This window comes from Lactobacillus xujianguonis (genome assembly GCF_004009905.1).
GTDB classification, from domain to species: Bacteria; Bacillota; Bacilli; order Lactobacillales; family Lactobacillaceae; genus Lactobacillus; species Lactobacillus xujianguonis.
Genome location: NZ_ML136871.1, coordinates 1 through 115,343, shown reverse-complemented (window position 1 = coordinate 115,343; position 115,343 = coordinate 1). Strand labels below are relative to the sequence as shown.

Genomic DNA, 115,343 nt, shown 5'->3' with positions numbered 1-115,343 from the left:
GTTCAAGGACCAACTACTAAGTGGTTAATTGAGCATCATAAACTTGCTCCATTTACCGTCTACGGCTACCAGCTAGGCGATAAAAATGTTCTTAAGCATAGTTCTACTGGTGACTACACAAAACAATCTATGGACGATTTTACGCACTCTATTATTCATGGTGATATTGTTAAATCTTGGCTTAAATTTGCCAAGAATCGTAAAACGATTGTCTATTGTCACTCAACTAGTTTTAGCAAAATTGTCGCTCAAGAATTTAGAGATGCTGGAATAAATGCCGTCCATGCTGACTCTCACACGCCCACACAGAAGAGAGAGGAGATCATGGATAGTTTTAAGCAAGGCAAAATAAAAGTGCTCTGTAACGTTGATTTGGTCTCTGAGGGCTTCAATGTGCCGGACTGTTCATGCGTTGTTTTACTAAGGCCAACGCAAAGCTTAGTAGTTTACTTACAGCAAGCCATGAGAGCCATGCGATATCAACCTAATAAACATGCTGTAATCATTGATCAAGTCGGCAATTTTGAGAGATTCGGTTTGCCTGATAGTGACTTTCACTGGTCGCTAGAAGATTGGGAGAAACATCCACGCAAAGAAGGAACTACTGCAGATGGGCCAGCAATTAAAACTTGTCCTGAATGTTTTGCGGTAATTGAAGCAAGTGATGTTACTTGCCCGTTATGTGGTCATGATTTCTCAGTTGAGATCAGAAAGTTGAAACAGAAGAAAGATCAAGAATTAAGAGCAATCAAAGCACAAAAATTTCATATTGATTTGATTGCAAAGAAAAAGGTTAGCGAACTAACCAGTTTTAAAGAATTAGCTATGTACGGAAAGGCACATCACTTTAAACCAGGATGGGCATGGCATGTAGCTAAACAGAAAGGATTTATTTAACAATGGGTTTTATTGACTTAAAAGAAAAAACAAACGACAAATCAAATTTGATTCCAAAAGGAATTTACGAAATGCAAATCAGTAAAGTTACTGGTGATGCAAGTAAGGGTGGTCACGAATACATGAAATTCGATTTCTTAATTCGTGATGATTTGGATAAAGTACCTGAACTTAAAGACACCAATGCTAAGGAACATGGCAGACACTACTTTGCTAATGTATGGACTGCTAAAGATCCTAACACCGGTCAAGATTCAGGTGAGTACAGCCAAGAGGATTTAGCAAATATCGCTGATGCAATTGGCTTAACTCAAGCACAAATTGACAAGTACATCAAAGGTAAAGATGACTTGATGAAAGCTTGTGAAGGCAAGTTTGTTAGAATTTACGTTTCACTTGGTGAGAACGAATATCAAGGTGAAAAACGTAAACAAAACAGTACTTTCACTAACTCATGGCATCCAACCAAGTATCCAAAGCAAGGTGCTAAGCCTGCAGCAGATGATCCATTCCAAGGTACGCGCGGTGATGCAAATGCCACTGAGTTAAGTGATGCGGATATTCCATTCTAATCATGAATATGCAAATAGAAATTATCCTTAGTGGATTATGTTTGTTACTCGTGATTGCTTACATCATTTATGTAATGTGGAGGTGATTAATAGGTGGCAAAATTCACACATTACGAAAAAACGATTCCTAATGAGTTAAAAGAATTGAAACAATGGGGCTTGTTTCATTTGAAATGGGTGCCGGAGCGAAAGAAAAACACTAAAATTCCACTTGATCCGCATACTGGTAGAACCGGTAAGTCAAATGACCCTAATACATGGTCTGATTTTGATACTGCTTACCAAGCATTGCAAGAAAATGCACATGCAGACGGCTTAGCGTTTTACTTTGCTAATGGCTATGTAGGCTTGGATATTGATCACATTCAAGATGATATATCCGATTGGCATCAAGGTGACAATACTCCAGACAACTTAGTTAATAAATTCAAACAATTAACTAAAGGGACTTACATGGAAATATCACAAAGTGGTACCGGGATCCATGCAATCTTTAAAGGCAAGATTCCAGGCAGACGCAGAAGAAAAGGAAATTTTGAAATGTATCAAAAAGGACGTTTCTTTGCACTAACTGGTAATTCAATTAGCCCACCTGGAGTTCAATCGCTCAATGATTCTGAAATGCAGACGCTTTACGATTTTCTATTTGGCAAGGAAAAGAAAATTCCAAACACAGTCAGTGATACTGAGATTTCTGCAATTGATCTTTCAATTCCTGAAATTATTAAAAAAGCTGAGGCTTCAAGTATTGGTACACGATTCAAGATGTTCATGGAGGGCGGTTGGGAACAATTTTACGGCTCTCAATCTGAAGCTGATCTTGCATTTGCTAATGATCTTGCCTTCTGGTGTGGACGTGACTTTCACAAGATGGATACTATTTTTCGAAACAGTACTTTGATGCGAGAAAAATACGATGAAAAACGCGGTGCCACTACTTATGGAACATCCCTGTTAAATAGGGCTATCAATGACACACAAAACATTTATGATCCTAAGCAGAATGGTAAGAAACCTAAATTAACTTTTGCATGGAATCAGCCAAAAAAGAAAAAGCCTGCTCGTTCCTGGGATGATACGGGGAGAGGACAGAGACTTAATGACCAATTCGGTGAAGTGTTCCGGTATTTAGCTGATGACAAGCAGTGGTATTTCTATAATGGATCATATTGGGAACCAGATAACGGCAGACACATTGAGCTAGCCGCAGAAAAAGTTGTTAATTCAATCAAAACTGAAAAACCAGATAATAGTTTTTCAACTAAAACGGATAGCAGCAAGATCATGAATGAGTGGCGAAAATTTATCAAAGACTCTCGCTCTCATATGGCCAAAGTTCATATGATCGATGAATTTAAAAAATACGTCACGATTAATCACGGTTTGTTTGATCATGACAATATGATTCTAAACACTGAATCCGGATATGTTGATTTAACTAATGGTGAGTTAAAAGATCACAACATCAAGATGATGTTTAGTGAGCAAACTACAGCAGAGTACTCAGACAATGTTGATGCTCCAATGTGGGAAACCTTCTTAGATCAAATCTTTAATCATGATCCAGAATTAATTCATTACATTCAAAAAGCTGTTGGTTATTCTGCTACTGGTTCCACTGCAGAACAAGTAATGTTTTTACTACTTGGTACTGGTCGTAATGGTAAATCAGTATTTATTAATACTTTGAGAAACATTCTTGGTTCTTATGCTAAACAAATGTCAGTTGAATCCATTGTCGTCCACAATTCGGGAGGGAGTGCTAATTCTGACATTGCCCGATTGGAAAATACCAGGTTAGTAACCAGTTCTGAAGCTAATGAGGGTAGTCGCTTAGACGAATCACTAGTTAAGCAATTGACCGGTGGAGATAAAATTCTAGCACGGTTTCTTTACGGTAAAGAATTCGAATATGATCCTAAATTTAAAATCTGGATGGCAACTAACCACTTACCATTTATCAGAGGTACTGATGAGGGTATCTGGCGCAGACTAAAAGTTATTCCATTCAATGTCCAGATTCCAGAAAACAAAGTTGATAAAAATTTGGAAAACAAGTTGAGATCTGAATGGACTGGAATTTTAAATTGGATCGTTCAGGGTGCAATCATGTGGCAGAGAGAGGGTCTTAAAGATCCTGATAAAGTCAGGGATGCATCGCGAACATACAGACAAAGTATGGATCCGCTTGAAGCATTCCTTGATGAGTGCTGTGTTGCAGGTGGCGGTTATAGCATTCAAGCTAGACCGTTATACGATTGCTACCGTGATTGGGCTAAAAATTCCAATGAACACTTAATGTCAATGACTAAGTTTGGCAAAGAAATGACTAAGAAACTTCCAAAAGAACATAGAAGCGATGGACGATACTATATCGGTATTAAATTAAAAAAAGAACCACTTCATTTTGACTGGAATTAATCTGTGACTAGCTGTGATGTGATATGACTAGTTAACAAATCGCGGCAAGTCTTGCGTCCGTATGGCTGTGATTGCTTTTTTTGAAATGATTAGTTTAAAAACATATCTTTTTATATTATTTTTCTTTTTTATAAATATATTTAAAAGAAAAAAAGTAGTAATACTTAACACAATACTACTGGCTGTAGGACTTGTAGCCGTCACGAACTAAACATAAACGTGTCACTTTTTTTGAAAACTAGTCACAAGACCAACTCATGTTTGTACTCAGTTGATGTGGAGGAAAAATGAAAGTTAAAGTTGCCTTAAAAAACGGAAAAGAGTTTACCTTTCCTGTTGAATTGTGTGATTCATATTCAGATGCAAAAGAATTGAAAGACAGTATTCGATTGGATCAATCAAGTAACCATTTTCTTTACTTTAACAATAATGATAAGGAATTTACGATAATTGATCGTGATCAAGTTTTGTTTTTAAACATAAGAGATGATTAACTTCAAAAACGGAAATTGGTATTACAGTGACGGTACCACGATTAAGTTCGCTTACCACATCGCGCAGCCGGTGTGGAAGTCACATGACGGAATTATCAGATTAATTGATTATGACGATAAAAGCGATACTAATCAATTAATCATCAAATTAGAAAGGATTTTATATGATTGAACCTTTATCAATAGGACTACATGCGGGACGTTAGAAAGGAGCCTAGCAATGACTGAGATTACTAAAGACACTAGACCAGAAGAATTAATTGCAGCAGTACGTAAAATTGACGACAGACTTGATCTAGCGTGGTTACCATTGCTAAAACAACAAAATGCTATGAATGTGGAAAAAATTGGCATAATTAGTCATCCACTTCATCCAACAGATATTTATGATTTCACTAAGAAAAAATGGTTGAATAATGGATTAAAATTTCTTAATTCTCATCAAGAATCTTTATTAAATGATTTCATTAATCAGATTGAAGCAGTTAGAAATTCTAATCATGAATTAATTATTCCGATGAATAAATCTAACCCTTTCATCAAGTACACGGATCATTTGGCTGAAACATTACAGGAAAAGAATGATGCTTATGGCGATTCATTTGGTAAATCACTGGATGAGGATGGCTTGCTAGTTTTGAAAATTCGTTTGGGCGATAAATTTAATCGAATTAGTTCGTTGATTAAAAAGGGTGAGCTAAAGGAAAATGATGAATCACTTGAAGATACGTTATTAGATTTAGCCGGCTACTCCATTTTGGGGTTGAAATGGCTAAAGGAGAAGGAAAATGATTGATAAAAAACTGTTTAATGATGGAATTAAAACTGTTGAGTCTGAGTTAAGTGATGTCAAAAGACAACAATGGCATTGGAATAAAGGTCATAAAGTTAACACAAGAAAACTTTATTTAGGCTTTAATGCTACGATGCTGACGCTTAAGTTCCTAACAGAAAAAGCCAAAGAAGAGTTTGAAAAGGAGCACGAAAATGACTAAAGCAATTATTTATGACACTGACAAACAAGAATACGTTACAGCAGTTAACAGAAGACTAGTTTCAGGAATGATTAACTATTTAACATCTGAAAATGAGGAATATGCACAAGTTGTTGATTCAGATGAATTAAATTTAAGGAATATTGAAAAAGCAATAGGTTTAAAACGTGGAACGCTGGTATTTAAAGATGTGCCTAAAAATACAGTGAGAGCAAATAAACGTAGAAAGGCAATTGATTCAATACTTAATGAAATTGAATCTTACTCAAACAAATTTGAACGTCAAGATGAGGCAAATGAATTACTTACTGCAATGTTAAATAAATTACAGTGGATTTATGGTTTTGATACAGATGATTGGCAAAACGACTTAGAAGAAATGCTTAACGATGCATATGATTATTAAGGAGCAACATGAAAGTCACAGTGTACGATGACGATGGTGACTGGCAGGGATGCACTTGGTTTGAAATGGTTAAAGGAGCATGAAGATGCATGATACCAGAGAGATTACGTCAGCAGATCAGTTAATACCAAGAAAAACTTATTTTCTTGAACAAGGTGATTTTGTTGGCTATGGTAAATTTTGTGAAACTAAGCCTCCAAAGAAAACATATGAAGGAGCTAATGTTTTTGTGCCAGATACACAACCGTTAGCATGTTTTCTTAATTTAACACGTATTTTTAATGATCGTTATGAGCTATTTGAAGCATGCAAAAAAAACAATGTGCAAATTTATGAAAGCGTGGAATAAACATGAAAGATTTAGAAGGCAAGAAAATTAAATTTCCTGCAGCCGTTAACGCCGTGAACTTTAAAGATGATGCAGTGGTTATTAAGTTAACTGCCAGCATTGATAAGGTTAACTTAAACGAATTAGCCCAAATGCAGAAAACCGGTATTGTTGCTAGCTTAATGAGTATGCAGACTGAAATGATTGAAGAGAAAAATGATACAGACAATCATTAATCTCATTCTGATTGTTTTTTATCATTTTAATGATGATTTCTAATCATCGAAACAGTAAATCAAACGAAAAAATGATGAAAACAATTCACGATTCAAATGAACTTAATGATCAAATCTTGGAAACAATCAAAAAATGTTATGAAGCTAGTGATCATAAGTCTACAGCTCAAGATAATCTGTTGTGGGAATCAATCATGATTCTTGCTAGAAAAATACATGATTTGGAGGACAACAATTATGTCAAGTAAGGCTAATCCGATTAGTCATGACAAAAATGGACGTAAGGTTTTTGCTGATTCCATTGTTTTGGATAAAACAGCTACAGAAATTTACATCCCTGTAAAATGTGGAGGTTTATGGGGCGATGAATTTATGAGTGACTTCTATCCATTGGATCCAGCATCGATCGAAGTAATCAAACCACATGCAACTATGAAAGATTTACAGAAGCTTATGCGTTCTGACAAATACAGTGGTTACATTTTTAATACGAGTGGTGATTCTCTTGGATAATTTAGGATTGTTTGATATGCCATTCTTTCCTGAAGTTACTGATTTAAACATTCATAAGATAGATGGAAAGATTTCTGTTTCTTTTGAATTCTATGCACCAAGCACTGTAACTACCGGTCAAGATGATGATTCTGAACATGCTATTCAAAAGAAAATCCAATTGGCATTATCAAAACATCAATGCACAGTTTTTCGTGCAAATGTTGGTAAGATTAGGCTTCCTGATGGTAGATTCTTTTCTACAGGACTTCCAAAAGGTTTCTCTGATCTATTTGGCTTTCGCTGGACTGATGGGAAAGTATTTTTTATTGAAGTTAAAAGAGCTGATGGTAAGGCACGCGCAGAACAAACGACTTTTCATAAAATGCTTCAATCTCATAACATCATTCACGGCATTGCTCGCACTGTTAATGATGCTTTGATGATTATCGATGGAGGCTTAGTTGGATATGGCTATTAATACTGAAATTGCAGAGGGTAACTTAAAATTCGCTCGTGCCATAAAATCACTTGACTGGAATGCAGTATTACATGGAGGTAATGGAGTGGATATTTTAATTGATGCATCAACTTATGATGTGTTGAAAGATTATGCTAATCGAGTGAATGAACCAATGTCGATGGTTGCCACTCGTGCGATTATAAAATACATTGATATGAGTGAGAACGATGGAAATGACTAATTATCAAAAAGCTTTGCTTTTAATTCATGACTTAGAAGATCAATATGGTTCAGTTGCTAAGGCTCCTAAATCAAACACTAAATTAAAGCAAATTCATGAGTTGCTGTCAATGCCACATAAGAAATCAAAAATGGATGTTGATCAAATAATTAGGCTTAATTATTTGGGACACTCAAATGCTTATATTGCACGTGCAACCGGACTGAATAAGGCTACAATTGGAACGATTCTACAAAGAAATCATTTAAGGAAAAAACAAGATATTCTGTCAAGTATGGCAATTACATTTGGAGCAATATTGCAGATGGCTGCTATTACTTAGTTCGCGGAAGCCAAGAACTACAAGTTAAAAACGGTCTAGATTCTTACATTTACCCTAATGTATAACTAACCCGCATGGCTTATAATAGTACTATCAGATTTAGTTATATATGGAGTGATAGCTGTGGACCTTTTTGCTGATGTAGATTTTGACAAGACTGCTAATAGAGTTGATAAATTGCTAAAGTCCAAATTGCCTAGATTAGCTAGACGATGTGGACGTAGTTTAACTGATTTATCAAGTCCGCAGTTATCAAGTGCTTCTAGTCATAGTAATCGTACTGATGGACAAGAAAGAATGATGGTTAATTCTTTCAGTATTGGTAAAGTTGTTGACGCTATATGCCAAACGATTTATCACTGCTCAGACACAAGTCGAATTGTATTAATAGGTAACTATATTAAGTACATCCCTCAAGAACAACTCATCATGATGCTGCCTTATGAAAAGACTTATTACTACAGTCAACTTAAACCAATTGCTCTTAATGAGTTTGCTGATAGTTATGACTACTGGCAAGATCAGTGTGATGTAGAGCTAGAAGATAAGATTGACTTACATGTTTATGTGGACAATTAGCGGAAGATTAGTGAACAATCACTGAACTCCAATAGAACTAGATCAGTGCATAATATATATTGTCGGGAAATAAGGGAAAACCTAATCCTCTCTTAAAAATTAAACACGCATCATGTGGTTCGATTCCACATGGTGTGATAGGCAATCGCAAGAGTATAATTTAAAATCTTTTTTCTCATTTGTTGTGGTCAACTTGCGATTGATGAAACTTGTCAGGTTTGGAATTGGAATTATCCATTTCGTCAAAGACATCAATTGATACTGGCAAGAATAAAAGCAGATTGTTATGGAAACACAATCTGCTTTTTTATAGACATGGTGCAACGGTAGCATAGCAGTCTCCAAAACTGTTGATCTAAGTTCGAATCTTAGTGTCTATGTAAATTAATGAAAGGAGTTAGCCAATGCCACGAGTTCGCAGATGTCGTTATCCAAACTGCCATGCGTTTGCCATGATGCCAAACCATTATTGCCAAAAGCACATTGAACATGAAAAGAAATTGCAAGAACGTAATGAATTTTATCGATTGCATCATAAGCAAAACAAACAATCACAATGGAAGTACAATCACATCACTCGCTATCGTAATCCTGTTAAGCAGAAACAGAACAAGTTCTATCACTCTCGTCAGTGGAAAACGATGCGGAATATCATCTTAAAACGTGACTATCATTTGTGCCAATATTGCAAGGCATTAGGACGAGTTAGTGAAGGTAACATTATTGATCACGTGCTACCAGTTGAAAGGCTCCCTGATCATATGAAGGAACTGAATAATCTTGTGACTTGTTGTCAAACTTGTCACTACTGGAAGACAAGATTTGAAGAGCAATACTATGGCACAGGATTACATGGCAAACCAACAGATAATCCGCCAATAACTGATGTAAAACTGATTGCTAACTTGGCGGCTAAATTAAAAAATAATCATGAGTTTAAGCACCCATAATTGGCTTCTAAGCGATTTTAAATTAGTCACGTATGATTACACATGACTATAAATAAAATTGGCCCCGCCCTCGTTTTGGGCACTAGGGAGCCGCATCAGTGCCGTTTGCTCGTGTCAAAAGACATTTTTTGAGAATTTTTGAAAGGGGGTCGAAAAATGACGAAAGTTGATCTATCAAAGCCGAACGTACCTAATCAAGCACCGAAATGGCTTGGAGAATACGGCAAAAGATTGTATCCAAAGCTTGCTACTTACCTTAATAAAAATGACAAGATTTTAAGGGCAGACGAGTATTTATTGCAGCAATATTGTTCGGCTTATGATGTTTATCGAATAGCATTTCAAGACCTTCAGGAACACGGAATTCAACAAGTAATTTACAAAACGTCTCTCTCACCTGTGGATGGGAAAGTAGTCAGCAAGGACTTTCAGGGCTATAAAAAGAATCCTGCTTATCAGATGATGTCAGACTCTCTCTCAAAACTTAATGCAATTGGAAGGGAATTAGGCTTAAGTCCTAAAGCACGTTCGGAGATGCTCGATTTGAAGGCACCAGCAGGCAAAAAGAAGTCAGCTAAAGAAAGTTTAAAGGAGTTTTTCGGATGATTAGATTATTGGCAATAGTATTTTTGGTATGGCTTTATTTGTGGAATGTTGCTGCAGCAATTGAACGTGCAAATACTAGAGATGGATATGAAATAGCTGGTCATATAATTCTGGGTTTAGTTGGTAGAACTATTTCATTATGTTTAATTTATTGGGCATTAAACACTTTAGGTATGTAGCAATGGGTCAATTAATAGGTTCAATTTTTCTCCTTATTATTTTGTTTGTATTAATTCAAAAGGGAAAAGATTTATGATGTATTACAAATTTGGTCATGGAAAATGGGTTAGAAAAGAAGATTTAACTTGGAATTTTATGTCATATATGTCAAAGAACTTTCCAATCTGGAAAGGATTTACAAAAACTCAAACTGCAATGGCACTTAAATTTTTAATGGAAAACAAATAATCAAAAATAGCCGATTTTTTATATTTTGAAGCTAACAAATGACTTCAATTTATAAAAAAACGGCTATTTTTGTAATTTGATTATTAACAAACCCCCACTTTTGTTAATAAAGAGGGACTTGATCACGGAAAAATGTGATCAAATCCCTTATTTTGTTAATTTATATTTTCTAGGAGGTGGTAAATGCAATGAAAATTGACTTAACTCAAACACATGATGTTGAAGGTGCGTATCAGTCAATTAACTGGAATGAGATCCGATTAAAATACAACGATGATGCAACTAAGTATTGCTTTGATGTTTTAGATGGTAGAAAAATGGCAGGCTATTTAACAAAATTAGCTTGTTTTAGAAATCTTTGCGATTTAAGACGACAAAATACATCTGATTTTCCATATCATTACGATGTAAAAGAAGTTCAAATGACTTTTAAGTTTGCTTCCATTGTTCCTGATGTTGACTTACATAAACCACTTCCACTCATGGGCTGGCAGAAATTTGTTCTTGCTATGATTAACGGCTGGAAAGATGCTAATGGTGAACGCAGATTTACTGACATCCACATTTCAGTTGGTCGTGCTCAAGGTAAGACTCAAATTGCTGGGATACAAATGTGTAAGGCTGTATTAATTGATACGCTTAACTATACTAACAAAGACTTTTTAGTTACTGCTAATACAAGTGACCAGTCTACTAAATTATTTGGTTATGTAAGGAAAATGCTTGAAGCAGTAATTAAGATTGAGCCATTTAAATCTTTAGCTGAGGATGCCAGATTAGATTTACAAACTAATCAATTGATTGGAAAGAAAACTAACAACAAGGTGTGGAAGATCAGTTATGAAGCTGATAGGTACGATTCAACTCACAACGTTTTGGCTATTTATGATGAAACTGGTGCCTTAGATACTTATGATCGAATGTCAGACATTACAGACGGTCAAGCACAGGTTATTCCATACCACCAATTTATCAAAATTAGTTCGGCTTATCCTGATCCAACTAGTCCATTTCACCAAGAGCAAATCACTTTACAACACATCATGGAAAAAGATTATGACCGTGAAGGTGATAACTCTCTCTGCTTGGTGTGGGCACAGGATGATTTAGATGAAACTTTTAAGCCTGAAACATGGGAAAAATCTAATCCTTTAATTGGTTTATCTGATGAAGAACATAAACGGAGAACTGAAAATTTAGTTAAACAGCGTGATCAAGCTATGCTTACTAATACGCTTCACAAATTTCAAAATAAGAATTTAAATTTATGGTTGAAACAATCAACCGCTAGTTATTTGAACTTGAAAGATGTTGAAAATGCCATTGATGATGATTTCAAGATTGATGGCAGACAGGTTTACATTGGTTTTGACTATTCGATGTTCAGTGATAATACTTCAATTGGTTTTGTCTATCCTTATCAAGATGAAAAAACGGGTGAACCTCGTTGGCATATTGCACAGCATAGTTTTATCCCATGGCAACAAGCTGGATCAATTGAAGCTAAAGAAAAGCAAGATGGTATTGCTTATCGAACTTATCCGGAATATTGCACGATTACAGCACACCCACAAGGGATTATTAATCCAGAACAAGTATATAGATGGCTCTTAGATTATGTTCAAAAACATAATTTGAAAGTCGTCTTTTTTGGATATGATCGTTTTGGATCTTATCAAGTTAAGAACATTACTGAATCGCTTAATGCTAATACAGGTTGGTTAATTCAAGATATTGCACAAAGAACGAGTGAACTTGCTAATCCAACGAAGTTTTTACAAGAAAGCTTTGCCACTAGCAAGATCACACGCTTTAAGGATCCAATCCTAGAAAAGGCTCTTTTAAATGCAGTGATTAAAGAGGACAAAATTGGTATTCAAGTAGATAAGGATAAAGCTACTTTGAAGATTGATGCTGTGGATGCTTTGATCGATGCCTTTTATCAAGGGATGTATCACTTTGAAGACTATGGAATTATCAATGATAAATCTACAGAAGTTGAAAGAATGACACAACAACAGGTCCTTGATTGGTTTAACAATCCTGATTCAGGGCTTTTGGGAGGTGAAAATGATGACAATGAAACTAATTAAATACATTTGGCAAATCTTGGATTTATTACTTTATATTTTAGGTTTCGGCTGTATTGTCGGAGCCTTATTTTTATGGAATTTAATTGCAGGATTAGTTGGTTTAGGAATTGTATTAATCCTTTCCGGTTTGTTAATTGATTTACCTTCCGCATCAAGTAAGAGGGGAGGTGATTAATATTGCCCCTATTTAAAATACATTCGCAAACTCCCATGGCTTATTCCATTAGTGAAGATACAGATATTGTTAATTTTCTAACTGGTAAAAAAGACGGCTATGTTTCTGCAGATAAGGCATTGCAGAATTCTGACCTTTACTCAATTGTTTGGCAATTAGCTAGTGATATTGCAGGTACAAAATATCAAGCTGCTACTAATCGTATGCAGAATTTGATCAATCAGCCGGATTCAACAACTAATGGTTATGCGTTTTGGTTAGCAGAAGCAGCGCAATTACTTTTAACCGGTAATGCTTATGTCTTCCGCTGGAAAAATGTAAATGGTGTGGACTTGAAATGGGAATATTTAAGACCGTCACAAGTACAACCTCAGCTTTTAGATGATGGTTCCGGTTTGGTTTACGATATCGATTTTGATGAACCGGATATTGGACCAATGTATAACGTGCCACAAGCCAATGTTTTACATTTTAAGTTGCTGTCTAAAACAGGTGGTAAGACTGGTTTTTCTCCACTGACAGCACTCAAAGATGAGTTTGAAATTAAGAATGCAAGCAATCGTTTAACTCTCAACTCTCTTAACAAGTCTGTGGAAGCACCAGGCATTTTGACTGTTCAAGGTGGTGGATTGCTTAACTGGAAGAAAAAATCAGCTAGATCACGTGAATTTACGCGTCAAGTTAATAGCTCTGATAATGGTCCAATTGTTTTAGATGATTTGGAGACTTATCAACCCCTTGAAGTTAAAAGTGATGTTGCCAAACTACTCTCTCAAGCTGATTGGACAGGGAAACAAATTGCTAAAGTCTTTGGTGTTCCTGACTCAATTATTAACGGTCAAGGTGACCAACAATCATCAATTGCCATGATGGGTGGTCAATATGCTAAGGCATTAAAACGCTATGTTAATGCAATTACTAGTGAGTTAAATACTAAATTGCATGTTGAAGTTAAAGCAGATATTAGACCAGTGATTGATGCTACTGGTGATGCTTTTGCTGATACGATTGGAACTCTTGCTAAAAATAATGCAATTGCTATGAATCAAGCAACGTATGTTTTACAGCAAATAGGTTATTTACCAAAGAATTTGCCAAAAGCTCAAATTGAAGGAGGTGAAGTAAATGAAGAAAATCGCAATTAAAGGTCCAATTATCGATGATCAAACTGGTGAATTTATGACTATGTTTGGTGCTGATTCTTATGCTTATCCAAGCAAGCTTGCTAAGGATTTGAAGGATGCTGGCGGTGATGATGTAGTACTTGAAATTAATAGTCCAGGTGGTTACACATCATCTGGTGCTGAAATGTACACGGCTTTGAAGGAATATTCAGGTAAAATTGAAGCTCACATTGTTGGTGAAGCTGATTCTGCCGGTTCTTTTGTAGCAATGAGTGCTGATAAGGTTTTGATGTCACCAATGGCTATGATGATGATTCATAGGGCTAGTGGTGGTAATCAAGGAACTTCCACAGATATGCAGAGTACTGCTCAAGCTCTTGATGAACTAGATCAAAATATTGTTAATGCCTATGTTGCTAAAACTGGTAAATCTAAAGAAGACATTTATCAACTAATGCAAAAAACGACTTGGATGAATGCTGAAACAGCTGTTAAGAATGGCTTTGCTGATGGATTAATGGAATTTGATGATACTAGATCTGATCAAGTCCAAGAGCCTGCTTTTGTTAATGCAGCTATTCCAATTCCACATCTTAAAGATGATATGATCGAAAAGCTTAAAGCATTTATTGAAAGTCAAAAGACCAATGATGTCGATAAACCCACCCAGGAAAATACAAATAAGAAAATTACTAAGACCGAACTTGTAAATCACAAGCTCGGTCTTTTGTTTGGAGGAAAATAATGGATATTAACGCTTTACAAGATAATTTTGAAAAGGCAGGCGCTAAGGTCGAAGAATTGCAAAACAAGCAACAAGAAATGTCAGTTAAGCTTGTTAACGACCCTAAAGCCTATTCAGATGAAGAAACTACTAAGTTATACAACGATTTAGAAAAGGCAAAGAAAATTCGCGATATTGCTAAACGAACTTTAGATGATGCTAGAGCAAATCAAAAGACACCTAAGAAGCCCGTCTTACCAACTGAACAAAAGGTGGCAAAAAAGAAGGCTACAGAAATTAGAGATGCTTTTGTTAAGGACTTTACTAATATGGTTACTTCCGGCATTGTTCCTGAAGGTTCAGAAACTACTGGTTCTAATGCAGGCTTAACTATTCCTGTGGATGTTCAAACTGCCATTCATAAACTTGTTCGTTCATTTAACTCATTAGAAAGTATTGTTAACGTTGACAATGTTACAGTACCAACTGGCTCACGTGTTTATGAAAAGATTAAAGACATCAAGCCATTAGCTGATTTAGATGATGAAACTGCAGCAATTGGTGACAACGATGATCCAGAATTAACTCTTATCAAGTATGCAGTTCACCGTTATGCAGGTATTACTACTGTAACTAACACCTTATTGCAAGATACCGCAGAAAATATCTTGGGTTGGTTAATGGATTGGGCAGCTAAGAAGGATGTTATTACTCGTAACACCAAGATTCTTGAAGTATTGAACAATGGTAAGGATAAGAAGGTACCAAAGAAGGCTTCTATTACTAAGTTTGATGACATCAAGGATATTTCTAACAACACTCTTGATCCAATGATTGAAAATAGCTCAACTTGGTTAACTAACCAATCTGGTTACAATGTACTTTCCAAGATTAAGGATGCTAATGGTGATTACTTGCTTCAACCTGATGTTACTCAAGCTGATAGAAAGTTGATTGATGGTAAGCCAGTTCAAGTTATTGCTGATAAGTGGTTACCAGATGTTTCAGGTAATCACCCACTTTACTTTGGTGACTTTAAGCAAGCTATTACTTTATATGACCGTCAAAAGATGTCAGTTGTATCAACTAATATTGGTGCCGGAGCATTCGAACATGATTTAACTAAGATCCGCTTCATTGACCGTTTTGATGTTGAACTTATTGATGATGGTGCTTACGTTGTTGGTTCATTTAAGACTGTGGCTGATCAAACCAAGGGTACCGCTGATACTGATAATAAATCTACTGGTACCGCTGCATTAGGTAAGTAATAGATAGGAAGTGATCAATTATGACCACTTTTTTAAAAGTCGATGACGAATTTAAAAGAACATTAGGCTACTTGCCCGATGATGATTTACTTGATGATCAAATTTTGTTGCGTATGAAATCTGCTTTGATTGGAGCAGAAAATTATGTTCAAGGCGCAATTGGTCAAGATAATATTGATTTTTACAAACGGGATGATATTTTACCGCTTTATAAGTTAGCCTGCTTTGCAATTGCAGCAAACTGGTTTAATCACCCTTCAACTGCCACAGCTAGCACTACAGCTAAATCAATTATTGGCCAGTTACGCGGATCATATGATGAAAGCGAGGTGAGTGATGATGGTACAACTGCAGAATCCTGATCGATTAACACAAAAGATCCAATTTGGTACTATCAATGATCAAGATTATGACATTAATGGTGCGTTAAATAATACTTTTGTGCCGATTGGTCACGTAACACTCTGTGGACGTTGGCATTTATCCACTGGCCAAGTGCTTCAAATGGCAGGAATTGGTAGTGACAATTTCATTGTTATTTGCCATCATCGCAGTAGTTATGAAGGAATTACTCATGCTCAATTAGGTAACCAAATTTATAAGGTTACTCATATTGAGCTTGATTCTTTTAGAAACCAGACTGCTTATGACCAGATCACTCTCTCTAAAGTTGGTGACCAAAATGCCTGATTTAGATGAGCAATTGATGGACTGGTATCAGAAAATCGCTAAGTCTGTGGAGTTAACTCCAGATCAAAAAGCAAGAGTTACTGGTGCTGGTGCTAAAGTTTTTGCTGAAAAGCTAAAGCAAACCACTCCAATGAGTAGTGAAAACTATGATAACGGTGGTAGATCGGTTGGACATAATAACCAATTGCATGGCAAAAAAACTCGTAAAACTAAACACTTACGAGAATCAATTACTTATGTGCCAGGCTTTACTGCTGATAAATTGAAATCTGGTAACACTTCTGTCGGTTTTGATAGTAAATATCAAGCGATGGTTGCCCGTTTTGTTAATAATGGGACGGCAGGGATGAGTCAAAAGGAAGTCAAGAACATGCATTTTATTGAAAAAGCTCAAACTGAAGCTAAAAATGCAATGCTTGAAGCAGAAGCTAGAGAATTAAGAGGTATGGGCTTATGAGTGTTGTATTTGAAGTAGCACAATTACTTAATGCTTCTGGCATTAAGTATTTAAAACGTGCATATCCTTTTAGTATCCCTAACAGTTCATTAATCAAAATTAAACCTGATGAAGTGCTATTGTCGGTATCTGAAATACGCACTTCTCCTATAACTTACGGGAGCGATAGAAATACAGAATTTGATCAAGAAATTCAAATAAAAATTTGTTATCCAACTACTAATCAAGTAAATATGGACACTTTCGAGAATTCGATTGTGTCCTTTTTGTATAAAAAACAATTCAACTTGTTACAAAATATGGGTCATTATATTGATCCTGCTCACCATGTGGAAGTTGATTTTAATTTTAGAAGGAGAAAATAAATGGAAGTTAGAGGTTTAAACGATTTAATCGTTTTTAAATATGACAATAAGGGCGTTCTTTTAACTGATAATGATAAGGGCGCTTTACCAACTAATTTTGGGAAAGATGGTCTTTTCAGAATTGATTTACAATCAAGTAAAGGTGCTACTCAAGCCAATTTTACTGGTTTAAATCGGACAACTACTCGTATCTATGGTTCAAATGCTGCTGCTGAAACATCCACAGGTGTATATCAAGTAAGTGGTACTTTTGGTGCAAATGATATCCCACATGATATTTTTGATTCATTGCTCGGCTTGGAAAAAGATAAGGATTTAGGCTTTGGTAGTAAAGTTACATCTAAGACATCTGATACTTATGGTGGTGTCATTGCTCACTCTTTTAATCCTAATGTTGGAGTGGACTTATACTTTGCCTTACCATATGGGACGTTAGCTTCAGGTGGTGACTTGAATCTAGGCACTAACACTGAAAACGAAAATGTGGTACATGATGCCTTTACGTTAACGGCTTTAGCACGTCCATCAGATGGTCTTGTTTATGAAAAGTTCTATTCTGACGAATCAGGCTTCGACTTTAACAAGATGATTGATTTTATCACTAAAGGCACAGTCAGTGGCGCTTCATCACGTCCTTCTGGTAGTCCGACTTCACATTAATTAATTTGATGGGTGGGTAGCGGTGGTTCAAAAATCTTAATAGCTATTTTTTAAGGAGCAGTTTTAAACTGTTCCTTTTCTTTCGAAAGGAAATGTAAATATGTCAGTAAAAATCAATGGAAAGAAATTGCATTTGACGACTTTTGAAGTCCCAACTTCAGGTAAAAACATCATTAGATGCTTAACCGCTCAAAGAGATTTTGCAAAAGAAAATGAAATCGTTAAAAACATGGATTCAGATAATGACGATTCAGTTATTAAGGGCTTAGAAGCTCAAATTAAAATGATTGATCTGTATGTGAAGTTTTTAAAGCCAATTTTACATTTGTCTGATGCTCAAGAACAAAAAGTTGAAGAATCAGATTTTGACGATGTTGTTGATCTCGCTAATGAGGTAATTGCCAAGGTTCTTGGTTATAACTCTGACAAAAGCGACGAGTCAGACAAGTGATGATGATCCGGTTCGGGCGTATGAGCAAATGATTGAAGATTTTAACTATTCGGAACAGCAAATGATCATTAATGCTCACATGTCTGTGGAGGATTTTGAAAATACCGATTACTACAGATTAGTTGAAATCATGAGTGCAAAACCACGTGATAAGCGTCCTAAGACGTTGTGGGAATTTGCAAGCAGCTTAGATGGAGAAGAAAGGAGGTAAATAAATGGCAAATATTCCATTGGGGTCCATGAGTACGGAAGTTAAGCTTGATGGATCTCAATCAGTTAAGACTTTACGTGAATTAAAACAAGCTGTAACTCAAGCTACTAGTGCTTGGAAAGCTCAACGTGCAGAACTTGCATCAGTTGGTAAATCTACCGAAGCAGCTGAAGCTAAATACAAAGGGTTAAGTGAATCTATTCAGAAACAAAAGGAATTGATTTCTGGTTTTGAAGCTAGTCAAAAGCACTTAGCAGAAGCTCAAAAGACAGTTGATCGCTCTACTAAAGAAGGTCGTCAAGAATACGGTAAGTATAATGAAGCCCTTCAAAAGAATGAAACACGTTTGCATTCCGCTCAGCAAAAGCTTCAAGCTTTAACTCAGCAACAAACTAAAGCTAAATCATCACTTAATTATTACAAGTCTGGTTTAGCTGATGTTCAAAAGCAGCTTAAAACAAATGAAGCAGTTGCAAAATCTTATGTTGTCCGGCTTAATGCTGAAGGTAAGGGCTATGAATCAGCTAAAGCAAAATTAAATTCTTACAAAGATTCTTTAGCTAATTTACGAAAGCAGCAAACTATTCAAAACAGCGAACTCTCTCGCATTGCTAAAGAAACTGGCAAAACCAGTGATGCATATAAGCGTCAACAAGTTCGGGTTAATGAAACTGCTACTAGTATTGCTCACTTAAATAGCAAGATTAAGTCTAGTCAAGCTGAAGTAAATCGTTTAAATCCAGGTGGCTTTAATAAGCTAGCTAATGGTGCTAAGCATGTAACTTCTGCTACCGAAAAGATGAAATCTGGTTTCTCTAAAACCTGGTCTCACATTAAATCTGGAGCTACAGTTGCTGCTACTGGCATTGGAGCTGTGGGTGCAGCTGCAATTTCTGGAGCTAAAAAGGCCGGAAACTTACAACAAAGTTATAAAGAAATTACTAACTTAGCGGTTACCGGTGGTGAAAAGCAAAAAGAAGTGCTTAAAGCAGTTACTCAAATGCAACGTGATGGCCGTGATATGTCAATTAAGTATGGCAAATCACAACAAAGCATTGCGGAAGCGTATGAAGAACTAATCAAGCGTGGTTACACTACCAAACAAGCTTTAGGTGCGATGAAAACCGAACTTCAAGGCTCAGTTGCTTCAGGTGATGACTTTAAAGATGTTGTTTCAGTATCATCCACAGTGCTGGAAAGTTTCGGGATGCGTGCTAAGAGCACCACTAAGATGACCAGCAATACCAAACGTGCTGTTAATGAGTTAGCTTATGCTGCCGACATGACTTCAACCGGTTTTAAAGACTTAGGATATGGAATGTCCTATGTCGGTTCATCAGCACACCAAGCTGGCTTTAGTTTGTCAGAAACTGCTTCTGCCATGGGTATTTTATCCAACAACGGTTTGGAAGCTTCTAAAGCTGGTACTGGGTTAAACCAAGTAATTAACCGGCTGTCCGATGCTACAGGAAAATTAGTTAAAGGTGATAAGAAGAACGTCCTTGCCAAACTGGGCATTACTCCTAAGGAAATCACTAATTCTAAAGGTCAACTTAAGAGCTTAGGTACTGTCTTTGGTGTTTTACAAAAGCACATGAAAGGCATGACCAAGGTTCAAAAGATCAACATCATGAAGAGCTTGTTTGGTGTTAACGGTGAACAAGCTGGTTTGATCTTGGCTAAGTACAACAAGCAACTTGATACTTTAAGCGGCAAAGTACTTAAAGCTGGTAAGAATGGTAAATATGTTTCTGACTTAGCTGCTAAAAATAGTCAAACTGCAAAAATGCAAATGGCTAGATTAAAGCAAGCTGGTAATGCATTTGCTATGACTCTTGGTGCCAAGATGCTTCCAGCTATCAATGAAGCTGGCGATTCTTTAGTTGTATTTTTAACTAAATCTAAAGATGGTAAGCGTCTTACTAATGATTTTGCTAAAGCTGTGGAAGGCTTAGCAACTGGCTTAGCTAATACCATTAAGTGGATTGCTAAACACCCAAATGAAACCAAGATGATTGCAACTGGTTTGGGTGCTGCTTATGGTGTGGTCAAATTAGCAAGTTTTGTTCAGTGGCTTAATAAGACACGCTTAGCTTTCAAAGGCTTAAGCATTGGCTCCAAGTTATTAAGCGGATGGGATAAATCATTAATCCATTTATCCAATGCTAAAACTAGAATCGGTAAAGTTGCTTCTGTAATTGGTAAGCTAAATGGCAAATTCTTAAACGTTGGTAAAAAGCTCGGAACTGCTTTAGGCAACGGACTTAAGAGTATTGGCGATAAAGCTTTATCTGCTGGTAAGTTCTTGGGTTCTAAGATTACTCAAGGGATTAAGGCAACCATGAAGTTTAGCATGGGTAAGCGTCTTGCTACTGGTGCTTTAGCTGGTGGAACTGTAGCAGTTCCTGAAGTGGTTAATGCTGTAAAGGACCGACATTCAGCTACTAAGCGTAGTCAAGATATTGGTGGCGCAGTTGGTGCCGTTGCTGGTGGTGCTTTAACTTCAATGATTCCAGTTGTCGGGCCGATGTTAGCTCCAATTGGGGCAATCATTGGTAAATACGCTGGACGTTGGGGCGGCCAAGCAGTTAATAAATTTACCAAAGGTTGGCAATCTAAAAAGCCACCAAAGAAGTTCTGGAGCTTAGAAAACTTAGGTTGGTCAGCTCACAGTATGTGGAATGGCTTTACCAAATCAGTTGGTAAAACTATTAAATGGTTCAAAAAGAATTGGAAAGAAGTCGGAATTTATTTCATTAGCCCATTAGCTGGTGCGATTAATTCCCTTTACAAACACAATCCTAAATTCCGTAAGTGGGTTAAGGGACTAGTTAAAGGCTTTAAGAAGGCTTGGAAAAATACCGGTAAATGGTTTGGCAAGCTTGGTAAGAATATCCAAAAATCTTGGAAGGGCATGACCAGTTGGTTTAAGAAACTTGGTAAAAATATGGCCAATGGTCTTAAATCATCTTGGAAAGGCATGACCAAATGGTTCTCTAATATCGGTAAAGGTATTAAGAAATATTGGAAGACTTTAGTTAACTGGTATGCCAAACTTGGAAAGAGTATGGTCAAGGGCTTAAAGCTTGCTTGGAAGAGCATGCCTAAATGGTTCTCAGGCATTGGTAAAGCTGTTAAGCATACTTGGTCAAGCATGACCGGTTTCTTTAAGAATCTTGGTAAAAATACCGCTGAATTCTTCAAACATCCGTGGAAGTCAATTAAAGACTGGTTCTCAGGTATCATTGATGGAATTAAATCTACTTGGGACAGCTTTTGGGGTCATGTTTCTGGTCCGCTAAGCAAACTCTCTCATATCCACTTTGCAAACGGTACTGATTGGCGTAAAAAGTATGGCGTGCCTGCTATCGTTAACGATGCTGCCGGTAGTGAATATCGTGAAGGCTTATTAGTCAATGGAAAGGTTATTCCATTTCCTAAAAAGCGTAATATGCCATTCTGGTTAATGCCTGATCAAGATATTATCAATGGTCATGATATGGCTAAACTTTATGGTAAGCATTTTGCTAAAGGCACATTAGATATTGCTATGCCAGGTAGCAAGGAATTTAGTAAGATTGCTAAAGAACTTACTACCACTACTAAGAAGCACTTAAAGCTTGCTAAAAAGGAAGCTGATAAGCGTGACCACAGACACAGTGAAGAACAACTAGCCAAAACTCGTCAAAAGCATGATCAAGCTCAACTTAAGAAGCTTGGTGATGAAATTAGTAGAGCTTTGAAGGCTAAGAATGGCACCCGTGTTCATGAGCTAACTGGTAAGTTTAACAAACTAAGTGCCAAAGTTTCTGCTGATAAAAAGAAAGTCAACAGCTTTAAACCACATGCTGGTCAAGTACTTGTTGATCAAGGTTTACTTATTGGCTCAAAGACTCGCATTGGCCACTCAGTTTACATCTCTAAGCGTTTATTTAATAAGCTGATCAAACAGTTTAAGGATCAAGAAAAAGCTCGTAAGAAACGAGAACGTAAGCGTAAAGAAAAGAAGTCTACTCGTAAGAGCAGAACTACAAAAACTCATAGACGTAGAACAACCTCCACGAGAAGTCGTTCATATTCTTATCGTGTACCATCAATTTCTTCTAAGTCCATTAGTGTTTCTGCTAAAGGCACTAAATCTGTTAAGGCTTTAGCTAAAGCTCTTAAGTCAATTAAGGGTGGCAAACATACAGTTTCCGTTAAAACTAAAGGTCTTAAATCTGTTAAATCTTTAGCTAAGCAAGTCAAGAGAATTAAAGGTCATACTAGTCACGTTAAGGTTAAGACTTCTGGATCAAAGTCTTTGAAGTCATTAGCTAAAAACATTACCAGTGTACATAGCCGTATTAATTCTCTTACTAAAGCAGCTAAGAAAAACAAATTTGGATCAGTTATTTCTAAGCAAGCTGTGGAAGCAGTTAAATCCCTCAAGGGTAAAGGTAATTTTACCAAGCAGTTTACTTCCATGACTAAGAAGTTTGATAAAGAATTGAAATCAATGGCTAAGAATTCTAAGAGCGAATTTAAGTCCATGTGGTCTCAAATCGAAAAGTCTTCTAAGTCTGGAGAAAATAAGATAACTCATGAATTAAGCAGCTTTGCAAAGAAATTTAAGAGTGATTGGAAGTCGCTCGAAAATGCGGTATCTCATACCTTTAGTCATTTCTGGACTAGTATGAAGAATGCAGCTGGTAAGGGCGTAAATGCTGTAATTAGAGTTCTTAACTCAGCCATTGGCAAGATTGATTCTGTAATTTCAGAGTTTGGTGGTTCTAAATCTGCAGTTCATAAGTCCGGTTTGGTTCACTATGCCGGTGGTACTGATGCAAATGGCCGCTTAACTCATGATACTTTAGCTATCGTTAATGATGCTCAATCCGGCCCACGACAGGAAGCAATTGTTACTGATACTAATGATGTGCTTTTACCTCGTGGCAACAATGTTCCAGTAATGTTACGTAAAGGTTGGGGTGTTTTAAATGGCACTCAAACTCAAAGTTTAGGACTTCCACATTTTGCTAATGGTACTGGTCTTAAGGGCCTTTATGATTTAGCCAAAAAATACTGGGGTCATCCTGATAAAACTGGTAAATCAATGTTTGGTGCAGTCACTGGTTTAACTGGTGCTGTGAAAGATTTAGCTTCAGGAATGCGTATTAAGTCTGAAAAGTCAGGCGTTAACTGGTGGTCTCAACTGTGGAAGATGGTTGAGGATAAGGTTAATGATGATGATTTAGGCCCTGCTTCTGGTTTACTAAAAGCCGTTGAGGAATTAGGACATGGCAAACGTTATCTTTGGGGTGGATATGGCATTGACTCTAAAGGATTAGACTGTTCAGGTTTAGTTTCAACGGCTTTGGAGCATTACTTCCATTCAGGCTGGGGTCACTTAGATGTAGCTGGCTTGTGGCGGCATGCAACTAAAATCTCACGTGCTGAAGCTAAGCCTGGTGATCCAGTATTTTGGCTTCCAGATGAACACGTTGGTATCTATGCCGGACACGGTAGATATTACTCCGCCTATGGTCCAAATGATGGTGGTCCGATTGGGATGCAATCTGTTGGCTCTGGTGCTACTTTTGGACGTTTTAAGGGCATTAATACTGAAGGTAGTAGGTCAGTTACCCCTAAGATTAAAGCTAATACAAAATTACAAAAGCAAATTAAGAATCAAGTAGGTCAAGGCTTCTGGAAGACAATTCAGAAGATCGCTGATAAATACGGTGAACAATTCAATGGTGCTAATGCTATTTCAGGTAGCATGATTGAAGCAGCTGCTAAGAAGATGCACGTCAATTTACCTGATGGATTTGTCAAGGATGTGTTACGAGTTGCAATGAGCGAAACTGGTAACAGAAACATTCAACAGCAAATTCATGATGTTAACTCTGGCGGTAATGAAGCTCAAGGTCCATTGCAATTTACTCGACAAACCTTTAAAGCTTATGCAATGCCAGGGCACACTAACATTCATAACCCTTATGATGAATTGCTGGCATTTTTCAATAACTCAGATTGGAAAAACTCCATTGGTTGGACGACTATTTGGGGTCATAGAAAGTTTGACTGGTTGCATTCTGGACCACAAGGACACCGCAGATTTGCCAATGGTGGCATTGCCAATAAGCCAAGCATTTTTGGTGAAGCTGGTCCTGAAATGGCAATACCTTTAATCCCAAGTAAGTCAACACGTGCTTGGGAATTAATTGGTAAAGCAGTCGGAATTTTATCAAATAATTCCGGAGCTACAACTCAACAAATTGATACACAAGAGCAAAAAGAAGAGCACGACTTTAGAAAAGCCGTGCTTTTGTTATTGCAACAATTAGTTGCAAAAGATGGCAGTGTAGATGTTAAGTTAACTACTCCTGCCGGTCGTGCGTTATGGGAAGTTGTTGAACCCTACTCAAAGCAAGAGCAACGTGCCGAACAAATTAGACAAAGGAGGGGATTAAGTGGAAGATTTAGATAATTATAAAGGCATTGTTTTCAACAATCGTAAATCTACTGATTTTGGAATTCTTGTAAAGTATCCTTTTAATCCAGTGCATCCAGTACCGGATATTGATACATCGCATGTTAATTCCAGAAGCGGTGATTATTTAGTTGATTATGGATCTTATCAAAATACTACTCAGACTTTTAACATTATTGTTAAACTTCCTTCTGAATGGACTAGAGCTGAATTTAATCGTCAGTTGATTAACTGGCTAATGCCTCCACAGATGGACGGTAAAAGACAATACAGTTACTTTTATTTTGATGAAGATGAAAACTATGCTTTTTACGGAATTGTTAAAGATGTACCAACAATTGAATGGGATGAAAATTCTACTAATTTAGGTACTGGCACCATCTCAATCTATACTGATCCGTTTTATTACCGACTAGATGGGATTAAATTTACTGATCTGCCAAAAGCGGGTTATGTAAATAATCTGGATAGTCGTGAGACTAGTCCAGACTGGCATTTTATCGCTAATGGTACTTTTATCCTTTATGTCAATGGCTTACCTTATGAGTTTGACAATATGGAAGGTGAATTTTGGGTAAGTGGTGAAACTGGTGATGTATATGATGCTTCAAATAATCTTTACAACAATCAGTGCCATTTTCCTAACTTAGAGCCACCAACTCTCTCATATGGTAAGAACACGATTGAAATTACTGCTGATAGTTCCAATACCATTCAATTGGCTGAATATAAGCCGAAATGGAGGCGACTAATCTAATGGCTAAGGTGACAGTTGGTACAATTCCAGAAATTAACTATGGTGAGTATGAGGGCTATGAAAAGATGCCTCATTTATACGACAGTTTAACTGCTGATTTAACAACAGCTGGCTATCCTTTGCCAGATTCGATTACTTGCCAAGTTTCAGGCAACGCTAGTCAGTATCCAACTTTGCAAATGACTTATCCTGCAGATGGTATCAATGCTGATAAATTAGCTGAAAACAAGTGGATCATGGAAGATGCTAATGCTAAATTCTTGCATCAGCTTTTCAAGATTACTCATATTCAGCAAGAGTTAGATAACATTGTTGTGGATGCAGAGCATATTTCTGCAACGCTTAATGATGCAATCATTCCTGATGAGATTCAGCTTAAAAATGTAAGTGCTCAGGACTTTATGAACCAAGTTTTTAACATCATGGAGCCGCAAAAAGAGTTTACTTTTGATAGTGATGTGATGCGTCAAAGCAGCGTAAATCTTGAGGATGGTAAGACAGTTGGTTCAATCCTTACTGATCCAGATCAAGAGGGAGACGAGGCAACTCAATCTTTACTTGGTTTATTTGGTGGTGAGTTGGAATTTGACAATTTCAGAATTCATCACACATTACATGCTGGTAAAGATTCCGGTATTGAAGTAAATAGCAAAAACATTACATCCTTAAACCATGATAAAAGCACCGAGTCGATGTTTACCGGTGCTGTTTTTGTTGCAAGTTATGAACCAGGTCAAGCTATCGCTAAAGAAGATTGGTCCGGTTGGTCAAGCTGGCAAAGCAATTACAGCAGTATCGGTATTACTTACATGGCTGGTGGTTCGATTAATATTTATGACTCACCAGTTGAGGGTCAGAAAATTATCAGAACCATTACTAATGGTCAAAAGTTAAAGCTTGGAACCATTGTTAATGATGGTGACTTTACTCCTGATGGCAAATATCAAATTAATACTGTTAATTCTACTGGCTGGTATCCAATTGATCCGGCAGATGGTGGAGGATGGATTGAATCTGATTGGTTAACTTTTGATCAAACTGGTGCTTATATCGTTAATCCGGTAACTGGACATATTACTGTACAAGCTTCTGATCCACACGATGAGTCAGGTTTGGGAAGTCGTGTAAGTATTTCTGGCTATGCTGTCGTGGCTTACAAAAAAGGTGGCAGTATTTACGGTTACTATGCACCTGATATTGGCCCTCAGCATTACCGTAATGGTAAGACGTACAAGAACGGTAAAAGAATCCATTACGATATGGTAGAGCGGAATACTAAGGGAGATTTGTGGTACAGAGTAAGTGATCACAATTGGTTATATGGTCCTCACTTGTCACTCTCACAAGATGGCTCCTACCAAAGTTTTAGTAACTATGGTTACGGTTACGTTAAAGATGGCGCTGTTAAGTATCACTTAAATAAAAATCATCAAATGGTTGCTACCACTAAAACGGTTGATAAAGCTGGTAGTAAAAGCAAACGGAGTAAGAATTACTGGAAAACTAAGAAGAAAAAAGTAAAAGTTAAAGCTAAAAAGGGTATGACTACAATTGACCGTACAATTACTCAAGGTGGCGTAACTTACCAGCATACTAAGTATGGTTGGGTTAAAAGTTCCGGTATATCTTATACACAAGATGGTTCCGTTAAGCCTCAGACTTCTAGCAGCTACTTAAAGCAAAGAGTTACTGATCACTCAAAAGTTGAAATTTATTCCACACCAAGTACCCATGATGCTCTTAACTGGTCAATTCCAAGCGGTACAAGCTTAGATGTAACTGGTTATGAAGCTAAAGGTGGAGATGGTAAAACCTATGTGCAAGTAACTTATGCTGGCAAAACTGGGTGGCTACCTGAAGATTCCATTGATGATAAGAATTCTCAGTTAAATGCTCCTGATGCTGGGGCTGATACTGATACCAGTAGCAATATGGTGGCTAACATTGATCAATCTCAAAAAACTGTCAAAGTTAAAGTTGGTCCTATATATGCTGATGGCTTTGGCATTAATCCTAATATCGATAAAGTCACATATGTGGATGTATCAGATCTATTTACACACGATGATCAAGATCTGTCCGGTCAGCAACCGGATGGGTCTTTTGTTCCTACTCAAAAAGATATTGATCAAGTCACTGAAATTGGTAGACAGTATTTAATTGAACACCGTTTTGGTCATCCACAGATCAGCACAACAATTGGTTATCAAGAGATGTCAGGCATTAATGCTGATTTTCAACAATTATCGCTGTATGACTATTTGTATGTTAAGTATGACAAATACAATTTGTCGGAGAGAGTGCAAGTTAATGGCTATGTTTGGGACTGCTTAGCACATCGATATATTAGTTTAACGTTGGGTAATTTACCTATTAGTTGGGTACACCTGCTGCAGAAAAAAATTGATCAGAAATCTAATGAGCGCATTAGTCGTGTTACTGGTCAAGTTAACCAAGTTGGTGGTTTTGTCGGGGCTGTTAACCAAGCTCTTAAGCTTCAAGGCAGTGCACAAACCCAAGCTTGGGAAAACTTAATGGTCAAGTTAGGTGATGCTCACTACACTGCTGATAAAAATGGTAAACAAGTGCTGCAATTTGATGAATCCGTAGCTGCCTTCGCTAAACATATGTCAGATATGAAAACAAGTATTGATAATCTTGGTAGCTATATAGCTACCGGACCTAAAGGTATTTTGAAATTTGTGGATGATTCTGGAAATGAAAATATGCAGAATCCAACTGAAATTAGAGCTTACAATGGGTCAACCTATTTTTCTCTAAATAACAATGGTATTTCATTTAAAGACCAAAACGGGAATGATCATGCTTTGTTTGGAGTTAATCCATACAATGGTGAAATTACAGGTAATTTTTTCGTTGATCAGGCACATATTCCAGTACTGGATGCATCACATATCCAAACTGATACGATTACATCATTGGGAACCATTCAAGGAAACTTGCAAGTTTCTAATGGCAATCCGTACGTAACTGTACAGATTGGTAATGTCACTAACACTGTGCCTCACTATGGAGACAGTGGAGATGTTCAAGGAGGTATTGGTATTTCTACTACTAATTACAATACGTTTATTGGATCGGGTTATATCAATATTGGTGGTGGCCAAAATTGGATTACTACTTCGCAAGCTAGTTTAGGTGATGTACTAATTAGAGATGGCATAATCACTAGGAATCGCAATGGAAGAAGTGAACAGGTTTTATGGACTTCTGCCGCTAACAATGTTTTAGGAAATTGGATTAAAGGCTATTGGAGAGGACCTGCAAAGTATTGGGATTTATAAGAGGTAAGTCGTTATGCAAAATACAATGATTACAACTTTAGCTAATAACATGGGAACTCAAATTACACAACTAAACATGGAATTGGCCAAAGTAACTGATGAAAAGAACCAGTTAGAAATTAGAAATGCTGAGTTACAGAAAATTGTAGATAAATATAGAAAGGAGAAGGCTCATGAGTCTAGCGCCAATAACTCTAACAACAGACAAGAGCACAGCAGTAATTGATAATGCACATCGTAAACTTCGACAAGATGAAAATGGCTTATCAATTACTGTCACGGTTTTAAATGCAGATAATTCTGCCTATAACTTGACTGGTAAAAATCTAGTTTTTTGTGAGAACAAAAATGGTAATAAAATCATTATTGATAATGGGCAAGGAGACAATTCTGGTAAATTTACTCGTAGTTCAGATAACGACAGTAAAGGCATTTTTACATACTGTTTACAACCTGATATTTATACAGCAAGTGGTAAAGCTTGGTTTGAGATTACTGATGGCACTACAGTAGACTCCACTAAAAATTTTTATTTTGATGTTGAAAAAGACGCTCAGATTAGTGTTACCAATAATGATTATGTAGGATCACTTAAAGCTTTGGAAACTGCAATGGCAGGCGTCCAAACAAAATTAACAAGTGATCTAAATGATATGCAAGCGCAACTTACTGAGCAGATTACTAATACCAAAGCTGCTAATCAACAAGCGATTACTAACGCTTTAAAAGATTTAACAGATAAAACTACTGCTGCTCTCTCTAATGTGGAAGGATATACTAATACGATCAATCAGAAGTATAATGATGATTTTTCCAAATTAAGAACTAATTTTGAGTCTTGGGAAACTTCCACAATTGATAGCTATCAAAAACAGGTTAATGGCATACTTGCTCAAGTACAACAGAATGGCACTGATGTTACTAATATTCAGAAGCAAATTAATGATGCCGTATCCAAGATGCAACAGCTTGCAAAGCAGTTTAGTGCCATAGACTTTACTCGATTCGTTAAACCATCAGATTTACAAAATTACTACACCAAAAGGGAAACAAATGAAAAAATTACTGATGATTTAGCCAATTATTACACTCAAGATCAAGTTAATGAAAAGCTGAACGATGCAGGTAAGGTCAAAACAGTTAATAACGTTCAGCCAGATAGCAACGGCAACATTAGCTTGCCTGCAGGTGGTGTTACTAGCTTTAATGGACAAAAAGGTGACATTAACTTCAAAGTTAATCACACAGGTTACGACAGCCCTCAAGCAGCATTTGAAGCGTCTAAGACAGGTGATGGGGTTTATATCTACGATGCAGATGATGGACCAACTTCGGCAACTTTACCTGATAACACTGTTATCACAGTTACCAGTAATCATGACGCAATTGTTGCTCTGCAAGATAAGGTTAATCAACAGGACAATTCAAGCGATTTGCAAAATATCAAAAACACGATTGCTCAAATGCAAAACAATTATGCTACTAAGACAGACTTAGACGCTGCAACACATGGTGTAGAAATCTCAGAAGCTGACTACAATAAACTGCCGGCAGAGCAGAAAAACAAGGAACATATCGTATATATAGTGCACTAGAAAGGTGGTTGCGTAATGGCTGAAACAAAGATGCTTGGATATAAGAACACCGATTATTATCCAATAACAACGTCAAAAGATGGAATTTATCAATTAAGTAATACGGAATGTATGCCTAACTTAATTGGACAAGCAATTGACTGGTCTAAATACAGAAAGACCAATGAAAAAATCACGACTTTTGATTGGCTTGCATATGACACAATAAAAAAAGATGAAATTTTTAACGCTTTTTTGGCAATGAAAGATAACGACCCCAGAAACTGGGGGGATAATTATAATAATTCTACTATTTTAAGTGAAGCAATTATCCCTGCTAATAATTTAGCTATTACACCTGATAATGTTAATTATCGTGCTAAAGATACCTTATTTTTAGGGGTCTTTTACAACGCCACAGATGATAATAGTTGGACAATGGATTCGGCTGAAGTAAAGGCACCCTTCCTATATATGGTTTGGGTTAAATATGACGATGTAAAGAAATACATTATTAAGGATGGAGCCATAGAAACAAAGAGGTTAGGATAATTCTTATGCTTATAAGAAGAATTGATAACACTAACGATAACGATTTTATGCAACGACAGTGAATAGCTGCCGTTTTTATTTTTGAAAGGAGAAAACATATGACTCAAATCTATGAAAATGGCAAGCAGATTTTAAATGATGTCAGCCAGAAGGATTTTGATAAGAAAGTAAATGTGGATACACCTTTGTATAAGCATTTAGGTTCACAAAATCCAGCAGATTATAAAGACTTGGTTAAGCAGCTTGGAGTTAATGACTCTGATGGACATTTGATGGTTATTAGAGACGAATTTCCTAGCAATGTAAATGGTGCTTTTGCTGATAATTATTCTGATGCAATAGCTTTTGGTGGAAAGGATACAATTAAGATCTTTAGTATTAATTCTTTTGCCCATAAAGCTAAAATTACATCTTTAAACGGCATTAATAATACGGCATTAGGTGGCTGGGAAGATTACATTGCGTGGAAGTCTGACATCCAACGATTAGAACAAGAAATTTCAGACCTAAAAAAGCAAATCGGGGGGGTACTCAGTAGTCTCCTAACCCACTGGTACCGCGGAAAGGCGGTGCTTTACAATGGCTAGATTTTTTGCTAAAGGTGAAGAGCTTTTAAATGCTCACAGTCTGCTATCAGCTCTCGTTAATAGCAATCAAATTGTTAAGATTGATAGTCATGTTGATTTAAACTCTCTTGAACCTGGAATTTATGCTTCATGGGGTGAAAAGCCAATTAATTCTCCTAATGCTACCGCTCCATGGGCAAAATATATTACTGCAAAATTTATACCAAGTGCTCCTGCTATGTTCCAATTAGTAATTGATACAAATTCTAAATTGTTTGTAAGAACTAAAGGCGGAGATCCGATTCAATGGAATACCTGGCACGCACTTGAAATCGGGGGGGTAACGCATAGCCTACATTCTTACTGGCGCAAGGCTTTAGCTACTTCCACAAGATTGGAGGTAGCATAATGGCAAGCATTTTTCTAAAAGGAGCTAAGAACCCAATTCAGTTGGCAGAAAAGAAGGATATTCCACAAACTAATCTATATGTTGGAACATCTGATTTTTCAGGCACTAATTGGGAGAGCGCTGGTTATAATTACCTAAATAAAAATTTAACTGATACAAAATTAGATCCTAATGGCAATATTGCTTTTCACAATTTTGCACCATGGGCAGGAACATTCCAAAAGCAGTTGTTTGTTAAAGCTGGTGATATTTTTACTTTGGGCGCATATGTCTTTTCACCTACAAATAAAAATGACGTTTATTTTCAAGCATATACATTAGATTCAAATGGCGGCGATGGAAGTATCTTACATAAAACAATTAATGGCCAAGTTGTGACTCTTTCTGGGCACGACATTATAAAAAGCTCACAATCTGAACTTCCTTGGTCTTGGATAACAATCACAGCAGTAGCAAACTCGGATCATAATGTTAAAAATCCTTTTGGATTGAGAATTGAAAGCGCAAATAACAGAACGTTCTATATAGGATCAATGACGATGGTCAAAGGAACGCATTGCCCTAAATGGATCCCATCGATTAAAGATTATGTAATGAGGTCAGACTATGATGCATTAAGTAACCGTTTATCTGCCTTGGAATCCAAAATGGGGGGGGTAAAGCTCCGCTATAGGCTTTACATCAATGATTACACCACTTTCGTGAAGGAGGTGGCGGTTTAAGATGTTTATATCAATAGAAGGGAAGAGCTTTGAAACTATACGTAACAATATTACTGAAAATGTAATGTCTTGGGTGCCTAAGACTATGTTTGTACCAGGATATAAAAACACTTTAATAATTAATGATCCAACAGCAAGCGGTACAAGATTTGTATCTAAATTCATTAAAGTGTATCCGAACGAGACAGTTTCTGTAGAAGTTAATCCATTAACAAATAAAAATTTTCTATGGATGTATTACTTGGTGGACTCTCCTCAAGCAGGGTCTAAAGTTTATAATCCAAGCGCCAATTGGGAGAATGGCTCAAGTGCAACTTTTAATACTGGTAATGCAAAATATATCATTTTCCTTGTGGGTAATAATGATGGATTTACTGGTGTCAATACCTGGGAACTAAAATTTAAGCACACTGTTAATTTAGTAATTGAGGGATAAGTAAGGAGACTATCGTTTATGACAAACGTTAACGAGAACGCCCCACCTGGGGCTTTTATTTTCTGAGAAAAATACAAAACAGCGGAATCCCTTGTCGCTCAAGGGGTCTGTTTTTTCTGAGAAAAATACATTGAATTATTTAAGAAAGGAAAATTAATTATGGTAGAAGAAACACAAACCTCCACACCTACTGTGGAAGAAAACAAGAATTGGCAAGACAAAGCAAATGAAATGAAGAAACAAGTTGGTAACGGCCTGTTTGTACAATTGGCATACAGATCAGATGAAAAACATGACTGTGAACCAGTCTTACTTTCAGAAAAACAAGATTTCAATCGCTATCCAATTGTTGTTGATGTTCCAACTGGTTTAACTAGTCCTAAATTTAACTGGTCAACCGGCAAGTGGCTGGAAAACTCCACAAGTGGGGTAGCTAACCAATTAGCCAAGATTAAAGACAGGGTTGAAGCAATTCAGCAGCAACAAGATGAGAGTGCTAAGGCTAAGACTGCAGAGAGTGTTAAGAATGATCAGTTAACTAAAATGGTTACGATGATTGCAGGTCAACTAGGTACTTTAAGTGCAGACATTAAATCACTTAAGGCAACGCCAACACCAGCAACCACTGCTACACCTAAGGAGGGAGAGTAATTATGTTTGAAATTTATCAATTTGGCTATCAAGCTGGCTTTTTTGACCGTATGTTTTTAGAAAGCCAAGTGCAAGATGGCTCTCTATCTGAAGATGATTTTAAGAAGATTGTGGGCGATAACGATGCAACAAGATCTGGAGAAGATCAAAGCCAAGCTTAATGTGAGATATTCTGAAATTCTAATCGGACTTTTTATTTTGGGTAAAGGTTTGCTGCTAACAAAGGATACTAAGTACTTTATCTATCCTCCACAGTGGAAGCAGTATGAGAACAGCAAGTATGTAGCGATTGGCTTAATTGCATTAGGTGTGTTACTTATGGCATTTGCTTTTGTTACACCTTACGTCCATAAAACCAAAACGAAAATACAAATAATTATTATCACTAAAATACTGCTAGTGATGGCTGGCGTTGTATGTATGGCTTTAGCTTTGATACAACTGACTCACGGTGCATTTACGCCATACTATCGTATGGGACACTCAGCATGGGGAGATTTAATCATTTTTGGTTTTATCTATTTGACCGCTTGCGATGCCTGAAAGTGGGTGTTGTAAGTGTGAATGGAATTGGATATATCCTCACTGCCATTGGTAGTTTAATTACAGCAGTAACCCTGTTCTATAAAGCTTTTAACAGCTCAAAGCAAAATTCATTTGCTAAGATTATTGAAGAAAAAGACGAGGATTTAAAGAGAAAGTCCCAAGACGCTGAGTTATATCGTAAAAGATGGCTTAAAGCAGAAGCTGAAAATGACAAATTAAGAAAGGAATTGAATGATCGTGACAATTAAAGATTGGATTTATTTAGGTATTACTGTAGCAAGCTACTTGATTGCTATTATTGCTGGCGTTTATGCTAAAGATAAGGCAAAGATTAACCGTGCTACTCGTGCTGGCCAAGCCTTAGATGTTTTAGGCAAGCTTGCTACTAATGCAGTGCATGAAGCTGAATATATCGGTGGTTCTGGCAAAGAGAAGAGAGAATTTGCGAGTGAGATTATTACTCAAGGACTTGCTTGGTTTGGCATTAAGAACGTGACACCAAATGCTGTTAACGGTGCGATTGAAAAGGCAGTAAACGCAATGAATATTGCTAATGATACCGTAACTGATACTAGTACACCTGAAATTGCTAAAGATGTTCCTAATAGTGAAATTGTGCAACCAACTGAACCAATTAAGGACGTGACCAGCAATGCCTAGACAGTACGGTGTGGATGTTGCCAGTTTTAATCCAACAAGTTTAAGTAGTTATCATGTTGCAGGTGCTAAATTTGTAATTGTTAAGCTAACTGAAGGAACGGGCTATTTTAACCCTAAGGCAACAATGCAAATTAAGAGTGCTCATGCTCATCATATGTTTGTACATGCTTATCACTTTGCTAACTTTGGAGCTTCAGTAAAACAAGCTAAAGCAGAAGCTAAATGGTTTGTTAGTCGGGCTAAAGCGGTCAATATTAGTAAAAAGAGATACCTATGGCTTGATTGGGAAACTGGTGACGGTAATTCTGTAGTTGCAGGTAAAGGACCAAGTACACGGGCTATTTTAGCCTTCATGAAAGTGTGTGATCAAGCAGGCTATCATGTCGGGCTTTATTCAGGAGCTTCTTTAATGCGGAACAACATTCACAGTAAGCAAATTACTGATAAATATGGTACATGCTTATGGATTGCCTCATATGCCACAATGGGTCGAATTGATGAGCCTAATTTTAATAATTTCCCATCAATGGATGGCATTGCTATCTGGCAATTTACAGACAATTGGCATGGATTAGGTGTGGACGGTAATATTAGTTTAATTGATCTTCATGCAGCTAAAACCAGTGTTAAAACGTCAAAAAGTACTAAATCAGAACCTAAAAAGTCAGTTAATCATGAAAAATCTGCATTAACTGGAATTATTTATGTGCCGGTAATCAATAATGATCCTAACTGGAAAGTAAGATTATTAGACAGCAAAGGTCATTATCAAAAATACATTAAGACTAATACTAGTTGGAAAGTATGGGCTGAAAAGACTATTAAAGGTATGAAATGTTATAAGATTGGAACTGATCAGCAATGGATTCCAGCTAAATTTTGTAAAGTTAAATAATTAAAAAGAGCCACTCTAGGATTAAGTTCCTGGGGTGGCTTTTTTTGCGTTATAATTTTATAAATGAGGTGAAACTATGGGATTAGTAATTCAAGCTTTAGATCCAAGTAAAGAAGAAGTATTAAAAGAATTAGAATATGACTATATATCTTACGAAAATTTGAGAATTAATTTACTGAAAGCACTCAATATTCCCTTTCAAATTTACAAATATCAGCCCACTATGAATTTGATAGTTCTTTGCTTTGACAAAGGTGCCTTAAAAAATGAATATCAAGAAGCTTTTGTTTTATTAACTCAACCATTTTATATCGGTCAAACTTTAACAAGCCATACATTAAGAACTATCTTTAATTATATTGACACTAGTGATTATGATAAAAGTTCACATACCAAAGCAATTAATACTTTTTATAATTTTTTGAAATATTCAGTTGACCATAATTGCAGGTGGTATTTCTATTAATGATTCAAGACCACTCTAGAGCTTACGCTCTGGGGTGGCTCTTTTGTATTTTTATTATAAATTCTATTGACATTACACGTTATAGCGTGTATTATAATAAGTGAAAGGAGGAAAGAAATATGGAAGTTAGGAGGTGATGAAATGAAAAAAGAACAAAATAAAAACCACAAATCAGAGTTCACTTCAAAATAAACCTCTGGTTTGTAGTTTTTGAAATTACCCTTAATTGGTAATACCTGAAAGGGGAGGGAACGGTACTCCCTTCCTTTTCTCTGTATTTAATCTTAATTGATTGAAAGGCATTTTACAAATGAAAAATTTGAAAATATCACGTAATAGTAAAAATGTTAAATATTCTTTAGCATTTTATCCAAAAAGAGCATTATTAATTAGTATATTTCTTGTACTTATTATTTCATTGTTGAAATTAATCAAAGTATTTTAAGGAGAACAGCATATGGCTGAGTTAAGTGAAGCACGTAAAAAAGCAAATGCAAAATGGGATGCAAAAAATAGATCTAGAAAGAATTACATTACTAAACGTTCAGTTGCTAAAAATTTTATTCTTAAACTAGCTACTAAGGAAGATCTTAAGCAAATCAAAGAATATATTCAACAAAGAGAAAAAGAGCTACAATAAATCTATTAGCGGTAAGAAATTCTACGTGAACTTATTGCAGATGAATCAGCTTTTAGGATTGACTGATTCATTGAATCCTATGTTTAAAGTCACTCATTTGTGAGCGGCTTTTTTAGTTGACACACAAAAAGTCACACAGTTACAATGAAAATCTTATCATATTAGTATCTAGTTATATTAATTCTTATTCCCTCAACGCAATCGTATATTAGCGGGAATTAGTGATAGTGTGATTGTGACGGAAGCTAAAGAAAAATCAGGTTCCCTAATTACAGCTAATTTAGCTTTACAGGAAAATCGTAATGTTTATGCTGTTCCTGGTCCAATAACGAGTCCATTATCTGAGGGTCCTAACCGGCTAATTGAAGTGGGAGCAACACCAATTGTTGATTTTAAGCTTGAAACTGAAAATATTTTTTAGAAGAAAAAAGCAGATAAATTTGTCAGTATTGCAACACAATTTTTAGGAAACAATATAGAAAGATTTGACAATTTTGCTCTCAATATCTTATTCTCTGAATAGTACATCAAAAAAATAATTTTTATGAGGAGGCATTTGATGCCTACTAAAACAAAAGCGAAGAAAAGAAATACTAAAAAAACTTTGGTGATCGTGGAATCACCTGCTAAAGCAAAAACAATTGAAAAATATCTTGGAAGCAAATACCACGTAATTGCTTCTAAAGGACATATTCGTGACTTACCAAAATCACAAATGGGAATTGACTTTGACGATAATTACAAGCCAAAGTATATTTCAATCCGTGGTAAGGGTGACACTATCAAGGAACTAAAAAAAGAGGCTAAAAAGGCTAAAGAAGTTTACTTGGCTTCCGACCCCGATCGTGAAGGGGAAGCCATTGCTTGGCACGTAGCTCACGCCTTGAATCTTGATGAAAAAGCTAAGAACCGGGTTACTTTTAACGAAGTTACTAAGGATGCGGTTAAAGAAAGCTTTAAGCATCCTCGTACAATTGATATGGATACAGTTGACGCCCAGCAAGCTCGCCGGGTGTTAGATAGAATTGTGGGTTATTCTTTATCACCAATTTTATGGGCTAAAGTTAAGAAGGGCTTAAGTGCAGGTCGTGTTCAATCTGTGGCTCTAAAGCTGGTAATTGATCGCGAAAAGGAAATTAAAAACTTTAAGCCAAAAGAATATTGGACGATTGATGCCGAATTTACTAAGGGTAAAGAAACTTTTAAGTCGAGTTTTTACGGTGTTGATGATAAGAAGAAAGAACTGCCTAACAATGATGCTGTGAAAGAAATCTTGGCTAAAATTGATAAAAAGAAAAAGTTCACAGTCGAAAATGTAGTTACTCGGCAAAGACGTCGGCAACCTGCAGCTCCATTTACTACTTCAACCATGCAACAAGAAGCTAACAAGCGTTTAGGTTACCGTACTAGAAGAACAATGGGAATTGCGCAACAGCTTTATGAAGGAATCAGCTTAGGTAAGCAAGGAACAGTTGGTTTGATTACTTATATGAGAACTGACTCCAAGCGGACTTCTCCTGTCGCCCAAGCTGAAGCTTCTAAGTTCTTACACGAAAATTATGGTGCTGAATATGCAGCTAAGAGTCAGCGTCACTTCAAGAACCAAGAAGATGCCCAAGATGCCCATGAAGCAATTCGTCCAACCAGCGTGTACCGCACGCCCGAATCCTTAAAGAAGGTTTTAACGACTGAACAATATCGATTATATAAATTGATTTGGTCACGCTTTTTGGCTAGTGAAATGACGCCAGCAGTCTATGACACAATTAGAGCTGACATTACCCAAAATGGGGTTATCTTTAGAACAACCGGTTCTAAAATGAAATTTGCCGGTTTCACCAAGGTTTATGATAATCAACAAGAAAAGAATGTGGAATTGCCAGCCCTAGAGGAAAACGATCAAGTGAAGATGGCTCGTTCAGATAACAAGCAGCACTTTACTTTACCACCAGCTCGCTATACTGAAGCTAGTTTAGTTCATGCTTTGGAAGAAAATGGTGTTGGTCGTCCTTCAACTTATGCCCCTACTATTGATACCATCCAGCGCCGTTATTACGTTAAGCTGGAAGGGCGGTCAATTGTGCCAACTGAATTAGGTGAAATTGTGGACGGCTTAATTGAGGAATTTTTCCCAGATATTACTGACGTTGACTACACCGCGCGTTTAGAAAGTGATCTTGATAGTGTCGAAGACGGAGATAAGAATTGGGTAAAGGTCGTCGACGATTACTACCATCCTTTTAAGAAGGAATTAGAAAAGGCCGATACTGAAATTGAAAAGGTTCAGATTAAAGATGAACCTGCCTGCTTTAACTGTGATATTTGTGGCGCACCAATGGTCATCAAAATGGGTCGCTATGGTAAGTTTTACGCATGTTCTCGTTTCCCAGATTGTCGTAATACTAAGCCGATTGTTAAGAAAATCGGTGTGGTTTGTCCTAAATGTGGTAAAGGGGATGTTGTTGAGAAGAAGTCAAAGCGAAATCGTAAATTCTATGGCTGTTCTCGTTACCCTGAATGTGACTTTGTTTCTTGGGATCAACCGATGGGGCGTAATTGTCCAAATGATGGTCACTTCTTAGTTCAAAAGAAGACAAAGAAGGGCTTAGTGGTTTTGTGTCCAAATGGTGATTACAAAGAAGAACCACGCGAAGATCAAGATAAATAATTTATAAAGATTAAGAGATATCATCAAACTTTTGTTAAGTTTGATGATATTTTATAATATATAAAGTAATTAATTAGAAATTTAAATTTAGTAAAGGGTGAATTGAATGCCTGAAAATGTGACAGTTATCGGTGGAGGACTTGCTGGTAGTGAAGCTACCTGGCAATTAGCCAAGCGAGGAATTCATGTCGATTTATATGAAATGCGACCACAAAAAATGACACCAGCTCATGAAACAGGAGAGTTTGCGGAATTAGTATGTACAAACTCCATGCGCTCAAATCAACTATCTAATGCTGTTGGTCTACTTAAAGAAGAAATGCGGCGGATGGATTCATTAATTATGTCTGCTGCAGATAAAACCCAAGTTCCAGCTGGTGGAGCTTTAGCGGTTGATCGTGATAGTTTTAGTAAATATGTAACTGAAAAGATTCGGAGTTTGGACAACGTCACTGTTCATGATGAAGAAATTACTGAAATTCCTAAAAAAGGTATTACAGTTATTGCAACCGGTCCATTAACCAGTGATGCTTTGGCAAAACAAATTCAAGAGTTTTCAAGTACGGACAGTTTACACTTCTTCGATGCGGCAGCTCCTATTGTGGCAGCTGATTCAATTGATATGGATATTGTTTATAAAAAGTCTCGTTATGACAAGGGTGAAGCTGCATACTTAAATTGTCCAATGACTAAAGAGCAATATGAGAAATTTAGTCAAGAATTAATTAATGCAGAAACTGCAGAAATGCACGGCTTTGAAAATAGCGATGTTTTTGAAGGCTGTATGCCAATCGAAGTTATGGCTGATCGTGGTGCTAAAACTATGCTCTTCGGACCATTAAAGCCTGTTGGATTAGAAGATCCCCATACAGGAAAAACGCCATACGCAGTTGTCCAATTACGGCAAGATAATGCGGCGGCATCAATGTATAACATTGTTGGTTTCCAAACTCACTTAAAGTATGGTGAACAAAAGCGGATTTTTTCAATGATTCCTGGCTTAGAAAATGCCCGTTTCGTACGGTATGGCAAGATGCACCGCAATACTTATATGGCTTCTCCTGAAGTTCTAACTGCCAGTTATGAGGCCAAAAAGCAGAAAGGCTTATTCTTTGCTGGTCAAATGACTGGTGTTGAAGGTTATGTTGAAAGTGCTGGCTCTGGTTTAGTGGCAGGAATTAATGCTGCTAGAGAAGCATTAGGAGAAGAACCTGTTGCTTTTCCAGTGGATACCGCTTTAGGTTCAATGGCTCATTATGTGACCACAACCAATGCACAACATTTTCAACCAATGAATGCTAGTTTTGCTTTATTGCCAGCATTAGAGGGTAAGAAGATTCGTAAAAAACGTGACCGTCACCTCAAGATTAGTGAACGCGGGTTAGCTAGTTTGGCTGATTTTAAGGCTGAAGTGTTAGAGTAATGACGCAAGCAGATAAAGACGAATTAACGCTTTTTATTTCGTATTTACAGTTTGAACGGCACTATAGTTCAAAGACGATTCGCTCCTATCAGACTGATTTGCTTGAGGCCAAGAAATTTTGGCAAGAAAAACAGTTGTTTAAAAGCTGGAAAGAGATTAAAAGTCATGACATTGAATTGTACTTGCAATCTTTAGTCGAAGCAAAGCTTGCACGAACGACGCAAATGCGCAAAATGTCGAGTTTGAGATCTTTTTACCGTTTTTTGACTAAGCGGAAGTTAATTAAGATTGATCCAACGCAAACTATTTCTTTACGCAAGGAACATAAACGTTTGCCGCAGTTCTTTTATCCGCCTGAAATTAAACAAGTTATTGCTTCGCTTAAAGGAAACAAACCCCTGAATTTGCGTAATTTGGCAATTTTGCAGTTGTTTTATACAACAGGGATGCGGGTAAGCGAAGTTAGTGATTTAAAGCTTGCACAAGTAGACTTTAAGCTTCGAACAATCTTAGTTCATGGTAAAGGAAACAAGGATCGCTATGTCGCTTTTGATCAAAAAACGCAGCAAGCGTTAGAGAATTATCTAAATGATGGTCGTCCGCAGCTTCTGGGTAGTAAAGATGATCAGGGAAACTTGTTTTTAAATAATCAAGGGGCAGCGTTATCAGAGCGCGGGCTTGAATATATTATTCAAAAGATATTTAATCAAGCAGGGATTGCTGGTAAGGCGCATCCCCATGAATTGAGGCATTCATTTGCGACTGCAATGCTTAATAATGGAGCTGATCTAAGAAGTGTGCAAGAATTATTAGGACATAGTAATTTATCAACGACTCAGATCTATACGCATGTAACCATGGCGCACTTGCAAGCCGAATATGATAAGTTTTTCGTGAGAAATGATGAAAAGGATGAAGATAGAAAATGACAACAATTTGTTCTGTTAAGTTTAATGGTAAGACTGCAATTGCAGGGGATGGACAAGTAACTTTAGGAGAAAAAGTAATCGCAAAAGCTTCAGCAAAAAAGATTCGCCGGATTTACCATGATCGAGTAGTGATTGGCTTTGCCGGTGGGGTAGCTGATGCGGTTAGTTTACAAGATATGTTAGAAGGAAAGCTTGAAAGCTATAGTGGAGACTTGCGCCGGGCTGCAGTTGAAATGGCCCAAGAGTGGCGCAAAGATCCAACCTTGCAGAAATTAAATGCAATGTTAATTGCTTTTGATCAAAAAGACTTGTTGTTAATCTCTGGTAACGGTGAAGTGCTGGAACCAGATGAAAATGTAGTTGCAATTGGCTCAGGTGGTAATTTCGCCCAAGCTGCTGCTATTGCAATGACGCGTCATGCAAAAGATATGCCAGCGCAAGAAATTGCACATGAAGCGGTTAAAATTGCATCAGGGATTGACGTCTTTACTGATGATCAAATTACAACAGATGAACTTTAGGAGATAAAAATGGCAATTAAAACACCTAAAAAGATTGTTGAACTTTTAAACCAATACATTATTGGACAAGATGAAGCAAAGAAGTCAGTGGCGATTGCTTTATATAACCGGTATCGGCGGATGCAATTATCCAAAGAAATGCAAAAAGATATTACCCCTAAGAACTTGTTAATGGCTGGACCTACTGGGGTCGGTAAGACAGAAATTGCTCGTCGTTTAGCAGATATTGTTGAAGCACCTTTTGTAAAGGTTGAAGCAACTAAATTTACAGAAGTTGGTTATGTCGGTAGAGATGTCGAATCCATGGTTCGTGATTTAGTCGCTGAAGCAGTCCGTATGGAAGAAAAGGACGAATTCGAAGCAGTTAGAGCCAGAGCTGAAAAAGAAGCTAACAAGCAATTAGTTCGTTTGCTAGTTCCAGGCATTAAGCATGAAAATCGAGAAAACCAGATGCAAGAAATGATGAACATGCTAATGGGCGGAATGAACCAAGGCAATAATTCTTCAGATCAAGAAGAAGTCACTGACGATATCCGTAACCAACGCTTGACGGTAGCTGAACAACTACAAAAAGGATTATTAGAAGAGCGTGAAGTGACAATCGAAGTTGAGCAAGCACCAAAAGTTAACCCAATGAATGACATGATGGGTCAAATGGGCATTGATATGAGCTCAATGATGAATAATCTCATCCCTAAGAAAAAGGTTAAGCGCACTTTGCCGGTTAAAGAAGCCCGTGAAATTTTGATTCAAGAAGAATCACGTAAATTAATTGACTATGATTCTCTCTACCAAAAAGCAATTGAACGGACTACTAATAATGGGATTATCTTTATCGATGAAATTGATAAAATTACTGCTGGTAATAAGAAGACCAGTGGTGAAGTCTCACGTGAAGGTGTGCAAAGAGATATCTTACCAATTGTTGAAGGCTCCACTGTTCAAACTAAGTATGGTCCTGTAGCAACTGATCATATTCTCTTTATTGCTGCTGGTGCGTTTGCTGAAAGTAAGCCAAGTGATTTGATCCCTGAATTGCAAGGACGTTTCCCAATCAGAGTAGAATTAAACGCTTTAACTAAAGATGATTTTGTTAAGATTTTGAAGGATCCAGAAAATTCATTATTGAAGCAATATATCGCTCTAATGAAGGCTGATGGTATTAAGTTAATCTTTACTCAAGAAGCAGTTGAGAAGATTGCGGAAATTGCTTATGAGGTTAACCAAGGTACTGATAATATCGGTGCAAGACGTCTATCAACGATTCTCGAAAAACTACTTGAAGATGTGCTTTATGAAGGTCCAGATATGGAAATGGGCGAAATCACGGTTACTGAAGCATATGTTGAAGAAAAATTGCGTGATATTATTACTAATAAAGACTTAACCAAGTTCATTTTGTAAGATTAGAAATACTGTTAAAAAAGCTGATGTCAAAAAAGATATCAGCTTTTTTCTTTTAAAGGTGTAAGCGGTACATCTAGCAAAATCTTTGTGATACAATTAACAATAAGAGCGATAGTTGTAAAATGATTTTGAATTAAGGATATAACAATGGATTACGTAATTAAGAATAATATGTTGACGGTTACGATTTCAGATAAAGGTGCTGAAATTCAAAGTGTAGTTGGAGCTCATACAGGTCATGAATATATGTGGCAAGCAGATCCAGAAATTTGGGGTCGGCATGCACCAGTTTTGTTCCCGATTGTTGGTCGACTTAAAGATGATGAATATACTTATCAAGGCAAAACTTACCATCTGGGCCAGCATGGCTTTGCTCGAGATCAAGTGTTTGAAGTTGAACATCAATTTGATGAAAGTATTACTTTTTTGCTTAAGGATAATGAAGAGACGCGGAAGATGTATCCTTTCAAGTTTGAATTGCGCGTAAATTATAATTTGATGAATAACCTGGTTGAAGAAAACTTCAGCGTTATTAACAAATCAGATGATGAAATGATCTTTGGAATTGGTGGACATCCTGGCTTTAATGTACCAGTTGATAATGATTTGACTAAAAATGATTACTATTTTGCCTTTCATCCTTCAGAAACTAGAGTTCAAATTCCGCTAAAAGGCTCTTATCTAGATTGGGATGCTCGTTCTCTTGCTTCTACCGACAGTTTAATTGAACTGAGTGATGGTTTGTTTAAGAATGATGCCTTAATTTTTCAATTAAAGGGACATGATAACAAGGTATCGCTTAGAACTGAAAAGAACAAGTTTCATGTTAATGTCTGGACTAGAAATGCTCCATTTGTAGGAATCTGGTCGCAATACCCTAAGACGGCTGATTATGTTTGCATTGAACCTTGGTGGGGCATTGCTGATCGCTTAGATACTGATGGTAAACTAGAAGATAAATATGGCATGAATCATTTAGCTAAAGGTGAGAAGTTTGATGCTGGCTTTAGCATGACTTTTCACGGTGAAGAAGAATAATAAAAAAGCTCTGGGAAGCCAGAACTTTTTTAGTTTTTAAAGGAAAAGAATTAATGAGATTAGGATATTTCAAGAAATTTGGAAGCGTTGATTTTGAAAAAATTAAAGAATTAGCCGGTCAAGAGCAGATAGAGTTGCAATTAGTCCCTTTATCGCAAGAAGAAAGTTTAACGGCAATTCAAGATGGACAAGCTGATTTAGTGGTAACTAGCATAAGGGATAGCAAGATTGATGAAAAGCTAATTTCTAGGAATGAACTTGAACGGTGTAGTTTAGTAGCAGTATTGCAAGTCGAAAATTTTGATAAAAATGAACAAACAGTCGAATTAGCTGAATTACATGCTATTCCAGATATGTTAGTGGCTACAGTGAGTGAAGAACAAGCAGAATTGCACTATCATCGTGACCTCTTAGCAATTTCTAGTCCACTGATCGCGGTTGAAAGTTTTAATGAAGCAGCATTAATGGCAAGCTCAGGTTCAGGATACTTCTTGATGAATGAAAGAACCGCTAAATTGTTAGTGAATGACCAACTGCAGAAGCTCTTTTTATTAAATAACGGGGTTCAGCTAAAAGAAGATTATAGTTTGCTAACTGCTAAAAACGAGAGTAGCAGGCAGCTAATAAGAGTTGAACAGATTATTCAGGATTATTTTAAAGAATAATTCAAAATGTTACTTGCGAACAATAGTTTGTAATCATATAATAGAGAAGTAAATAAAAACCAACAAGCTTAATCCTTGTTGGCTATTATTTATTTTAGTTTATTCTTTATTATGATATTTCTTATACCAATAGTAGAGACCGAAGGGAACCATGTTTTCTTGATGATGTTCTAGGCGCACGATATTGCTACGGTGACTCCAGTAAATGAGAATCACTAGGATTCCACTGATAATGCTTAAGGCAAGATCGTGGAAAAAGAGAGAAGCAATAAAGATCAAAACAATTGAAATAAGACTCGCTAAGGAAACCATGCTTGTAATTAGTAATAATGGGATGAAGATAAGTGCACAGATCAAGAAGAAGTGAACATTATATCCCAGAAGAAAACCAGCTGAAGTTGCGACGGCTTTTCCACCTTTGAATTTAAGAAAGACGGAAAAAGCATGTCCGAGAATGGCAGCTAGACCGAAATACAAGCAGTAGTAATGCGGACCAAAGTTAAAGAGTTCAGGTAGAACCGTTGCTAATGTTCCTTTGAAGAAATCAATCAGAAAGACAATGATTCCTGCTTTGGGTCCTAAAACCCGGAAGGTATTAGTAGTTCCAATATTACCTGATCCGTACTGCCGGATGTCTTTATGAAAGAAGGTTTTTCCTACGATCACTCCTGTTGGGAAGGATCCAATCAAATATGCTAAAATAAATAACGATGCAAATTTTAGTGCAAACATAATTAACCACTCCATTTAAAACTATGGCTATTTTAGCAAAATTTAACTTGTAAATATATGGGGTTGGCAAAATAAAAATAGGTGGAGGAATTTTAGTGGCTAAAGCTAATACATATGATGATTCTTCAATTCAAATTTTACATGGCCTAGAAGCTGTTAGAAAACGGCCGGGAATGTATATTGGCTCAACTGATATTCATGGTCTGAATCAACTTGTCTATGAAATCGTTGATAATTCTGTTGACGAGGCAATGGCTGGCTATGGTAAGAAAATTAACGTAACCATCCATAAAGATAATAGTGTTACTGTTCAGGATTTCGGTCGAGGGATGCCTACTGGGATGCATAAGTCTGGTAAGCCTACGATTGAAGTTATTCTGACGGTTTTACACGCCGGTGGTAAGTTTACTGAACAAAACTATAAAACATCTGGTGGACTGCACGGGGTTGGCTCTTCCGTAGTTAATGCTCTTTCAAGTTATATGAAGGTTAGAGTTGTCCGTGGTGGTAACGCCTATGAAGAAGAATTTGAAAATGGTGGTCATCCCATTGGTACATTAAAGTGTGTTGGTAAGACCAATGATAAAACTGGAACAACCATTACCTTTAAACCAGATGCAACTATCTTTTCAACCGTGAAGTATAAGTATGAAACCATCCAAGAACGGATTCGTGAATCAGCCTTTTTATTAAAAGGGGTAGAATTCAATTTAACTGATGAACGTGATCCTGAACATCATGATACTTTTAAGTATGATGATGGGATTAAATCTTTTGTTTCTTACTTAAATGAAGGCAAAGGGACAATTAGTGATGTCTTTTACTTTGATGGTAAGCAAGACGGAATGGAAATTGAATTTAGTGGTCAATATAGCGATGGTTATTCTGAAAATCTCGTTTCCTTTGTTAATAATGTCCGGACGGCTGACGGTGGTACCCACGAAGCTGGTGCTCGTAGTGGTTTTACAAGAGCCTTTAATGACTATGCCAAAAAGCAAGGGCTTTTGAGTAAAAAGGATAAGAACATCGATGGTTCAGACTATCGTGAAGGTCTGAGTGCTGTTTTATCTGTTAAAATTCCAGAAGAATTACTTGAATTTGAAGGACAGACAAAAGGAAAGCTCGGTACGCCACAAGCACGTTCAGCAGTTGACGCCTTAGTTTATGAAAAAATGTCTTACTATTTGATGGAAAATGGTGAGTTAGCCCAAGAATTGGTTAAGAAGGCACAACGGGCTAGGGATGCGCGTGAAGCTGCTAAAAAGGCTAGAGATGAAAGCCGTAATGGTAAGAAACGGCGAAAAAAGGAAGTCCTTTCTGGCAAGCTTACACCTGCTCAATCTAGAAATCCTAAGAAAAATGAGCTTTTCCTAGTCGAAGGTGATTCTGCCGGTGGTTCCGCAAAGCAAGGTCGTGACCGTAAATTCCAAGCAATTTTGCCATTGCGTGGTAAAGTTTTGAATACGCAAAAAGCCAAGTTGAAAGATATTTTCAAAAATGAAGAAATCAACACCATGATTTATACGATTGGTGCTGGCGTAGGAACGGAATTCAAAGTCGATGATTCTAACTATGACAAAGTTATTATCATGACTGACGCCGATGATGATGGGGCACACATTCAGATTTTGTTATTAACTTTCTTCTACCGGTATATGAGACCGATGATTGAACAAGGCAAAGTTTATATTGCTCTTCCTCCACTATATCGTCTGCAAAAAGGTCGTGGCAAAAAAGCTCAAGTTGAATACGAATGGACTGATGAAGAGTTAGCAGCGGCCGAAAAGAAAATGGGCCGTGGTTATTCATTGCAACGGTTCAAAGGACTCGGTGAAATGAATGCAGAGCAGTTATGGCAAACGACAATGAATCCTGAATCTAGAATGCTAATTCGGGTTCGGATTGATGATGCTGCGTTAGCTGAAAGACGAGTAACAACCTTAATGGGTGATAAAGTGGCTGCTAGAAGAAAGTGGATTGAAGAAAACGTTAAGTTTAGAATGGGCGAAGAAGGCTCCCTACTAGACGCAGATAACGATTAAAGAGGTTTTTTAGTTAATGGCTACAAATGAACGAATTCGTGAAATGCCCCTTGAACAAGTGATGGGGGAACGTTTTGGACGTTATTCAAAATATATTATTCAAGAAAGAGCCTTACCTGATATTCGTGATGGATTAAAGCCGGTACAAAGACGAATCCTTTACGCAATGTATCAAGATGGAAATACTTATGACAAGCCATTTAAGAAAGCTGCTAAAGCAGTTGGTAATATCATGGGTAATTTCCACCCACACGGTGATAGTTCTATCTATGGTGCGTTAGTTCACTTATCGCAAGATTGGAAGATGCGTGAACCACTCGTTGAAATGCACGGAAATAATGGTTCAATGGATGGCGACGGTCCAGCCGCCATGCGTTATACGGAATCAAGATTAAGCAAAATTTCAAACCGCTTATTGCAGGATATTGATAAAAATACAGTCAATATGGTTTTGAACTTCGATGATACCGAATATGAACCAACTGTTTTACCTGCTCAATATCCGAATTTACTAGTTAATGGTTCAACTGGAATTTCTGCCGGTTATGCGACTGAAATTCCACCACATAATCTAAGTGAAGTTATTGATGCTACAATTTATTTATTGAAACACCCTGATGCTAGTTTGGAAGAATTAATGCAGTTTGTGAAAGGACCTGATTTTCCAACTGGTGCCATTGTCATGGGAACTAAGGGCATCAAAGAAGCCTATGAGACTGGTCGTGGTCGTATTCAGGTTCGAGCTAAAACTTCAATTCAAGAAATTAGAGGTCATCGTCAAGAAATTGTCGCTACTGAAATCCCATTTGACGTTAATAAAGCCTTATTAGTTAAAAAAATTGATGAAATTCGACTTAATAAGGAAATTGATGGGATTGCTGAAGTACGTGACGAAACCGACCGACACGGTTTGTCAATTGTAGTTGAGTTGAAGAAAAATGCGGATGCCCAAAATATCTTAAATTACTTATTTAAGAATACTGATTTGCAAGTTTCTTACAACTTTAATATGGTTGCCATTGATCACATGACTCCTGTTCAAGTTGGCTTAAAACGTATTTTAGAGGCTTATTTAGAGCATGATGAAGATGTCATTATTAAACGGACCAAGTATGACTTAAGTAAGGCAGAAGCCCGATTAGAGATTATTCAAGGATTGATCCATGCCATGGATATCCTTGACCAAGTTATTAAGACTATTCGTGCTTCTAAGAATAAAGCCGATGCCAAGAATAATTTGGTGAAGAAGTTTGATTTTACTGAAAAGCAAGCCGAAGCCATTGTTTCTTTGCAATTGTATCGTTTAACTAATACGGACGTTGATGCCTTAGTTGCTGAGCAAACAGATTTGAATAAGAAAGTTGAAGTTTATCATCAATTGCTATCGGATCGAAAGACATTAGAAAAAGAAATCATAAAGGAACTTCGCGCAGTGAAGAAAGAATTTGGTAGTGAAAGACGGACCCAAATTTCTCATGAAAGTGCGAAAGTTGAAATTGATGAGAAGGCCTTGGTTGCTGATGAGCAAGTTAGAGTTCTGATTAGTCGTGACGGATATTTGAAGCGCTCTTCTTTAAGATCATTCCAATCAACTGATGACGATGATAATGGCTTACCAGATGGAGACAAGGTAGTTTACGAAAAGACTGTTTCAACCTTAACTAATTTATATCTCTTTACTAATCGTGGAAATGTCATTTTTAGACCAGTGCATGAATTAGTTGAAACTAAATGGAAAGAGACAGGGCAGCACTTGTCACAGGAAATTGGTTTAGCAAGTGATGAACAAATTATCCGAGTCTTCGAATTTGATAAATTAGATCAAAAGCTTAACTTTTTGATGGCAACTAATGATGGCTATATTAAACAATTACAATTAGCCAATTTACAACCAACAAGAACATACCGTTCACGGGCAATGACGGCGATGAAGATGAAGACTGATGAGAGTCGACTTTTGCGAGTAGACTTGATTAACGAAAACACAAATGATGAGATTGTTTTGTTCACCAAACGTGCTTATGCAATTCGCTATGATGTTGCCGAAGTGCCAGAATCAGGAGCTAAGGCTGTTGGGGTTAAATCTGTTAATTTGAAGGATGATGATTTCGTCGTCGGATATGTACTTGCTGATCCTCAATACTTAGATTTAATTAAAGTGGGATTGATTACCCAACGTGGTGCCTTTAAACAATTTAAGTTAGAAATTGTTAATAAAGTCTCACGTGCTAAGCGCGGAGTATTAGTTCTGCGTGAATTGAAAACTAAGCCACATCGAATTGCCAGCTTAGTTTCATATGGTCAAAATCATGAATTGCTTTTGACTACCACTAGTGATCGTCATATGACAATTAGAACCAACGAATTCCCATTAACTGACCGGTATTCAAATGGATCATTTGTAATTGATCCTACGGTTGATGGAACGCCTACTATTATTGAATTAGGACAACCAATTAGTGATGAAAACGAAAATGTTTCTGAATTATTCTAATTAATTTATGGTTACCCTTAGAGAGTGTTAATGCGTATGTTTTGCACTCTCTATTTTTGGGTAGACAATGAGAGTGTGATGGGATATGGCTTATTGTTGAATAATTTTTTAGAAAGAAGCTAATCGCTATGCCAAAAACAGATACAATACTTTCAGCAAAATCATTAAGATACTTTTTGCAGTTGATTGATACGATGAACTATACTCAAGCTGCGCAAATTTTGGGAATTACGCAACCAGCTTTAACCCAGCAAATCAAGAAGTTGGAACACGCAATTGGAGTCCCATTATTTGGGCAAATGGGCAAGAAGCTCTATTTGACTGAAGCAGGTAAAGAAATGGAAACTGCTGCAGTTGAATTATTAGGGACAATTAATTCTGTAGTTAATGATATTCAAGAATTTACACAGGCCGATAAAGGAAGTATTTCAATTGGGATCCTTGAAAATCTTGATTTAAATATTTTCCGTAAGTTCTTGATTGAATTTAATAAAGAATTCCCTGATGTTACGATTGATGTAAATAGTTTTAATCGGCGTGAATTGTGGCAACAATTGGATAATAACTTGATTGATATCGCTATTATGTACTTACCTGATACTACTAAGCGTAACAACATCAATTTGCAACAGCAATATGATCACTCTGAAGTATATGAAGACCAAATGGTTGTCTTAACCCATAAAGATACAGTAGATGCAAATGAAACCTATCCAGTTTCACGCTTTACCAAGAGAAAGTGGGTAGCATATCCTAAGACCTTCTACCTTTCTAAATTAATGGACGATGTCTATGGAAAGAAGAATAAACCAATCATTCCAATGAGATTTTCTTCAACGAGTGATCTGGTTAAAGTTGCAGAAAACTCAGATTTAGATACCTTTGTTACTAAATCTTATTATGAAGCCCATAAGCAAAAGATCTCATTAACACCGGTATTCCTTAAAAACAGCAAGAGCTTTGAAATTTCCTTAGTTTACAGAAAAGGTAAGATGGAAATTCCAAGAATCGAAAACTTGCTGACAGCTTGGGCAGATTTTTTGAAACAAAAAGACTATTCAAGTAGATTACAAGATAGATAACTTTTTAGGCCGATCATTGATCGGCCTTTTTTTAGTGTGATAGAGAACTTAAAAAGTTGTCTACCGATAGAAAATATCCTATAATCGAAGATGTACAAAAAACGTGATATAAAGTACATTATATTAAATAAAAAAGTGAGGAATTTTAATGGAAAAAGAATTAATTTTTGGTCACCAAAATCCTGATACTGATGCCATCGGAACAGCTATTGCATATTCATATTTGCAAAATAAGTTAGGTTATAATACTGAAGCTGTAGCTTTGGGTGAACCTAATGATGAAACTGCATATGCTTTAAAGAAGTTCGGTTTTGAAGCTCCAAGAGTTATTAAGACAGCAGCAAATGAAGTAAAGGCTGTTATGTTGGTTGATCATAATGAACCTCAACAAAGTGTTTCAGACATTGATCAAGTTAAAGTTACTCACGTTGTGGACCACCACAGAATTATGAACTTTAATACTGCAGATCCACTTTACTATCGTGCAGAACCAGTTGGCTGTACTTCAACTGTAATGTGGGAAATGTTTAACGAATTAAACGTTGAAATTCCAGAAAAATTAGCTGGTTTAATGCTTTCTGCAATTATTTCAGATACCTTATTGTTGAAGTCACCAACTACTACTGATAAGGATAAGAAGGCTGTTGAAGCTTTAGCTAAAATCGCTGGCGTTGATTATCAAGAATATGGTCTTGCAATGCTTAAGGCGGGTACTAATATTGCTTCTAAGTCAGAAGAAGAATTGATTGATTTAGATGCTAAGAGCTTTAGCTTGAATGGCAACAATGTTCGTGTTGCTCAAATCAACGTTGTTGATTTACCAGAAGCCTTAGAACGTAAGGATGCTTTCTTAAAGGCAATGGAAAATTCTTCTAAGGATGATGGCTATGACATGTTTATGCTTTTGATTACCAATATTTTGGATTCAGATTCTGAAGCTTTGGTTGTTGGTAGCGATGATAACAAAGCAACCTTTGAAAAAGCATTTGGTAAGAAGTTGACTGATTCAGAAGTTAAGTTACCAGGCGTTGTTTCAAGAAAGAAGCAAGTAGTTCCACCTTTGACAGAAGCTTTTGAAAATTAATTAAACTATTTTTCAGAAGAAGAGATGACTAGGAAGTATCATCCTAGTCATTTTTTATTTATAGGAGAAAGTATGATAGAAAAAGTAGTATATCCACAATTAGAATTGGAAAAGGCTGAAGGTCCTAAAGCTGTTTTAAAAACTAATCATGGTGATATTAAGATTCAATTGTTTGAAAAGCTTGCACCAATGACAGTCGAAAACTTTGTAAGATTAGCCGAAAAGCATTATTATGATAAGACGACTTTTCATCGAGTAATTAGTGACTTTATGATTCAAGGCGGGGATCCTAAAGGTGATGGCACAGGTGGCGAAAGTATCTGGGGTCATCCATTTGAGGATGAGTTCTCACGTCAATTATTTAATTTACGTGGTGCTTTATCAATGGCCAATGCGGGTCCTAATACAAACCGCAGTCAATTCTTTATTGTCCAAAACAAAAATATGCCTAAAAGATACATTAAACAAATGGAGCCAGCTGGCTATCCTAAAGAAATAATCAAGGCGTACAAGCAGGGAGGAACCCCATGGCTTGATGGCCGGCATACTGTTTTTGGTCAAGTAATTGAAGGTATGGATGTTGTTGATGAAATTGCCAAAGTTAAAAAAGATAAATTAGATAAACCGCTTGAAGATGTAATCATCGAGAAGATTGAAATCAGCAATTAAAAAATAAGATGTAACTTTTGAAGAGTTACATCTTATTTTTTAATCAATTTCTTTAAGAATGACAATCAAAGATTTGCAGACACGTTCTGCCTGACCTTTAGGTAGTTTTCGTAATTCGTTTACTACTTTTTGAATAAAGATAGGTGTATTGTCCTTTGGACCATCTGATTTTACCTTCTTAAAACGATATGCACTATTAATTAGCTCAGGAGTAGTAGTATTAAGTGCGCGAGCAATAGCATCTAGCTTTTGAATACTGATATTTTGATCTTTTGTTCTTTCCAGTCTAGAAATGAAATTTACTGAAAGATCACTTAATTCCGCTAAATCCTCCTGGGTTAATTTTTGTTCACGACGACGACGTGAAATTTCTTCTCCTAGATTAATATTCATGAAGCGATAAATCCCTTTCACAAAAAAGTTATAATATTATAAATATAGACTATATAAAAACGAAGCAAAACTGAATAGATTATTTTAATGAAATTGACTACTAGTATATAAATATGTATAAGAAATTATATAGCGATATACTAATTTATATGAGAAATATCAGAGAATTCGTCTTCATATAGATTATTTACCTAGATATTATAGTACTATAAACTATCATTGTTAAACTTTTAGACTTAAAACTCATAGATATTCTTAGATTTTATAAAAGTGTTTAAAAATAGCAAATCTTATGCAGCGAAAGTGAAGTAGGAAATAGGAATTTGGTGTTCGCTATATCTTCGTATAATATATATTATGTAAAGTAATAACCGATTTCAGCAAAGAAGCTTAAAGTATGCGTAGTAAGATCTATGACTTGTAATCAATTTGTTGTTGAAGTCATTTTAAGAAACTGTCAGCAATTAAAAACTTTTAGACGTCTAGTTAGTTAAAAACGTTTTGCTGATGCTGAGACGACGATTCTAGCGCCTTTAAATTTATAAATGATTGATAGTTGATAATTTTAATTGAATACTTTCTGCCGCACATTGATATTGATAATCATTCAGGCTATTAAAAAAAGATTTAAACGAATATACACGTAAGAGAATCAATTTGAAAAATATTTAGCTCTAAAAGATTAATATTTTAACTTAAAAAGCAAGTATTGATTATTTAAATGATACAAACAATCAGCAATAAGCTAAAATTACTTACTAAAGTATTTAGAACACAGGTTTGATTAAAGTGCCTCTTTTAATGAGAAACATATTAAAATCAGACTATACAACTATTTTTTAAACTTACAATAATAATTCGAATATTTGATTTGTTGAATTTCAAAATATAAAACTTACTAGAAATAATTTGAGCAAATTTGAATATTTGAGAATCAACAGTTTGATTTTCTTTAAGTGACTAAATAAGAATTTATCATACCAAAACAATGCCTAATTTAGCAAATAAAATATCAGGATGCATAGCTGGATCGCTAAAGTCTTCTTGGAAAAGCTATATAACACTTTTGTTATTGCATATTTGAAGTATTAATCACCTATTGTAGAAATGCTACTCATTGCTAATAACTATTTAGTTATATTGCAAAGCAGCAGTTCAAACTCTATAATAAATTTGTTATAGCTAAAACAGCAAAAAATAAAAGGCAAATCATTTAAGACTCACCTTTTATTTCCTATTTAGTTAAATCAATCTTATCAATATCAATCATCCACGCAATCGCAATTGATTTTTCACCTAAGTGTGTCGCAATTACAGGACTGAATTCAGCTACATCTATTGGCATATTTGGAAAATTAGTAGTTAAGAATTCCTTGATTTGCTGCGCTTGAACTGAATCATTTGAATGAAAAACAAATAATCTTAATTTATCTTTATAATCTAATCCAGCTGTTTTTTGTAAGGTTAGATTCTCGATCTTAGTAACCGCGCGTTTCATAGAGCGAATCTTATCAAATGCGATAATTTTACCATCTTCAAAGGTTAATAAGGGTTTTATATGAAGCATAGTACCAATAAAAGCACTTGCATTACTTAGACGACCACCGCGACTTAAGTTTTTTAAGTCATCAACTACAAAAAATTCATTAATAGTTTTACTGATTTTGTCAAGATGATTGATAATTTGCTCTGGTGCTAAGCCGTTTTTGATCATTCTTGCGGCTGCTAAAACTAAATAACCTTGCAAACGAACTGTCATCTTTGAATCATATGGATATAAATGATATTGTGGATTGTTTTTTGCAATATTCTGTAGAGTTTGGTAATAACCAGAGATACCACTGGATAAAGTAATATCAATAATTGCTTCATATCCGTCTTCATGTAATTTATTGTAAAGCTCAATCATCTTTCCCATACTTGGTTGAGAAGTTTTAGGGAATTCAGCACCATTTCTTTGAGTCTCGAATAATTGCTCAGAAGTAATATTGACACCTTCTAAATATTCTTTATTCCCAATAATAACTGGAATCGGCATCACGATTACATTGTTTTCTTTAACTTCTTGAGCTGTTAAGACACTAGTACTATCAGTTACTAATGCAATCTTCATTATATAACCCCTTTATTTTTGAATTTGTCTAGGCAATTATAGCATAAAAACTCGCCTAGTTCGAATTGTAACGATTAAGCGAGTTCCATTGCATTAGAATATTCAACTACTTTTTCTAATTCCTTAGTAAATGAAGATAATTCGTGCTTAGTTAAGGAAGAGAACAAATTAGATTCTATTTGAATTAAAAAGCCCTGCAGTTCTTTGACTTTATTGATTCCAGCCTCATTCAATTTAACATTTTTACTAGAATCTTTTTCAGATCTAACAATTTCAATGTAACTTTTGGTTCTTGCTTGTTGTAATTGGCGACTCAAAGTAGATAATGAAATATTCAGTCCCTCTGCCAGGCGTCCCATTGTAAGCGGACTATTATCATTCTCAGCAAAATATAGTAATAATCGAGTTTGTGAAAGATTTAAACCGCATTTGTGATTTATTTCTTTTTTAATATTGTCAGCCACGGCGCTGAATAGTAATACATCCATATGCTATCACCTTTTCTCCAAAGTAAAAATACAAATGTATTATAGCACTTTAAGCTTATTTTGATAATACGTGCGACGGCTTTTCGTGAAACAATGTCGCCTTTAATTTTAGTGTGAAACAGTATATTTAGTTAATACTTATAGATAAGATATAGCTAATACATGTCGGTATCATTGCATTCAAAGCACTTCAATCTCCGTAAATTAATTGGTATAATAATATAAGTATATTTTTGAGGTGATTTGATGGCTTTTGATGGCTTATTTATCCATAGCTTATTAGTTGACTTAGCCCCTACTCTTGTTGAGGGCCGTTTATCTAAAATCTATCAACCATTCAGTCAAGATTTGGTTTTAGTTTTTAGAAAGAATCGTAAAAATTATCAGCTTTTAATTTCCGTAAATGCACAATATCCAAGAGTGTATTTAACTGAGCAAACTATTGCTAATCCAGATAAAGCACCTACCTTTGTGATGGTGCTTAGAAAATATTTAGAAGGATCCGTTTTACAATCTATTGAGCAAGTTGGAGTAGATCGAATAATTAACTTTCATTTCAGTAATCGCAACGAACTTGGTGATGAAGTTGAATTAGTACTGTCAGTGGAATTAATGGGTCGGCATAGTAATGTTATTCTTTATGATCAACATACTAATCACATTATCGATTTGTTAAAACGGATTAATCCTGATGAGAATCGAGCTCGTATTTTACTTCCTAAAGCAAAGTATGAGTTACCACCGCTAAAGCCAGGAATCAATGGTCTAACTTTGTCTAAAAATGAATTTGAGCAGTTAAAGAAAGAAAATTCTGATCCGGCAACGTTAGTAAATAAAATTTCAGGTCTTGATCGCGATGATCGAATGGAATTACTTGGATATTTAGAAGATGAATATTCATTTGATTCTTTTAAGACTTTTTTTGATCAGTTCGAAAATCCCAAAGCTTTTGAATTATTAACTAATAAGAATAAGCATAAGATTTTCCCTTACCTTCCCTATCATCTAAATATGATTAAAGAAGACTCTAATTCGGATTTAAACAAAGGCTTAGACGAATTTTATGAGTATCAGGCCAATCGTGACTGGGTTAAGCAAAAAGCCGCACGAGTCGAAAAAGTAGTCAAAAACGAGCAAAAGAAATTATCTAAAAAGATTGTTAAACTCAAAAAGCAACTTGATTTGGCTGAAAATTCCGAGGGATACCGTATTCGTGGGGAAATTTTAAATGCTAATTTGTATCTAGTAAAACCAGGAATGACTGAAGTTGAAGTTCCAAATTATTACGACAATAATAATTTACTCAAAGTTAAGTTGGATCCAGCTCTTTCGCCTGCCCGCAATGCCCAGAAGTATTTTACTAAGTACAAAAAATTACGTGACTCAATCAAACACGTTAATGAACAAATTAAGATTGCTGAAGAAAATTTAGCTTACTTTGATTCAATTCAAACGGCAATAGACAATGCGGATCCGCAAGATATTGATCAAATTAATGATGAACTAGAAAATCAAGGCTATATTAAAAAGCCTAAAAAGAATGTTCGACGCAAAAAAATTACCGAAAAGAATTTAAATAAGTTTAAACTCTCTTCGGGCAAAGAAGTTTTAGTAGGTAAAAATAATTATCAAAATGACTGGTTAACTTTGAAAAAAGCTAATAAGACAGATTATTGGTTCCATGTTAAGAATATGCCTGGTTCACACGTAGTTTTACGTGATGACCACCCTTCTGAACAAGATATCAAAGAAGCAGCTGAAATTGCCGCATTTTTCTCAAAAGGAAAGCTTTCAGCGCATGTTCCAGTAGACTATGTTCAGGATAAGCGAGTAAAGAAACCTAACGGTGCTAAACCTGGGTTTGTCATTTATACAGGTCAAAATTCTATTGAAGTTACTCCTGAAGAAAAAGAAGTTATGCAAAAGAAAGTTGAATAAGAAAAAGCATGAATCATCCAACATGATTCATGCTTTTTAATTAAATTGGTTGAGTTGTTAAAGCTAATGACTCTAGGACATCTAAAATTAACTCAGCTGTCTCAATGCTTGAGAACACTGGAATATGTGTGTAGAGCGCTTGATCCCGAATGCGAATAGCATCTGAACTAGCTGCATCAGATAAGTTGATGACGTTTACAACCATGACAATTTTGTGTTGTCGAATTTTATCTAATAAATTCTTGGGATTATCATGTACTTTATCTACTACTCCAGTAGTTATCCCTGATTCCGCAAACATATTAGCTGTTCCTTCAGTAGCCACTAGCTTAAAGCCTAAGCGATCAAAGCGACGTGCTAATTGAGTAACTCGAGCTTTATCTTCATCACGAACAGAAATAAAGATGGTCCCGTAACTCGGAATATGAAGATCACTAGCTTCGTATCCTTTATATAAAGCTTTAGCCAATTGTGTATCTCTCCCCATTACGGAGCCAGAAGACTTCATCTTAGAGTCGAAAGTGTTGTCACTTGAATAATTAATGTAAGAAAAGACTGGCATTTTAACGTGAATGAAATTGTTGCTTGGCCAAAGTTCTTCTTTATAACCTAGATCAGCTAAATTTCGTCCGGCAATAACTTCAGTAGCGCAAGCAGTAATATCTTTGCCAACTGATTTTGAGAGAAAAGCGACATTATGACCAGCATATGGCTTGATTTGCAATAAATATAGCGTGTCTCTTACTTTCAAAAAGTGAAGGTTATAAATACCACGAATATTTAATTGCTTAATAAGCTTGATGGACTCTTGAGCAAGTTCTTTTTGTTTTTCTGGATTCAGATTTTGCGGCTTAAAGACAGCAATGGAGTCTGAAGCATGTGAACCTGTTTGTTCTAAGTGTTCAATAATTCCTGGAATAGTAACGTGTTGACCATCAGAAATCGCGGTGACTTCATATTTATTTCCTTCAATAAAGCGCGAAATATTGATTTGTTCTAATTGATTTTCTTCAAGATATTTCTTGATCGCTGGAATATCATAAACAACCGCTGATTTTTGTTTAACATCTTTGCTAAAACCGCCAATCAAAATTGGAAAGCCAAATTTGTCAACAAATTGCTTAACTTTTTCTCGCTTTGTCGTAATCAATGAAGGAACACGTTTTATTTCATCTGTGGAAGTAGCTAATAGTACATTAATTCGCTCTCTAAGGTCGACATCTTCACGACCTAAAATATGCAAGCCGTTTTCAATCAATTTCTCACTGAGCGCACTAACTTTTTTACCAGAAAATTGCAATAGAATATCTTTGACATGTTCTTTTTTAGCAACTGCGACAATATTTTCTACTGTAATTGCGTCAAAATAGACACGGTCAATCATTTTATAGTTTGCGGCAACTGATTCATCGTTGTTTGATAAAAGAATAGTGGCATAACCTTCATTATGTAAAGTTTCTGCTGCATGAGCAATCATGTAATCAAATTCGCTGGTTACAGAAACTTGCAAAGGCAACATACCAATGATTAAAACTTTCTTGTTGGCCTGCAATGGTGTGACTTCATTTTGGACACCATAAGCACTGTAAAATGTTTGAACGTTTGGCTTATAAACACCCGCACTACCATCCAGTTGCAAGTATGAGGGCTGAAGCTGATTTTCAGCTAATTTTTGTGTGACTTCGTTTAAACTAATTTCTCGTAATTTAGCAATCAGTTCATTTGAAAAGCCATACTTTTTGGCATTAAGTAGACATTCTGCTGTAAGTTCTTCACTATCAATAACTTGCTGACCAATTTGAATGATGTTTTGCAATTTTTGATAGTAAATGGGATGCAATGAAATAGCCGCAAATAATTCTGGATAACTAATGCCCTTAGCTATAGCAGCTAAAAGTTTAATGAGATGCATTTCATCAGGGTGAGTTAAATCGTTTAAAATTTCATCAACATCTTTAGCCAATTCTTTATTAAAAACTTTCCAGGCAAAATCAATATCAGAGGTCGATTGAAGGCCTTTTAAAAAGGCAGATTCAAAATTCCGGCCCACTCCCATTGCTTCGCCACTGGCTTGCATGCGATTACCTAATTGATAATGATTGTAACCTGATTCGGCTAAAGACCAATAAGGCATTTTAATTGAAACTGTATCTAAAGTCGGCTCAACTGCAGCTTTTAGGCCTGATTCAGGGTCAGTAATTTCGTTTAAGGTATAGCCAATCGCAATTTTGGCCACAATGTAACCAATACTGTATAAACCAATTTTTTGAATCCAAACAGCACTTCTAGTTAGTCGTGGCTTAATTGATAAAACTTTGATCCGCAGATGGGTGCCGTGATGTTTAACAGCAAAGTGTAGATTCAGAATTCCAAGAACATTTAAGCTATCTGCTATTTTTTTACCAATTGCTCGCAGTTCCTGAATTTGATCATTATTTAAAGTGAAAGCAGGCATCACAATGGCAGAATCACCAGAATTGATCCCTACCGGCTCAATTGAATCTGCAAAATTTAGAAAGACAATATTACCGTCCCGATCGCGAATTAGGTTAACCACTACTTCTTCCCATGCTGATAAATCTTCAGTTAAGCGATAATTTTTCCATGAAAAGGAATCATTCTTACTTTCTTGTTGGAAGTAAGTGGTTAAAGCTTCAATGTTGCGCATGACTTGATGGTCATTGTGGACATACCGATGATACTTGGTAACTAAGATTGGAAAACTAACGTCTTCTTGTAAATGCGCTAGACTTGCCTTTAAATCAATTTGCGCATTTTTAGCTAATTGCCAAGATTTATTGACATCGATCTTTAATTTGGTAAAGAAATCAATTCGTTTTTGCTGGTTGCCCATTGCTAGAGTTCGGGGATTCAAAGTAAGTAACTTAATGCCCATTTGTTGTAAGATACCATCTTGAATCAGTTTATGAGCAACTTTTAAGCCGGTAGTTGAACCATAGGCAGTCATAATTGCATCTGGTTCTTCCATACGCAGGATTCTTTTTAAGAAATCTAACGTCATTGGTTCTAGATACACAGTTACTCCTGAACGACGATCAGTTGAAATCATTGCTGGATTAGGATTAACTAAAACAACTTGAATCCCTTCTTCAACTAAAGCACTAATCGCATCTGTAGTTAATAAATCCATTTCGGCAACGCTACCAATTAAAGTTGGACCTGAACCGATAATTAAAATCTTGTCTAAATCGTTTTCTAAAGGCATTTCGTTACTCCATCATATCCAAAAATTGATTAAAGATTTTAACAGCATCTAAACTTCCCGGTGCCCCTTCCGGATTAAAGGCAGTCGCGATTAACTTCTTTTTTTCAAGTGTATAGCCTGCCAATAATTCAGTATGTAGATCAAAATATTCTTGATTCATGTTAATTTGAACACTCTCTGGTAGTACTAACTGATCGATATCCATCGCTGTTTGCCAAATTTGATTAGAATTTTGTTCAATTACGGGATAATTTATTCCGTTAAATTCTTGAGGTAAATCGACTAATTCTAGTTTTAGGTAGTCACCGAGAACTAAGAAGCCTAAACCAATTCCTAAGATAGGATACTTACCATAATAAGTATCTAAAATTGGCTTAAGTGAGTGCATTACTTCTTCAGGTTTACCAGGACCATTCGAAATTACGATTCCATCTGGTCGCAAGTTTTCAATATCGACTGGAGTGGCATCATATGGTAATACCGTGACATTAACTTGGTGAAGCGATAATTCTCTTAACATTGAATGTTTCAATCCTAAATCAATTACCGCTACGGTTTTACCAACATTAGGAGCAGCATAGGCATTCTTGGTAGAAACAGTTGCTGATTTGTTCTTAGGTAAAACCAAAGCTTTGATTTGATCAAAAGCATGTTCATCATTGGTATCCATGATTGAAGCCTTGACAGTTCCTTCATTCATTAAGCGATGAACGAGTGCACGCGTATCAACATTAAAAATCGCAGGAATATTTTTTTCTTTTAAAAAAGAATCTAAATCTTGAAAGTCACTGCTTTGAGAAATATTCGTAGCTACGTCATTAGCAATAATTCCTTTAACTGTTGGATTGACGCTTTCATAATCGATAGCGTTAATACCGGTGTTACCAATCATCGGTGTAGTAAAAAAGAGAATTTTGCCGGCGTTGGTAGGATCAGTTAACGCTTCTTGATAACCAAAATTCGCCGTTTGAATTGCTAACTCACCAGTAGAGATAATTGTGGCTCCTAAGCCCTCTCCTGGAAATGAGCTTCCATCTTCTAGAATCAAATAACGTTTCATAAAATCACTTGCTTTTTCTTAATTCAGCTAGTCTTTCTTCAAAAATCTTCGGTGGATCAACTTTGAATTCAAGCCACTCTCCTGTTTTAGGATGTTTAAACCCAAGCACGGCAGCATGCAAAAATTGTCCGTTACCTTTCAGCGTTTTACGCGGACCATATAACGGATCTCCTGCTACAGGGTGCCCAATATAAGCCATATGAACCCTAATTTGATGAGTGCGGCCAGTTTCTAATTGACATTGAATTAAGCTGTAATCTTTAAATTGTTCCAATACTTTAAAATGAGTTACAGCTGATTTGCCCTTCTCTACCACTGCCATCTTTTTGCGATCAAAAGGATTACGTCCGATGGGAGCGTCGATTGTTCCGGCTTCTTCTGAAAAGTTACCATGAACTATTGCTAAATATAGACGCTTGTTAGTCTTGTGAGCTAATTGATCCTCTAAAGATTCACGAGCTGGTGCATTTTTAGCAATCATCAATAAACCAGAAGTATCTTTATCAATCCGGTGAACAATTCCAGGACGAAAACCTTCCGGACTTTGAGCCAGATCACGCGTATGATAAAGTAGCGCATTGACTAAAGTATGGTTGGGATGTCCCGCAGCCGGATGAACTACCATCCCTTGCGGCTTATTAACCACAATGACATCATCATCTTCATAGATAATGTCTAAAGGAATATCTTCTGGCTCAACGGCCAAGGGTTCTAAAGCTGGAACAGTTACCTTAATTTCGTCCCCCACTTGAACTTTATAAGAAACCTTTTCCGATTTGTCATTTACGAGAACATTATTCTCTTTAACTAGCTCTTTAATTCGAGTACGAGATAGGTCTGACAATTCACTAGCCAAATATTTATCAAGACGTATTGATGAGTCTTTGACAGTTAAAACATATTTATTGGTCATTATTGTGCTTTTCTTTTTCTTCAAAAAATAGTAAGTAAATAAAAATAATAATTATTCCAACTGTAATTGCTGCGTCAGCAATATTAAAAATATTGAAATTAATAAAATCCAATTGAAACATATCAACTACATACTTCAAATGAATTCGATCAATGAAATTACCACTAATTCCGCCTAATACTAAGGCAATGCCGACATCAAACAATGGCTCACTATACTTTTTATTAAATAAAAAGTATAGACAAACACCTATAGCAACAACGCTAATTGCATAAAAGAACCACATTTGTCCAGAAAGGATGTTCCAAGCAGCGCCATTATTTTGCAAATAATTGAAGGATAAAATCCCTGGAATAACTTGATGAACTTCTCCTACTTGGTAATTGCTGAGGATAAAGTATTTTAAACCTTGATCAGCTATCACAACGATTAAGGAAATAATTAAATATAATGCTTGCATAATTTTCTAAAATAAACCACTAATTTTACCGTTATTATCAACGTCAATATCTAATGCTGCCGGATGTTTTGGCAAACCTGGCATATCTAAAACATGTCCAGTTGTTACCACGATAAATCCTGCTCCATTTTTAAGGGTGATGCCTTTAACATGAAGTGTGAAGCCTTCAGGTGCGCCTAAGACTTTCTTATCATCAGTAAATGAATATTGCGTTTTAGCAATAATAACAGGTAACTTGTCTTTACCTAGTTTTTGTAATTCAGCAATTTGTTGTTCTGCTTTTGCGGAATATTCTACGTTGGCAGCGTGATAGATCTTCTTAGCGACTTTTTCAATTTTGGTTTTGACATCATCATCTTCATTGTAACTAGGCTTTAATGCAGCTTGATTTGAATTAGCTAAATCAACTACGGCTTGTGCTGCTTCGATACCGCCTTTTGAGCCGACATCGTGATAGTTAACAACTCGAGCAGGGATGCCCTCTTTTTCAACTAATTCTTTAAGCAAAGCTAATTCGTTTTCAGTATCAGTAGCGAAGCGATTAATTAGAACAATTACGGGAACATTATAATTGCGCATATTGTTCATATGTTGCTTAAGGTTAGCAAAGCCTTTACGTAAGGCAGGTAGGTTTTCTTGATCAAGATGGCCTGTGTTGCCTTCTGCTTGATACTTAAGTGCTCTAACTGTAGCAACTACTACACTGGCATCTGGCTTTTTAGCTAATTTAGTAGCAACAAAGTCCATAAACTTTTGTCCACCTAAATCACTACCAAAACCAGCTTCTGTTAAGGTATAGTCACTTAAGTGCAAGGCTAAATTAGTTGCCATAATTGAATTTGCTCCATGGGCGATATTAGCAAATGGACCACCATGAACTAATGCCGGGGTATGTTCAAGAGTTTGAACTAAATTAGGTTTTAACGCATTAGCTAACAATGCGGCAATTGCACCTTGAAAGCCTAATTGTTTTACCAAAACTGGTTGGTCATCCTTAGTATAGCCAACAAGCATATTCCCAATTCGATTCTTTAAATCATTAATATCTGTTGCTAGGCATAAGATAGCCATTAATTCGTTAGCAACGGTAATGGTAAAACTAGCTGGGTGTTCAATACCGTTAAACTTAGAGCCTTGACCAACAGTGATTTTTCTTAAAGCACGATCATTAACATCTAATCCCCGCTTAAGAAGAATCCGATTAGGATCTAAGTTTAAGCTATTATCTTGATAAAGATAGTTATCAACCAAAGCAGCTAAAGTATCAATTGCGGAAGCTAAGGCATGCATATCACCCGTGAAGTGTAAGTTAATATCTTCCATTGGGATAATTTGAGCCATTCCGCCTCCAGTTGCTCCGCCTTTAAGACCAAAAACTGGTCCCATTGAAGGTTCGCGTAAGGCAATCATCGTCTTGTAGTGCAGTTGATTATTAATTGCGTCCCCTAACCCAATGGTAATAGTTGACTTTCCTTCGCCGGCTGGTGTTGGAGAAATTGACGTCACTAAGATCAATTTACCTAAGTGCTTATTTTGATTAATTCGTTTAATGGCTTGCCAATTAATCTTCGCTTTATCGTAACCGTATGGTTCTAAATCATCAGCATTTAAATCAACCTTAGCTGCAATTTCATTAATTGGTAATTCTTTAGTTTCTTGTGCAATTTGAATATCTGTTTTCATTTTTATTTACCTCAGCTCTCTAATAATCTGGTAATAGGCCAAAATGGTTGAATTGAATGTTAATATTTTAGAATTTAGGTCCCTCTTTTGTAAAAATTTCCTAATTAATTATAACAAAGATTTACTATTCCAGTTGCTTTAACATAAAATATAATATAAGGAATAAACGGAGGTAAAGATATGAAAATAGCCGTTTTAACGGACAGTTCTGCATATTTAACTAAAGAGCAACAAGAAAAATATCACATTGATGTAATTCCGATTCCAATTATTTGGGGTGATAAAACTTATCGCGATCTAATAGATATCGGATATGAAGAATTTTATGAAAAACTAGCTAGTGCTAAAGAATTACCAACCACTTCGCAACCCTCAATTGGTGAAGTTCAAAAGTATGTCGATAAATACGTTGCAGCTGGTTACACTGATTTAATTATCGTTACAATATCTAGTGGATTATCTAGTTTTTATAGTACGGTTACTAGTGTAGCTCAAGAAGAAAAAAGAATTAAGATTCATCCATTTGATTGCAAGATTACTTGTGCGGGAGAAGCTGATGCTGCAATTTTAGCAGCAAGACTCGTAGCTAAAGGTGCAGATCTTGATTTAATCATGCATGATCTTGAGGATTTACGTAATACAACCGATGTCAGATTTATGGTTGATAACTTAAATCATTTGAAACGGACCGGGCGCTTATCAAATGCAGCTAGTTTTGTCGGTGGCCTACTTAAAATTAAGCCAATTTTGTCAATGGATGTGCAAGATCAAGGCAAAATTTCTGCTATTGCTAAGGAACGGCAATATCGGCGCGCTTATAAGCATATCCAAAAAGATTTTGCTCGTTTGACAGCAGATATGTCTTATCCAATTCAAGCCACAATTTTTGATGCGTTAGATGAAGAACGACAAAAAGAATGGCAGGAAGATTATCGGAAGCAGTTCCCACAAGTTAAGTTCTATCAAAGTATTATTGGACCCGTAGTTGGCGTTCACGTTGGGCAACACACCATCGCTATGATTTGGTGTCGTGATCTTGATTCTTACTTTGATGAAAATGATGAACTCATCAAAGGGATTACTTCTAAGCCTGTTGAAGATTAGAAAAAAGCAAGTACATTACTGTACTTGCTTTTTTGTTAGCCGTGTTAAGTAATAAAAAGTATGGAAATCATCAACTTTTAACTGATTAATTTGGCAAAATTTCCATTGCCAGATGATCTTTGCCTTTTGTTTGAGCTTAAGCTTTCCACGATAAGGCAATTTGAGAACTTGCGTAGTGCAGTAAGATGCAAACCAAGTATAAATTAGTAGCCCTAGAAAAATTACAATGATGATAATTGCAGACCAATTTATTTTTGCTGTTCCTTCATAGGCTAAGATGAGCCCTATAAAGAGCAAGATAAACAACCAAGAAAAATAAATGAGTCCAGCTTTACCTAACAATAGAAAATGTTTTTTCATTGTCTCACCTTAATAGCGAATTTTTACTTGTAAATTAGAGTGATCACTTGTGTCATAAAGTGTCTTTAAATAAAGACGATATTCGGGATGTTGTTTGATTAAAGTCTTATAAGCTTCAGTACTGTGAATCTTGGCTAATTTTGCCGGCTTCATATGATTATGACCGGTGTAATAGTTATAGTTCATTTGAGCGAATAAGTGCCCCATTTCCCGTACTAAGTCCATATCATTATGATACTTTCTAATGTCACTTTGCATTAAATCAGCTGCAATTGACCCTAATTGTAAGTTTTCTAGATAATTATGGAAATGCATCAAAGTGTAGTTTTGCTTTTCTTCATCGGTCAGATACGGCCGCATATCGAAGTTCTTTCTGACGTAAGTAATATGCCGGCTGTGTAATCTAACCACTCCATAGCCTTGATCGTTTGAACAAAAACTAGACGTTACAACTTCCGTAGTTGGTGTCGTACCTTGTGGTCCCATAATGTTTTGGGCATGAATATGACCTGAGAAGGCCAACTTAACATTGAAACGGGCACACAAACGACGCACTTCCACCGCATCATCAAGTACATAACCCTTGTCAACGGCTGGATTATGAGCATAAAGGTTATGATGCATGAACAAGATTGGCCGCAATTGATGTTGACTAGCATATTTAAGCTGCCCTTCGATCCATTTCAATTCGTCTTTACTAATTCCACCTCTAGTATGTGGGGCTTCTGTTGTTTCTTCTTTGCCATAGTAATTAGAATCAGCCATGATCAAGTAATATTGTGGATTTAGCTGAACGCTGTAGGCCAATGAACTAGGATCTTTGCTTTCAGCTAAACGATAAGTCTTAGAAAAAATTGATTTCCAAAACATCGGACTGATTTCTCCAGCAAAGAACTGCTTTTTACCACGGAAGTCGCGTGCCCAGCCGTCAAAAATATCATGATTTCCTGGCACGACTAATAATTTGGTCTCTTTTAAGGGCTTAAAAATTTCCGCAAATTTTTCTGCAGAAACTCTTTCACCATTAAAAGTTACATCCCCAGTGACGACAATGGCAGCCGGCTTTTTTTCTTGTGCCATCTTGCAAAAAGCCCTGAGGACACTTTCTTGATAATAAAGATCCTTACCTTGGCTAGTTTTCTGCATTCGAGAAAAAGCTTGCCCATTATCGTGCATACTGTCCGCTATTAAATGTGTATCTGAAATTACCCAAATTTCAGGATTGAGATCATCTGTAATCATTTTTATTTGCCCAATATTGATAGAAATCTACTCGTAAATTACCATTAAATAATTTGCGCTTCTTAGTTGCCTTTGCGCCAAAACATTTTTCAAAATTAGGATCAGCTGTCAAATAATACTGACTAAAGCTGATCATTGGACTTAAGACATCTCCCATTTGCCGGTATAGAACTTCCGCAGATTCGCGGTCCTTTAGTCGCTTACCGTAAGGAGGGTTAGCAATAATAATTCCATTTTTAAGATCAGTGGCAAAGTCTTTCACTGCTACTTGTTTGAAGCGAATATCCTGCAAGACACCAGCATTATGGGCATTCAGTTTAGCTACTTCCAAAATAGATTGATCAATATCACTAGCCCAAATAGGTGCTTCAAGTGGTTTAACTAAACTTTTAGCTTCTTCGACTGCGGCTGGATGAAGTTGTGGATCAAACCAATCAAAATTATCAAAAGCAAACTTGCGCCAAGTTCCTGGAGCGATATTTTTAGCAATCAAAGCAGCTTCAATTGCTAAAGTCCCAGAACCAGTCATCGGATCAATTAACGGATGTGTTCCGTTATATGGTGTTAGTCTTAACAAACCAGCAGCAAAATTTTCCTTTAAAGGTGCGCCACCATGTTCAACCCGGTAACCACGTTTAAATAAACTGGCTCCCGTTGTATCTAAAGATAGACGAGCTCGATTCTTGTAGATATGGACATCAAGTGGATATTCACTGCCTGTTTCTGGCAAAAAGCCGCGACGATGATACTGGTCAACCATTTTGTCAACAATTGCTTTTTTAACAATTGATTGAACGTCAGGCTCTGAGTGCAACTTTGATTTGACTGCCCGTCCTTGAACTGGAAATTTAGCATCCACTGGCAATAATTCAGCCCAATCATAGCTGTAGACTTCATTATATAAAGTATCAAAGTCCATCGCCTTGAACTCTTTTAATAAAATTTTGATGCGATCAGCCGTACGTAACCATAAATTGGTTTTAACAATGTCAGCTTGGCTTCCTTCAAAGAAGACACGACCATTTTCAGTTTGGGTTTGATAGCCTAAACTCTGTAGTTCTTTAGCAACTACACTTTCAAAGCCAGCGCCCATCGTTGCATAAAGTTGATATTTTTTCATTTAAACTCTCTCTTATAATTTCCTCTAAAAAAAGAGTTGAACTCCAAAAGAAGCTCAACTCTCTGCCAGTGTAAATTTCTATAAGCCACGTTCTGTTCCAATAATCTTCGGCAAAAATTATCTTTAGCAGCCATCTATCTTTATTGCTTAGAGCAATAATCCGACCTTTAGTTCATTTTCTTAGGTCGAGACGCCCCCACCAAATTTGGGTTGCACACTCGCAGGGTTTACCTCGTTCCACCAAAATTGTTTCCAATTTTGCTACGTCACTGTGGCACTTTTCAGGATAGTCATGCATATCACGAAGACTTAGCACTTTTTCCGCCGTCATATTAAAAAAATATTCTCCAGCTTGTTGAGCTGAATACGATCACTACAAGCATCGCAGCTTGTGCGTGCGTGGACTTTCCTCAGCTAGCAAAAGCTAACCGCGACTGCTCAAAATTTACACTATTAGCCATTATAGCAAAACTTACTATTTTAATCCATAAACTCGTTGTTCAAGATTATAAACTTTTCGTTCAAGAGTTGAAATTCGTTGAATGATTGCCATATTAGTTGAGATTTCACCTTGTTCATTCTCCTCTTCATCGTTAAATTGATGAACAGGCATCCGTCTCTTGGTTGGAGTATATGTTCTTACTTCATCAGCTTCTTTTTCAACTGGAGCAGCCTTCTTTTGTTCTTGTTGGGCGTCCATTAATTCTCTTTGCAAATTACCTATTTGACCATATAGATCTTCGATAATTTGATGGAAAGTTTCATAATCAGAAATGATTTGATCTAGATAAGTATCGACTTCATCCGGATCATATCCTTTAACTTTACTTCTAAATTGTTTTTTTAATATATCTTGTGAAGATAATTTAATATCATTTAAATTTGCCATTTACTGACAACTCCTTTACATTCATTTTTATTTTAGCAAAAACGCTCGCAACATGGAATTAGATATTAGGGTTTAAGGAAAAGTTTAAAACTTTTTCTGGGGATGATTTTCGGCATATTCTTCTGCTGCATCTTGTAAATCATAAAAATCGATTAAATCTAAGGTATAGTCCTTTTCTTCTTGATATTTTCTTATTAAATTGTAATCAAACTTTGGTTTACCAGGATGTTCTTCATCATAGATCATTAAGGCACGGTCAGTATGAAGGACCATAAAGTTTTGATAATTACGTAATTGACCTGGATTTTTATAAGGTAAGTTGGAGGTAGAAGCGAAAAAATCAACCTTTTCTTTTAAATTAAGGAATTTAGCTTGATTGTTTTCGTTCCAGCGATCAGCAAAATTTTCATATGGAATCATGACGGAGACACGAACACCATATTCTTCGCGCAACTCTAACCCGACTTCTGCTGCCCACTGCTCAACGCCTAAATTGGCACCGGTAATAATCCAGTCTAGTTCCCCATCTTCCAGAAGATTAGTTAAATAATTTTTTAGTGCGTACTTAATAACCGTAATTTTTGGATCTTTATCGCTAAAGGCATTCAATTCATAACTACGGTAGCCAGTAATCCATAAGCGTTGCATATCGCAAAACGTCCCCCCCTTTTGTTCAAAAACCGTGTCTTTATTGTTATAATGCTAACAGGAGTGAAGTTGATGGTCAAATATCCTAGCGGTAGCCTGGCCGCATTTAGAAAACCAGTGCAAAAGAAGCCAACTCTAAAACGTTCTTATCACCATAAGAAAGGTGTTAACTTTTCTGATCGTGGGATGACGCTTGAGCAACAAATTAATGAGTCTAATAAGTATTATCTTAGTGAAGAAATTGCCGTTGTTCATAAGAAGCCTACGCCAATTCAAATTGTCAAGGTTGATTATCCAAAAAGGTCTAAGGCTGTAATCAGAGAAGCTTACTTTAGGCAAGCTTCGACAACTGACTATAATGGTGTTTATCAAGGTTATTATTTGGATTTTGAAGCTAAGGAAACAAAAAATAAAACTAATTTTCCATTGAAAAACTTTCATGAACACCAAATCTATCACCTTGATGAGTGCTTAAAACAACAAGGAATTTGTTTTACAATCATCGGTTTTACTAGTTTAGATCGTTATTTTGTTACTCCTGCTAGTTTTGTCATCCAAGCTTGGAAAACAAAGAATAAAAGTTCGTTGACTTTAAAAGAAATAGAAGATCATTCAGTTGAAATTAAAAGTGGATTTCACCCTACTTTACCTTATATAGAGGCTGTTGATCATTTTATTAAAGATAGGAAAAGATTAAATGGCAAATAGAAATATGCAAAGAGAATCTCGTAGTAATTATCATAAGAGAAAACCATCGCGGCATATTTGGTCAAGAATTATTAAATGGTTCTTCTTAATCATCTTATTGGTTGTTGTTTCAGGAATTGGGCTGTTTGCTTACTATGCCAAAGATGCTCCAAATGTCAGTCAAGATCAACTTCAAAGTGGTAAAACATCAAGTTTATACACACTTGATGGCAAATTTTTATTATCTTTAGGTTCTGAAAAAAGAATTTATGTTAAAAATGATCAAATCCCAACTCAGTTAAAGAATGCCATTGTTTCTGTTGAAGATAAGCGTTTTTATCAAGATAAACTTGGTGTTGATCCAGTTAGAATTATCGCTTCCTTGTTAACTAACGCTAAAAGTAATAGTATCGCAGCTGGTGGCTCGACTATTACTCAGCAATTGGTTAAGTTAACGGCTTTCTCCACCGCTGCTTCGCAACGGACTTTAAAGCGTAAGGCCCAAGAAGCCTGGATTGCAATGAAGGTTCAACGTGAATACAGTAAAGACCAAATTCTGGAGTTTTACATTAACAAGGTCTTTATGAATTATGGTAATTATGGCATGGGAACCGCTGCTAATTATTACTATAATAAACCATTGAAAAAATTAGACTTGGCACAAACAGCTTTGATAGCAGGAATGCCAAACGCTCCAGTAATCTATGATCCATACTTATATCCTGCCAAGGCAAAATATCGCCGGGATATCGTATTAAAGGCAATGCTTAACAATCATAAGATTACACATGCGCAATATGATCAGGCTGTCAAAGAAAGTATTAAACATGGTTTGCGGAAACGTAGAGCTGATAGTGAATCAAAAGTTAGAAAGATTGACGATCCATATATCAAAGAAGTAATCAACGAGGTCAAAGCTAAGGGCTTTGATCCTTACAACGATAATTTGAAAGTTACGATCAATATCAATCAAAAAGCACAAAATAAGCTTTACCAACTGGCTAATGACGGTTCTGTTCCCTTTACAAATGATAAGATGCAAATTGGTGCTACCGTTGTAGATCCTACTAATGGTCATGTGGTTGCTATTTTAGGTGGTCGGCACTTGCCATCAGTTCAGTTAGGACTTGACCGGGCCGTTCAAACAGGTCGCTCGACTGGTTCATCAATTAAACCTGTTCTTGATTATGGTCCAGCGATTCAATACTTAAACTGGTCAACTGCGAAGATTTTAGACGATAGTAAGTATGTTTACCCTGGTACTAATATTCAATTGTATGATTGGGATAATAAGTACGAAGGCGATATGACAATGCGGTATGCATTGGAGCAATCAAGAAATGTGCCAGCAGTTAAAACTTTAGCTAAAGTAGGTGTTAAACGTGCCTCTGCTTTTGCTAGACGAATGGGTGTCAATGTTCCAGCTGATTCAGGCTTGTCCGTAGCGATTGGGGCTAATGCTTCAAGTTTACAAATGGCTGGTGCTTACAGTGCTTTTGCTAACGATGGGATTTACCACAAGCCACAATTTGTTTCTAAGATCGAAACTCCTGATGGTTTAACTCGTAATTATGATTCTGGCGGTGTAAGAGTAATGAAGAAATCTACCGCATACATGATTACTGATATGCTTAAAGGTGTAATTAAATCAGGTTCTGGGACTCATGCAAAAATTCCTGATCTTTACCAAGCTGGTAAAACTGGGACGGTTAAATATTCAGAACAGGATTTGGCTAAGTACCCTGCTTACAATTCCACACCTAAAGATTCATGGTTTGTTGGTTACACAAGAAGTTATGTACTAGGAATTTGGACAGGATATGACAATCTGAAAGATGGGACAATTGCAGGTATCGGTCAACAATCTGCCCAATTGATGTATAAGAGTATGATGACTTACTTAATGCGTAATAAGCCAAATCTAAATTGGCAAAAGCCATCTTCAGTTATCCGTGCTCGGATTGTTAAGAATTCTAATCCACCAGAAGTTGCGACTGGTAATAATGGTGTTTGGCAATTATTTGTAAGAGGACATGCGCCAGCCGGTATTAGCGATGATTCTGCTAGTTACGACGAAGATGATGAAGAAAGTGACACTAATCATCAAAGTAGTGCAACTAATAATACCAATTATTCTTCAGCAGTAAATAACAGCGGTTCAACGACTCAATCAAGTAGTAATGAACGAGCAGATAATCGGCAATCATCTAGTCGAGTTCAATCTTCAAGTTCGCAGCAGTCATCAGCTAACACTAATTCTAGTCGAACCGAAAACTCGGATAATAAAGGACAAAAAGATAAAGAATAATATTGATAAAAAACGCTTGGAAATTTAATTTCCAAGCGTTTTTTTGACTATTTCTTCGGTGGTAAATAAGAATATGGGTCTTCATCTTTAGCTCTTGCTGGCATGGTATAACGGCCAAAGAAAATCATAGCATGGTGAGTATGAATCCACTTGTCTTTGGGTAAAAGTTCCTCTAACCTTTTTTCGACTTCATGTGGTGTTGCTTTAGCATTCACAATATGAAATTTCTTAGAAATCCGTGAGACATGAGTATCAACAGCTATTGCAGGTACGCCAAAGCCTTCAGCTAAAACAACATTTGCAGTCTTCTCTCCTACTCCAGGTAAAGTCATTAGTGTCTTTTTATCTTGAGGAATTTTACCATGATACTTGTTAGTTAAGATTTGAGCGGTTTCTTTCAAATGCTTAGCTTTTGATTTGTATAAACCAATTTGTTTGATATGATCTTCAATTTCAGCAATTGGTGCTTGGGCTAAGGCTGCCGGTGTAGGATAATCTGCCATAAATTTAGGCATTACCCGGTTAACCATTTTATCAGTTGTTTGTGCACTCATTAAAACGGCGCATAACAAATGAAAGTTATTATCCCAATGTAATTCACTTTTTGCTTCCGGATACATGGCATCGATGCGCTCTAGGACTTCACGCGCCTGTTGATCACTTAATAATTTTTCTGCTACCATTTAACGATTCCTCTGTAAGAAATTCTTAATCTCTGTACTTGTTTTTAAATTATGTCTTTGCCAGTTTAGTAAAATCCGGTCCACATATTTTAAACTATATGCTTGTGAAAGAACCGCTTCTCGTAAAGCTAACTCGATAATTTCAGGTTTATAATGATCTGCACTTAGCCAAGAAGCGATCTCTTCTCGTTCAATCGGACTTAAGTAGCGACCAAATTCCACTTCAAATTGTCGTGAAAGACGATTTAACGGATTGTTTTCTAAGTCATCGGCTACTTTAGCTGGTTCATTATTTTTCTTGCTCTTGACCAGAATATGCGAATCTAAGTATTGCTCTAATTTATCGTATAAATTATCTAAATTATAGCGATTGCCAATTTTTCCCTGACTATCGGTTGTTTGTTCAATAATTAAATCTTTTTGATCAATTAGTTGCTGAATTAAAGCAGCAACTTCGTTAGCCGAGAAATTTGTATTGGCTGCGATTTTATCGTTTGCGGGAAAAAGTTCATCTCTTTGAGCAAAAGCTTCCAGTTGCAAAATTAACAACATTTGTGCATCAGTAATTCCGATTTGCGAATAATAAGCAATCAGTCCATTGGGTAAAGTAGTAAAACCAATATTACGATAATCCTTATACTTCATAAAGTCACCCTCTCAAAAAAGAGTCTGGGAAAGTTATTTTCCAGACTCTTTTTATATAGTTATAACTATTTTTATTAAGGTTGCATTCTGTTGATCAATCTTGGGAATGGAATAGCTTCACGAATGTGATCAAGGTGACATACCCAAGCAATTGTTCTTTCAAAGCCCATACCAAAGCCTGAGTGAGGAACACCACCAAATTTACGTAAGTCTAAGTACCATTGGTAATCTTCAAGGTTAAGACCAGCATCTAGAATTTGTTGCTTCAAAACTTCGTAGTTACCTTCACGTTCTGAACCACCAAAGATTTCACCGTAACCTTCAGGAGCGATTACATCAGCACATAAGTATTCCTTAGGATTATCTGGATTCTTCTTCATGTAGAATGGCTTGATTGAGGTTGGATAGTTGACGATAAAGACTGGACGGTCATATTGTTCAGAAATGTAACCTTCATCTGGAGCACCAAAGTCATCGCCCCACTTAAAGTCACGACCAGCTTCTTGAAGCATCTTAACAGCATCGTCATAAGGTAAACGAACGAAGTTACCTTCAGTAGTTGGACGAAGCTTTTCTGGATCTCTGCCTAAGATCTTCAATTCATATTCATTCTTGTCTAATACTTGTTTTACCATGTAAGCCAAGTATCTTTCTTGTAAGTCTAATGATTCATCTTGGTGCATCCAAGCCATTTCAGGTTCCATCATCCAGAATTCAGTCATATGACGACGGCCCTTTGATTCTTCAGCTCTAAAAGTTGGACCAAAGGTAAAGATCTTACCAAAAGCCATGGCACCAGCTTCACCATATAATTGACCAGATTGTGATAAGTAAGCATCATGGTCAAAGTAGTCTACGTGGAATAATTGAGTAGTACCTTCTGGAGCTGAGTGCATGAAAATTGGGGCATCAAACTTAATGAAGCCTTCTTTTTCAAAGAAATCAACAGTTGCCTTGAACATGGTGTTTCTGATTTGCATGATTGCAAATGGCTTCTTAGATCTTAACCATAAATGACGGTGATCAAGTAAGAAGTCAACCCCGTGTTCCTTATTACCAATTGGGTAGCCTTCATTGTTTGAAACTACTTCAAGGTCGGTAATTTGAATTTCGTAGCCAAAGTGAGAACGTTCATCTTTGTGAACAGTCCCTGTAATGTAAAAACTTGCTTCTTGACGTAAAGTCTTAGCTGTTTCGAATACTTCTTCAGAAACATCATTTTTACGAATAACACCTTGGAAAAATGCGGTACCATCACGTAATTGTAAGAAAATGATCTTTCCGCTTGAACGTTTATCTGTCAACCAAACGTGCATTCTTACTTCTTCATCAACATGTTTGGAAGAATCTTTAATTGAAATCAATTCTGTCATAAAATCCTATCCACCTTTTTAACTTTATACTGTCACTATCATACCAAAGTTTTTATAAATTATCGACTGAGTTTAACTCATTTCCATTTTTAAAGTCATATAAGGCAAAAGCTAAATTACCTTCTGCGTTCTTGGCGCTAACTTCCCACACAGGCTTTCCTTCATACCAGCCCAAATTTACCGCGGTAATTTTTTGACCAGCATGTCTTTGAGAAAAGCTATCTCTCACCTTACTTGCACTAACTCCTCTTTTTCCGGAATACAAATAAGCATGTTGAGAGTGTGGCAAATAAATAAAGTAATAAACTTCCCCGCGACTATTGGTTCCTTTGAGAGAATAACTATTTACGCCGCGGTCTAAGTGATAATATTTTTGTACAACTTTGATTGGAGTCTTTTGCTGGGCTAATTGGGTAATTTTTTGATCATTCACGCGGCTAGGCGTACCCGCACGATAAAAAACAAAAATGCTAGCAAGATAAAAAACTATCGCAGCTATAATTACTCCAATTACGAATTTAATGGTTTGTCTTGTGTCGTCTCTGATCATAATTATCTAACTTACGTTTTAATTCCTTTTGCTTTACTTGTTCAACTTTTACCGGAATAACATCCAGAAATACTTTACCATAATCTTTGGTCCATAGACGTGAATCTAAGATCACAAATTGACCATGATCTTTTTCTCCGCGAATCAGCCGTCCCATTCCCTGTCTAAACCGAATCAAGGCCCGAGGTAAGCTATCATTTTGAAAAACATTAAGCTTTTGATCTTCTAAGCTCTTCTGTCTTAGCCTTACTTCTGGTTGATCTGGAGACTCGAAGGGAAGCTTAGTTGCAATTACAACGTTGATTTTACAATTATGAAAATCAATTCCTTCCCAGAAACTGTCTGCACCTAAAATAATTGCTCTTTTGGCAATACTAAAGCGTTTAGCAATTCGGTTATTTGAACCAGAAAGTCCTTGAGCTAAAATTTCAAAATCTTTTAGTGCCGGCTCATTGATAATCGCGGTAAATAGTTCCCTAATTTTCTCTAAATTAGTCATCAGTACTAAAACATGATCTTTGTGTTCCAAATTTTGGCTAATAATTTTTTGTAGAACCTGGTCATATTCTTCGCTATTTGGTCCTGGTAAATCTTTAACAGCTAAAACTTCCAAGTGCTTCTTGAAATTAAAGGTACTCTTACCAATGTAAGTTTCGGGATGAAGATCAGTTAAAGCCAAACGATTAATAATGTACTTAAAATTGCCATTAGTTGTCATCGTGGCACTGACAAAGAGCAAGTGATCAAAGCGAGAATAAATTTGAGTTAATTCATCAGAAACATCAAGCATCAGCCAATGCAGGTTTGTACTTAAAGGATCCTCAGGGCTAGTAATCATTAGGATGAAACCTTCTTGATCTAAGCTATCACTACTAATCAAGTCAGTTAATTGGTAACTTTTTTCTGAATAATAATCAAGTCGATCAATCTGGTCGGTAATCTCATTTAATAATTCTTGAAAGCCAGAAATATCTTCATTTTGATACAAATAAAATAGAATTTGATTAGTTTCATCTCTGACTTGTTCCAATTGCTTTACAAATTTATTTAATCCTTCAAGGAAGGAACTATTTTTAGGGAATAGTCCTTTTCCTTGAAAACTCAATTCCAAATTACCATTGGCTAAGATTGTTTGATTAATCGAGTTTTGCCGTTGGTTGTAAAGTATTTTCTGTAAATTATTAATTTGATTAATCAGTTCGAGAATTTCAGGATTTAATTTCTTTAACAAGAAGTTCAAATCAACGTTTTCTGAAAATTGTACTTGTACACCATCATCGGCATAATATAGCAAATTACGTAAGTGGCTTAATGTACCCCACAGTGCTTCAAATTGTAATGAGTCATTTCTAGAAGTAATGACGTTATCAGTAAAACGGTGGGCTTCATCAATTACTAAGTAAGGATTTTGTCCCCAAATTGTGTCCATGTAATGGTTAGCTAAATAGGCATGATTGGTTACTAAAATATCCGCTGCTTCTTGCCGAGCACGTGCCAAGTTCCAGAAGTCTGCTTCAGCGAATTTACTACCTACTCGAGCATCCCCTGGATGAGAGATCTGCACGAACAACGGTGCTTTGTAACTAGTCAGCTGCAATTCGTCTAAATCCCCAGTTTTAGTTTCAGTCAACCATACTAAAATCTGCATTTGTAAAACTAAAGTTGGCTTATTTGGCGTCCCGTTAAACAAACTCTGAACAAAACCATCTAGGTCAATGTAGTGACTACTTGATTTAACCACTTCAGCTTTTAAATCGAGCTGAGTAATCTTCAGCACCTGTGGGATTTCATGTTGAAGAATCTGTTCTTGAAGGACTTTTGTGGGAGTGGCGATGACTAATTTGCGACTTGAATAAAGTTGATAAGCATAGCTAAAAAGATATGAGAGAGTCTTCCCCGTCCCATTAGGCGCTTCAACTAACATGGCCCGTTGATTAGGGTCAGTAATGAATTGATGAAGATGATTAATTAAAGCAACCTGTGCCTTACGATAATTTAAGTGCCGTTTGAAAAGCTGTTTTTTGGCTTCATCTTCTTCAGGAAAATGATGATTATTATCGCTGCTAGAATCGACTTGATTATTTTGCTTTTGAAGCACGATATTTCTGACTTGCATATAATTCTTAGCTAGCGGCCGCTTTTTTTGTCGTAAATTATTTGCAATTGTGGTAATCACCCAGGACGTATCTCGTACCAATCCTTGAGCAAGTGAACTTAATGTATTCAAAGTTGCTTGTGGCAGCTGTTCTAAACGCTCAAAGATCTTTAATAATAAAATAGCAGTTCCATAAGCATCAGAATCCGCTTTGTGCGGATTTAAATGCTTAATTGCTAATTGGGATGTAAGATCACTTAACTTGTAGGAAGGTAAAGTGGGAAAAGCAATCTTAGCTAATTCCACAGTATCAATTGCGCGATTAGTTAGTGCTTCATAACCGTGTTGGACTAATTCATAATTTAAAAATGGAAAATCAAAGTCAACGTTATGGGCCACAAAAACTGCATCTTTTAAAATAGCGGTAAGTTTAGGCGCAAAATAGTCAAAATCCTTAGCGTTTTTAACGTCTTCATCATGGATTCCGGTAAGATTTTGCACTGATAATGGTATTTCACGGTGAGGATTAATCATAAAGGAGTAAGTTTTAACAACTTTCCTATTTTTGATAATTGCACAGCCAAATTGAATGATATGGTTATCATTTTCGCGTTGGGTGCCAGTAGTTTCTAGATCTACTACAGCAAAAGTATCTTGAGCAAAAATCTGGGCCATGTGCATCTCTCCCTTCATCATCTAATTATATCTAATCGACGGCGACAATTTTCTTAGCATCAAGTAAAATTAAGTATTTTCCAATTACTTTTTGTGAGCTAAATTCATTTAAGGCTTGTTCATATAGCCGCAACTGACCAGTGTATTTAGCCTTTATCTTATTAATTGCCAGTTCCAAATGAGCTTGATCAACGTGATCAGTTTTGTAGTCAAACAAAATAATACCATCATTTGTGATGAAATACCCATCGATTGTCCCGTGAACCAGGATCTTAGCATTGGGATCACTAAAATTATGAAATAAAGTCTTAGCTGCAAGTAAGCTTGAAAAATCAACTTCTCGTTTAAGTCGGTCGGGATGTTCCCAAAAGCCTTTAGCAAAGTCGCTATGAACGAACCATTCAATTTCATCTAACGAAATGCTGTCAACTATTTCTGGATTAAGTTTCTTATGATCAATTAAAGTTTGAATCTCTTGCTTTAAACTTGCTTCATCCCCTGCTCCAGTATAATCGTAATACTGCAAAAGAAGGTGAGTAGCCGTCCCCATTTCAGCCCCAGTAAACTTAGTCTCAAATAAAAAGTTAGGTTTTGTATCAATTGGCTGTAAGTAACGATTGGTAGAAGCATCTAAGCGCGCATTTTCTAATTCCTTAACAATTGGATCGTTGAAAGCACGCTTAATCTCTGAAACCGCCTGATAAGCCGTAGTTTGACTAGCATCTTTAAATGGATATCTGAAGTCATAAAGTTGGTTGACTGTTTTAGTTAATAAATCAAATTGCTGCTCATTCACATCATCAGTTTTGTCTTCGTCTGTCGTGATGGTTAATGCTTCATCATATTTAATATATAGAACTTTTTCGTTTTGATCAATTTCACTATCAATTTCTGAAATCTTCTGTGTTAAATGGTGGCCTAAATCAAGACTAGGTCCAATAAAACTTAAAGGACTAGTGGCTGATAATTTTGTAGCCAAAGGTAAATTGCCTTGATTATTTAAGGCAGCGGACCAAGTTTGGATCTTTTTAGCCAAATTACTGATATCACTAACTAAGATAAGCTTTTGCTTTGCTCTAGTTAAAGCAACATAGAGAATTCTGGCTTCTTCTTTAAGAATTTGTCCCTTCTTTTCGACATTTCCAATCGCTTTAACTAAGGAATCAACGCGATATTCTGGTTGTTTGATTGTTAAGCCAACATTGTTGTCGTTAATGATGTAATTCTGCCTTAAATCACGCATTTGATACTTATGCTCGAGCCCAACATAAAAGACAATTGGAAATTCAAGTCCCTTAGAACCGTGAATGGTCATTAAGCGGACACTGTTTCCCGCTTCTTTAGTTAATAATGGCTGGGCCAAATCTTTTTTACTTTGACGCATGCGATTAATAAAATTGATAAATTGATACAATCCTTTGAAGCCGGCACTTTCGTATGAAGTAGCTCGTTCATATAAAGCTTCCAGGTTTACTCTTCTTTGTTCCCCATTCGGTAAAGCTGTCATAATTTCTAATAAACTAGTGCGTTCATAAATGCTCCAGATTAATTCTGAAATCCGGTGGTTACTAGCAAAATTACGCAAATCTTCTAGTTGATTTAAAAAATCACCGACTTTTTTACTTAAAGCATCCCTTTTGCCAACATACGCAAGTAAGGCATTATAGAAGCTGGTATATTTGCTATTAACTCGTATTTGGGCTAATTTTACTTCATCAAAGCTAAATAATGGCGAGCGCAAAACTGCAACTAGAGGAATATCTTGATCTGGGTTATCAATAATTTTCAGATAATCCATCATGACCGTTAGTTCAAAAGTCTGAAAATAATTGGCTGCATCAGTAACAAATAACGGAATCTTGCTTTTAGCAAATTCTTGCATGATCTGCAAGTTGTCACTCCGGCTTCGCGTTAAGATTGCGATATCACTGTATCTAAAGTCACGTAAAGCGTGGGAGTGTGCATCATAAACTTGCAATTTTTCTTCTTTAAATTGCTTGATGCGGGCAATAACCATCTGAATTTCGGCAAAATCTAAATCGTCTTTTTCGTCATCATCATTATCACTACTAGTTCTTTGTTTTTCGTGAAAAATGATTTCACTAGCTTTATCCAGATGCTTTGGATAATAGGAGGCGCCATAGATAAGTCGACCCTCTTTTTGATAATCAATTCCTCCAAAATCACGACTAAGAACTGGATTAAATGAATCGTTCACAAAGTCAACGACAGTTTCTGTGGAACGGAAATTATCTGATAAAAGGATGCGTTTAGTAGCAAGATCATCATTACCGTAATTATGATATTTTTTCAGGAATAAACTTGGCTCAGCTTGACGGAAACCATAAATTGACTGCTTAACATCCCCCACCATAAAGAGAGTGTTTTGGTGCTCTTTTTTCAGTAATTGAATAATATTTTCTTGCAAGGCATTAATATCTTGATATTCATCGACTAGGATTTCTTTGAATTTGTTTTGATAAAAATCGCGTGCTACTTGAGAAGTCGAGGTATCTTGACTAAGAATCTTGAAAGCTAACTGTTCCATATCACTATAATCAAGCAGGTTCTCAGCACGTTTGAATGAATTAAAGCGATCAATTAGATCCTGTTCTGCTCGGCTGATGGTCATCATCAGTCGCTGTCCTTTTTTCATTAATTCAACTTGTTCTTTTTCACTAGTAGCAAAGAAAGAAGTAAAAGTCTCAAATACTTGATCTTTAGCTTCTTTTTTCAAGGCTTGACTTTCATCATAGAATTCAATGAGATCTTCATCCCACTTTTTTGATTTGCTGTAGCGACCAAGAAAAAGGCAATTGCGCAATAAAGACTGCAACTGATCGTAGTTTTGATCAGTTTTTAAAGCAGTCACAAAAGAATCAAGTTTTTGCGAAAAGCTGGCAAAATTATCCTTTACCTTAGCTAATTCTTTGGTTTCAATGATGGGGATATCAAGTAGTTTTTGTACTTTACTTTGCAAGTCACTAAAGGTGGTGACTAAATATGGCTTAATTTTCTCTTGCCAAAGCCTGGTTTGAACTAATTCTTTATCCCCTATTTCATAACTTTGGGCCAACTTGGTTAACCAACGTTGATAATTGGGACGAGCCATGGCAAAGTCGTACAAATCTAATAATAGGTTGCGGGCAGCGTCAGCATCCCGATCACCAGCAAAATTCTGGTAAAAATCAATAAAATTCTGATCCTTGGCAGTTAGTTTTTCCGCTTCAATTTCCTTTAGAGCTCGCTCTTTTAATAAGGCAGCTTGTGTTTCATCAGTCAAAATGCTAAAACTGGGATCAAGATCGACTACGTAATAAAAACGATGAATCACATCTAAACAGAAAGCATCAATAGTAGAAATATTGGCAGTATCAACTTGATTTAATTGTTCGCGTAAATAATCCTGATTTTGGTCAGCCTGCTTTAAAGCCTGTGATAATTCATTTTTGATCCGGGTTTTCATTTCTTCAGCGGCAGCTTTGGTAAAGGTGACCACTAATAGTTGATCAACACTTGTTCCTGATAAAATTTGTTTTAACACGCGTTGAACTAAAACTGTAGTCTTTCCTGAACCAGCAGAAGCTGACACCAAAATATCATGTCCGCGATCATTAATTGCTTGTTCTTGTTCCTTGGTAAAAGGCATTGCTTGTTAATCCTCTTTCTGTAGTTTAGCTTTGATTTGGGTTAGTAATTCTTTCTTCGATAATTTATCAATCTCATGATATTGATTTTGTCTCAGCATGGCATCAAAGAAGAAAATATCACGATAATCTGAATAGGTTAAAGCATTCTTGCTCTTGCCGTATCGGTATGGGTTTAATTCAATCTTACCTGACAAAATTTGATGGGATGCTTCTTTGATGAGATATTCATCGTAATCAAGTAAAAGCTTAATTTCGTCTTCACTAAAGTTGCGATCTTTAGGCAAGCTAAAATCCCCATCTTTCTTAGTTTTAACTTGTTTATATAATTGCGATGAAGTTGAGTGAGAACCATTTAATAAAGGTTCAGCTTCATCTAGCAATTCAGGATCATTTGCAATTAGACCGGTATACATTAGTTGTGGCTTACTATCAATCGCACTTTCTTTCAGATTAAGATGAGCGTCAAATAAACTGCTACTGTTTAATCGTTCAAGTTGTCTAGTTACTGTTTGATAAAAGGCCCCTAGTAAGGATAATTCCTGCTGCCCTGCAAAGAACTTTCCATTACGGCTTAAAACATCAAGATAAGAAACCATCTGTAAGGCTATTCCATGATAAAACAGGCCTAAATCAAAGTTCTTAGCAGAAGATTTGTAGTCGATAACTTGGGCTAAAACTTGATTATGCTCTGTCATCGGTGCTAAGTCTACTCTGTCCATCTTTCCACGCAAGTCTACCACGTGTTTACCAGCTAGATCTGGCACCTCAAGACTTAAGCCTTGGACCTTTTCACCTAAACCAAAACTAAGTTCTGAATATTTAGCTCTTAATGGTGTCTGCTTTAAACTGCGGTGCCAATTATAAGCAACTTTAGATGTAGTTTGATCAAGACATTTGAATAAGAATTGATTGAAAGGATCAGTCATTAATTGCGCATATTTCCCTTCTTCTTGCATCTTTTGCCGCGCAGTTATCAATAGTTGTCCTAATTCTTGTTGATTGATTTGGGCTAAATCTAAATGTTGCTGGTTTAACTCTTTAACTAAACGATCAAAGGTTTCGTGAAAATAATTTCCAGCTTGAATCACATCTAATTCGTTTTCGAAGCGGCGATGCAGGCGTAAACCATAAGTTAAGAAGTACTCATAAGAATTTTGGTAAAAAGTTTCTAGCTGGGAGACCGATGAATTTAAGTTTTGACCATACAAGTTTTGCGCCAAGTCTGGGCCGAGATCTTTAGGCGTATTGTCAAAATCACTAGCTGCTAGCACTTTTTCAGTCTTTTCTGGGATGTGTTTTTTAGTGATGGCAAGTAATTCAGTCACCGCTTTAGATGGCTCAATTGTATTTAAATATGCTAAATAACCAAGACTAGCGTCTGAATTAGTAATAAACGATAAAATATCTTGAGTTCTTTCAGGTAAATCATGTTGCGTTAATTCGTTTGCTCCTAAAGCTTTTAACCGTTCATAGTATAGTGAAGGCTCTAGTTGTTCGTTAGCAGCATTTAAAACTGGATAAGAAAGATAAACTCGCTTTTCAGCTAACGCCAGCGCCAAACCAAATTGATAGTTTTGATCTAAGTTGTTTAACTTTTGCGCATCTTCAAGAGAAGCATGATTGTTAAGGGCTTGAGACAGCTTTTCCAAGTTTTCTGAACTTAAAAAGCTAGGTGTCTTCTGAATATTAGGTAAATTACCACTGTTGGCGCCAATAATGAAAACTTGCTTGTAGCCACTGTTTTGGACCATCCCTATTTCTGAAAGGTTGACTGCATCGAGTGTTGACGGAATTTGCGAGAAATTGGCTTCCCTAAAGCTAGTATTGAGCATCTCAAAAAAGCCGTTAATTTCAAATTCTTTAGGATTAATCAAGAGATAATCTCTTAGCAGCTGAATTAATAAGTTCCACAACTGTTCAGGTTGTTGTGCTTGTTGTAAATCACCATAGTCGTTAGCGACATCGCGCCATTGTTCTAGTCGTTTAGGCACACCGTTATCAGTTAGAAAGTTAAAGAAAATTGTTAATGCCCGTCGACTGTCAGATTCATTTTTTAATTCCTTAAGCAGTTTAGTTAGCTTAGTAATAATGAAATTGCGTAATTTATCAATTTTAGCCACTTCTTCGGGCATTTTATCTAAACGAATAACCTCTGCAGTCAAATAGTCGTCAAAGTTTTTATGCCAATATTGGTGGTTAATCCCATGAGCAAGCACAAAGTTCTCTAATTCATCGACATCGTGTAAATATGCGGCCTCATCTTGATACCAAGACGGAATTAGTAGACGAGTTTTTAAGATAGTGATGATATTTTGCGTTTGCAATGGCCTTTTGATTAACTGCGCAATATTTTCAATCAAAACAACTAAGGGATGGTATTTCATCTCTTGTTGTAGGTCGTTAAAGAATGGAATTTTGTTTTGTCGTAAAATTGGAATTAAATAAGTTTCATATTCATGAAGATTAGGTGCTAAAATCAAAAAATCTTTGTAGCGGTAGTTGCTCAGGGCCACTTGTTGATAAATCGTCCGCGCTACAAAATAAGCTTCTGCATAACGAGAGTCAGCTTTAATTAATTGGATTTGTTTTAAGTCACGATTAGGGGCAATGTTACCGTTAATCCAGACCGTGTTTAATACTTCTCTACTGCTCTGCTTAGGGGCAACAGGGAAAGCTGTGGCTGTATATTCTGATTTTTGGGCATCTAAGAAGTCAGTGATCTTTTTAATCGTTTGCTGAATGACATAGTCATACTCTCCTGCTTGAGTATTAGGATTGATACTGCCAACTTTTGTTTTAAAGGCAAAAGTAACGTCCTTAGCGTGACGCATTAATAGTTGCAAGGTTAAATTCTCTTGCGGCGTAAAGTGAGAAAAGTCAGTAAAGTAAAAACTCATTTTAGACAGATCTCGTTTATTTAAAATTGTGTTTAATTGCAATTCAACTTCATTTTTAGTTGAAAATTTCCCCGAAATCTGTTCCATGAATTCATAATAAATAATTCTTAAATCGTGAATTTTATTCTTAGCTTCAACGGTTAGATTAGTTTGGTTGAAGTCATCAAAATCGACATTTTCACTGTGAAATTGAAGAATTGTGTTATAAAGCTGCTTAACTAAACCAGAATTGACTGTAACATTTCTGAATAGTAGTAATTCATCTTTCTTCTGACTAATGATTTTAGCTAAGAGCATTGCTCCCGCCGCATCATCAAGCTGGGTTGGTAATCCCTCTTCAGCATCTTTTAAGAAATACCAAGCTAACCGCGAAAATGAGAGCACTTGCAGATTCTTAACAGAAGTAACTGTTTTTTGTTCACTGATAGCAAGTTTGTTTATTGCCTTAATTTCTGTGGTAAACTTAATGTGATTTGGGACAATGATAAAAGTTTCATATTCTGGATGTTGCTTGTAGTTTGCTACTGCCTGTTCCAGAATTTTTTCTTGTAATGGGTCGGTTTGTCTTCCTGTAATAATTTTGATCATTTGTTCGTAACTCCTTATTTCTATATTTTAGCATAGGAGTATTATTCATGAAATATTAGTGATTAAGGATGAAATATTAGTGATTAAGGATGGAATAAAAATGAAGTCTAGTTATTTAGCTCATGGTAAGGTGATCTTGATTGGTGAACACTCTGTTGTTTATGGCTACAATGCCCTTTGCTTGCCAATTAAGTCACTACATATTAAGACCACGGTTGAAGCCAGTGAAAAAATGTGGATGGATACCCAAAAATATCATGGTCCTTTTTTTGAAGCACCAGCTGAATATGATGGTCTTAAATATGTGGTCAAAACTATGCTCCAAAAAACTAATAGTGATGCTAATTTAAAGATTACTTATACCGGTGAAATTCCGATGGAACGAGGCTTTGGCTCTAGTGCTACCGTTGCTCTAGGTACAACTAATGCCATGAATGATTATTTTAAGTTAAATTTGTCAGAAGCAGAGATCATGGCAATTACTAATCATGCAGAAATGATCAATCACGGCAAGGCTTCTGGCTTAGATGCGGCGACGGTTAATTCTGATTACCTAGTCTTCTTTAATAAACAAGATGGTCCTAAAAAGTTGTCTGCAAAATTAAATGGGACTTTACTCATTATGGATACTGGGCAGTTGGGCAATACTAAAGAAGCTGTTACTAAAGTTCGTCAGCAATATGATCAAACTCAAGCTGCTAAAGAAAAATTAGCTCAATTAGGCCAGTTAGCTGATCAAACTCAAGCAGCTTGGCTTAAACAAGACCAAGCCGCAGTTGGAAGTTGTTTTAACCAAGCGCAAGAGATCTTGGCCAGTTTTGGCTTATCAACGAGTAAGATTGATCAATTAAGAGAAATTGCTTTGGCAAATCATGCTCTAGGTTTCAAATTATCTGGTGGCGGCTTAGGTGGTATCGTTATTGCCCTTTGCACTAGTCCTGAGCAAGCTGAAAAGATTGCTGCGGCAAGCAAAGAATTAATTAGTAATTATTGGATTGAGGAGATATAGTCAATGAAAGCAACCGCACGGGCGCATACAAATATTGCGCTAATTAAATACTGGGGTAAAGCTGATGCTAAGTTACGCTTACCTTTAATGTCTAGTCTTTCAATGACTTTAGATGCTTTTTATTCTGACACAACTATTGAAAGAGCTGAAGAGAATTCAGAATTTTATCTAAATGGGCAAAAACAAAGTGGTCAAGCTGCTCAACGAGTTTTTAACTATCTTACGCTTTTACAAGAAAAGTTTGACCTTCATGATCCACTTTCAGTCCATTCAATTAATCATGTGCCCACTGCTGCTGGTCTTGCTTCTTCAAGTTCGGCTTTTGCGGCCTTAGCAGCTGCTTTTTGCAAATTTTATCAATTAGAAGTTACGCCGAAAGAATTATCACGCTTAGCTCGATTAGGATCCGGCTCTGCTAGTCGCTCGGTTTTTGGCGGTTTTGCAATTTGGCAAAAAGGGACAGACGATGAGAGTTCATATGCTTATGCGATTGATGAAACGCCAAAAATGGATTTGCATTTGTTAGCAGTTGAATTGAATCAACAGCCCAAGAAGTTGTCTTCTACGCAAGGGATGAAGGATGCACAATCCTCACCTTTCTTTACTCCGTGGATTAAGCGCAATGATGCTGAATTAAAAGAAATGGTTAAAGCAATTGAAGCTAATAATTTTACTAGTTTAGGAGAATTAGCTGAATTAAACGCTAACGAAATGCATGCTATTAATTTAACGGCACAACCTGGCTTTACGTATTTTGAACCTAATACAATTAAGGCAATTAAATTAGTGCATGAATTAAGAAAACAAGGAATTGAATGTTATTACACAATTGATGCTGGACCAAATGTTAAAATACTAACACCCTTAAAAAATGTAAAAGATATCGAAAAAAACTTTGAGTCGCAATTTAATAATGTTAAGATAGTGAATGCAAGTTTTGGTCCAGGTATTTCTTATTTGGACTAATCGTAGATTGAAAGCTTAATAGATTAGAGGATTAAATTCTTTGATAGTAGAAAAAGCTCCCGGTAAGTTATATATTGCCGGTGAATATGCAGTTTTAGAACCAAATTGCCCTGCTATTTTGGTTGCCGTAAATCAATTCGTTCGTGTATCAATTTCAGAAAATAAGACCGGTACAGGTTTAATTCACTCCAAACAGTATTCACAAGATTCAATTCATTGGGTTCGTAAAGGCTCAAGAATGGTAATTGATAATCGTGATAACCCATTTGAGTATATTTTATCGGCTATTTCTTATACTGAAAGATACTGTCTTGAACAACACATCAAGATGAATGTTTATGATTTACATGTTAATTCAGATTTAGACTCTGCTGATGGTAAGAAATATGGTTTAGGCTCAAGCGCCGCTGTCACTGTTGCCACTGTTAAAGCCATTTTACGGTTCTATGGTGTTAAATTTAGCAATGAATTAGTTTATAAACTTTCTGCTATCTCACACTATTCTGTCCAAGGTAATGGTTCAGCTGGTGATATTGCTGCTAGTGTTTATGGTGGCTGGCTAGCCTACCAAACCTTTGATAAAAAGTGGCTTGAACATGAATTAGCTACTAAATCACTTTCAAGTGTGATTAATGAAGCTTGGCCGGATTTAAAGATTGAACTTTTAACTCCACCAAAAAAGATGAAGTTAATGATCGGTTGGAGTCAAAAGCCCGCTTCTACTTCTCGCCTGGTAGATGAAACTAATGCAAATAAGGATGCTTTAGAGACTGAATATCAAACTTTCTTACAAAATTCTCGTCGTTGCGTTTTGAAGATGGTTGAAGGGTTTGAAAAGAGTAACATTGCCCTAATTCAAGAACAAATTAAGATTAACCGTAAATTGTTACAACATTTTGCGAAGATTAATCATATCGCTATCGAAATCCCTCGCCTAACTAAGTTAATTAACATTGCCGAAAAATTTAGTGGTGCTGCAAAAACATCTGGCGCTGGTAACGGTGATTGTGGAATTGTCATTACTGACGAGAAGACGAATGTTGCTGCTTTAGAGCAAGAATGGCAAAAGAATGGTATTCTACCATTGAACTTCCATGTTCATCAAATTAACTTCGCCCATTAAAACAGAGGTTTTTATGTCTAAAAGATCTGAAAGAAAAGAAGAACATCTGGCATTAGCTCAGATGTTTTTTAATAAAAAGAAAAGCAATAGTTTTGATCAGATGCAACTGTTGCGCCCTGCTCTTCCTGAAACTAAGGTTGATTTGAATAGTATTCAGACAAGTCTGTTTGGTAAACAAGTTGCTGCCCCATTTTTTATTAATGCCATGACTGGCGGTTCAACTAAGTCTTTAGGAATTAATCGCGCTTTAGGAGAAGTAGCACGTAAAACGAAGATTGCTTTAGCCTTAGGTTCAGCAAGTATTTTGGTTAAAGAAAAAGACCAACTAGAAAGCTTTGATGTTGCTCGTGAGGCTAATCCAGATGGGATCGTTATTGCTAATGTTAATCCGGCCACTCCAGCCTCTTCATCTAAAGAAATAGTTGAGCAGTTACAAGCTGACGCCTTGCAAATTCATTTAAATACCGTGCAAGAAATTGCAATGCCTGAAGGCGATCGGAATTTTACTTGGTTAGAAAATTTACAAGAAATTCGCCAAACAGTCACTGTTCCAGTGATCATTAAAGAAGTGGGTTTTGGCTTAGATCAAGCTACGATTCATCACCTAAAAAATGAAGGCTTCACTTGGTTTGATGTAGCAGGCAAAGGTGGTACAAATTTTGCTGAAATCGAAAATTCTCGTAATCAGCTTGATTTGTCCTACTTAGAAGAACTGGGGCTTTCGACCGTTATTTCTGCTCTCATGGCGCAAAAAGAAGCTGTCAACTTTATAGTTTCTGGTGGTGTTAGAAATCCCCTTGATGTCTTAAAGGGATTGGTCTTAGGCGGAAAAGCTGTTGGAGTAGCTAATACTTTTTTACAAGCTTTAACTGAACATGATCAGGATTATTTATTACAAATGATCAAAAATTGGCAACAACAATTAGCGGCTTTGTTTGCGGTTTACGGTGTTTCTGAAATAAAGCAAGTCACAAAAATTAAATCTTATTTTGATTTACCATTAAAAACTGAGATTGAACAATTAATTTAAAAAGATCTGGGAAAATTCCCAGATCTTTTTACGTTAGTTTTTCTTTAGAATACGCAATCCTTTAGGATAAAAGTTCTTTAAGATTTTTTGACCTGTGACTTTACCAAAACTAAAAATTAAATCTTGATAACTCACTAGCACAAATCCCTTTAAGTTAGTATCAACCTTAACGGTTTCTCCATGTAAATAACTTAAATAGTCTTCCCGTTGTGCTAAATCAACAACCCGAGTCTGTGATACTTGACCTAAAACTTCGGCTAGTTGATGACTAGGTTCCAAACGCTTTTTCTTAAGTAAGCCCAATTCTAGCCCATTATTAACAATCTTTAAGCCGCGTAACTTACTTTCATCAGTTAATGCAGGAATGAAAACATGATCCTGGCGTACTAAAGCCTGTTTTGACCACTGTTTTAAAGCAATTGGTAAATCAAATTGATCCAGAACTTCCCCAACCAATTTGCGTTCATCTACTGTTAAGGCTAGTTTGTTATGTTGCTTTTTCTTATTTTTCATATTTTTCTTAACTTTTTTCTCATTCACCATAGCTGGTTCGCCACTCTTTTGTAAGATAGCCGCAAACTGTCCTTCGCCAACATTATCTTGAGGCCAAAAACGTAAAGTCTCTTTTAATTCAACTAAATTACTGTTAGTCCATTCTGGATGACCGTGACTAATTTTAGTTGAAGTTATTTCAGGAATTGGCAAAACCTTAAAGCCTTCCTGTTCAACTAACCAAGCGACAATTTCTTCATCTTCTTCAGGAGAAAAAGTACAAGTTGAATAAATCAACTTTCCACCCGGCTTTAACATTTTGACCGCTTGCTGCAAGATTTCTTTTTGCCGACTTTGACAGGTTAAAATATATTCTGGTGACCAATAGTTAATTGCATCGGGGTTCTTACGAAACATCCCTTCCCCACTACATGGGGCATCAACGACGATTTTGTCAAAAAAATCAGGAAAATTCTTAGCCAAAGTTTCTGAATCGTTATTAGTAATTAAAGCATTGCTAATCCCCCATCGCTCGATATTTTCACGTAAAGCCTTCACGCGAGTGCCGGAGATTTCATTAGCGACTAATACGCCCTCGCCTTTTAACGCTTGTCCTAATGCAGTACTCTTACCTCCTGGAGCAGCGCAAAGATCTAAGACCTTTTCTCCTGGTTTAACTTTGGCAATCTTTGCTGGAAACATGGCTGCAGGATCCTGCGAGTAGACCGTGCCGCTTACCCATTCTGGATCCTGACCGTTAACTTCGCCATAATAGGCATTATCAAGATCAGGAACTGCTTCATCTTGATCATAACTAACTTGTTGAATCGCCTTTAACGGGTTAACCCGATAAGCCTTTTTAGTGTTCTGATTTATTGCTGCAAACATTTTAGCAGCTTCATCTTTGCCTAAAAGTTTTTCAAATTTTTCTTTAAAACTAGTTGGTAGGTTTAACAACTTTTTGTCCCTTTCTTTTGAAAATATACCAAGCAAATAAGTAAGCAATGACAGCTATTAGCCAATTCAAGAATAAAAGTAAGATCAAATGGTCTGGTGCCTTAAAGAAGGCTTTCCACCATAAAATTAGGAATGCAATTACGCATAATAAGCCCTCTATCAAGATTAAACGCAAGCTGCGATTAATTACCCAGTTACGTAGTAATTTGCCCTTGAGGTGGGTTATTTGCCGCTTCTGCATCATCATAATTAATAAATTAGCAATCACGGCAACAATCCAGTAGAGCAAAATTAAGATAATCTCATTGACAACTGAAAATGGCTTAATTTGGTGTTGTTTAACAAATTCTGGTGTACTTACCTTAGTATGATAATGCCGCGCTAATTTTTTAATCACTTTTGGTGAAGAATCAATCACAATCCGGTAGTTCTTTAATTGACTCTTGGCAGTTGGTTGATCAATACCTGTTGACAAATAATACTTATTACGCTCAATTTGTTTAAAATTCTTCAGTTCGCCGATTACGGTATAGTAGTGGCCATGATTCAATAAGTATTGATTTCCTTGAACTTTTAGCGTCTTGTATTTAGAATTTGCACCTAGAACCGCAAAAGAAACTCGACCAGAAAAGTCATCAATTGAAAAATATTTACCAGATTCAGTAGGCAAAGGAATGATATTCCGATTTGCCCATACCAGGATTTGTTCTTGCTCATTTTTATTATCTAAGTGCAACTGAATCTTATTCTTTTTAAAATACTGATTTAAATATTGTAAGAACGAACTAACACTTTTATTACTATTAACCTGCAATTGTCTGGTGTTATTACTTAAGCCATGAGCTTCAAGTAGCTGATCAGCTTCTCTTGATTGGACATTCGATAGAATACTACCAGTTCCAAGAAAAGTCAGAAAAACTACGAATATTAAAAAAATCTTTTTCCAATTCATATCTAATCGATCTCGTATATCTTTTCCTCTATAAAATCATAGCTAACAAAAGACTGATTGATCTTTCTGATAGCAGGTGAATGTTTAAATTGCATCTCTTGCCAAAATTCCGGCGTATTTGTTGCTCCGTCTCGTTCACCAATAAAAAGCAAATAGCTTTGGGGTGAATATTTGCGCCAACAATCGACCACGTCTAAATCACTATGCCCAAAATTCGGAGACCATGAGCAAAGAATTAAGTCAGCGCCAGCATATTTTTTGATTGCTGCAGCCGCTTCTAAATCCTCCACCGGAAAAAAGGTCTCTCGACCTGTAGCAGACGTCTTAGCCCATTCAAGTGAATCGGTTGCGACCGCTTTAATTCCAGTTTCATGAAGGGCCATAGACCAGTAAGCATTCCCCGCCATAATTTCCAAGGCTGATTCGACATTTAATTCTTTTTGAATTAAATTAGCAGTCTGCATATTAGGCAGCGACCAGATACCGTATTTAAGTGAAAGATATTGCCGGACACTGTTCAATAAATGATCTACTACTTTCAACTGTTTTTGTTTAGCGGGGGTTAATTGCTTTTCCAATTCTGCAGCTTCATCTGGTAATAATCCTAACCTTGCAGGTTGATTTGCAATTACCTTTTTCTCAGCAACTGCCGTCACTATTTGATTAATCTCTTTGACTTGGTGGCTGATTTCTGGCACCTGCAGTTCTTGCATTAATGTGTTTAATTTTGTTAAATACTTTGTCATCGTTCATCTACCTTAATAATGATTTTACCATTCAGTAAGCTGAAAATCAGTTATAATAAAAGACAGCATAAATAAGGAGAAATTTTATGGCAAAAAATAGAAAAAAGAAAAATGATGATGAAGGCATAGGCAGTTTTATCTTAGAATTTGTGATTATGCTGGCAGTTCTAAGTGGGATTTATTACTGCCTCTTCACCTTTGTCTTTTCAAATGAAACTGTTTCAGGGCCATCAATGCAGCCGACTTTTGAAAATAATGATCGCTTAATTGCAGTACGGCACTTTGATCTAAAAAGAAATGATATTGTCATTTTAAAGGCCCCTGATGAAAAGAATGCCTTATATATTAAGCGAGTAATTGGTCTGCCGGGTGATATGGTCACCTCTAAGAATGATAAACTATATATCAATGGTAAGCACGTTTCTGAGCCCTATTTAAACAATAGTTTAGCTAAAAAAGCGACTAAGGGCGGACAGCTATATACTAACAACTTTACCTTGCGTCGACGAGTACCGAAGAATTCTTATTTTGTAATGGGTGATCACCGTGATGTTTCCAAAGATTCCCGTTACTTTGGTTTTGTTAAGCGTTCAGCGATTATTGGTGAAGTCAAATTAAGGTACTGGCCATTAAATCAATGGAGAGTTTTCTAAGCTTTAATCAAATTAAAATGTTAAAATTAAAGTGTAAGGAGAGATAACAATGAATCAAGAAGATTTATCAGATGCAATCATTGATTACCAAGTAAAACATCATATTAATGATACTGATTTAGCTTTTGCTAGTCACCTTTCAGTTGAAAAAGTACATGCAATGAAAACTGGCGATGGTATGTTTACTGACGAAGAAGTTAATCAGATTTATGATTACATGTCAGCTAATGCTTAGTTATTTACTAGCCCGGACAAAGTCCGGGCTATTTTTTTTGTCTTTTTTGAGAATGATTTAGTAACAACAGGTTTTCACTATACAATTGTATATAACAAAAAGGCTTCCTAACCTCATTTAGTTAAGAAGTCTTTTTTCCACTTGTTATTAATCTGCGCTTCAACAAATTTATTGAATAACCATAAATTGACAACCCCAATTATTAGATCGGCAATCAGTAATTCAAGATCAATCATCCAAATTGGATCATTGTAAACCTGCCCTTTCATTTGGTGAGCCATATGTGCATTTAAGAAGTTGGTCATATGCCCTGCGATCATACTCCCGAAGTACACAATGACAATGGCAATGATTGCCATGACTAATAATCTAATCCAGACGGTATTTTTGACTGACAAGGCATCAACTAGTGCTTTACTTAAAAAATCAACGAAGCTGACCATGACGTAAACAAAGACTGCTAAAAGTAATAAAAATAAAACTTTAAATAGTACCGCTCCACTATCGTGCACATCACCTGGCCAAAAGCCCCAAGCATTAAGTGTTTCAATTAAAGGATTTTTGATCTTTAACCTTGTTAAAGCTACTAGAAAAATTAGCACGTTTTGCAATAAGAATAAGTAGATGCAAGTTAAAATCGTACTAAATAATGTTGCTCAACCATAACTTAGCATTTGAAACTGGAATCAAGTTCCAAGTTTGGCTTAAATTGATTTTTTCATTACGATAGGATGATAAAACTGCATAAACAATGTCCATTAATAAAGTTATGCCAACCGCTGTTTGGAAAATAACTTCCCAATAATATTCTGAAGACATAAAATATGACGAATAGATTTGATGTTCATCTCGACTGAACAAAGTTAGAATTGCAATGAAAATTAAAGCAATTACTTGTAAAACCAAGATTAGATTAGCATCTTTTCGTTTTTGCAAAAATTGTTGCTTAATAATGGCTGCCACTACTCTCACCTATCCTTTCTTGGTTCCCAATATTTGTGACCTAACCAGAGATCTAGACCGCCGAAAACAATAATGCCAGCGATAAATTCAAGATTTTCTAGCCACATTGGATTTTCATAAATAAATTCGCCACCGTTTTTACGTACGAGATAAGTGTTTTGAATATAGTAGTTAGTTAAATGGTGATTAATTGATAAGCACAGGTAAACGCAAATCACTGCTACAATTGCAAAAACCAATAGTTTAATCCAATTGGTATTGCCATTTGGCAACACTTCACTAATAGTCTTGGAAGAATAATTTACAAAAGTGACCATTGTGAAAATCAACAAAACCATAGCCACTAGAAATTCTAAAGTCTGTAAAGTTGTCCAAAAATCATTGTTGCCAATACCAATTACCTTTTTGAGATCTAGCCAAAGATTGCGATGTCGATCAATTTCAAAGGGAATTGCCGAAAAGAAACCAACAACTAATTGAATAATAAAAATATAGGCGCAAGCAAGTAAACTAGAAAATAGGTTGATCAGCCAAACCTGATTGGTTGAAGCTGGTACTAGTTGCCAAGATTGACTACTATTTACCCGTTCATTTTGCCAACATAGCAAACCGCAAAAGATCATATCTGCGAAGATTGAAAATAAGATGACAGAGCCTACTAATAATTCTGGCCAGTCTTGTCCAATGCCCATAAAGAAATTAGAAATTGACTGCTGTGTCCCTTTAGGATCAGTAATGACTGAAGTGAAAAATACAAAAATAATTGCAAAAGCTTCAATGAGCAGCACTAAATTGGCATAATGACGCTTTTGGACAAATAATTGGCGGGTTAAAGATTTAAAAACTCCCATTTTGTCACCTTCCCCTTAGTTAGCCTTAGCTTCAACAAATTTTTCGATTAAAAGATAGTTCAAACCACCAAAAAGGACATCAGCAACTAGGAAGAGTAAGTCAGTATACCAAATTTCGTTACCACTACCAGCACTAACAAAGTCAAAGGCAAAATTACCTAAACTATTGAAAAATAAACCTAGTAAGTAAATGACAACGATTAAGGTAACAACTCTAATTACAAAGATAAAGAAGCCATTAGCTGAAGGTAAAAAGTCAATTACAGCTCTGGATACAAAGTGGTAGAAACTAACAATTACGTACCAAAAGAGTCCAATTAATATTGCAGCTATAAAAACAGCCACAAGTCCTAACCATGCAAAATTGTCACCAGGATGGTATTTAGCAATCTCACTAAAGCCTTTTGCCAGCCCTGCTCTCACATCACTAGAGCTAAGATAAACAATGCCACTAACCACCAGGGCAACTAAGAATTGTAAAATAGCCAAATAAATAAAACTGGCAAATGAACTCAAAGTATTGCAAAGATAGATCTTACCATTGCTCATAGGAACTAAGCGCCAAGTCTGACTACGGTTGATCTTTTCGTTTCTCCAGCTGGTCATTAATAAGTAGACTGGCTGAGCAATACTGCTAAGGCCTAAGAAAACGCCAGCAATGCTTAAAATCCAAGCTACAAGCGCATTAACTTTTACTCCAGCAATCATGGCATGATCATAAGAACCAGGACCAGCACTGATCAAGCCAAAAATCACAAAGATAATCGCCGCGATTAGTTGAATTAAAAATACTAAATAAGTGGTTTTACTTTTCTGTTTAAAAAGTTCTCTAAAAAGTGTTCCAAATGAAGTCATAATTATTCATCTTCCTCATCTGCATATAACCCTTCGTAGTACTCTTCAATACTTTCATGGCCTTCTCTAATTTCGTCAGCTGTTTTGTGCTCTAAGATGGTGTGATCTTTTACGACTACTACTTCATCAAGAAGAGCTGAAATTTCATTTACGAAGTGGTCAGAAATTAGGATCGTAGCTTGATCTTCTTTCCATAAAATAATGGAGTTAATAATCCTCTTACGAGCCATCGCGTCAATTCCACTAAATGGTTCGTCTAAGAGGTAAAGATCAGCTTTGCGTGAAAAGGTTAAGGCAATGATCAACTTCTCTTTCATTCCCCGTGACAATTGACTCAGCTTCATCTCCGGATCAAGCTTCATAAACTTTCTTAATTCTTCAAATTGATTTTCATCAAAGTCAGTGAAAATATTGATGTAAAATTCAACAACATCTTTAATCTTCGTCGAATCACTAAAACCAGTTAGATTATCCGTAAAGGACAATTTAGCCTTTCTCTGCACTTCTTTTTCTTCCCCTTCCAAGCTAACCTGACCTTTATAATTTTTAGCCACGCCGGCAATAATTCGCATTAGCGTCGTCTTACCAGCACCATTTTCACCTAAAAGGGCAACAATTTTACCACTATCAAGTTGCAAGTTTACATCATGTAAAATTTGTTTTTGATTTTTCTTGTAGCTTAAATTGCTAATCGTCAATAATTCTGTCATTATTTTTCATCCTCTGAATTCAAATATTGCTCCAATTCTGGAATCAACTGATCTTTTTCAACTCCAAGTCGATTCATATTTTGGACAAAAGTTTCCAGTTCATTGTTGATTAAAGCTTGTTTGGTTTCTTCCAGCAGCTCAGTATTTTCGGTAACAAAATTCCCTTCACCGCGTTTGGTATAAAGAATTCCTTTGTCATTCATTTGCTGTAAAGCCCGCTGTACCGTGTTGACATTAACTGTTAATTCCAATGCTAACTTACGCACTGACGGTATCTTCTCCCCTGCTTTTAACTCGCCTAGAGCTATTTGCCGGTAAAGATACTGTTCAATCTGAAGATAAATTGGAATATTATCTTTAAATTCCACGTGCTCACCCTCTATTTACTGTATTATTTATCTATGACACCATTATGGTACTAAATTTTATTTGCTTTGACAAGTATTATTTCTTGCTAGATGTTTCACGATTTACTTTTTTGACAAAGAAAAATAAAAAAAGACTATATTCCTTGTTGCATCAGGAAATATAGCCTTTTTATTAGAATTTGTATTAGCAGTGCATAACTTTTAAAGATTCGATAAACTTGTTATCTAACCTATTACACTGGGATTTATTGCAGCGCTAAAAAATGCTCAAAGAGCAGACTTTTCAGCAATTTTGTTTCACTACTTAGCTCTTTCAGCATTTAATTCAGCCATCTTAAGCATGACATCGACAGTCTTCCACATAGATTCAAGAACCGCATATTCATAGCGGCCATGCATGTTTTCTTCTCCAGCAAAGATGTTTGGACAAGGTAAGCCCATATAAGTCAACTGTGAACCATCAGTACCACCACGAACTGGATCTTCATTGACTTCCAGCCCCTCAGTCTTATAAGCATCTCTAGCCAAATCAACAATCTCCATGTGTTTCTTTAATTCATCAGCCATGTTGTAATATTGATCATTCATCTTCAGCTTAATTCGTTCAGTGCCAAAGTTATCGTTCATTTTCTTAACAATGTCTTTAACTAAGTTCTTCCGTTCTTCGAGACCATCACGTTCGAAATCACGAATAATGTAATCAAGATGAGCATGGTCAACAGTTCCATCGAAATTCATCAAATGGAAGAATCCTTCGCGGCCTTCAGTTTCTTCAGGACGATCATGGGCTGGCAATTGATTATGAAAATCGATTCCGACTTGAACCGCATTGATCATTTGGCCCTTGGCTACAGCTGGGTGAACGTTGACACCTTGAATATCAAGACTAAATTGAGCAGCTGAGAAAGTTCCCCAGTCAAGCTTACCAGGAGCTTCCCCATCAACTGTAAAGGCAAAATCAGCACCAAATTCTGGCACATCAAAGTGACTAGCACCGGTACCGATTTCTTCATCAGGCGTAAAAGCTAAACGAATCTTACCGTGCTTAACTTCTTGATGATTCATTAAATATTCAGAAAAAGTCATTAATTCAGAAATACCACACTTGTCGTCTCCTCCAAGTAAAGTATCACCTGAAGCGGTAATAATGGTTTGACCCTTGTAATTCTTCAAGTTAGGAAAGACTTCTGGATCGAGGTAAAATTCTGAGTCACCCAATTGAATCTTACTTTCACCATCGTAGTTTTCATGAACTTGTGGCTTAACATTTTCTGAGTTAAAGTCTGCTGTATCACAGTGTGCCAAAAAGCCCATGACAGGTGCGTCGTAATCGATATTGGCAGGAATTTCAGCGATTACACAACCAGACTTTTGGTTATAGTGAACATCACTTAAACCCAAATCTTCCAAATCCTTCATAACTACTTGTTTTTGGAAGTTTTCTTCTCTTTCAGTTGAAGGAAAACGATCTGCGTGTTCATCTGAACGAGAGTTGACTTTAACATATTTTAAAAATCTTGGTAATAAGGTTGGGTATTCCATTTTTCTCTCCTTTGCTAATTAAAACAAATCTTGAAATGGGTTGGTTGAAACTTCTGATAATTCCACGCCAACTTGCCAATTATTCTTTTGATTCCACTTCTTTAACCGATCAAAAACTTTGTACTTAAACAACTTCTCGGTGTAGTGACCTGGATCAACTACGGTTAAACCTGAAGAAATCATATCATGACCAACATGGTAGTAGACATCCCCTGTAATAAAGGCATCTAAACCTTCATCAACAGCGCGATGCCAGTACTTACCTCCGTCACCGCAAATAAAGGCAACCGTAGAAATTGGTTGATCATTATCTGCTGTAATTAAGCGCGCCATCTTGATTTTCATCCTATCCTTAACATAATAAGCAAAATCATAGGCACTCATTGTTTTTGGCAATTTACCTTTACGCCCAATTGCAATCTCGTCATCGTCAGGAGCGAATGGTTCAACATCAGTTAAGCCTAATTCTTCAGCCTGCCAATCAGCGGAACCATCTTGTGCCTTATCGGAGTTGGTATGGATTGAGTAAACCGTAATACCATTAGCAATTAATTTGCCGTACATTGCATTTTGCGGATCAGCGAAGTCTAAATTTCGCGCTGGACGAAACATTACTGGGTGGTGACTCACAATGAAGTCCACACCTTTAGCGATAGCTTCATCAACAACTTGCGGACGCACATCTAGAGTAGTCATGACTTTAGTAACTTTATTTTCCATTGAGCCAATTTGCATCCCTACCGGATCGCCCTGACTGGCAATTTCTTCAGGAAAATCTTGTCTTAATCGACCTACAATATCTTTAACTTGGGTCATTATATTTTCACCTTAATCATCTTTATCTTAGCTTGAATACGATTAATCCGCTCAAGATCTTTATTTTTGGCCTTATTCAAATTAGTGATCAATTTTTCGAAATATTTTGCTTGACTGGACCATTTTTGATAAAAGACCTCATTCTTGTTTTGCAAAATTAGCGGTCCAAACATCAACTCCGTCTCAGTCAAAGGAAGAATTTTGCCTACGAATTTAGCCTTGATCAATTCATAGCTGTGACCTGCTTCAGCCATTATATCTTCGGCAATAATTTCATAACCATGAATCATCAGCCAGCTGCGGACTTCTTCCTCACCAACGTTAGGTTCTAAAACCAGCGTTGGAAAATGTTGTCCTTTTAGCCAGGCATCATTTAAAATTTGACTGATTAATTTGCCACCCATTCCGGCAATCACGACCGTATCGATGTTGTCGGCGGCGGTAATTGTGCTGAGGCCTGGGCCTAAACGGGTTGCAATTTTTTCTGCAAAACCGGCCGCTTGGATATCCTCTCTGGCATTCTCTAAGGGTCCTTCTGCTACATCACTAGCCACAGCAAAATCAATTTGTCCCTTTTCAACTAATTCAATTGGTAAATAAGCATGATCGGTGCCAATATCAGCGACCCGACTGCCTGGATCCACCATCTTGGCCAAAGTATTTAAACGTAAATTCATTTTACCCTCACTATTTTTTAGATTAATCAAATTCTAACATATTAAAGAAAAAATTGAATTATTACAAGCAAACTTTGTTACAATGGAAAAATAGAAAGCTGGTAAATTATGAGTAAACGTACTGAACCCGTAACTCTTACAAATATGTGTATGATTCAAGCTCAGAACAAAATCCTTGTCCTTGATCGTAATGATCCGGTCTGGCCCGGTTTAACTTTTCCAGGCGGACATGTCGAAGCTCACGAGTCTTTTCACGATTCAGTGATTCGTGAGATTAAAGAAGAAACAGGCTTAACCATTGCCGATCCAAAGCTAGTAGGCGTTAAGCAATTCTATGATCATAATCACGAACGCTACTTGGTCTTTTTCTATGTAGCTACTAAGTTTTCAGGTAAAGTAACTCCTTCTGAGGAAGGGAAATTAACCTGGATGACTAAAAAGCAACTACTTCAACACAAATTAGCTTATAACTTTGATCGCGATTTACCGATTTATTTTGATCAAAATTTAAGCGAACGTATTCTTGATGGAAAGCGAGATGAACTTTTTTAAATGAAAAATAAGCAGAGTTCGTTTCTCCTTCTGATTACCTTGTTGATTATTTGCGGTATTGCTTCTTACCTATTATGGCATGGTCATCAAAATTTTGACTATGAACAAGGCACCGTCAGCCGAGTCCATCATCACCATCATAAGAAAAAGAAGACTCATCCAGTAACTTGGGGATACCCTTTTAAGCGTTTATACGAAAAGAAAATCAAGTTTAAGAGTGGTCAAAAATATGGTCAAACCGATATTTTACGACGGACAAAGCCAAAAAGTTACTTCCATGATGGTTATGACTTTGGTTTTTCCGAAGTTGGTCACTCCCCTGTGTTAGCAGTTCATACTGGAACTGTTCACCGCGTGCACTACCGGACAGGAATGGGCCTCTATGTCTGGGTAATCAGTCCTGACGGCTACGTTGAAATCTATCAAGAAGGTTTCCTTAGCATTACTGATATCTATGTTAAAAAAGGCCAAAAGGTTAAATTGGGCCAGAAAATTGGTCGTTTAACTGGATCACATATTCACCTCGGGATTACCAAAACTGATAAGGATTATATCGATAAACATGGTGATCCATGCGGTAATTGGTGGAAAGATAATGGTACTTGGTTAAATCCAATGAAAATTATTAATGACAACCTGAAAGGAACACCGCAAGAAGTGCAATAAATTAATGCAAACAAAAAAGCTGCCGTTTGGCAGCTTTTTTAGTTAATCTAAGAAATCACGCAATTGGTTAGACCGACTTGGATGACGCAATTTACGTAAAGCCTTAGCTTCAATCTGACGAATTCTTTCACGAGTAACGCCAAAGACACGACCTACTTCTTCCAAGGTGCGAGTCCGACCATCATCAAGGCCGAAACGTAACCGCAATACATTTTCTTCACGATCAGTTAAAGTATCAAGAGTTTCTTCCAATTGTTCCTTTAACATTTCATATGAAGCATGTTGTTCAGGACTAGTAGCATCTTTATCTTCGATAAAGTCACCTAAGTGAGAATCGTCTTCTTCACCAATTGGTGTTTCCAAAGAAACCGGTTCTTGAGCGATTTTCAAGATATCACGCACTTTGTTAGTTGGCATATCCATTTCGGCACCAATTTCTTCAGGAGTTGGTTCACGTCCTAAGTCTTGTAACAATTGACGTTGAATTCTAATCAACTTGTTAATCGTTTCAACCATGTGAACGGGAATTCTGATTGTCCGAGCTTGGTCGGCAATTGCACGCGTAATTGCCTGTCTAATCCACCAAGTAGCGTAAGTTGAGAATTTGAAACCTAAACGGTAATCAAATTTGTCAACGGCTTTCATCAGCCCCATATTACCTTCTTGAATTAAATCAAGAAATGACATTCCACGTCCAACATAGCGCTTAGCAATGGAAACAACCAAACGCAGGTTAGCTTCAGCTAATTCTTGTTTAGCTTCTTCATCGCCTGCTTCGATTCGTTTAGCTAAGGCAATTTCTTGGTCAGCATTAAGTAAAGGAACTCGACCGATTTCCTTTAAATACATTCTGACTGGATCATTCATTCTTACACTAGAAGGAGCTGACATGTTCTTCAACTCAGCCTTTTCAACATCTTTTTGTTTCTTTAAGGCTAATTGTGAAGGATCACCATTCTTATCAACAATACTGATGCCGTTGTCTTCAAATTCTTGAACGAGTTGGTCAACTGCCTTACCTTGCAAATTATATGGCTTAATCAAACGATCAGTGAATTCTTGTTCAGTAATTGACTTGTCTTTTTTGACATCCTTAACGACTTGCTTAACCATTTTATCCAAAGATGGTTTTTCAGTCTTTACTGCTTTCTTTTCTGCCACTAAAAAGCCTCCTTCTTATCTCGGGTTCTCTTTAACTCCAAAATCCGTTGTGTCAACTTAATTATTGTATCATTGTCTTGCCTACGTTGCGCATCCATAATTTGACTTTGCAGCTGTTTCAGTTGAGAATCGATACTACGCCGGCGCAATGATTCAACGATCTCGATGATTTCCCGGGGAGAAGAATCCGGGGGCATCTTTGTCATTTCAGCATTTACTATTATACCTTGAAGTTGGTCAGGAATAAAATCAGAAAAACTATTTGTATCAGTTTTTTCATGAGTTTCAATAAATTTTAACCATAAATTAGCAATTTCAGCATATTTATCACCAGGAAACAGAAATTTGTTTTCTAACATATAATTTCTAGCTTCTTCTGAATGCATAAAGAGATACAATAATCTAATTTGCGCTGGATCTTCAGTAGTAATAGTCGGAATTGCTGTACTTTCTGGGAGATCAGTTTTTTCAGTGATCGCCTTACCTTGATGGCGGCGAGCACGATTTTGTCGACGACGTTCTCGTAATAGATTTGCTTTTAAAGAATCTTTTGAAACATTCTGCTCGCGGGCTAATTTTTCTAAGTAAAGATCTTGTTCAACTGGATTACTTACCCGCGCAATCTCTTTAACTGCTTCATCAAGAAAAGTAACCTTCTCCCGATCATTGTTTAAGTTAAACTTCTTAGCAATTCTTTGTAAAAAGAAATCTATCGGCGATAAGGCACCTTGAATTTCCTTTTGATACTTCTCGGCACCAAACTTTTTAACGTATTCATCAGGATCCAGCTTTTCTGGTAAAACGACAATTCCTAACTTAAAACCGCCAGCTTTTTCAAACATTCTGGCTGCCCGTTCTTCAGCGTGAACTCCTGGATCGTCCCCATCATAATTAATGATGATTTCTGATGTTACTCGGCGCAACATGTAGACTTGTTGATCGGTTAAACTAGTTCCCATGGAAGCAATACCTGATTTAACTCCTGCCTTATAAGCAGAAATTACATCCATATAACCTTCATAAAGAACTAGATGCCCTTCTTCACGAGCTGCCTTTTTGGCTTCCGCAAAGTGAAACAGGACTTTCGATTTCGTAAAAATTTCTGTTTCTGGACTATTCATGTACTTAGCTTCGGTTTTATCATCAGAAATTCGCCGTCCAGAAAAACCAATTACTTGACCATTTTCATTCGCTAACGGAAACATGAGCCGATCCCGAAAACGATCAAACAATCTACCATCTTTACTTTGCACAAATAAACCAGACTTAGCTAGCAAGTCATCATCAAACTTTTTGCCGCGTAAGTAAGTTAACAGCAAATTATCCTGTTTTGGCGCATAACCAATTTGAAAATGTTCTAAAGTATCCTGATCTAACTTTCTCTTCTCCGCGTATTGCATCCCTCTTTCACCGGCTTTAGTTGACAGTAAAACTCGATGATAAAAGTTTACGGCTTCACGATGAAGCTCAATTAACGGATTAGCTTTGACCGCAGTTTTACTGTAATTATTGGGCATTGGAATATGAGCAAATTCCGCCACTTCTTGGACGCTTTCAGGAAAAGTTAAGTTATCCTTATACATCAAGAATTTGAAAACATTGCCACCTTTGCCGCAACCAAAACATTTAAAAAACTGCTTTTCTTCATTAACTGTAAATGAGGGTGTCTTTTCTTGATGAAAAGGGCAAAGACCGAGATAGTCTTTGCCTTTTTTTTCTAGTGACACATATTGGCTAATCACATCAACAATATTCACACTACTGCGAACTTCGTTGATAAAGTCTTCGGAAATTCTCCCAGCCATTTGAATCACCTATTCTTTTTATTACTTAATAACTAATTGGCTTAAGTCTCCTAAGCGATCAGCTAATTGACTGACACTACTCAATTGAGCTAAACGGTTATTCTTAACCTTTTCATCCTTAGCCATAATCATGTTAGTGTCGAAGTATTGGTCGATCACTGGTTGTAATTGAACAAAGCCTTGGTACAAGTCAGCTAAATCTTCAACAGCTTGTAAGTTTTGGACACCAGCATAAAGTTCATTTTCACTGTTGTCATCAAATAAGCTTTCATCAACTTCAACTTGACCCTTGAACTTAGCCTTCTTCAAAATGTTGTCAATTCTAGTCAAACTTTCAACTACTGGCTTAAATTCTGCATCATCGTGGTGTTCTTGCAAAACGTTAGCCACAGCTAAGATTTGACTTGGATCTTGTTGACTTGAAGCAAGAACAGCATCAATAATATCGTATTTGAAGTTGTTCTTTTGTAGGTATTGCTTAATCCGGTCACGGATGAATAAAGCGATTTGTTCATCTTCTTCGCCTTGCTTAGGCAATTTAGCAGGAGTCTTACCGTCAATCAATGAAACGATTTCTGGTAAAACAGCGTTAAATGGCAAAGACCACTTTTCATTAAGCAAAATTCTAACAATACCGTAAGCGTAACGACGAAGAGCGTATGGGTCGTTTGAAGAACTTGGAATCATGCCAGCACCAAAGAAAGTGATGATGGTATCAAGCTTGTCAGCAACGGACAAAAGTGAACCAACAGTTGTTTCTGGCAAAGCCCCTTCAGCAGTAACAGGCATGTAGTGTTCCTTGATAGCGACAGCAACTTCTTCATTTTCACCGGCAAGGCGAGCATAGTGCATCCCCATTCCCCCTTGAAGTTCCGCAAATTCACCAACCATTTGCGTTACTAAGTCAAACTTGTAAAGTTCACTAGCACGATCAAAGTCAGCAACGACGTTCTCTGGCAAATTCCAGCGTTTAGCTAAGTAGTCCCCAATAATTTGAACCCGCTTCATCTTTTCTGCCATTGAACCAATCTTGTCGTGGAAGGAAACGTTCTTCATCTTGTCAACGAAGTGACTCAATGGGTACTTACGGTCTTCATCGTAGAAGAATTGAGCATCATCAAGACGAGCAACTAAAACTTTTTCGTTACCTGAAATGACATTATCTAAGAAGTTCTTGTTACCGTTGCGGACAGCGATGAAGTGGTTAATTAACTTACCATCTTGGTCATAAACTTCAAAGTAACGTTGGTTGTCCTTCATTGAAGTAATCAAAACTTCATCAGGGATTTGCAAGTACTTTTCATCAAATGAACCAGCAAAAACAGTTGAATATTCAACCAAGTTTGTAACTTCTTCAAGTAAGTTCTTATCTTCCTTAATTTGCCAGTTGTTCTTGTCAACCAATTCTTTCATTTGGTTAACAATCATATCTTTACGTTCTTTAGCATCAACAATGACAAATTGATCCTTCAAAGCATCAACATAGTCATCAGCACTAGCTAAAACAACTGAATCACCTAAGAAACGATGACCTTGGGTCTTACGACCTGCAGTAATGTCTAAAATCTTAACTGGAATGACATCATTACCGAATAATGAAACCAACCAGTGAATTGGACGAACGAATTCAAAGTCGTTTGAATCCCAGCGCATCTTGGTTGGGAAAGTCATGGCCTTAATGATTTCGCTCATGCCGAGTAAAATATCGTTGGCCTTCTTACCTTCTTTTTGCACATGAACATAAGCATATTCAGTGCCCTTAAGTTCTTCAAAGTAAATGTCGTCAGTGGTCATTCCTTGACCGCGAGCAAAACCTTGAGCAGCCTTAGTCCAATTACCATCGGCATCTTGAGCAATCTTCTTTGCTGGACCTTTTTTAACTTCGTCAATGTCGTCTTGTTTTTCAGCTAAATCTTCAACTAAAATGGTCAACCGACGTGGGGTTGAATAAGTCTTAATATCTTTGAAGCTTAAACCATTTTCCTTTAAAAACTTACGAGTTCTGTCAGCTAATTGGTTAACACTGCGAGTGACAACGTGAGCTGGCATTTCTTCAGTTCCAATTTCGAATAAATAATCCTTAGCCATTTTCAACCCCCGCCTTCTTATCTTCAGCATTCTTAAGTAATGGGAAGCCACGCTTTTCACGTTCTTCAACGAACTTAACTGCTACTTCGTGAGCTAAGTTTCTGATTCTTGATAAGTAACCAGCTCTTTCAGTAACTGAAACCGCACCACGAGCATCAAGTAAGTTGAAAGTGTGTGAACACTTCAAGATATAGTCATATGCTGGGTGAACCAAGTTTTGACTGAGCAAACGCTTAGCCGTGTCTTCATAAATATCAAAGAACTTAAGCAATTGTTCTTGGTTTGATTCTTCAAAAGCATACTTAGAATGTTCATATTCAGGTTGCTTAAAGATATCACGGTAAAGCACACCATTACCCCATTCAAGGTCAAAGACTGAGTTAACATCTTGAATATATGAAGCAAGACGTTCAACCCCATAGGTAATTTCACTCATAGTTGGTTTAACATCAAGTTCACCAACAACTTGGAAGTAAGTAAATTGACTAACTTCCATGCCGTCAAGCCAAACTTCCCAACCAACACCGGCACAACCCATTGATGGGTTAGCCCAGTTATCTTCGACGAACCGAATATCGTGTTCTAATGGATCGATTCCAAGAACCTTTAAACTGTCTAAGTAATATTGTTGAATATCCTTAGGAGCTGGTTTAATTACAACCTGGAACTGGTGGTGTTGGAATAACCGGTTAGGGTTTTCACCATAACGACCATCTGCAGGTCTTCTTGAAGGTTCTACATAACAAGCTGCCCATGGTTCTGGTCCAACGGCACGAAGAAAAGTGTAAGGACTCATCGTACCTGCACCCTTTTCCACGTCATATGAAGGCATAATCATACAACCTTTGGAAGACCAGAATTGTTCGAGCTTGAAGATCATATTTTGAATGTTTAATTTCTTGTCTGCCATTTTCTAATTTCCTTCCTGCGCTAGGCCATAAAAAAAGCCTATGCAAAATTTTGCATAGGGACGAATTATTATCGCGGTTCCACCCTAATTCAGGAAGTGTCCTTCCTGCTCTTAATTAGCTTGACTAGAGGTGCCTTTTCCTAGATGTCCTTTCACCAGCCGACATTCGCTAAACTAGTACTTTTCTTAATTCCTCATCTTTGTCAAATCACCATTGATTTTACCACACGATGGCAAGTAAAACTAGCGTTTTAACTATTTAAAAAATTTTAACTCATCTAAAAATTTTTTAGTCTTGAGATTAAGGTCTAAAGTTTCTCGATAAATTCGATCAATCGCTTGTCGCGTTTCTTTTTTTAAAGCTGGATCTAGTTTAATTTTGCCTAACCGATTAAGGGGAATTAAACCAATTGTTCTTAAAACCGCTACGGCTTTAGGCGTTAAATGTAAGCGGCTATTGACCACACGAAAATGATCGCTGCAAACAATGCCCCCTAGTTTAATCGAATAATCGAAAATGCCTTGCGTTTTTCCGCATAAAACGCAGCTGCGCAAATTAGGCTCTACCCCAAACGCGGCGAGCATTTGCATCTGTACGATTTGCGTAATAACTTCACTATCAACACCCTGATTAATCTTATTTAAGGCAAAGAGTGCCAAATCATAATATTTACCCAATGGTTGATATTCGATAAAGGCATGATCAATTAAATCCAAAATAAAAGAAGCATAAGCATTCTTAGTTAGGTCATTATATAAACTATCGAATTGCTTTACTTCTTTGTAAGTGCGCAGATTACTTAAGCCATGACCGCTAGTATAAATGACATAAGTACCATAAGAAAAGTTCATGGCTGCAGCGCCTAGTTTTGATTTAGGACGTAGAGCACCACGAACAACCAAAGTGATAATGCCATCTTCTTTGGTCATGATCTTGGCTAATAAATCTGCTTCTTTATATTTTTGTCTTTTAAAAATGATGCCTTGAACTTCTTTTAGTTCGCCTGCCATCTAGCTAAGATCCCTCTTGTCGTATCCGATCAACTTCAAAAAGCTTGGATCTGAGCGCCAATTATGTTGGACTTTGACCCAAAGACGCAAATTAACCTTTTCTCCGAGTAAATCTTCAATTGCCCGACGAGAGTTAATGCCAATTTGTTTCAACATTTTACCACCTTTACCGATGATAATGCCCTTTTGGCCATCACGTTCAACATAAATGGTTGCTTCAATCTGTAATTTACCTTTAATGCGCTGATTCATCCGATCGACTGCAACAGCGGTAGCATGTGGTACTTCTTGCGAAGTCAGTTGCAAGATTTGTTCACGAATCAGTTCAGCCACAACAAAATATTCTGGTCGATCGGTAATTTGATTAGAAGCATAATATTGTGGTCCAGCAGGTAAATACTTATGTAAGGCAGCTAACAAATCAGGAATACCGATTCCTTCGGTAGCAGAAACAGGTAGATAATCACTGAAATTGTTTAATTTACGGTATGAATCAATTAAAGGTAATAATTTGTCAGGGTGAATTTGGTCAACTTTATTAATAACCAAAAAGACTGGAACCTCAAGTTGCTTGAGTTGTTCAAGAATAAATTGGTCGCCTTTGCCCATTTCTTCAGGTTCAACCATAAACATGACTAAATCAACATCTTTCAAGCTAGATAAGCTAGCCTTGTCCATATAGTCATCTAATTTTGAATGTGGTTTAAAAATCCCTGGAGTATCAACAAAGACTACTTGCATATCGTCTCCAGTATAAATACCAGAAATCCGATTACGAGTAGTTTGGGGTTTGTTAGAAGTAATCGCAACTTTTTCACCGACTAAGCGGTTCATCAAAGTGGATTTTCCAACATTAGGACGACCTACTAAGGCCACAAAACCTGACTTAAAATCTTTTTCTTGCTCCATTATTTACCTCTGCCTACATCTAATTGATCTGGATAAAGTGGCAAACCGTAATCTTCTAAGACCTTGCCTTGGATACCAAACATTTCTTTTGCTTCGTCTGGTTTAATGTGGTCGTAACCATTCAAATGCAAAAAGCCATGTACAATCGTATAGCCAAATTCACGGTCAAAGCCGGTGCCATATTCCACGCTATGTCTTTGAATCACCTTGGGACACATGAACAAGTCACCAATGTCTTCCTGAAATTCAGGATCAGCCGCAAAAGCGGCCATATCTAATGAATCTTCCCCATCTTCAATGGCAAAAGAAATTACATCAGTTGGTCGATCTTTGTCGCGATACTTCAAATTGATTTCATGACTGCGATCTTCATCAACAAAGTTAATACTCATTTCTAAGTTGTTTTCTTTGCCGATTTCTTTTTTAGCAAGTAGCAACAAACGCATAATCCAGTCTTGCCAATCACGTTTTTCATCTCTCAAAAAACCGACTTCATCGTTGTAGGTAACCTCAATTGGATCCATTTTTCTTATTTACATCCTTTTGTTCATAAGCATTGATAATTTTTGCAACTACTGGGTGACGAACAACGTCATTTGCAGAAAAGTTGATGAACTTAATTTGGTCAATATTCTTTAAAATATGTTGTGCATCAATTAATCCGCTACGTTGTCTCCCTGGTAAATCGACTTGGGTCATGTCCCCATTAACGATCATTCTTGAATTGAAACCCAACCGCGTAAGAAACATTTTCATTTGCGCGTCGGTAGTATTTTGAGCTTCATCCAAGATAACAAAAGCGTCATCTAAGGTTCTTCCTCGCATGTAAGCTAAAGGAGCGACTTCAATTGTCCCACGTTCCATTAACCGGTCAGTAGTATTAGTGCCTAAAATGGCATATAAAGAGTCGTAAATTGGCCGCAAATATGGATCAACTTTTTCCTTTAAATCCCCAGGTAAGAATCCTAATGATTCCCCTGCTTCAACCGCTGGTCTAGTGAGAACGATCCGCGAAACTTCACCTTTCTTAAAGGCGGCAATTGCACAAACAACTGCTAAAAATGTCTTACCAGTACCGGCAGGTCCAATTCCAAAGACCACGTCATTTTTTTGGATAGCTTCAACATAACGCTTTTGTCCCATATTCTTAACTCTAATCGGTCTACCTTTAGCATCCCGAATTAAAATCTTCTTATACAGGTCAGCAAAGTACTCAGTCGTACCTTTGTCAGCCATCTTCATGGCACTAACAACATCGGGCGCACCAACGTTAACGCCGGTATTCACAACATTGTCTAAAGCCTTCAGAACTTCAATAACCTTCTTTATGCCGTCATCATTAGCACCAGCAACAACAATTTCATTGCCCGTGTCAGTAACAGAGACGTCATAGCCTTCTGATAATAATCTTAAGTTGCCGTCATTCACGCCAACCAACTTTTGAATATTCTCTGGGTTTTTAGGAATAAAACTGGTTTGAGCCAACTAACTCCCGCTCCTTCTCTTGCTTAATTCAAGTGTTCGCGAACTAATGCAGAAGCTTCTTTACCATCAGCACGTCCTTTAATCTTCGGCATTAAAGCTTTCATTACTTTACCAAAGTCAGACTTACCTTTAGCATCAACTTCTTTTATTGCTTCAGTAACTTTTGCGTCTAATTCTTCCTTAGACAAAGGCTTAGGCATGTAGCTTTCAACAACAGCTAATTCCTTCTTAGTTTCATCAACTAAGTCTTCACGCTTAGCCTTTTCGTATTCTTCGATTGATTCTTCTCTTTGTTTCTTTTCACGGTTAAGGACGGTTAATTCTTCATCAGGATTCAGGTCATGACCGAGTTGGATTTTTTCATTCATCAGTGCTGATTTGATCATCCGCACCGTGTTTAATTTAATCTTGTTTTTTTCCTTCATGGCTTGTTTCATATCAGCCATGATTTGTTCTGATAGACTCAATTTTCTTCCTTCTTTCTCAAAATAAGCCTACACAGAAATTATAGCAGACTTAGCTCCTCGATAACATCTTTTAATGTAATAAAAAAACTCACGTTGATAAGACGTGAGCTCTTTATTATTAATAATGTCTACGCTTGCGTGCAGCTTCTGATTTAAGCTTTCTACGAACACTAGGCTTTTCATAGAATTCGCGCTTACGGTATTCTTGTAAGGTACCACTTCTAGAAACGGAACGCTTGAAACGACGAAGAGCATCATCAATAGACTCGTTTTCGTGAACGATTGTCTTAGCCATGTGTGATCCCTCCTTCCATTTCTTGGCGTTACGCCATACGTTTAATTAAATTATAGCAAACCTTAGAACTCGGTCAATAGCTTTTGGAATTTTTTTGAACTAATTTTTAAAAAGGACTAGAAAGAGTGATTAAACTGGTTAAAGCGATTTCAATTTACATGAAATTTAGGTATAATTTAAGGCAGAAAGAGGTGCATAGAATGCCAGATACAAAAGACAAAAAAGAAGTTAATGTGATCGTTATTTCTGACTCAGCCGGCGATACTGCTTTTAACAATGCGACTGCTGCAGCAGCACAGTTTCCAGATGCCAAAGTAAAATATCAGCGCTATCCTTTTATCACCGATAAGAAGAAGCTGGAAGAAGCACTAAAAGAAATTGAAGACTACCAAGATTTAGTCATCATTTATAGTTTAGTTAAAGATGAATTGCAATTGCCAATCATCAAGTTTGCTCGTGAACATAATGCGCAATATGTGGATGTGCTTTCTCCTTCTGTTGAAGCTGTTGCTAAAATTACGGGGATGCGACCAATTGAAAAGATTGGTGCCCAACATAAATTAAACACCCAATACTTTGACCGAATTTCAGCCATGGAATTCGCAGTTATGTATGATGATGGTAAGGATCCTAAAGGCTTCTTAGAAGCTGATGTAGTTTTACTCGGAGTATCAAGAACCTCAAAGACGCCACTTTCACTCTTCTTAGCTAATAAGAACTTGAAAGTTGCCAACTTACCATTGGTTCCAGAAACTCATATTCCTAAGGAAATTTATGAAATTGATCCGAAGAAGATTATCGGTTTGACTAACGATCCATCTGTTTTGAATGAAATTCGTCGTCAAAGAATGATTTCCTACGGTTTGAATCCTGACACTATCTACTCTAATATGGATTCAATCAATAAAGAACTTGAAGCAGCTCAAAAACTGTACAAGAAATTAGGCTGCTTTGTCATTAACGTTGCCCACCGTTCAATCGAAGAAACTGCTGCTTTGATTATGGATCACTTGGGCTATGAAGATCATAATTAACTAATTACCTTAGATAAGCTGCAAACTTGCAGCTTATTTTCTACGTAAAGTCAAGCATCATCGTATGTTTTGCTTTATTATTTTGTATAATTTAACGACTTAATTAAAATTGTGTCGATTTATTTTTAAACGAAAGTATGACAAATAAGCCTGCAAATCTATAATTTTTGTAAGCTTAGTTTTATAAT

Annotated in this window: 117 protein-coding genes, 1 tRNA gene, 1 other RNA gene and 1 pseudogene (1 of these 120 running past the window's edge); 76 read left to right on the top strand and 44 right to left on the bottom strand. The window is 36.5% G+C overall.

Annotated features, from left to right (window positions below):
• The 58 genes and pseudogenes from EJK17_RS00585 to EJK17_RS00315 form a co-directional block, all read left to right on the top strand.
• On the top strand, positions 1–897 hold the 3' portion of the coding sequence (locus tag EJK17_RS00585; RefSeq protein WP_127796115.1) for a DEAD/DEAH box helicase. Its footprint begins 447 nt before the window's first position; the window shows 897 of its 1,344 coding nt (coding positions 448–1,344); its start codon lies off the left edge, out of view; it ends in the stop codon at positions 895–897.
• Between the two features lie 2 nt (positions 898–899).
• Positions 900–1,469, top strand: coding sequence for a DUF669 domain-containing protein (locus EJK17_RS00580; RefSeq protein ID WP_103661870.1), 570 nt, complete (start codon positions 900–902; stop codon positions 1,467–1,469).
• A gap of 93 nt (positions 1,470–1,562) precedes the next feature.
• Positions 1,563–3,890: a phage/plasmid primase, P4 family gene (locus EJK17_RS00575; protein ID WP_127796114.1), complete on the top strand. Its 2,328-nt coding sequence runs from the start codon at positions 1,563–1,565 to the stop codon at positions 3,888–3,890.
• Between the two features lie 287 nt (positions 3,891–4,177).
• Positions 4,178–4,384 (top strand): hypothetical protein, encoded by a 207-nt coding sequence (locus tag EJK17_RS00570; RefSeq protein ID WP_127796113.1) that lies wholly within the window; start codon positions 4,178–4,180, stop codon positions 4,382–4,384.
• Positions 4,377–4,556: a hypothetical protein gene (locus EJK17_RS00565; protein WP_127796112.1), complete on the top strand. Its 180-nt coding sequence runs from the start codon at positions 4,377–4,379 to the stop codon at positions 4,554–4,556. The genes EJK17_RS00570 and EJK17_RS00565 overlap by 8 nt, the downstream gene beginning before the upstream one ends.
• A 48-nt stretch (positions 4,557–4,604) precedes the next feature.
• Positions 4,605–5,180 carry a nucleotide modification associated domain-containing protein gene (locus EJK17_RS11670; RefSeq protein WP_246011962.1) on the top strand — a complete coding sequence of 192 codons (576 nt, stop codon included), beginning with the start codon at positions 4,605–4,607 and terminating at the stop codon, positions 5,178–5,180.
• Positions 5,173–5,379, top strand: a complete 207-nt coding sequence (locus tag EJK17_RS00555) for a hypothetical protein (protein ID WP_127796111.1) — start codon at positions 5,173–5,175, stop codon at positions 5,377–5,379. The genes EJK17_RS11670 and EJK17_RS00555 overlap by 8 nt, the downstream gene beginning before the upstream one ends.
• A complete protein-coding gene (locus EJK17_RS00550) occupies positions 5,372–5,785 on the top strand; it encodes a hypothetical protein (protein ID WP_127796110.1) in 414 nt (137 codons plus the stop codon). The genes EJK17_RS00555 and EJK17_RS00550 overlap by 8 nt, the downstream gene beginning before the upstream one ends.
• A gap of 85 nt (positions 5,786–5,870) precedes the next feature.
• Positions 5,871–6,134, top strand: a complete 264-nt coding sequence (locus EJK17_RS00545; RefSeq protein WP_127796109.1) for a hypothetical protein — start codon at positions 5,871–5,873, stop codon at positions 6,132–6,134.
• Between the two features lie 2 nt (positions 6,135–6,136).
• Positions 6,137–6,349 carry a hypothetical protein gene (locus EJK17_RS00540; protein ID WP_127796108.1) on the top strand — a complete coding sequence of 71 codons (213 nt, stop codon included), beginning with the start codon at positions 6,137–6,139 and terminating at the stop codon, positions 6,347–6,349.
• 71 nt (positions 6,350–6,420) lie between these two features.
• Entirely contained in the window at positions 6,421–6,597 is a 177-nt protein-coding gene (locus EJK17_RS00535; RefSeq protein WP_246011961.1) for a hypothetical protein, read from the top strand.
• Positions 6,587–6,862 (top strand): hypothetical protein, encoded by a 276-nt coding sequence (locus EJK17_RS00530; RefSeq protein WP_246011960.1) that lies wholly within the window; start codon positions 6,587–6,589, stop codon positions 6,860–6,862. Before EJK17_RS00535 ends, EJK17_RS00530 begins: the two co-directional genes overlap by 11 nt.
• 142 nt (positions 6,863–7,004) lie before the next feature.
• The gene (locus EJK17_RS00525) at positions 7,005–7,322 is read left to right on the top strand and encodes a VRR-NUC domain-containing protein (protein WP_246011963.1); all 318 of its coding nucleotides are present in this window, start codon (positions 7,005–7,007) and stop codon (positions 7,320–7,322) included.
• Complete coding sequence (locus EJK17_RS00520) at positions 7,312–7,545, top strand: hypothetical protein (RefSeq protein WP_127796105.1); 234 nt, start codon at positions 7,312–7,314, stop codon at positions 7,543–7,545. Before EJK17_RS00525 ends, EJK17_RS00520 begins: the two co-directional genes overlap by 11 nt.
• On the top strand, positions 7,538–7,867 hold the full coding sequence (locus tag EJK17_RS00515; RefSeq protein WP_127796104.1) for a hypothetical protein: 330 nt from the start codon (positions 7,538–7,540) through the stop codon (positions 7,865–7,867). Before EJK17_RS00520 ends, EJK17_RS00515 begins: the two co-directional genes overlap by 8 nt.
• Before the next feature lie 123 nt (positions 7,868–7,990).
• Positions 7,991–8,446 (top strand): ArpU family phage packaging/lysis transcriptional regulator, encoded by a 456-nt coding sequence (locus EJK17_RS00510; protein ID WP_103661137.1) that lies wholly within the window; start codon positions 7,991–7,993, stop codon positions 8,444–8,446.
• A gap of 309 nt (positions 8,447–8,755) precedes the next feature.
• Positions 8,756–8,826 (top strand) — tRNA-Trp (locus EJK17_RS11330).
• A 24-nt stretch (positions 8,827–8,850) separates the two neighbouring features.
• On the top strand, positions 8,851–9,396 hold the full coding sequence (locus EJK17_RS00505; RefSeq protein ID WP_127796103.1) for an HNH endonuclease: 546 nt from the start codon (positions 8,851–8,853) through the stop codon (positions 9,394–9,396).
• A 156-nt stretch (positions 9,397–9,552) separates the two neighbouring features.
• Positions 9,553–10,002: a phage terminase small subunit P27 family gene (locus EJK17_RS00500; RefSeq protein ID WP_127796102.1), complete on the top strand. Its 450-nt coding sequence runs from the start codon at positions 9,553–9,555 to the stop codon at positions 10,000–10,002.
• Positions 9,999–10,181 carry a hypothetical protein gene (locus EJK17_RS00495; protein WP_127796101.1) on the top strand — a complete coding sequence of 61 codons (183 nt, stop codon included), beginning with the start codon at positions 9,999–10,001 and terminating at the stop codon, positions 10,179–10,181. The genes EJK17_RS00500 and EJK17_RS00495 overlap by 4 nt, the downstream gene beginning before the upstream one ends.
• A 417-nt stretch (positions 10,182–10,598) precedes the next feature.
• Complete coding sequence (locus EJK17_RS00490) at positions 10,599–12,503, top strand: terminase large subunit (RefSeq protein WP_127796100.1); 1,905 nt, start codon at positions 10,599–10,601, stop codon at positions 12,501–12,503.
• Complete coding sequence (locus EJK17_RS00485; RefSeq protein WP_103661141.1) at positions 12,481–12,678, top strand: DUF1056 family protein; 198 nt, start codon at positions 12,481–12,483, stop codon at positions 12,676–12,678. Before EJK17_RS00490 ends, EJK17_RS00485 begins: the two co-directional genes overlap by 23 nt.
• 2 nt (positions 12,679–12,680) lie before the next feature.
• On the top strand, positions 12,681–13,823 hold the full coding sequence (locus EJK17_RS00480) for a phage portal protein (RefSeq protein WP_236629307.1): 1,143 nt from the start codon (positions 12,681–12,683) through the stop codon (positions 13,821–13,823).
• Positions 13,804–14,547, top strand: a complete 744-nt coding sequence (locus EJK17_RS00475; RefSeq protein WP_127796099.1) for a head maturation protease, ClpP-related — start codon at positions 13,804–13,806, stop codon at positions 14,545–14,547. The genes EJK17_RS00480 and EJK17_RS00475 overlap by 20 nt, the downstream gene beginning before the upstream one ends.
• Positions 14,547–15,797, top strand: a complete 1,251-nt coding sequence (locus EJK17_RS00470) for a phage major capsid protein (RefSeq protein WP_210403761.1) — start codon at positions 14,547–14,549, stop codon at positions 15,795–15,797. Before EJK17_RS00475 ends, EJK17_RS00470 begins: the two co-directional genes overlap by 1 nt.
• 20 nt (positions 15,798–15,817) lie before the next feature.
• The gene (locus EJK17_RS00465; RefSeq protein ID WP_103661144.1) at positions 15,818–16,159 is read left to right on the top strand and encodes a head-tail connector protein; all 342 of its coding nucleotides are present in this window, start codon (positions 15,818–15,820) and stop codon (positions 16,157–16,159) included.
• Entirely contained in the window at positions 16,134–16,487 is a 354-nt protein-coding gene (locus tag EJK17_RS00460) for a head-tail adaptor protein (RefSeq protein ID WP_236629308.1), read from the top strand. The genes EJK17_RS00465 and EJK17_RS00460 overlap by 26 nt, the downstream gene beginning before the upstream one ends.
• Positions 16,480–16,944: an HK97-gp10 family putative phage morphogenesis protein gene (locus EJK17_RS00455; protein WP_103661146.1), complete on the top strand. Its 465-nt coding sequence runs from the start codon at positions 16,480–16,482 to the stop codon at positions 16,942–16,944. Before EJK17_RS00460 ends, EJK17_RS00455 begins: the two co-directional genes overlap by 8 nt.
• Positions 16,941–17,309 carry a DUF806 family protein gene (locus EJK17_RS00450; RefSeq protein ID WP_103661147.1) on the top strand — a complete coding sequence of 123 codons (369 nt, stop codon included), beginning with the start codon at positions 16,941–16,943 and terminating at the stop codon, positions 17,307–17,309. Before EJK17_RS00455 ends, EJK17_RS00450 begins: the two co-directional genes overlap by 4 nt.
• Positions 17,310–17,969 (top strand): phage tail protein, encoded by a 660-nt coding sequence (locus tag EJK17_RS00445; RefSeq protein WP_103661148.1) that lies wholly within the window; start codon positions 17,310–17,312, stop codon positions 17,967–17,969.
• A 100-nt stretch (positions 17,970–18,069) separates the two neighbouring features.
• Positions 18,070–18,420 carry a phage tail tube assembly chaperone gene (locus EJK17_RS00440; protein WP_103661149.1) on the top strand — a complete coding sequence of 117 codons (351 nt, stop codon included), beginning with the start codon at positions 18,070–18,072 and terminating at the stop codon, positions 18,418–18,420.
• A gap of 28 nt (positions 18,421–18,448) precedes the next feature.
• A complete protein-coding gene (locus EJK17_RS00435) occupies positions 18,449–18,631 on the top strand; it encodes a hypothetical protein (protein ID WP_103661234.1) in 183 nt (60 codons plus the stop codon).
• Between the two features lie 4 nt (positions 18,632–18,635).
• Positions 18,636–25,103, top strand: a complete 6,468-nt coding sequence (locus EJK17_RS00430) for a phage tail tape measure protein (protein ID WP_103661150.1) — start codon at positions 18,636–18,638, stop codon at positions 25,101–25,103.
• Positions 25,087–25,863: a phage tail protein gene (locus EJK17_RS00425; protein ID WP_103661151.1), complete on the top strand. Its 777-nt coding sequence runs from the start codon at positions 25,087–25,089 to the stop codon at positions 25,861–25,863. The genes EJK17_RS00430 and EJK17_RS00425 overlap by 17 nt, the downstream gene beginning before the upstream one ends.
• Positions 25,863–29,168, top strand: a complete 3,306-nt coding sequence (locus EJK17_RS00420; protein WP_103661152.1) for a hypothetical protein — start codon at positions 25,863–25,865, stop codon at positions 29,166–29,168. Before EJK17_RS00425 ends, EJK17_RS00420 begins: the two co-directional genes overlap by 1 nt.
• A gap of 13 nt (positions 29,169–29,181) precedes the next feature.
• Entirely contained in the window at positions 29,182–29,394 is a 213-nt protein-coding gene (locus tag EJK17_RS11350) for a hypothetical protein (RefSeq protein ID WP_103661153.1), read from the top strand.
• Positions 29,342–30,763, top strand: coding sequence for a hypothetical protein (locus tag EJK17_RS00415; RefSeq protein ID WP_103661154.1), 1,422 nt, complete (start codon positions 29,342–29,344; stop codon positions 30,761–30,763). Before EJK17_RS11350 ends, EJK17_RS00415 begins: the two co-directional genes overlap by 53 nt.
• A gap of 15 nt (positions 30,764–30,778) precedes the next feature.
• A complete protein-coding gene (locus EJK17_RS00410) occupies positions 30,779–31,294 on the top strand; it encodes a hypothetical protein (protein ID WP_127796097.1) in 516 nt (171 codons plus the stop codon).
• Positions 31,295–31,392: 98 nt separating this feature from the next.
• Complete coding sequence (locus tag EJK17_RS00405; protein WP_127796096.1) at positions 31,393–31,881, top strand: hypothetical protein; 489 nt, start codon at positions 31,393–31,395, stop codon at positions 31,879–31,881.
• Positions 31,874–32,269 (top strand): hypothetical protein, encoded by a 396-nt coding sequence (locus tag EJK17_RS00400; protein WP_127796095.1) that lies wholly within the window; start codon positions 31,874–31,876, stop codon positions 32,267–32,269. The genes EJK17_RS00405 and EJK17_RS00400 overlap by 8 nt, the downstream gene beginning before the upstream one ends.
• Positions 32,269–32,991 carry a hypothetical protein gene (locus tag EJK17_RS00395; RefSeq protein ID WP_127796094.1) on the top strand — a complete coding sequence of 241 codons (723 nt, stop codon included), beginning with the start codon at positions 32,269–32,271 and terminating at the stop codon, positions 32,989–32,991. Before EJK17_RS00400 ends, EJK17_RS00395 begins: the two co-directional genes overlap by 1 nt.
• A 1-nt stretch (position 32,992) precedes the next feature.
• On the top strand, positions 32,993–33,427 hold the full coding sequence (locus tag EJK17_RS00390) for a hypothetical protein (RefSeq protein WP_103661159.1): 435 nt from the start codon (positions 32,993–32,995) through the stop codon (positions 33,425–33,427).
• 159 nt (positions 33,428–33,586) lie between these two features.
• Positions 33,587–34,078: a hypothetical protein gene (locus EJK17_RS00385; RefSeq protein ID WP_103661160.1), complete on the top strand. Its 492-nt coding sequence runs from the start codon at positions 33,587–33,589 to the stop codon at positions 34,076–34,078.
• Positions 34,079–34,080: 2 nt separating this feature from the next.
• Positions 34,081–34,239 carry a hypothetical protein gene (locus EJK17_RS11345; protein ID WP_161494897.1) on the top strand — a complete coding sequence of 53 codons (159 nt, stop codon included), beginning with the start codon at positions 34,081–34,083 and terminating at the stop codon, positions 34,237–34,239.
• The gene (locus EJK17_RS00380) at positions 34,202–34,621 is read left to right on the top strand and encodes a hypothetical protein (protein WP_103661161.1); all 420 of its coding nucleotides are present in this window, start codon (positions 34,202–34,204) and stop codon (positions 34,619–34,621) included. The genes EJK17_RS11345 and EJK17_RS00380 overlap by 38 nt, the downstream gene beginning before the upstream one ends.
• Positions 34,622–34,638: 17 nt before the next feature.
• Positions 34,639–34,872, top strand: coding sequence for a hypothetical protein (locus tag EJK17_RS00375; protein WP_236629309.1), 234 nt, complete (start codon positions 34,639–34,641; stop codon positions 34,870–34,872).
• Positions 34,856–35,284, top strand: coding sequence for a phage holin (locus EJK17_RS00370; protein WP_236629310.1), 429 nt, complete (start codon positions 34,856–34,858; stop codon positions 35,282–35,284). Before EJK17_RS00375 ends, EJK17_RS00370 begins: the two co-directional genes overlap by 17 nt.
• Entirely contained in the window at positions 35,277–36,179 is a 903-nt protein-coding gene (locus tag EJK17_RS00365; RefSeq protein WP_103661163.1) for a GH25 family lysozyme, read from the top strand. Before EJK17_RS00370 ends, EJK17_RS00365 begins: the two co-directional genes overlap by 8 nt.
• A gap of 76 nt (positions 36,180–36,255) precedes the next feature.
• Positions 36,256–36,645 carry a hypothetical protein gene (locus tag EJK17_RS00360; protein ID WP_103661164.1) on the top strand — a complete coding sequence of 130 codons (390 nt, stop codon included), beginning with the start codon at positions 36,256–36,258 and terminating at the stop codon, positions 36,643–36,645.
• 457 nt (positions 36,646–37,102) lie between these two features.
• Positions 37,103–37,285 carry a hypothetical protein gene (locus EJK17_RS00355; RefSeq protein WP_103661165.1) on the top strand — a complete coding sequence of 61 codons (183 nt, stop codon included), beginning with the start codon at positions 37,103–37,105 and terminating at the stop codon, positions 37,283–37,285.
• 181 nt (positions 37,286–37,466) lie between these two features.
• Positions 37,467–37,706: pseudogene (locus tag EJK17_RS00350) on the top strand (DNA-processing protein DprA); the annotation flags it as partial.
• A gap of 138 nt (positions 37,707–37,844) precedes the next feature.
• The gene (gene topA, locus EJK17_RS00345) at positions 37,845–39,953 is read left to right on the top strand and encodes a type I DNA topoisomerase (protein ID WP_103661166.1); all 2,109 of its coding nucleotides are present in this window, start codon (positions 37,845–37,847) and stop codon (positions 39,951–39,953) included.
• A 106-nt stretch (positions 39,954–40,059) separates the two neighbouring features.
• The gene (gene trmFO / locus EJK17_RS00340) at positions 40,060–41,376 is read left to right on the top strand and encodes a methylenetetrahydrofolate--tRNA-(uracil(54)-C(5))-methyltransferase (FADH(2)-oxidizing) TrmFO (protein WP_103661167.1); all 1,317 of its coding nucleotides are present in this window, start codon (positions 40,060–40,062) and stop codon (positions 41,374–41,376) included.
• Positions 41,376–42,305, top strand: a complete 930-nt coding sequence (gene xerA / locus EJK17_RS00335; protein WP_127796093.1) for a site-specific tyrosine recombinase/integron integrase — start codon at positions 41,376–41,378, stop codon at positions 42,303–42,305. The genes trmFO and xerA overlap by 1 nt, the downstream gene beginning before the upstream one ends.
• Positions 42,302–42,826 (top strand): HslVU peptidase proteolytic subunit, encoded by a 525-nt coding sequence (gene hslV / locus EJK17_RS00330; RefSeq protein ID WP_103661169.1) that lies wholly within the window; start codon positions 42,302–42,304, stop codon positions 42,824–42,826. Before xerA ends, hslV begins: the two co-directional genes overlap by 4 nt.
• 9 nt (positions 42,827–42,835) lie before the next feature.
• Positions 42,836–44,230 carry an ATP-dependent protease ATPase subunit HslU gene (hslU, locus tag EJK17_RS00325; protein WP_103661170.1) on the top strand — a complete coding sequence of 465 codons (1,395 nt, stop codon included), beginning with the start codon at positions 42,836–42,838 and terminating at the stop codon, positions 44,228–44,230.
• A 150-nt stretch (positions 44,231–44,380) separates the two neighbouring features.
• Positions 44,381–45,271: an aldose 1-epimerase family protein gene (locus EJK17_RS00320; RefSeq protein ID WP_103661171.1), complete on the top strand. Its 891-nt coding sequence runs from the start codon at positions 44,381–44,383 to the stop codon at positions 45,269–45,271.
• 53 nt (positions 45,272–45,324) lie between these two features.
• Positions 45,325–45,936 (top strand): type 2 periplasmic-binding domain-containing protein, encoded by a 612-nt coding sequence (locus EJK17_RS00315; RefSeq protein WP_103661172.1) that lies wholly within the window; start codon positions 45,325–45,327, stop codon positions 45,934–45,936.
• A gap of 99 nt (positions 45,937–46,035) precedes the next feature.
• Here EJK17_RS00315 and plsY read toward each other — a convergent pair whose 3' ends face one another.
• Complete coding sequence (plsY, locus tag EJK17_RS00310; RefSeq protein ID WP_103661173.1) at positions 46,036–46,668, bottom strand: glycerol-3-phosphate 1-O-acyltransferase PlsY; 633 nt, start codon at positions 46,666–46,668, stop codon at positions 46,036–46,038.
• 95 nt (positions 46,669–46,763) lie between these two features.
• On the opposite strand from plsY, the gene parE reads away from it, so the two are divergent.
• The 5 genes from parE (at position 46,764) to EJK17_RS00285 (ending at position 54,039) form a co-directional block, all read left to right on the top strand.
• Positions 46,764–48,710 carry a DNA topoisomerase IV subunit B gene (parE, locus tag EJK17_RS00305; RefSeq protein WP_103661174.1) on the top strand — a complete coding sequence of 649 codons (1,947 nt, stop codon included), beginning with the start codon at positions 46,764–46,766 and terminating at the stop codon, positions 48,708–48,710.
• Between the two features lie 16 nt (positions 48,711–48,726).
• Positions 48,727–51,204 carry a DNA topoisomerase IV subunit A gene (parC, locus tag EJK17_RS00300; RefSeq protein ID WP_103661175.1) on the top strand — a complete coding sequence of 826 codons (2,478 nt, stop codon included), beginning with the start codon at positions 48,727–48,729 and terminating at the stop codon, positions 51,202–51,204.
• 128 nt (positions 51,205–51,332) lie between these two features.
• The gene (locus EJK17_RS00295; protein ID WP_103661176.1) at positions 51,333–52,286 is read left to right on the top strand and encodes a LysR family transcriptional regulator; all 954 of its coding nucleotides are present in this window, start codon (positions 51,333–51,335) and stop codon (positions 52,284–52,286) included.
• A gap of 148 nt (positions 52,287–52,434) precedes the next feature.
• Positions 52,435–53,370, top strand: coding sequence for a manganese-dependent inorganic pyrophosphatase (locus EJK17_RS00290; protein ID WP_103661177.1), 936 nt, complete (start codon positions 52,435–52,437; stop codon positions 53,368–53,370).
• Between the two features lie 72 nt (positions 53,371–53,442).
• Positions 53,443–54,039 (top strand): peptidylprolyl isomerase, encoded by a 597-nt coding sequence (locus EJK17_RS00285; RefSeq protein WP_103661178.1) that lies wholly within the window; start codon positions 53,443–53,445, stop codon positions 54,037–54,039.
• Between the two features lie 39 nt (positions 54,040–54,078).
• Here EJK17_RS00285 and EJK17_RS00280 read toward each other — a convergent pair whose 3' ends face one another.
• The 3 genes from EJK17_RS00280 to EJK17_RS00270 form a co-directional block, all read right to left on the bottom strand.
• On the bottom strand, positions 54,079–54,432 hold the full coding sequence (locus tag EJK17_RS00280) for a helix-turn-helix domain-containing protein (RefSeq protein WP_103661179.1): 354 nt from the start codon (positions 54,430–54,432) through the stop codon (positions 54,079–54,081).
• A gap of 1,234 nt (positions 54,433–55,666) precedes the next feature.
• Positions 55,667–56,545, bottom strand: coding sequence for a DegV family protein (locus EJK17_RS00275; protein ID WP_103661180.1), 879 nt, complete (start codon positions 56,543–56,545; stop codon positions 55,667–55,669).
• A 74-nt stretch (positions 56,546–56,619) separates the two neighbouring features.
• Positions 56,620–57,033, bottom strand: coding sequence for a MarR family winged helix-turn-helix transcriptional regulator (locus EJK17_RS00270; RefSeq protein WP_103661181.1), 414 nt, complete (start codon positions 57,031–57,033; stop codon positions 56,620–56,622).
• Between the two features lie 246 nt (positions 57,034–57,279).
• On the opposite strand from EJK17_RS00270, the gene EJK17_RS00265 reads away from it, so the two are divergent.
• On the top strand, positions 57,280–58,971 hold the full coding sequence (locus EJK17_RS00265; RefSeq protein ID WP_103661182.1) for an Rqc2 family fibronectin-binding protein: 1,692 nt from the start codon (positions 57,280–57,282) through the stop codon (positions 58,969–58,971).
• Between the two features lie 40 nt (positions 58,972–59,011).
• On the opposite strand, the gene EJK17_RS00260 is transcribed toward EJK17_RS00265, so the two are convergent.
• Genes EJK17_RS00260 through EJK17_RS00240 form a run of 5 tightly spaced genes read right to left on the bottom strand, consistent with a single transcriptional unit; the run spans position 59,012 to position 66,313 of the window.
• A complete protein-coding gene (locus EJK17_RS00260) occupies positions 59,012–62,197 on the bottom strand; it encodes a carbamoyl-phosphate synthase large subunit (RefSeq protein ID WP_103661183.1) in 3,186 nt (1,061 codons plus the stop codon).
• Between the two features lie 4 nt (positions 62,198–62,201).
• A complete protein-coding gene (locus EJK17_RS00255; protein ID WP_103661184.1) occupies positions 62,202–63,257 on the bottom strand; it encodes a carbamoyl phosphate synthase small subunit in 1,056 nt (351 codons plus the stop codon).
• Positions 63,258–63,261: 4 nt separating this feature from the next.
• Complete coding sequence (locus EJK17_RS00250) at positions 63,262–64,170, bottom strand: RluA family pseudouridine synthase (RefSeq protein WP_103661185.1); 909 nt, start codon at positions 64,168–64,170, stop codon at positions 63,262–63,264.
• The gene (gene lspA, locus EJK17_RS00245) at positions 64,160–64,630 is read right to left on the bottom strand and encodes a signal peptidase II (protein ID WP_103661186.1); all 471 of its coding nucleotides are present in this window, start codon (positions 64,628–64,630) and stop codon (positions 64,160–64,162) included. Before lspA ends, EJK17_RS00250 begins: the two co-directional genes overlap by 11 nt.
• A 6-nt stretch (positions 64,631–64,636) precedes the next feature.
• Positions 64,637–66,313, bottom strand: a complete 1,677-nt coding sequence (locus EJK17_RS00240; protein WP_127796092.1) for a formate--tetrahydrofolate ligase — start codon at positions 66,311–66,313, stop codon at positions 64,637–64,639.
• Positions 66,314–66,493: 180 nt separating this feature from the next.
• On the opposite strand from EJK17_RS00240, the gene EJK17_RS00235 reads away from it, so the two are divergent.
• On the top strand, positions 66,494–67,417 hold the full coding sequence (locus tag EJK17_RS00235; protein WP_103661188.1) for a DegV family protein: 924 nt from the start codon (positions 66,494–66,496) through the stop codon (positions 67,415–67,417).
• A 15-nt stretch (positions 67,418–67,432) separates the two neighbouring features.
• Here EJK17_RS00235 and EJK17_RS00230 read toward each other — a convergent pair whose 3' ends face one another.
• From EJK17_RS00230 to EJK17_RS00205, 6 genes are all read right to left on the bottom strand, one after another.
• Complete coding sequence (locus EJK17_RS00230; protein ID WP_103661189.1) at positions 67,433–67,777, bottom strand: acyltransferase; 345 nt, start codon at positions 67,775–67,777, stop codon at positions 67,433–67,435.
• Between the two features lie 9 nt (positions 67,778–67,786).
• On the bottom strand, positions 67,787–69,019 hold the full coding sequence (locus tag EJK17_RS00225) for a metallophosphoesterase (protein WP_103661190.1): 1,233 nt from the start codon (positions 69,017–69,019) through the stop codon (positions 67,787–67,789).
• The gene (locus EJK17_RS00220; RefSeq protein WP_103661191.1) at positions 69,006–70,139 is read right to left on the bottom strand and encodes a THUMP domain-containing class I SAM-dependent RNA methyltransferase; all 1,134 of its coding nucleotides are present in this window, start codon (positions 70,137–70,139) and stop codon (positions 69,006–69,008) included. The genes EJK17_RS00225 and EJK17_RS00220 overlap by 14 nt, the downstream gene beginning before the upstream one ends.
• A 76-nt stretch (positions 70,140–70,215) precedes the next feature.
• Positions 70,216–70,585, bottom strand: an RNA gene (rnpB, locus tag EJK17_RS00215) — RNase P RNA component class B.
• Between the two features lie 29 nt (positions 70,586–70,614).
• The gene (locus EJK17_RS00210) at positions 70,615–71,028 is read right to left on the bottom strand and encodes a DivIVA domain-containing protein (protein ID WP_103661192.1); all 414 of its coding nucleotides are present in this window, start codon (positions 71,026–71,028) and stop codon (positions 70,615–70,617) included.
• 84 nt (positions 71,029–71,112) lie between these two features.
• Positions 71,113–71,676, bottom strand: coding sequence for an SLOG family protein (locus tag EJK17_RS00205; RefSeq protein WP_103661193.1), 564 nt, complete (start codon positions 71,674–71,676; stop codon positions 71,113–71,115).
• A 72-nt stretch (positions 71,677–71,748) separates the two neighbouring features.
• Between EJK17_RS00205 and recU the strand changes: the two genes are divergently transcribed.
• Together recU and EJK17_RS00195 are read left to right on the top strand one after the other, a co-directional pair.
• Complete coding sequence (recU, locus tag EJK17_RS00200) at positions 71,749–72,384, top strand: Holliday junction resolvase RecU (RefSeq protein ID WP_103661194.1); 636 nt, start codon at positions 71,749–71,751, stop codon at positions 72,382–72,384.
• Entirely contained in the window at positions 72,374–74,671 is a 2,298-nt protein-coding gene (locus EJK17_RS00195) for a PBP1A family penicillin-binding protein (RefSeq protein ID WP_103661195.1), read from the top strand. The genes recU and EJK17_RS00195 overlap by 11 nt, the downstream gene beginning before the upstream one ends.
• Before the next feature lie 47 nt (positions 74,672–74,718).
• Here the strand turns inward: EJK17_RS00195 and nth are convergent, their stop codons facing one another.
• The 7 genes from nth to EJK17_RS00160 all read right to left on the bottom strand — a co-directional run bounded on the left by nth (position 74,719) and on the right by EJK17_RS00160 (position 87,827).
• The gene (nth, locus tag EJK17_RS00190; protein WP_103661196.1) at positions 74,719–75,354 is read right to left on the bottom strand and encodes an endonuclease III; all 636 of its coding nucleotides are present in this window, start codon (positions 75,352–75,354) and stop codon (positions 74,719–74,721) included.
• The gene (locus EJK17_RS00185; RefSeq protein ID WP_103661197.1) at positions 75,355–75,999 is read right to left on the bottom strand and encodes a DnaD domain protein; all 645 of its coding nucleotides are present in this window, start codon (positions 75,997–75,999) and stop codon (positions 75,355–75,357) included. It abuts the gene before it with no gap.
• A gap of 74 nt (positions 76,000–76,073) precedes the next feature.
• Complete coding sequence (gene asnS, locus EJK17_RS00180; RefSeq protein WP_103661198.1) at positions 76,074–77,372, bottom strand: asparagine--tRNA ligase; 1,299 nt, start codon at positions 77,370–77,372, stop codon at positions 76,074–76,076.
• Between the two features lie 52 nt (positions 77,373–77,424).
• Positions 77,425–77,805, bottom strand: coding sequence for a hypothetical protein (locus tag EJK17_RS00175; protein ID WP_369823583.1), 381 nt, complete (start codon positions 77,803–77,805; stop codon positions 77,425–77,427).
• 85 nt (positions 77,806–77,890) lie between these two features.
• On the bottom strand, positions 77,891–80,692 hold the full coding sequence (locus EJK17_RS00170; RefSeq protein WP_127796091.1) for a helicase C-terminal domain-containing protein: 2,802 nt from the start codon (positions 80,690–80,692) through the stop codon (positions 77,891–77,893).
• Positions 80,693–80,723: 31 nt separating this feature from the next.
• On the bottom strand, positions 80,724–84,341 hold the full coding sequence (gene addA, locus EJK17_RS00165; RefSeq protein ID WP_103661201.1) for a helicase-exonuclease AddAB subunit AddA: 3,618 nt from the start codon (positions 84,339–84,341) through the stop codon (positions 80,724–80,726).
• Between the two features lie 6 nt (positions 84,342–84,347).
• Positions 84,348–87,827: a PD-(D/E)XK nuclease family protein gene (locus EJK17_RS00160; protein ID WP_103661202.1), complete on the bottom strand. Its 3,480-nt coding sequence runs from the start codon at positions 87,825–87,827 to the stop codon at positions 84,348–84,350.
• Between the two features lie 100 nt (positions 87,828–87,927).
• On the opposite strand from EJK17_RS00160, the gene mvk reads away from it, so the two are divergent.
• From mvk to fni, 4 genes are read left to right on the top strand one after another with little or no spacing between them, the layout of a single operon-like run.
• Positions 87,928–88,836, top strand: a complete 909-nt coding sequence (gene mvk / locus EJK17_RS00155; RefSeq protein WP_103661203.1) for a mevalonate kinase — start codon at positions 87,928–87,930, stop codon at positions 88,834–88,836.
• A gap of 3 nt (positions 88,837–88,839) precedes the next feature.
• The gene (gene mvaD / locus EJK17_RS00150; protein WP_103661204.1) at positions 88,840–89,802 is read left to right on the top strand and encodes a diphosphomevalonate decarboxylase; all 963 of its coding nucleotides are present in this window, start codon (positions 88,840–88,842) and stop codon (positions 89,800–89,802) included.
• Positions 89,803–89,842: 40 nt separating this feature from the next.
• Entirely contained in the window at positions 89,843–90,925 is a 1,083-nt protein-coding gene (locus EJK17_RS00145; protein ID WP_127796090.1) for a phosphomevalonate kinase, read from the top strand.
• 13 nt (positions 90,926–90,938) lie between these two features.
• Complete coding sequence (gene fni / locus EJK17_RS00140; protein ID WP_127796089.1) at positions 90,939–91,955, top strand: type 2 isopentenyl-diphosphate Delta-isomerase; 1,017 nt, start codon at positions 90,939–90,941, stop codon at positions 91,953–91,955.
• A gap of 33 nt (positions 91,956–91,988) precedes the next feature.
• Here fni and EJK17_RS00135 read toward each other — a convergent pair whose 3' ends face one another.
• From EJK17_RS00135 to EJK17_RS00125, 3 genes are read right to left on the bottom strand one after another with little or no spacing between them, the layout of a single operon-like run.
• On the bottom strand, positions 91,989–93,404 hold the full coding sequence (locus tag EJK17_RS00135) for an RsmB/NOP family class I SAM-dependent RNA methyltransferase (RefSeq protein WP_103661207.1): 1,416 nt from the start codon (positions 93,402–93,404) through the stop codon (positions 91,989–91,991).
• Positions 93,385–94,356 (bottom strand): hypothetical protein, encoded by a 972-nt coding sequence (locus EJK17_RS00130; RefSeq protein WP_103661208.1) that lies wholly within the window; start codon positions 94,354–94,356, stop codon positions 93,385–93,387. The genes EJK17_RS00135 and EJK17_RS00130 overlap by 20 nt, the downstream gene beginning before the upstream one ends.
• Before the next feature lie 2 nt (positions 94,357–94,358).
• On the bottom strand, positions 94,359–95,102 hold the full coding sequence (locus EJK17_RS00125; protein WP_103661209.1) for an SAM-dependent methyltransferase: 744 nt from the start codon (positions 95,100–95,102) through the stop codon (positions 94,359–94,361).
• Between the two features lie 86 nt (positions 95,103–95,188).
• On the opposite strand from EJK17_RS00125, the gene lepB reads away from it, so the two are divergent.
• Complete coding sequence (lepB, locus tag EJK17_RS00120) at positions 95,189–95,755, top strand: signal peptidase I (protein ID WP_103661210.1); 567 nt, start codon at positions 95,189–95,191, stop codon at positions 95,753–95,755.
• 49 nt (positions 95,756–95,804) lie between these two features.
• Complete coding sequence (locus EJK17_RS00115) at positions 95,805–95,990, top strand: LBP_cg2779 family protein (protein WP_103661211.1); 186 nt, start codon at positions 95,805–95,807, stop codon at positions 95,988–95,990.
• A gap of 113 nt (positions 95,991–96,103) precedes the next feature.
• On the opposite strand, the gene EJK17_RS00110 is transcribed toward EJK17_RS00115, so the two are convergent.
• The 9 genes from EJK17_RS00110 to EJK17_RS00070 form a co-directional block, all read right to left on the bottom strand.
• Entirely contained in the window at positions 96,104–96,592 is a 489-nt protein-coding gene (locus EJK17_RS00110) for a hypothetical protein (RefSeq protein ID WP_103661212.1), read from the bottom strand.
• Positions 96,593–96,632: 40 nt separating this feature from the next.
• Positions 96,633–96,953, bottom strand: coding sequence for a hypothetical protein (locus tag EJK17_RS00105; protein WP_103661213.1), 321 nt, complete (start codon positions 96,951–96,953; stop codon positions 96,633–96,635).
• Positions 96,954–96,958: 5 nt separating this feature from the next.
• Positions 96,959–97,804 (bottom strand): ABC transporter permease, encoded by an 846-nt coding sequence (locus tag EJK17_RS00100; protein WP_103661214.1) that lies wholly within the window; start codon positions 97,802–97,804, stop codon positions 96,959–96,961.
• A 15-nt stretch (positions 97,805–97,819) separates the two neighbouring features.
• Entirely contained in the window at positions 97,820–98,659 is an 840-nt protein-coding gene (locus tag EJK17_RS00095; protein ID WP_103661215.1) for an ABC transporter permease, read from the bottom strand.
• 2 nt (positions 98,660–98,661) lie between these two features.
• Positions 98,662–99,369, bottom strand: a complete 708-nt coding sequence (locus EJK17_RS00090) for an ABC transporter ATP-binding protein (protein ID WP_103661216.1) — start codon at positions 99,367–99,369, stop codon at positions 98,662–98,664.
• The gene (locus tag EJK17_RS00085; RefSeq protein WP_103661217.1) at positions 99,369–99,737 is read right to left on the bottom strand and encodes a GntR family transcriptional regulator; all 369 of its coding nucleotides are present in this window, start codon (positions 99,735–99,737) and stop codon (positions 99,369–99,371) included. Before EJK17_RS00085 ends, EJK17_RS00090 begins: the two co-directional genes overlap by 1 nt.
• A gap of 300 nt (positions 99,738–100,037) precedes the next feature.
• Positions 100,038–101,279, bottom strand: a complete 1,242-nt coding sequence (gene pepT, locus EJK17_RS00080; protein ID WP_103661218.1) for a peptidase T — start codon at positions 101,277–101,279, stop codon at positions 100,038–100,040.
• Between the two features lie 18 nt (positions 101,280–101,297).
• Positions 101,298–102,095, bottom strand: a complete 798-nt coding sequence (locus EJK17_RS00075) for a Nif3-like dinuclear metal center hexameric protein (RefSeq protein WP_103661219.1) — start codon at positions 102,093–102,095, stop codon at positions 101,298–101,300.
• Positions 102,095–102,772, bottom strand: a complete 678-nt coding sequence (locus EJK17_RS00070; RefSeq protein ID WP_103661220.1) for a tRNA (adenine(22)-N(1))-methyltransferase — start codon at positions 102,770–102,772, stop codon at positions 102,095–102,097. The genes EJK17_RS00075 and EJK17_RS00070 overlap by 1 nt, the downstream gene beginning before the upstream one ends.
• 108 nt (positions 102,773–102,880) lie before the next feature.
• On the opposite strand from EJK17_RS00070, the gene EJK17_RS00065 reads away from it, so the two are divergent.
• Positions 102,881–103,324, top strand: a complete 444-nt coding sequence (locus tag EJK17_RS00065; RefSeq protein ID WP_103661221.1) for an 8-oxo-dGTP diphosphatase — start codon at positions 102,881–102,883, stop codon at positions 103,322–103,324.
• The gene (locus EJK17_RS00060) at positions 103,325–103,990 is read left to right on the top strand and encodes a M23 family metallopeptidase (protein ID WP_127796088.1); all 666 of its coding nucleotides are present in this window, start codon (positions 103,325–103,327) and stop codon (positions 103,988–103,990) included. It begins immediately after the preceding gene.
• Positions 103,991–104,032: 42 nt separating this feature from the next.
• Here EJK17_RS00060 and rpoD read toward each other — a convergent pair whose 3' ends face one another.
• The 10 genes from rpoD to rpsU form a co-directional block, all read right to left on the bottom strand.
• The gene (rpoD, locus tag EJK17_RS00055) at positions 104,033–105,151 is read right to left on the bottom strand and encodes an RNA polymerase sigma factor RpoD (protein WP_103661223.1); all 1,119 of its coding nucleotides are present in this window, start codon (positions 105,149–105,151) and stop codon (positions 104,033–104,035) included.
• The gene (gene dnaG / locus EJK17_RS00050) at positions 105,151–106,956 is read right to left on the bottom strand and encodes a DNA primase (RefSeq protein WP_103661224.1); all 1,806 of its coding nucleotides are present in this window, start codon (positions 106,954–106,956) and stop codon (positions 105,151–105,153) included. Before dnaG ends, rpoD begins: the two co-directional genes overlap by 1 nt.
• 21 nt (positions 106,957–106,977) lie before the next feature.
• A complete protein-coding gene (gene glyS / locus EJK17_RS00045) occupies positions 106,978–109,044 on the bottom strand; it encodes a glycine--tRNA ligase subunit beta (RefSeq protein ID WP_103661225.1) in 2,067 nt (688 codons plus the stop codon).
• Positions 109,037–109,954 carry a glycine--tRNA ligase subunit alpha gene (gene glyQ / locus EJK17_RS00040; protein WP_103661226.1) on the bottom strand — a complete coding sequence of 306 codons (918 nt, stop codon included), beginning with the start codon at positions 109,952–109,954 and terminating at the stop codon, positions 109,037–109,039. Before glyQ ends, glyS begins: the two co-directional genes overlap by 8 nt.
• A gap of 255 nt (positions 109,955–110,209) precedes the next feature.
• Positions 110,210–110,965, bottom strand: coding sequence for a DNA repair protein RecO (gene recO / locus EJK17_RS00035; protein ID WP_103661227.1), 756 nt, complete (start codon positions 110,963–110,965; stop codon positions 110,210–110,212).
• Complete coding sequence (era, locus tag EJK17_RS00030; protein ID WP_103661228.1) at positions 110,966–111,874, bottom strand: GTPase Era; 909 nt, start codon at positions 111,872–111,874, stop codon at positions 110,966–110,968.
• Positions 111,874–112,398 (bottom strand): rRNA maturation RNase YbeY, encoded by a 525-nt coding sequence (gene ybeY / locus EJK17_RS00025; protein ID WP_103661229.1) that lies wholly within the window; start codon positions 112,396–112,398, stop codon positions 111,874–111,876. Before ybeY ends, era begins: the two co-directional genes overlap by 1 nt.
• Positions 112,385–113,359, bottom strand: a complete 975-nt coding sequence (locus EJK17_RS00020) for a PhoH family protein (RefSeq protein WP_103661230.1) — start codon at positions 113,357–113,359, stop codon at positions 112,385–112,387. The genes ybeY and EJK17_RS00020 overlap by 14 nt, the downstream gene beginning before the upstream one ends.
• Before the next feature lie 23 nt (positions 113,360–113,382).
• Positions 113,383–113,826, bottom strand: a complete 444-nt coding sequence (locus EJK17_RS00015) for a GatB/YqeY domain-containing protein (protein WP_103661231.1) — start codon at positions 113,824–113,826, stop codon at positions 113,383–113,385.
• A gap of 118 nt (positions 113,827–113,944) precedes the next feature.
• Positions 113,945–114,121 (bottom strand): 30S ribosomal protein S21, encoded by a 177-nt coding sequence (rpsU, locus tag EJK17_RS00010; RefSeq protein ID WP_002880182.1) that lies wholly within the window; start codon positions 114,119–114,121, stop codon positions 113,945–113,947.
• 200 nt (positions 114,122–114,321) lie between these two features.
• On the opposite strand from rpsU, the gene EJK17_RS00005 reads away from it, so the two are divergent.
• Positions 114,322–115,155, top strand: a complete 834-nt coding sequence (locus EJK17_RS00005; protein WP_103661232.1) for a pyruvate, water dikinase regulatory protein — start codon at positions 114,322–114,324, stop codon at positions 115,153–115,155.
• The last annotated feature ends 188 nt before the right edge of the window (positions 115,156–115,343 follow it).

Bases quoted from the DNA above. Each gene is read 5' to 3' on its own strand.
- EJK17_RS00205 (WP_103661193.1), bottom strand. From the start codon at position 71,676: ATGCAACGCTTATGGATTACTGGCTACCGTAGTTATGAATTGAATGCC.
- EJK17_RS00540 (WP_127796108.1), top strand. From the start codon at position 6,137: ATGAAAGATTTAGAAGGCAAGAAAATTAAATTTCCTGCAGCCGTTAAC.
- recU (WP_103661194.1), top strand. From the start codon at position 71,749: ATGGTCAAATATCCTAGCGGTAGCCTGGCCGCATTTAGAAAACCAGTG.
- EJK17_RS00580 (WP_103661870.1), top strand. From the start codon at position 900: ATGGGTTTTATTGACTTAAAAGAAAAAACAAACGACAAATCAAATTTG.
- EJK17_RS00290 (WP_103661177.1), top strand. From the start codon at position 52,435: ATGGAAAAAGAATTAATTTTTGGTCACCAAAATCCTGATACTGATGCC.
- EJK17_RS00520 (WP_127796105.1), top strand. From the start codon at position 7,312: ATGGCTATTAATACTGAAATTGCAGAGGGTAACTTAAAATTCGCTCGT.
- addA (WP_103661201.1), bottom strand. From the start codon at position 84,341: ATGCCTTTTACCAAGGAACAAGAACAAGCAATTAATGATCGCGGACAT.
- EJK17_RS00210 (WP_103661192.1), bottom strand. From the start codon at position 71,028: ATGGCAAATTTAAATGATATTAAATTATCTTCACAAGATATATTAAAA.
- EJK17_RS11350 (WP_103661153.1), top strand. From the start codon at position 29,182: ATGCAAAATACAATGATTACAACTTTAGCTAATAACATGGGAACTCAA.
- EJK17_RS00490 (WP_127796100.1), top strand. From the start codon at position 10,599: ATGAAAATTGACTTAACTCAAACACATGATGTTGAAGGTGCGTATCAG.
- EJK17_RS00270 (WP_103661181.1), bottom strand. From the start codon at position 57,033: ATGGATGTATTACTATTCAGCGCCGTGGCTGACAATATTAAAAAAGAA.
- era (WP_103661228.1), bottom strand. From the start codon at position 111,874: ATGGAGCAAGAAAAAGATTTTAAGTCAGGTTTTGTGGCCTTAGTAGGT.
- EJK17_RS00400 (WP_127796095.1), top strand. From the start codon at position 31,874: ATGGCTAGATTTTTTGCTAAAGGTGAAGAGCTTTTAAATGCTCACAGT.
- EJK17_RS00060 (WP_127796088.1), top strand. From the start codon at position 103,325: ATGAAAAATAAGCAGAGTTCGTTTCTCCTTCTGATTACCTTGTTGATT.
- pepT (WP_103661218.1), bottom strand. From the start codon at position 101,279: ATGGAATACCCAACCTTATTACCAAGATTTTTAAAATATGTTAAAGTC.
- EJK17_RS00100 (WP_103661214.1), bottom strand. From the start codon at position 97,804: ATGGGAGTTTTTAAATCTTTAACCCGCCAATTATTTGTCCAAAAGCGT.
- EJK17_RS00485 (WP_103661141.1), top strand. From the start codon at position 12,481: ATGATGACAATGAAACTAATTAAATACATTTGGCAAATCTTGGATTTA.
- EJK17_RS00160 (WP_103661202.1), bottom strand. From the start codon at position 87,827: ATGATCAAAATTATTACAGGAAGACAAACCGACCCATTACAAGAAAAA.
- EJK17_RS00130 (WP_103661208.1), bottom strand. From the start codon at position 94,356: ATGAATTGGAAAAAGATTTTTTTAATATTCGTAGTTTTTCTGACTTTT.
- EJK17_RS00250 (WP_103661185.1), bottom strand. From the start codon at position 64,170: ATGACCAATAAATATGTTTTAACTGTCAAAGACTCATCAATACGTCTT.
- hslV (WP_103661169.1), top strand. From the start codon at position 42,302: ATGACAACAATTTGTTCTGTTAAGTTTAATGGTAAGACTGCAATTGCA.
- mvaD (WP_103661204.1), top strand. From the start codon at position 88,840: ATGAAAGCAACCGCACGGGCGCATACAAATATTGCGCTAATTAAATAC.
- EJK17_RS00095 (WP_103661215.1), bottom strand. From the start codon at position 98,659: ATGACTTCATTTGGAACACTTTTTAGAGAACTTTTTAAACAGAAAAGT.
- EJK17_RS00320 (WP_103661171.1), top strand. From the start codon at position 44,381: ATGGATTACGTAATTAAGAATAATATGTTGACGGTTACGATTTCAGAT.
- asnS (WP_103661198.1), bottom strand. From the start codon at position 77,372: ATGACAGAATTGATTTCAATTAAAGATTCTTCCAAACATGTTGATGAA.
- EJK17_RS00265 (WP_103661182.1), top strand. From the start codon at position 57,280: ATGGCTTTTGATGGCTTATTTATCCATAGCTTATTAGTTGACTTAGCC.
- EJK17_RS00440 (WP_103661149.1), top strand. From the start codon at position 18,070: ATGTCAGTAAAAATCAATGGAAAGAAATTGCATTTGACGACTTTTGAA.
- EJK17_RS00255 (WP_103661184.1), bottom strand. From the start codon at position 63,257: ATGAAACGTTATTTGATTCTAGAAGATGGAAGCTCATTTCCAGGAGAG.
- EJK17_RS00455 (WP_103661146.1), top strand. From the start codon at position 16,480: ATGCCTGATTTAGATGAGCAATTGATGGACTGGTATCAGAAAATCGCT.
- EJK17_RS00315 (WP_103661172.1), top strand. From the start codon at position 45,325: ATGAGATTAGGATATTTCAAGAAATTTGGAAGCGTTGATTTTGAAAAA.
- EJK17_RS00530 (WP_246011960.1), top strand. From the start codon at position 6,587: ATGTCAAGTAAGGCTAATCCGATTAGTCATGACAAAAATGGACGTAAG.
- EJK17_RS00260 (WP_103661183.1), bottom strand. From the start codon at position 62,197: ATGCCTTTAGAAAACGATTTAGACAAGATTTTAATTATCGGTTCAGGT.
- EJK17_RS00115 (WP_103661211.1), top strand. From the start codon at position 95,805: ATGAATCAAGAAGATTTATCAGATGCAATCATTGATTACCAAGTAAAA.
- glyQ (WP_103661226.1), bottom strand. From the start codon at position 109,954: ATGGCAGACAAGAAATTAAACATTCAAAATATGATCTTCAAGCTCGAA.
- EJK17_RS00430 (WP_103661150.1), top strand. From the start codon at position 18,636: ATGGCAAATATTCCATTGGGGTCCATGAGTACGGAAGTTAAGCTTGAT.
- EJK17_RS00280 (WP_103661179.1), bottom strand. From the start codon at position 54,432: ATGAATATTAATCTAGGAGAAGAAATTTCACGTCGTCGTCGTGAACAA.
- hslU (WP_103661170.1), top strand. From the start codon at position 42,836: ATGGCAATTAAAACACCTAAAAAGATTGTTGAACTTTTAAACCAATAC.
- EJK17_RS00275 (WP_103661180.1), bottom strand. From the start codon at position 56,545: ATGAAGATTGCATTAGTAACTGATAGTACTAGTGTCTTAACAGCTCAA.
- EJK17_RS11345 (WP_161494897.1), top strand. From the start codon at position 34,081: ATGTTTGAAATTTATCAATTTGGCTATCAAGCTGGCTTTTTTGACCGT.
- ybeY (WP_103661229.1), bottom strand. From the start codon at position 112,398: ATGGATCCAATTGAGGTTACCTACAACGATGAAGTCGGTTTTTTGAGA.
- EJK17_RS11670 (WP_246011962.1), top strand. From the start codon at position 4,605: ATGACTGAGATTACTAAAGACACTAGACCAGAAGAATTAATTGCAGCA.
- EJK17_RS00535 (WP_246011961.1), top strand. From the start codon at position 6,421: ATGATGAAAACAATTCACGATTCAAATGAACTTAATGATCAAATCTTG.
- parC (WP_103661175.1), top strand. From the start codon at position 48,727: ATGGCTACAAATGAACGAATTCGTGAAATGCCCCTTGAACAAGTGATG.
- EJK17_RS00295 (WP_103661176.1), top strand. From the start codon at position 51,333: ATGCCAAAAACAGATACAATACTTTCAGCAAAATCATTAAGATACTTT.
- EJK17_RS00415 (WP_103661154.1), top strand. From the start codon at position 29,342: ATGAGTCTAGCGCCAATAACTCTAACAACAGACAAGAGCACAGCAGTA.
- EJK17_RS00500 (WP_127796102.1), top strand. From the start codon at position 9,553: ATGACGAAAGTTGATCTATCAAAGCCGAACGTACCTAATCAAGCACCG.
- EJK17_RS00395 (WP_127796094.1), top strand. From the start codon at position 32,269: ATGGCAAGCATTTTTCTAAAAGGAGCTAAGAACCCAATTCAGTTGGCA.
- EJK17_RS00515 (WP_127796104.1), top strand. From the start codon at position 7,538: ATGACTAATTATCAAAAAGCTTTGCTTTTAATTCATGACTTAGAAGAT.
- EJK17_RS00195 (WP_103661195.1), top strand. From the start codon at position 72,374: ATGGCAAATAGAAATATGCAAAGAGAATCTCGTAGTAATTATCATAAG.
- lepB (WP_103661210.1), top strand. From the start codon at position 95,189: ATGGCAAAAAATAGAAAAAAGAAAAATGATGATGAAGGCATAGGCAGT.
- EJK17_RS00185 (WP_103661197.1), bottom strand. From the start codon at position 75,999: ATGAAGTATAAGGATTATCGTAATATTGGTTTTACTACTTTACCCAAT.
- EJK17_RS00555 (WP_127796111.1), top strand. From the start codon at position 5,173: ATGATTGATAAAAAACTGTTTAATGATGGAATTAAAACTGTTGAGTCT.
- plsY (WP_103661173.1), bottom strand. From the start codon at position 46,668: ATGTTTGCACTAAAATTTGCATCGTTATTTATTTTAGCATATTTGATT.
- topA (WP_103661166.1), top strand. From the start codon at position 37,845: ATGCCTACTAAAACAAAAGCGAAGAAAAGAAATACTAAAAAAACTTTG.
- EJK17_RS00565 (WP_127796112.1), top strand. From the start codon at position 4,377: ATGATTAACTTCAAAAACGGAAATTGGTATTACAGTGACGGTACCACG.
- EJK17_RS00360 (WP_103661164.1), top strand. From the start codon at position 36,256: ATGGGATTAGTAATTCAAGCTTTAGATCCAAGTAAAGAAGAAGTATTA.
- EJK17_RS00075 (WP_103661219.1), bottom strand. From the start codon at position 102,095: ATGACCCAAGTTAAAGATATTGTAGGTCGATTAAGACAAGATTTTCCT.
- recO (WP_103661227.1), bottom strand. From the start codon at position 110,965: ATGGCAGGCGAACTAAAAGAAGTTCAAGGCATCATTTTTAAAAGACAA.
- EJK17_RS00225 (WP_103661190.1), bottom strand. From the start codon at position 69,019: ATGATTACAGATGATCTCAATCCTGAAATTTGGGTAATTTCAGATACA.
- fni (WP_127796089.1), top strand. From the start codon at position 90,939: ATGTCTAAAAGATCTGAAAGAAAAGAAGAACATCTGGCATTAGCTCAG.
- EJK17_RS00125 (WP_103661209.1), bottom strand. From the start codon at position 95,102: ATGACAAAGTATTTAACAAAATTAAACACATTAATGCAAGAACTGCAG.
- EJK17_RS00435 (WP_103661234.1), top strand. From the start codon at position 18,449: ATGATTGAAGATTTTAACTATTCGGAACAGCAAATGATCATTAATGCT.
- EJK17_RS00220 (WP_103661191.1), bottom strand. From the start codon at position 70,139: ATGAAAAAATATCAACTTTATGCAACGATGGGCGCTGGCTTTGAAAGT.
- trmFO (WP_103661167.1), top strand. From the start codon at position 40,060: ATGCCTGAAAATGTGACAGTTATCGGTGGAGGACTTGCTGGTAGTGAA.
- glyS (WP_103661225.1), bottom strand. From the start codon at position 109,044: ATGGCTAAGGATTATTTATTCGAAATTGGAACTGAAGAAATGCCAGCT.
- EJK17_RS00385 (WP_103661160.1), top strand. From the start codon at position 33,587: ATGGTAGAAGAAACACAAACCTCCACACCTACTGTGGAAGAAAACAAG.
- EJK17_RS00545 (WP_127796109.1), top strand. From the start codon at position 5,871: ATGCATGATACCAGAGAGATTACGTCAGCAGATCAGTTAATACCAAGA.
- EJK17_RS00495 (WP_127796101.1), top strand. From the start codon at position 9,999: ATGATTAGATTATTGGCAATAGTATTTTTGGTATGGCTTTATTTGTGG.
- EJK17_RS00550 (WP_127796110.1), top strand. From the start codon at position 5,372: ATGACTAAAGCAATTATTTATGACACTGACAAACAAGAATACGTTACA.
- EJK17_RS00090 (WP_103661216.1), bottom strand. From the start codon at position 99,369: ATGACAGAATTATTGACGATTAGCAATTTAAGCTACAAGAAAAATCAA.
- EJK17_RS00355 (WP_103661165.1), top strand. From the start codon at position 37,103: ATGGCTGAGTTAAGTGAAGCACGTAAAAAAGCAAATGCAAAATGGGAT.
- EJK17_RS00450 (WP_103661147.1), top strand. From the start codon at position 16,941: ATGAGTGTTGTATTTGAAGTAGCACAATTACTTAATGCTTCTGGCATT.
- EJK17_RS00365 (WP_103661163.1), top strand. From the start codon at position 35,277: ATGCCTAGACAGTACGGTGTGGATGTTGCCAGTTTTAATCCAACAAGT.
- rpsU (WP_002880182.1), bottom strand. From the start codon at position 114,121: ATGGCTAAGACAATCGTTCACGAAAACGAGTCTATTGATGATGCTCTT.
- EJK17_RS00230 (WP_103661189.1), bottom strand. From the start codon at position 67,777: ATGAAAAAACATTTTCTATTGTTAGGTAAAGCTGGACTCATTTATTTT.
- EJK17_RS00370 (WP_236629310.1), top strand. From the start codon at position 34,856: ATGATCGTGACAATTAAAGATTGGATTTATTTAGGTATTACTGTAGCA.
- EJK17_RS00505 (WP_127796103.1), top strand. From the start codon at position 8,851: ATGCCACGAGTTCGCAGATGTCGTTATCCAAACTGCCATGCGTTTGCC.
- EJK17_RS00380 (WP_103661161.1), top strand. From the start codon at position 34,202: ATGCAACAAGATCTGGAGAAGATCAAAGCCAAGCTTAATGTGAGATAT.
- EJK17_RS00065 (WP_103661221.1), top strand. From the start codon at position 102,881: ATGAGTAAACGTACTGAACCCGTAACTCTTACAAATATGTGTATGATT.
- EJK17_RS00570 (WP_127796113.1), top strand. From the start codon at position 4,178: ATGAAAGTTAAAGTTGCCTTAAAAAACGGAAAAGAGTTTACCTTTCCT.
- lspA (WP_103661186.1), bottom strand. From the start codon at position 64,630: ATGCAAGCATTATATTTAATTATTTCCTTAATCGTTGTGATAGCTGAT.
- EJK17_RS00170 (WP_127796091.1), bottom strand. From the start codon at position 80,692: ATGGCCCAGATTTTTGCTCAAGATACTTTTGCTGTAGTAGATCTAGAA.
- EJK17_RS00465 (WP_103661144.1), top strand. From the start codon at position 15,818: ATGACCACTTTTTTAAAAGTCGATGACGAATTTAAAAGAACATTAGGC.
- dnaG (WP_103661224.1), bottom strand. From the start codon at position 106,956: ATGGCTGGGAGAATTTCCGAAGACTTTATCAACGAAGTTCGCAGTAGT.
- EJK17_RS00070 (WP_103661220.1), bottom strand. From the start codon at position 102,772: ATGAATTTACGTTTAAATACTTTGGCCAAGATGGTGGATCCAGGCAGT.
- EJK17_RS00285 (WP_103661178.1), top strand. From the start codon at position 53,443: ATGATAGAAAAAGTAGTATATCCACAATTAGAATTGGAAAAGGCTGAA.
- EJK17_RS00445 (WP_103661148.1), top strand. From the start codon at position 17,310: ATGGAAGTTAGAGGTTTAAACGATTTAATCGTTTTTAAATATGACAAT.
- EJK17_RS00420 (WP_103661152.1), top strand. From the start codon at position 25,863: ATGGCTAAGGTGACAGTTGGTACAATTCCAGAAATTAACTATGGTGAG.
- EJK17_RS00390 (WP_103661159.1), top strand. From the start codon at position 32,993: ATGTTTATATCAATAGAAGGGAAGAGCTTTGAAACTATACGTAACAAT.
- mvk (WP_103661203.1), top strand. From the start codon at position 87,928: ATGAAGTCTAGTTATTTAGCTCATGGTAAGGTGATCTTGATTGGTGAA.
- EJK17_RS00240 (WP_127796092.1), bottom strand. From the start codon at position 66,313: ATGAAAACAGATATTCAAATTGCACAAGAAACTAAAGAATTACCAATT.
- EJK17_RS00460 (WP_236629308.1), top strand. From the start codon at position 16,134: ATGATGGTACAACTGCAGAATCCTGATCGATTAACACAAAAGATCCAA.
- xerA (WP_127796093.1), top strand. From the start codon at position 41,376: ATGACGCAAGCAGATAAAGACGAATTAACGCTTTTTATTTCGTATTTA.
- EJK17_RS00470 (WP_210403761.1), top strand. From the start codon at position 14,547: ATGGATATTAACGCTTTACAAGATAATTTTGAAAAGGCAGGCGCTAAG.
- EJK17_RS00235 (WP_103661188.1), top strand. From the start codon at position 66,494: ATGAAAATAGCCGTTTTAACGGACAGTTCTGCATATTTAACTAAAGAG.
- nth (WP_103661196.1), bottom strand. From the start codon at position 75,354: ATGGTAGCAGAAAAATTATTAAGTGATCAACAGGCGCGTGAAGTCCTA.
- EJK17_RS00475 (WP_127796099.1), top strand. From the start codon at position 13,804: ATGAAGAAAATCGCAATTAAAGGTCCAATTATCGATGATCAAACTGGT.
- EJK17_RS00410 (WP_127796097.1), top strand. From the start codon at position 30,779: ATGGCTGAAACAAAGATGCTTGGATATAAGAACACCGATTATTATCCA.
- EJK17_RS00405 (WP_127796096.1), top strand. From the start codon at position 31,393: ATGACTCAAATCTATGAAAATGGCAAGCAGATTTTAAATGATGTCAGC.
- EJK17_RS00005 (WP_103661232.1), top strand. From the start codon at position 114,322: ATGCCAGATACAAAAGACAAAAAAGAAGTTAATGTGATCGTTATTTCT.